Annotated in this window: 109 protein-coding genes, 1 tRNA gene, 1 other RNA gene and 1 riboswitch (1 of these 112 only partly in view); of the genes, 71 read left to right on the forward strand and 40 right to left on the reverse strand. The window is 62.4% G+C overall.

All coding sequences use genetic code 11. The annotated features are described in order from the left end of the window. Positions 1–407: 407 nt before the first annotated feature. The 17 genes from ATY78_RS12850 to ATY78_RS12930 all read left to right on the forward strand — a co-directional run bounded on the left by ATY78_RS12850 (position 408) and on the right by ATY78_RS12930 (position 20,089). Positions 408–746 (forward strand): hypothetical protein, encoded by a 339-nt coding sequence (locus ATY78_RS12850; RefSeq protein ID WP_088682731.1) that lies wholly within the window; start codon positions 408–410, stop codon positions 744–746. Positions 747–885: 139 nt separating this feature from the next. Continuing rightward, positions 886–1,092, forward strand: coding sequence for a hypothetical protein (locus tag ATY78_RS12855; RefSeq protein WP_004679163.1), 207 nt, complete (start codon positions 886–888; stop codon positions 1,090–1,092). Positions 1,093–1,265: 173 nt separating this feature from the next. Next, entirely contained in the window at positions 1,266–2,072 is an 807-nt protein-coding gene (locus ATY78_RS12860) for a pseudouridine synthase (RefSeq protein WP_088682732.1), read from the forward strand. Positions 2,073–2,086: 14 nt separating this feature from the next. Further along, the gene (locus ATY78_RS12865) at positions 2,087–2,770 is read left to right on the forward strand and encodes a phosphoribosyltransferase (protein WP_088682733.1); all 684 of its coding nucleotides are present in this window, start codon (positions 2,087–2,089) and stop codon (positions 2,768–2,770) included. 93 nt (positions 2,771–2,863) lie between these two features. Then, positions 2,864–4,606 (forward strand): SLC13 family permease, encoded by a 1,743-nt coding sequence (locus ATY78_RS12870; RefSeq protein WP_088682734.1) that lies wholly within the window; start codon positions 2,864–2,866, stop codon positions 4,604–4,606. Between the two features lie 84 nt (positions 4,607–4,690). Next, complete coding sequence (locus tag ATY78_RS12875; RefSeq protein ID WP_088682735.1) at positions 4,691–5,635, forward strand: phosphoribosylaminoimidazolesuccinocarboxamide synthase; 945 nt, start codon at positions 4,691–4,693, stop codon at positions 5,633–5,635. A gap of 109 nt (positions 5,636–5,744) precedes the next feature. Continuing rightward, positions 5,745–6,344 (forward strand): TetR family transcriptional regulator, encoded by a 600-nt coding sequence (locus ATY78_RS12880; RefSeq protein ID WP_088682736.1) that lies wholly within the window; start codon positions 5,745–5,747, stop codon positions 6,342–6,344. A 157-nt stretch (positions 6,345–6,501) separates the two neighbouring features. Further along, positions 6,502–7,713, forward strand: coding sequence for an efflux RND transporter periplasmic adaptor subunit (locus ATY78_RS12885; protein ID WP_088682737.1), 1,212 nt, complete (start codon positions 6,502–6,504; stop codon positions 7,711–7,713). 48 nt (positions 7,714–7,761) lie between these two features. Then, a complete protein-coding gene (locus ATY78_RS12890) occupies positions 7,762–10,872 on the forward strand; it encodes an efflux RND transporter permease subunit (RefSeq protein ID WP_088682738.1) in 3,111 nt (1,036 codons plus the stop codon). 150 nt (positions 10,873–11,022) lie between these two features. Beyond that, on the forward strand, positions 11,023–12,459 hold the full coding sequence (locus ATY78_RS12895; RefSeq protein ID WP_088682739.1) for an efflux transporter outer membrane subunit: 1,437 nt from the start codon (positions 11,023–11,025) through the stop codon (positions 12,457–12,459). Positions 12,460–12,625: 166 nt separating this feature from the next. Then, positions 12,626–13,669, forward strand: coding sequence for a LacI family DNA-binding transcriptional regulator (locus tag ATY78_RS12900; protein WP_088682740.1), 1,044 nt, complete (start codon positions 12,626–12,628; stop codon positions 13,667–13,669). Then, entirely contained in the window at positions 13,670–14,692 is a 1,023-nt protein-coding gene (locus ATY78_RS12905) for an ABC transporter substrate-binding protein (protein WP_088682741.1), read from the forward strand. A gap of 66 nt (positions 14,693–14,758) precedes the next feature. Further along, positions 14,759–15,586, forward strand: coding sequence for an ABC transporter permease (locus ATY78_RS12910; protein WP_088682742.1), 828 nt, complete (start codon positions 14,759–14,761; stop codon positions 15,584–15,586). Further along, complete coding sequence (locus ATY78_RS12915; protein WP_088682743.1) at positions 15,583–16,362, forward strand: ABC transporter permease; 780 nt, start codon at positions 15,583–15,585, stop codon at positions 16,360–16,362. Before ATY78_RS12910 ends, ATY78_RS12915 begins: the two co-directional genes overlap by 4 nt. Then, the gene (locus ATY78_RS12920) at positions 16,355–17,380 is read left to right on the forward strand and encodes an ABC transporter ATP-binding protein (protein WP_088682744.1); all 1,026 of its coding nucleotides are present in this window, start codon (positions 16,355–16,357) and stop codon (positions 17,378–17,380) included. The genes ATY78_RS12915 and ATY78_RS12920 overlap by 8 nt, the downstream gene beginning before the upstream one ends. A 4-nt stretch (positions 17,381–17,384) precedes the next feature. Further along, on the forward strand, positions 17,385–18,305 hold the full coding sequence (locus tag ATY78_RS12925) for a nucleoside hydrolase (protein ID WP_088682745.1): 921 nt from the start codon (positions 17,385–17,387) through the stop codon (positions 18,303–18,305). Beyond that, the gene (locus ATY78_RS12930; RefSeq protein WP_088682746.1) at positions 18,302–20,089 is read left to right on the forward strand and encodes an adenine deaminase; all 1,788 of its coding nucleotides are present in this window, start codon (positions 18,302–18,304) and stop codon (positions 20,087–20,089) included. Before ATY78_RS12925 ends, ATY78_RS12930 begins: the two co-directional genes overlap by 4 nt. Positions 20,090–20,260: 171 nt before the next feature. Here the strand turns inward: ATY78_RS12930 and ATY78_RS12940 are convergent, their stop codons facing one another. From ATY78_RS12940 to ATY78_RS12965, 6 genes are all read right to left on the reverse strand, one after another. Then, positions 20,261–21,430: a M20 aminoacylase family protein gene (locus tag ATY78_RS12940; protein ID WP_088682747.1), complete on the reverse strand. Its 1,170-nt coding sequence runs from the start codon at positions 21,428–21,430 to the stop codon at positions 20,261–20,263. An 87-nt stretch (positions 21,431–21,517) separates the two neighbouring features. Next, entirely contained in the window at positions 21,518–23,023 is a 1,506-nt protein-coding gene (locus ATY78_RS12945; protein WP_088682748.1) for a tripartite tricarboxylate transporter permease, read from the reverse strand. Positions 23,024–23,032: 9 nt separating this feature from the next. Further along, on the reverse strand, positions 23,033–23,494 hold the full coding sequence (locus ATY78_RS12950) for a tripartite tricarboxylate transporter TctB family protein (RefSeq protein ID WP_088682749.1): 462 nt from the start codon (positions 23,492–23,494) through the stop codon (positions 23,033–23,035). A 219-nt stretch (positions 23,495–23,713) separates the two neighbouring features. Further along, positions 23,714–24,697, reverse strand: coding sequence for a tripartite tricarboxylate transporter substrate-binding protein (locus tag ATY78_RS12955; protein WP_088682750.1), 984 nt, complete (start codon positions 24,695–24,697; stop codon positions 23,714–23,716). 230 nt (positions 24,698–24,927) lie between these two features. Then, entirely contained in the window at positions 24,928–26,262 is a 1,335-nt protein-coding gene (locus ATY78_RS12960) for a sigma-54 dependent transcriptional regulator (protein ID WP_088682751.1), read from the reverse strand. Further along, a complete protein-coding gene (locus tag ATY78_RS12965) occupies positions 26,259–28,133 on the reverse strand; it encodes a sensor histidine kinase (RefSeq protein ID WP_280950441.1) in 1,875 nt (624 codons plus the stop codon). The genes ATY78_RS12960 and ATY78_RS12965 overlap by 4 nt, the downstream gene beginning before the upstream one ends. A gap of 111 nt (positions 28,134–28,244) precedes the next feature. On the opposite strand from ATY78_RS12965, the gene ATY78_RS12970 reads away from it, so the two are divergent. After that, the gene (locus ATY78_RS12970) at positions 28,245–28,907 is read left to right on the forward strand and encodes a sulfite oxidase-like oxidoreductase (RefSeq protein ID WP_088682752.1); all 663 of its coding nucleotides are present in this window, start codon (positions 28,245–28,247) and stop codon (positions 28,905–28,907) included. On the opposite strand, the gene ATY78_RS12975 is transcribed toward ATY78_RS12970, so the two are convergent. The 3 genes from ATY78_RS12975 to ATY78_RS12985 all read right to left on the reverse strand — a co-directional run bounded on the left by ATY78_RS12975 (position 28,892) and on the right by ATY78_RS12985 (position 30,570). Then, positions 28,892–29,515 carry a hypothetical protein gene (locus ATY78_RS12975; protein ID WP_088682753.1) on the reverse strand — a complete coding sequence of 208 codons (624 nt, stop codon included), beginning with the start codon at positions 29,513–29,515 and terminating at the stop codon, positions 28,892–28,894. The genes ATY78_RS12970 and ATY78_RS12975 overlap by 16 nt on opposite strands. Further along, complete coding sequence (locus tag ATY78_RS12980) at positions 29,512–30,246, reverse strand: CbtA family protein (protein WP_088682754.1); 735 nt, start codon at positions 30,244–30,246, stop codon at positions 29,512–29,514. The genes ATY78_RS12975 and ATY78_RS12980 overlap by 4 nt, the downstream gene beginning before the upstream one ends. 114 nt (positions 30,247–30,360) lie before the next feature. Next, the gene (locus ATY78_RS12985; protein ID WP_088682755.1) at positions 30,361–30,570 is read right to left on the reverse strand and encodes a CbtB domain-containing protein; all 210 of its coding nucleotides are present in this window, start codon (positions 30,568–30,570) and stop codon (positions 30,361–30,363) included. 25 nt (positions 30,571–30,595) lie between these two features. Continuing rightward, positions 30,596–30,746: riboswitch (cobalamin riboswitch) on the reverse strand. A 55-nt stretch (positions 30,747–30,801) separates the two neighbouring features. On the opposite strand from ATY78_RS12985, the gene ATY78_RS12990 reads away from it, so the two are divergent. From ATY78_RS12990 to ATY78_RS13005, 4 genes are all read left to right on the forward strand, one after another. Continuing rightward, positions 30,802–31,350 carry a histidine phosphatase family protein gene (locus ATY78_RS12990; RefSeq protein WP_088682833.1) on the forward strand — a complete coding sequence of 183 codons (549 nt, stop codon included), beginning with the start codon at positions 30,802–30,804 and terminating at the stop codon, positions 31,348–31,350. Between the two features lie 468 nt (positions 31,351–31,818). Then, the gene (locus ATY78_RS12995; RefSeq protein WP_088682756.1) at positions 31,819–33,390 is read left to right on the forward strand and encodes a bifunctional diguanylate cyclase/phosphodiesterase; all 1,572 of its coding nucleotides are present in this window, start codon (positions 31,819–31,821) and stop codon (positions 33,388–33,390) included. A gap of 118 nt (positions 33,391–33,508) precedes the next feature. Then, positions 33,509–34,687 (forward strand): acetate/propionate family kinase, encoded by a 1,179-nt coding sequence (locus ATY78_RS13000; protein ID WP_088682757.1) that lies wholly within the window; start codon positions 33,509–33,511, stop codon positions 34,685–34,687. Between the two features lie 70 nt (positions 34,688–34,757). Next, positions 34,758–37,142, forward strand: a complete 2,385-nt coding sequence (locus ATY78_RS13005; RefSeq protein ID WP_088682758.1) for a phosphoketolase family protein — start codon at positions 34,758–34,760, stop codon at positions 37,140–37,142. Between the two features lie 29 nt (positions 37,143–37,171). Here ATY78_RS13005 and ATY78_RS13010 read toward each other — a convergent pair whose 3' ends face one another. Continuing rightward, positions 37,172–38,062, reverse strand: coding sequence for a helix-turn-helix domain-containing protein (locus ATY78_RS13010; protein WP_088682759.1), 891 nt, complete (start codon positions 38,060–38,062; stop codon positions 37,172–37,174). A 119-nt stretch (positions 38,063–38,181) separates the two neighbouring features. Here ATY78_RS13010 and pobA point away from each other — a divergent pair, with 119 nt between their 5' ends. The 8 genes from pobA (at position 38,182) to ATY78_RS28860 (ending at position 45,725) form a co-directional block, all read left to right on the forward strand. Next, positions 38,182–39,354 (forward strand): 4-hydroxybenzoate 3-monooxygenase, encoded by a 1,173-nt coding sequence (gene pobA, locus ATY78_RS13015; RefSeq protein ID WP_088682760.1) that lies wholly within the window; start codon positions 38,182–38,184, stop codon positions 39,352–39,354. A gap of 148 nt (positions 39,355–39,502) precedes the next feature. Then, a complete protein-coding gene (locus ATY78_RS13020; RefSeq protein ID WP_088682761.1) occupies positions 39,503–40,675 on the forward strand; it encodes an ABC transporter substrate-binding protein in 1,173 nt (390 codons plus the stop codon). A 66-nt stretch (positions 40,676–40,741) separates the two neighbouring features. Next, on the forward strand, positions 40,742–41,605 hold the full coding sequence (locus ATY78_RS13025; RefSeq protein WP_088682762.1) for a branched-chain amino acid ABC transporter permease: 864 nt from the start codon (positions 40,742–40,744) through the stop codon (positions 41,603–41,605). A gap of 1 nt (position 41,606) precedes the next feature. Continuing rightward, positions 41,607–42,608, forward strand: a complete 1,002-nt coding sequence (locus tag ATY78_RS13030) for a branched-chain amino acid ABC transporter permease (RefSeq protein ID WP_088682763.1) — start codon at positions 41,607–41,609, stop codon at positions 42,606–42,608. Then, entirely contained in the window at positions 42,605–43,369 is a 765-nt protein-coding gene (locus tag ATY78_RS13035; protein WP_088682764.1) for an ABC transporter ATP-binding protein, read from the forward strand. The genes ATY78_RS13030 and ATY78_RS13035 overlap by 4 nt, the downstream gene beginning before the upstream one ends. Further along, a complete protein-coding gene (locus tag ATY78_RS13040; protein WP_088682765.1) occupies positions 43,350–44,066 on the forward strand; it encodes an ABC transporter ATP-binding protein in 717 nt (238 codons plus the stop codon). Before ATY78_RS13035 ends, ATY78_RS13040 begins: the two co-directional genes overlap by 20 nt. A 335-nt stretch (positions 44,067–44,401) precedes the next feature. Continuing rightward, positions 44,402–45,235: a VCBS domain-containing protein gene (locus ATY78_RS13045; protein ID WP_088682766.1), complete on the forward strand. Its 834-nt coding sequence runs from the start codon at positions 44,402–44,404 to the stop codon at positions 45,233–45,235. 373 nt (positions 45,236–45,608) lie between these two features. Continuing rightward, on the forward strand, positions 45,609–45,725 hold the full coding sequence (locus ATY78_RS28860; protein ID WP_245313576.1) for a helix-turn-helix transcriptional regulator: 117 nt from the start codon (positions 45,609–45,611) through the stop codon (positions 45,723–45,725). Positions 45,726–45,920: 195 nt separating this feature from the next. Here the strand turns inward: ATY78_RS28860 and ATY78_RS13060 are convergent. After that, positions 45,921–45,997, reverse strand: a tRNA-Met gene (locus tag ATY78_RS13060). Between the two features lie 137 nt (positions 45,998–46,134). Further along, positions 46,135–47,334, reverse strand: a complete 1,200-nt coding sequence (gene mnmA, locus ATY78_RS13065; protein ID WP_088682767.1) for a tRNA 2-thiouridine(34) synthase MnmA — start codon at positions 47,332–47,334, stop codon at positions 46,135–46,137. 264 nt (positions 47,335–47,598) lie between these two features. Here mnmA and ATY78_RS13070 point away from each other — a divergent pair, with 264 nt between their 5' ends. Both ATY78_RS13070 and ATY78_RS13075 read left to right on the forward strand, forming a co-directional pair. Next, complete coding sequence (locus tag ATY78_RS13070) at positions 47,599–48,555, forward strand: DMT family transporter (RefSeq protein WP_088682768.1); 957 nt, start codon at positions 47,599–47,601, stop codon at positions 48,553–48,555. A gap of 166 nt (positions 48,556–48,721) precedes the next feature. Further along, entirely contained in the window at positions 48,722–48,988 is a 267-nt protein-coding gene (locus ATY78_RS13075; RefSeq protein WP_088682769.1) for a hypothetical protein, read from the forward strand. 181 nt (positions 48,989–49,169) lie between these two features. Here ATY78_RS13075 and serA read toward each other — a convergent pair whose 3' ends face one another. From serA to ybgC, 14 genes are all read right to left on the reverse strand, one after another. After that, the gene (serA, locus tag ATY78_RS13080) at positions 49,170–50,765 is read right to left on the reverse strand and encodes a phosphoglycerate dehydrogenase (protein WP_088682770.1); all 1,596 of its coding nucleotides are present in this window, start codon (positions 50,763–50,765) and stop codon (positions 49,170–49,172) included. 84 nt (positions 50,766–50,849) lie between these two features. After that, entirely contained in the window at positions 50,850–52,028 is a 1,179-nt protein-coding gene (locus ATY78_RS13085; protein ID WP_088682771.1) for a phosphoserine transaminase, read from the reverse strand. 186 nt (positions 52,029–52,214) lie between these two features. Further along, complete coding sequence (locus tag ATY78_RS13095) at positions 52,215–53,051, reverse strand: outer membrane protein (RefSeq protein ID WP_088682773.1); 837 nt, start codon at positions 53,049–53,051, stop codon at positions 52,215–52,217. Between the two features lie 367 nt (positions 53,052–53,418). After that, a complete protein-coding gene (gene glmM / locus ATY78_RS13100; protein WP_088682774.1) occupies positions 53,419–54,771 on the reverse strand; it encodes a phosphoglucosamine mutase in 1,353 nt (450 codons plus the stop codon). 243 nt (positions 54,772–55,014) lie between these two features. Next, a complete protein-coding gene (ftsH, locus tag ATY78_RS13105) occupies positions 55,015–56,946 on the reverse strand; it encodes an ATP-dependent zinc metalloprotease FtsH (protein WP_088682775.1) in 1,932 nt (643 codons plus the stop codon). Positions 56,947–57,043: 97 nt separating this feature from the next. Then, complete coding sequence (gene tilS, locus ATY78_RS13110; protein ID WP_088682776.1) at positions 57,044–58,522, reverse strand: tRNA lysidine(34) synthetase TilS; 1,479 nt, start codon at positions 58,520–58,522, stop codon at positions 57,044–57,046. Positions 58,523–58,533: 11 nt separating this feature from the next. Next, positions 58,534–59,523: a tol-pal system protein YbgF gene (gene ybgF, locus ATY78_RS13115; RefSeq protein WP_088682777.1), complete on the reverse strand. Its 990-nt coding sequence runs from the start codon at positions 59,521–59,523 to the stop codon at positions 58,534–58,536. A gap of 159 nt (positions 59,524–59,682) precedes the next feature. Further along, entirely contained in the window at positions 59,683–60,219 is a 537-nt protein-coding gene (gene pal, locus ATY78_RS13120) for a peptidoglycan-associated lipoprotein Pal (protein ID WP_088682778.1), read from the reverse strand. 151 nt (positions 60,220–60,370) lie between these two features. Then, positions 60,371–61,678 (reverse strand): Tol-Pal system beta propeller repeat protein TolB, encoded by a 1,308-nt coding sequence (tolB, locus tag ATY78_RS13125; RefSeq protein ID WP_088682834.1) that lies wholly within the window; start codon positions 61,676–61,678, stop codon positions 60,371–60,373. Positions 61,679–61,700: 22 nt separating this feature from the next. Then, positions 61,701–62,114, reverse strand: a complete 414-nt coding sequence (locus ATY78_RS13130) for a hypothetical protein (protein ID WP_088682779.1) — start codon at positions 62,112–62,114, stop codon at positions 61,701–61,703. Continuing rightward, positions 62,115–63,260 (reverse strand): hypothetical protein, encoded by a 1,146-nt coding sequence (locus tag ATY78_RS13135; protein ID WP_088682780.1) that lies wholly within the window; start codon positions 63,258–63,260, stop codon positions 62,115–62,117. It abuts the gene before it with no gap. Between the two features lie 8 nt (positions 63,261–63,268). Continuing rightward, positions 63,269–63,724: a protein TolR gene (gene tolR / locus ATY78_RS13140; protein ID WP_003566333.1), complete on the reverse strand. Its 456-nt coding sequence runs from the start codon at positions 63,722–63,724 to the stop codon at positions 63,269–63,271. Between the two features lie 18 nt (positions 63,725–63,742). Then, positions 63,743–64,462 (reverse strand): protein TolQ, encoded by a 720-nt coding sequence (tolQ, locus tag ATY78_RS13145; protein WP_004671617.1) that lies wholly within the window; start codon positions 64,460–64,462, stop codon positions 63,743–63,745. Positions 64,463–64,836: 374 nt separating this feature from the next. Further along, positions 64,837–65,292, reverse strand: a complete 456-nt coding sequence (gene ybgC / locus ATY78_RS13150) for a tol-pal system-associated acyl-CoA thioesterase (RefSeq protein ID WP_004671619.1) — start codon at positions 65,290–65,292, stop codon at positions 64,837–64,839. 163 nt (positions 65,293–65,455) lie between these two features. Between ybgC and ATY78_RS13155 the strand changes: the two genes are divergently transcribed. The 7 genes from ATY78_RS13155 (at position 65,456) to ATY78_RS13190 (ending at position 71,880) form a co-directional block, all read left to right on the forward strand. Then, positions 65,456–66,676, forward strand: coding sequence for an NAD-dependent epimerase/dehydratase family protein (locus tag ATY78_RS13155; RefSeq protein ID WP_088682781.1), 1,221 nt, complete (start codon positions 65,456–65,458; stop codon positions 66,674–66,676). A 201-nt stretch (positions 66,677–66,877) separates the two neighbouring features. Continuing rightward, entirely contained in the window at positions 66,878–67,702 is an 825-nt protein-coding gene (locus ATY78_RS13165; RefSeq protein ID WP_088682783.1) for a glycosyltransferase, read from the forward strand. After that, a complete protein-coding gene (locus ATY78_RS13170) occupies positions 67,699–68,613 on the forward strand; it encodes an NAD(P)-dependent oxidoreductase (protein ID WP_088682784.1) in 915 nt (304 codons plus the stop codon). The genes ATY78_RS13165 and ATY78_RS13170 overlap by 4 nt, the downstream gene beginning before the upstream one ends. A 58-nt stretch (positions 68,614–68,671) precedes the next feature. Next, complete coding sequence (locus tag ATY78_RS13175) at positions 68,672–69,355, forward strand: hypothetical protein (RefSeq protein ID WP_088682785.1); 684 nt, start codon at positions 68,672–68,674, stop codon at positions 69,353–69,355. A gap of 112 nt (positions 69,356–69,467) precedes the next feature. Beyond that, the gene (locus ATY78_RS13180) at positions 69,468–70,055 is read left to right on the forward strand and encodes a 5-formyltetrahydrofolate cyclo-ligase (RefSeq protein WP_088682786.1); all 588 of its coding nucleotides are present in this window, start codon (positions 69,468–69,470) and stop codon (positions 70,053–70,055) included. 3 nt (positions 70,056–70,058) lie between these two features. After that, positions 70,059–70,883, forward strand: a complete 825-nt coding sequence (locus ATY78_RS13185) for a TIGR00282 family metallophosphoesterase (protein WP_088682787.1) — start codon at positions 70,059–70,061, stop codon at positions 70,881–70,883. A 151-nt stretch (positions 70,884–71,034) separates the two neighbouring features. After that, complete coding sequence (locus tag ATY78_RS13190) at positions 71,035–71,880, forward strand: MBL fold metallo-hydrolase (RefSeq protein ID WP_088682788.1); 846 nt, start codon at positions 71,035–71,037, stop codon at positions 71,878–71,880. A 13-nt stretch (positions 71,881–71,893) separates the two neighbouring features. On the opposite strand, the gene ATY78_RS13195 is transcribed toward ATY78_RS13190, so the two are convergent. After that, a complete protein-coding gene (locus ATY78_RS13195; RefSeq protein WP_088682789.1) occupies positions 71,894–72,397 on the reverse strand; it encodes a pyridoxamine 5'-phosphate oxidase family protein in 504 nt (167 codons plus the stop codon). Between the two features lie 141 nt (positions 72,398–72,538). On the opposite strand from ATY78_RS13195, the gene ATY78_RS13200 reads away from it, so the two are divergent. Further along, the gene (locus ATY78_RS13200; RefSeq protein ID WP_064811277.1) at positions 72,539–73,285 is read left to right on the forward strand and encodes a YebC/PmpR family DNA-binding transcriptional regulator; all 747 of its coding nucleotides are present in this window, start codon (positions 72,539–72,541) and stop codon (positions 73,283–73,285) included. 75 nt (positions 73,286–73,360) lie between these two features. On the opposite strand, the gene ATY78_RS13205 is transcribed toward ATY78_RS13200, so the two are convergent. Both ATY78_RS13205 and ATY78_RS13210 read right to left on the reverse strand, forming a co-directional pair. Next, on the reverse strand, positions 73,361–74,362 hold the full coding sequence (locus ATY78_RS13205) for an LLM class flavin-dependent oxidoreductase (RefSeq protein ID WP_088682790.1): 1,002 nt from the start codon (positions 74,360–74,362) through the stop codon (positions 73,361–73,363). A gap of 125 nt (positions 74,363–74,487) precedes the next feature. Continuing rightward, a complete protein-coding gene (locus tag ATY78_RS13210) occupies positions 74,488–76,803 on the reverse strand; it encodes a methyl-accepting chemotaxis protein (protein WP_088682791.1) in 2,316 nt (771 codons plus the stop codon). Between the two features lie 241 nt (positions 76,804–77,044). Here ATY78_RS13210 and ruvC point away from each other — a divergent pair, with 241 nt between their 5' ends. The 12 genes from ruvC to ATY78_RS13270 all read left to right on the forward strand — a co-directional run bounded on the left by ruvC (position 77,045) and on the right by ATY78_RS13270 (position 83,465). Further along, positions 77,045–77,554, forward strand: a complete 510-nt coding sequence (ruvC, locus tag ATY78_RS13215; RefSeq protein ID WP_088682792.1) for a crossover junction endodeoxyribonuclease RuvC — start codon at positions 77,045–77,047, stop codon at positions 77,552–77,554. 54 nt (positions 77,555–77,608) lie between these two features. Further along, a complete protein-coding gene (locus ATY78_RS13220; RefSeq protein ID WP_088682793.1) occupies positions 77,609–77,872 on the forward strand; it encodes an AbrB/MazE/SpoVT family DNA-binding domain-containing protein in 264 nt (87 codons plus the stop codon). Next, complete coding sequence (locus tag ATY78_RS13225) at positions 77,853–78,269, forward strand: type II toxin-antitoxin system VapC family toxin (RefSeq protein WP_088682794.1); 417 nt, start codon at positions 77,853–77,855, stop codon at positions 78,267–78,269. The genes ATY78_RS13220 and ATY78_RS13225 overlap by 20 nt, the downstream gene beginning before the upstream one ends. Positions 78,270–78,282: 13 nt before the next feature. Further along, entirely contained in the window at positions 78,283–78,897 is a 615-nt protein-coding gene (gene ruvA / locus ATY78_RS13230; protein ID WP_088682795.1) for a Holliday junction branch migration protein RuvA, read from the forward strand. 54 nt (positions 78,898–78,951) lie between these two features. Further along, a complete protein-coding gene (locus tag ATY78_RS13235; RefSeq protein ID WP_088682796.1) occupies positions 78,952–79,212 on the forward strand; it encodes a type II toxin-antitoxin system PrlF family antitoxin in 261 nt (86 codons plus the stop codon). Continuing rightward, a complete protein-coding gene (locus tag ATY78_RS13240; protein ID WP_088682797.1) occupies positions 79,209–79,607 on the forward strand; it encodes a type II toxin-antitoxin system VapC family toxin in 399 nt (132 codons plus the stop codon). Before ATY78_RS13235 ends, ATY78_RS13240 begins: the two co-directional genes overlap by 4 nt. Then, the gene (ruvB, locus tag ATY78_RS13245; protein WP_088682798.1) at positions 79,604–80,644 is read left to right on the forward strand and encodes a Holliday junction branch migration DNA helicase RuvB; all 1,041 of its coding nucleotides are present in this window, start codon (positions 79,604–79,606) and stop codon (positions 80,642–80,644) included. Before ATY78_RS13240 ends, ruvB begins: the two co-directional genes overlap by 4 nt. Further along, on the forward strand, positions 80,645–81,547 hold the full coding sequence (locus ATY78_RS13250; RefSeq protein ID WP_088682799.1) for a metallophosphoesterase: 903 nt from the start codon (positions 80,645–80,647) through the stop codon (positions 81,545–81,547). It begins immediately after the preceding gene. A gap of 6 nt (positions 81,548–81,553) precedes the next feature. Then, a complete protein-coding gene (locus ATY78_RS13255; protein ID WP_088682800.1) occupies positions 81,554–82,066 on the forward strand; it encodes an NUDIX hydrolase in 513 nt (170 codons plus the stop codon). An 89-nt stretch (positions 82,067–82,155) separates the two neighbouring features. Then, positions 82,156–82,392: a transcriptional regulator gene (locus ATY78_RS13260; protein ID WP_088682801.1), complete on the forward strand. Its 237-nt coding sequence runs from the start codon at positions 82,156–82,158 to the stop codon at positions 82,390–82,392. 1 nt (position 82,393) lies between these two features. Continuing rightward, a complete protein-coding gene (locus ATY78_RS13265; protein WP_088682802.1) occupies positions 82,394–82,681 on the forward strand; it encodes a type II toxin-antitoxin system RelE/ParE family toxin in 288 nt (95 codons plus the stop codon). A gap of 220 nt (positions 82,682–82,901) precedes the next feature. Then, positions 82,902–83,465: a DinB family protein gene (locus ATY78_RS13270; RefSeq protein ID WP_088682803.1), complete on the forward strand. Its 564-nt coding sequence runs from the start codon at positions 82,902–82,904 to the stop codon at positions 83,463–83,465. 96 nt (positions 83,466–83,561) lie between these two features. On the opposite strand, the gene ATY78_RS13275 is transcribed toward ATY78_RS13270, so the two are convergent. From ATY78_RS13275 to ATY78_RS13295, 5 genes are all read right to left on the reverse strand, one after another. After that, the gene (locus ATY78_RS13275) at positions 83,562–84,944 is read right to left on the reverse strand and encodes an AcvB/VirJ family lysyl-phosphatidylglycerol hydrolase (protein ID WP_088682804.1); all 1,383 of its coding nucleotides are present in this window, start codon (positions 84,942–84,944) and stop codon (positions 83,562–83,564) included. Then, entirely contained in the window at positions 84,941–87,544 is a 2,604-nt protein-coding gene (gene mprF / locus ATY78_RS13280; RefSeq protein ID WP_088682805.1) for a bifunctional lysylphosphatidylglycerol flippase/synthetase MprF, read from the reverse strand. The genes ATY78_RS13275 and mprF overlap by 4 nt, the downstream gene beginning before the upstream one ends. A gap of 305 nt (positions 87,545–87,849) precedes the next feature. Beyond that, positions 87,850–89,961 carry a mechanosensitive ion channel family protein gene (locus ATY78_RS13285; RefSeq protein ID WP_088682806.1) on the reverse strand — a complete coding sequence of 704 codons (2,112 nt, stop codon included), beginning with the start codon at positions 89,959–89,961 and terminating at the stop codon, positions 87,850–87,852. Positions 89,962–90,272: 311 nt separating this feature from the next. After that, a complete protein-coding gene (gene gnd, locus ATY78_RS13290; RefSeq protein ID WP_088682807.1) occupies positions 90,273–91,304 on the reverse strand; it encodes a phosphogluconate dehydrogenase (NAD(+)-dependent, decarboxylating) in 1,032 nt (343 codons plus the stop codon). 103 nt (positions 91,305–91,407) lie between these two features. Further along, positions 91,408–91,890, reverse strand: a complete 483-nt coding sequence (locus tag ATY78_RS13295; protein ID WP_088682808.1) for an SRPBCC domain-containing protein — start codon at positions 91,888–91,890, stop codon at positions 91,408–91,410. Positions 91,891–91,945: 55 nt separating this feature from the next. On the opposite strand from ATY78_RS13295, the gene ATY78_RS13300 reads away from it, so the two are divergent. From ATY78_RS13300 to ATY78_RS13310, 3 genes are all read left to right on the forward strand, one after another. After that, a complete protein-coding gene (locus ATY78_RS13300; protein ID WP_088682809.1) occupies positions 91,946–92,278 on the forward strand; it encodes a metalloregulator ArsR/SmtB family transcription factor in 333 nt (110 codons plus the stop codon). Positions 92,279–92,354: 76 nt separating this feature from the next. Beyond that, complete coding sequence (locus ATY78_RS13305; RefSeq protein ID WP_088682810.1) at positions 92,355–92,891, forward strand: helix-turn-helix transcriptional regulator; 537 nt, start codon at positions 92,355–92,357, stop codon at positions 92,889–92,891. 97 nt (positions 92,892–92,988) lie between these two features. Next, positions 92,989–93,978, forward strand: a complete 990-nt coding sequence (locus ATY78_RS13310) for an NAD(P)-dependent oxidoreductase (protein WP_088682811.1) — start codon at positions 92,989–92,991, stop codon at positions 93,976–93,978. Between the two features lie 90 nt (positions 93,979–94,068). Here ATY78_RS13310 and ssrS read toward each other — a convergent pair. The 3 genes from ssrS to ATY78_RS13325 form a co-directional block, all read right to left on the reverse strand. Then, positions 94,069–94,227, reverse strand: a non-coding RNA gene (gene ssrS, locus ATY78_RS13315) — 6S RNA. A gap of 70 nt (positions 94,228–94,297) precedes the next feature. Further along, complete coding sequence (locus tag ATY78_RS13320) at positions 94,298–94,675, reverse strand: cell division protein ZapA (RefSeq protein ID WP_088682812.1); 378 nt, start codon at positions 94,673–94,675, stop codon at positions 94,298–94,300. A gap of 15 nt (positions 94,676–94,690) precedes the next feature. Continuing rightward, complete coding sequence (locus ATY78_RS13325; protein WP_088682813.1) at positions 94,691–94,966, reverse strand: DUF4164 domain-containing protein; 276 nt, start codon at positions 94,964–94,966, stop codon at positions 94,691–94,693. A gap of 332 nt (positions 94,967–95,298) precedes the next feature. Here ATY78_RS13325 and tkt point away from each other — a divergent pair, with 332 nt between their 5' ends. The 8 genes from tkt to ATY78_RS13360 all read left to right on the forward strand — a co-directional run bounded on the left by tkt (position 95,299) and on the right by ATY78_RS13360 (position 105,107). Further along, positions 95,299–97,272: a transketolase gene (tkt, locus tag ATY78_RS13330; RefSeq protein ID WP_088682814.1), complete on the forward strand. Its 1,974-nt coding sequence runs from the start codon at positions 95,299–95,301 to the stop codon at positions 97,270–97,272. An 84-nt stretch (positions 97,273–97,356) separates the two neighbouring features. Next, on the forward strand, positions 97,357–98,367 hold the full coding sequence (gene gap, locus ATY78_RS13335; protein WP_088682835.1) for a type I glyceraldehyde-3-phosphate dehydrogenase: 1,011 nt from the start codon (positions 97,357–97,359) through the stop codon (positions 98,365–98,367). Positions 98,368–98,496: 129 nt separating this feature from the next. Then, positions 98,497–98,811: a hypothetical protein gene (locus ATY78_RS13340; protein ID WP_088682815.1), complete on the forward strand. Its 315-nt coding sequence runs from the start codon at positions 98,497–98,499 to the stop codon at positions 98,809–98,811. Between the two features lie 102 nt (positions 98,812–98,913). Next, the gene (locus ATY78_RS28550; protein WP_190237453.1) at positions 98,914–99,090 is read left to right on the forward strand and encodes a hypothetical protein; all 177 of its coding nucleotides are present in this window, start codon (positions 98,914–98,916) and stop codon (positions 99,088–99,090) included. Between the two features lie 329 nt (positions 99,091–99,419). Continuing rightward, on the forward strand, positions 99,420–101,294 hold the full coding sequence (locus ATY78_RS13345) for a potassium/proton antiporter (RefSeq protein ID WP_088682816.1): 1,875 nt from the start codon (positions 99,420–99,422) through the stop codon (positions 101,292–101,294). 70 nt (positions 101,295–101,364) lie between these two features. Then, positions 101,365–102,567 carry a phosphoglycerate kinase gene (locus ATY78_RS13350; protein ID WP_190237454.1) on the forward strand — a complete coding sequence of 401 codons (1,203 nt, stop codon included), beginning with the start codon at positions 101,365–101,367 and terminating at the stop codon, positions 102,565–102,567. Positions 102,568–102,792: 225 nt separating this feature from the next. Beyond that, complete coding sequence (locus ATY78_RS13355) at positions 102,793–103,818, forward strand: class I fructose-bisphosphate aldolase (protein ID WP_088682818.1); 1,026 nt, start codon at positions 102,793–102,795, stop codon at positions 103,816–103,818. Positions 103,819–104,183: 365 nt separating this feature from the next. After that, positions 104,184–105,107 carry a PhzF family phenazine biosynthesis protein gene (locus tag ATY78_RS13360; protein ID WP_088682819.1) on the forward strand — a complete coding sequence of 308 codons (924 nt, stop codon included), beginning with the start codon at positions 104,184–104,186 and terminating at the stop codon, positions 105,105–105,107. Between the two features lie 28 nt (positions 105,108–105,135). Here ATY78_RS13360 and ATY78_RS28555 read toward each other — a convergent pair whose 3' ends face one another. Next, complete coding sequence (locus ATY78_RS28555; RefSeq protein ID WP_088682820.1) at positions 105,136–105,300, reverse strand: hypothetical protein; 165 nt, start codon at positions 105,298–105,300, stop codon at positions 105,136–105,138. 173 nt (positions 105,301–105,473) lie between these two features. Between ATY78_RS28555 and ATY78_RS13370 the strand changes: the two genes are divergently transcribed. From ATY78_RS13370 to ATY78_RS13380, 3 genes are all read left to right on the forward strand, one after another. Next, a complete protein-coding gene (locus ATY78_RS13370; protein ID WP_088682821.1) occupies positions 105,474–106,772 on the forward strand; it encodes an MFS transporter in 1,299 nt (432 codons plus the stop codon). 76 nt (positions 106,773–106,848) lie between these two features. After that, positions 106,849–107,040 (forward strand): DUF1192 domain-containing protein, encoded by a 192-nt coding sequence (locus ATY78_RS13375; RefSeq protein WP_088682822.1) that lies wholly within the window; start codon positions 106,849–106,851, stop codon positions 107,038–107,040. Positions 107,041–107,542: 502 nt separating this feature from the next. Then, positions 107,543–108,058, forward strand: coding sequence for a DUF1465 family protein (locus tag ATY78_RS13380; protein WP_088682823.1), 516 nt, complete (start codon positions 107,543–107,545; stop codon positions 108,056–108,058). Positions 108,059–108,208: 150 nt separating this feature from the next. Here the strand turns inward: ATY78_RS13380 and rpmE are convergent, their stop codons facing one another. Continuing rightward, positions 108,209–108,430: a 50S ribosomal protein L31 gene (rpmE, locus tag ATY78_RS13385; RefSeq protein WP_009990270.1), complete on the reverse strand. Its 222-nt coding sequence runs from the start codon at positions 108,428–108,430 to the stop codon at positions 108,209–108,211. A 193-nt stretch (positions 108,431–108,623) separates the two neighbouring features. Between rpmE and ATY78_RS13390 the strand changes: the two genes are divergently transcribed. The 5 genes from ATY78_RS13390 (at position 108,624) to ATY78_RS13410 (ending at position 113,746) form a co-directional block, all read left to right on the forward strand. Further along, positions 108,624–110,426, forward strand: a complete 1,803-nt coding sequence (locus ATY78_RS13390; RefSeq protein WP_088682824.1) for an ABC transporter transmembrane domain-containing protein — start codon at positions 108,624–108,626, stop codon at positions 110,424–110,426. A gap of 141 nt (positions 110,427–110,567) precedes the next feature. Next, complete coding sequence (locus ATY78_RS13395; RefSeq protein WP_088682825.1) at positions 110,568–111,560, forward strand: tripartite tricarboxylate transporter substrate binding protein; 993 nt, start codon at positions 110,568–110,570, stop codon at positions 111,558–111,560. A gap of 162 nt (positions 111,561–111,722) precedes the next feature. Further along, positions 111,723–111,911, forward strand: a complete 189-nt coding sequence (locus tag ATY78_RS13400) for a YegP family protein (RefSeq protein ID WP_088682826.1) — start codon at positions 111,723–111,725, stop codon at positions 111,909–111,911. Between the two features lie 241 nt (positions 111,912–112,152). Beyond that, positions 112,153–112,491: a YciI family protein gene (locus ATY78_RS13405; protein WP_088682827.1), complete on the forward strand. Its 339-nt coding sequence runs from the start codon at positions 112,153–112,155 to the stop codon at positions 112,489–112,491. A 7-nt stretch (positions 112,492–112,498) separates the two neighbouring features. Continuing rightward, positions 112,499–113,746 carry a DUF6596 domain-containing protein gene (locus ATY78_RS13410; protein ID WP_088682828.1) on the forward strand — a complete coding sequence of 416 codons (1,248 nt, stop codon included), beginning with the start codon at positions 112,499–112,501 and terminating at the stop codon, positions 113,744–113,746. Here the strand turns inward: ATY78_RS13410 and ATY78_RS13415 are convergent, their stop codons facing one another. Then, positions 113,747–114,231 carry the end of a peptidoglycan -binding protein gene (locus ATY78_RS13415; RefSeq protein ID WP_088682829.1) on the reverse strand. 547 nt of this gene lie beyond the right edge of the window, so 485 of the gene's 1,032 nt are visible here — the last part of the coding sequence; its start codon lies beyond the right edge, outside the window; it ends in the stop codon at positions 113,747–113,749.

Below are 114,231 nucleotides of genomic sequence, written 5' to 3' on the forward strand. Positions count from 1 at the left end.
ACTAGAACGAGTAACTTCGTCGCCAGCAGCGCCGCCGCCCTCGTCAGTGAGTGGGCTTATAGAACTAACCCTCCCAAACAGTCAACACTCATTCCAAAAGTTTTTTGACATTTTTGTAACAGGTTGATTCGGAAGGCATTTTTGCCGCTCAACTTTATCCACAGGCGGCCTTTTCGGATCAGATTCCCGAAAATTCTTTTATCAACCGGTCAAAAAACCATCGAAAGCCTGCTCTCCACCGCCGAAATATGACTAGAAAACAGCGCCTTGAGCGAATTTATGGTTAATGGAGGATTAAAGCGCCTCCGACCGGCGCGTTTTAAATTTCCGTCACAAATCAACGACCGACATTCGGAACCTATCGCGGTCTGGAGTGTTGTCTCTCCCATTGAAGGAAGGAGACCGACATGGCTGCCAATACCGATGATATCAGAGCATCTGTGAGCAAGGACATTGCCGCACTCCAGCAGGAAGTATCCCGCCTGCAGAAGATGATTTCGGCTCAGGGCGCCGAAGCCTATTACGAAGTGCGCGGCCGCGCCGGCAAAGCCTATGAGGATGCCCTGCCCCGCGCAAAGAACGCCGTCGCCCAGATCCGGGCGGAAGGGGCGGCTGCCGCCGGTGCCGCCCGCGAGCACGTGGCCGTGACCACCACTGCACTGGCGCTTGCAGGCGCCATCGGCTTTCTTGCCGGATATCTGCTGTCCGGCAATTCGCAGCCACAGCCGCGCCATTGGTGGCACTAAACGTCAAGTCCGTCTAAAATCAGCTTTTTTACGCACCCGCCGATCCATTTTTCGGCTGGGTGCGTAAAGGCTTATGTCTCAGAAAAACCAATTTTTAATGCAAGTGGTGGGAACATAAAAAACTAAAGGGAGGACGACAATGGAAAACAAGAGGGCCAATTGCATCATTGAAGTCAGCGTCGACGGCGCCAACGGCCGTTACGCGGTCGGTATCATGAATATGCGCCAGGCACTCGAACTGCCGGAAATGCCGAGCCTGTCCTACACACATCCCGACCCTGTCAAAGCCGCCGCCGGTATCGTCGTGAGCCGCAAGGAACTGGCCGGCTTCATGGCCTGCCGTTAAGGCAGCGCGGCCTCCTATCATGTCTGACGGCGCTTTTCTCCAAGCGCTGATGATTTCTGACGACGCCTGTTTTCCTGATCTTTGATTGCCTTGCCGGCATCCCTGGCGTGCCTTACTGGCGTCGTTGCGCCGTTCATGCCAAGAAAAGGCATCGAGGCAGACAAGGACGACAGATGAGGGAGCGGCGCCCACCGCATAAAAGGCGCGAGCGGGCAAAACCCGCCGCCGAGGCCGCAGCCAAGCGGGTCACGCTTTCCCGCGCTCTTTCCAAGCTCGGTTATTGCTCCCGCACGCAGGCCGAACGGCTGATTGCCGAAAGCCGCGTCGCCGTCGACGGCCGTATCGTCAGCGATGCCTCCGCATGGCTCGATCTCGCCACGGCAAGGATCAGCGTCGACGGCCTCCCCGTTGCCGCCGAGGCGAAGATCTATCTGATGCTCAACAAGCCGCGCGGGCTTGTCACCACCCGTCACGATCCCGAAGGCCGGCCGACGGTCTATGATTGTCTCAAGGGTTTCGACATTCCGCATCTCTCTCCCGTCGGCCGGCTCGACAAGGCGAGCGAAGGCCTGCTGCTCTTTACAAACGACACGGAATTCGCCCAGGTCCTGCTCGATCCGGTCACCCATGTCACCAAGACCTATCATGTCCAGGTCGACCGCATCATGGACGACGAAACGCTGGCCGCCATGACCTCGGGCATCCGCCATGACGGCGAGCAGCTGACGGCAACAGCGGCGCGGCGGCTGCGCCAGGGCGACAGGAATTCCTGGATCGAAGTCGAGCTCGACGAAGGCCGCAACCGCCAGATCCGCCGCATGCTGGAGGCGCTCGGAGCCGAATGTTTGCGCCTCGTGCGTGTCGCGATCGGCGGGCTCGAACTCGGCGAACTGCCGAAAGGCGCCGTGCGTGCGCTGACCGATGCGGAATTGCAGGCGCTGCGCCGCAAAGCCGGCATGGAAAGGACGAGGCGCAATTGAGCGATGTGACTGACATGGCGCCGCACGATTTCTGGCAGGAAATTCATCCGCCCGGCACCTTTGCCGAAGAGAAGGAGTTCACCTCCTTCTATGTCGCCGTGCTGGAAGACGGCCGCCAGCTTCGCCTGCCGATCCGGGTGCTCGCCGATGGCGATCGCGCCCTTGCCTCGCTGATCGTCAACCAGGCGAGCTTCGCCGTGCTCGATGCGCTTGCCGAAAGCCTCGCCGACAGGATCAGGCCCCTAGAGATCGATATCGTCGCCGGCCTGCCGACGCTCGGCCTGACGCTCGCCGCCGTCGTCGCACAAAAGCTCGGCCACCAGAGATACGTTCCGCTCGGTACCTCGCGCAAATTCTGGTATCGCGACGAACTCTCGGTTGCCCTGTCCTCGATCACCACGCCGACACAGCAGAAGCGCCTCTATATCGATCCGCGCATGCTGCCGCTGCTTCAGGGACGGCGCGTCGCCCTGATCGACGACGTCATCTCCAGCGGCGCTTCGATCGTCGCGGGTCTGAACCTGCTGACGGCCTGCGGCATCGAACCCGCCGCCATCGGCGCGGCAATGCTGCAGTCGGAGCGCTGGCGCGAAAGCCTCGCCGCCGCCGGTCCGCAATGGGCAGCACGCATCGTCAGCGTCTTCGCAACGCCCATCCTGGAGCGCAATGCCGCGGGCCGGTGGCAGGCGGCACCGTAACGAAATATCGGGATTGCATCTCGCCGGCCGGCACCGCTTTATAGCGAACCGGACGACCAGAGTCCGACCGATAGACGCACTACGGATCCGCCCATGTCGTTCGAACAAGCATCCCTGCTGATCCTTCTGCTGGCGATGCTCATTCTCTTTTCGCTCGGTCGCATCCGCATCGAGGTCGTCTCGATCGCCGGCCTGCTTTCCGGTCATGCGCTTGGCCTTTATCCGGCCGACCAGATCTTCACGGGCTTTGGCAGCCCCGTCGTCATCACCGTCGTCGAAATCCTGCTGATCGTCCAGGTGCTGGCGCGCGCCAAGCTCTTCGACAGCCTTGCCGCCCGTTTCTCAGCCGCAAGGCCCTCGAACTTCAAGGTGATCGCTGGCACATCGGCGCTTGCCGGCTTCATTTCCATCTTCATGAACAATATCGGCGCCTTCGCGATCACCCTGCCGGTGACGCTCCGGCTCGGCACGGCGCTCACCATCCCCCGTCGCCAGATCGTCATGCCCCTCTCCTTTGCAGCGCTGCTCGGCGGCCTCGTTTCGCTGATCGGCACGCCGGCCAATCTGCTCGTCAGCGACGGGCTCGCCAAGGCAACGGGAACAGGCTTTCGTTTCTTCGATTTCGCCTATGTCGGCCTGCCGGTGGCAATCGCCGGCATTCTTCTCATTACTTTTCGCGTGCAGCGTCTGTTTCCCGAACCTGACGAAGCGCCGGCGACGGTCTCCCCGGCGGTTCGCCGCATCGTCGTCGAGCGCCGTGTTCCCGACGTCTCACCGCTGATCGGCGTGAAGCTTTCCGATTGTTCGGCGCGTTTCGGCATCAAGCCGCACGCGCTGATCCGGGCGGACAATTTCGTCTTCGGCCCGCTCGACCAATCGGTGATCGAAGCCGGCGATGTCCTGCTTGCCGAAGGCGGCGATACGATTTTTGCCGGCCTTGCCGCCGCGCAGGCGCTGGTGGCCGATATCAATCCGCATGGCCTTCAGCCGGATTTCGCCCGCGTCGAAAGCGTCGTCATGCCGGAAAGCACACTGGTCGGCTCGCGCATCCGCTCGCTCGAAGTCTTCCACAGCCGCGGCGTCGCGGTCACCGCTCTTTCCATGCGCGCGCCGCGCATCGAGGGACGCTTCCTCGACCTGCAATTGTCGATCGGCGATATAATGACGCTCGAGGGACCGCGTATGGCGATCGCCGAAGCGCTCGAGGAAAGCGAGTGCCTGCCGCTCGCCCCGACAACTCCGGCCGAACCGATCCTCCTCTCATGGCGGCCTTTTGCGCTCTTTGCCTGCGGCGTCGCCGCCTCCGCAGCCGGCCTGCGTCCCGACATCGCCTTTGCCTGTGTCGTGCTCGTGCTCGCCTTGCTCAATCATCTGAACATCCGGCAGGCGATGGCCGACCTCAACTGGCCGATCATCATCATGCTCGCGGCGATGATCCCGCTCGGCCAGGCAATGGCCACCACCGGAGCCGCCGAAACCATAGCCGGCTGGCTCAGCATCGTCGTGCCCATCGCCCATCCGCTTGCCGGCATCGCCCTCATCCTCTTTCTCGCCATGGCATTGACGCCCTTCGTCAACAACGCGACCGTCGCGATCGTCCTGACCCCGATCGCATTGGAATTCGCAAAGACCGGCCGGCACGGCCCGGATGCCTATCTGATCGCGGTCGCCGCCGGCGCATCGCTCGATTTTCTCACGCCCTTCGGCCATCACAACAATACCTTGGCGATGGGGATCGGCGGCTACCGCTTCGGCGATTTCCTGCGCGCCGGCTGGCCGCTCACCCTCGCAAGTTACGGTCTTGCGCTCTTTCTCCTGGCCCTGTTCTGGCTGTGATGCGATAGTTGGCTCGACTTGACTTCCCCGGCAATGAAACTAGAGCAGGAAAACTTCCCTCAATCATAAGGACCGTCGAGCGCCGTGCGAATCCTCTCCGAAGCCCATTTCCCGGAACTGCCGAACTACTACCGCGGCAAGGTGCGCGAGAATTACGACCTGCCGGACGGACGCCGCATCATCATCAGCACCGACCGGCTGAGCGCTTTCGACCGCATCCTGACCTGCATTCCCTATAAGGGCCACGTGCTGACGCAGACGGCGCGCTACTGGTTCGAAGCGACGAGGGATATCTGCCCGAACCACGTGCTCGACTATCCCGATCCGAATGTCGTCATCGGCAAGCGGCTCGATATCCTGCCGGTCGAGATCGTCGTGCGCGGTTATCTCGCCGGCACCACCGGCACCTCGATCCTGACTCTCTATAAGAAGGGTGAGCGGGAAATGTACGGCATGCGCCTGCCAGACGGCATGCGTGACAATCAGATCCTGCCGGAACCTGTGATCACGCCGACCAGCAAGGAATTCGACGGCGGCCATGACGAGCCGCTGACGCCCGCCGAAATCGTCACGCGCGGCCTTCTGACAAGTCAGCAGTGGGAAACCTTGTCGGCATACGCGCTCGCCCTCTTCGCCCGCGGCCAGGAGATGGCGGCCAAACGCGGCCTGATCCTCGTCGATACCAAATATGAATTCGGCACCGATGGCGACGGCAACATCATCCTCGCCGACGAGATCCACACGCCGGACAGCAGCCGCTACTGGCTTGCCGAAAGCTATCCGGCAAGCTTTGCCGCCGGAAAGCGGCCGGAAAGTTTCGACAAGGATTTCGTCCGCGCCTGGGTGGCGGAGCGCTGCGACCCCTACAAGGACGAAATTCCCGAAATTCCCGTCGAACTGATCGAGCAGACCTCTGCCGTCTACATCAGGGCCTACGAAGCGATCACCGGCGAACGCTTTGTTCCCGACGACAGCGGCGAGACGCCGCTTGCCCGTGTCCGCAACAACCTCGCCCCTTATTTCCCTTGAAAAGACGACACGCGAAAGCCGCCGGGCCCGGCATCGGCTTGGCAGTTTTCGCTCAATAGCGCTAGCATTGGAAAAAAGGGAATACCGGGCGCGGCCCGGCGGGGGATAGATGGTAAGAAGGCCGAGACGCAAGGCCGAGGAAACGCGACAGGACATCCTGTCCATGGCGGAGATGCTGTTTCGCGAGCGCGGCTTCGTCGCCGTGTCGATCGCCGATATATCAGGCGCGCTGCATATGTCGCCCGCCAATGTCTTCAAGCATTTCCATTCCAAGATCGCGCTGGCCGACGCCATCGCCGGGCGCCATCTCGACAACGCCACCGAGCGTTTCGTCACCGACCCCAACTTGCCGCCGAAGGAGCAACTGCTCCGCTTCGTCCTGCGCCTGCTGGAAGGCCATCTACAGGACATCCAGAAGAGCCCTTACATCTTCGAAATGGTGCTTTCCACGATCGAGGCCAAACTCGAGGCCGGCAATCGCTACCGCGCCCGTATAGAGGAAAAGCTCGGCGAGATCATTCGCGAAGGCATCGCGGAGGGCAGCTACCATTGCAGTGATCCCGGCAACGCGGCACACACCGTCGCAGACCTCCTGACCTGCGTGCTGCACCCTGTTCTCATCGTTCGCGACGATAAGGAGACGCTGGTGCGCCGCGCTGAGAATATCGTGTGCTTCGTCGATGCCGCACTGCAAAATAGCGCTTGCTAAGTGACGGTTGCTGACTTACGTCACTTCGTAAAGCTTTTCTTAGACTCGGACAATGGCATTTGAAGCCAAGCCAATCCTGACGCTTATATAAGCCTGCGCCCGGCCCGGCCGAGCCCGTGGATCGAACGGCGATTGCCACCGCATGAGGAAATTCAGAATGATCCGGCGTGCCCTCCTCATCTCCTCGGCCCTCGTGGCCGGCGCATTGCTTGGCGCCTGCAGCGACAACGCCGGCAAGCCCGCCGGCAATGCCGGCGCGAGCGCGGCGCAGCAGGCGGCCCCCGTCGGCGTGGTCGCCCTGACGAAGGCAAGTTTCCCGATCACGACGATCCTTCCCGGCCGCGCCGAAGCCTTCCAGACGGCCGATATCCGGCCGCAGGTCAGCGGCATCATCCGCGAGATCGCCTTTAAGGAAGGCGGCGAGATCAAGAAGGGCGATCTTCTCTATCAGATCGAGGATGCGCCCTATATCGCCGCCGTCGAGCAGGCCAAGGCGGCCATCTCCAAGGCCGAGGCAAGCGTTCCGAGTGCTGAAAGCAATCTCGAACGCTACCAGCGTCTCGTCGGCAGCGGCGCGACACAGATCGAATACGAGACGGCCAGGACGACGCTTCTCCAGGCGAAGGCCGAGGTCGAGTCGGCAAAAGCAGCCCTTTCCGCCGCACAGATCGACCTCGATCATACCAAGATCGTCGCGCCCTTCGACGGCGTCATCGACCAGACCGCCTACAATATCGGCAACGTCGTCTCGGCCAACCAGACCACGGCGCTGACGACGATCCGCCAGCTCGATCCGATCTACATCTCGCTCACGGAATCGAGCACCAACCTCCTGAGGCTGCGCGATGCGATGGCCGCCGGCGATATCAAGGGTGCGGAGAACGTCGCCTTTCACCTGATCCTCGAAGACGGCAAGGAATATAATCAGCAGGGCAAGCTCGACATGTCGAAGCAGGTGGTCAGCGAGACCACGGGCACCTTCATCATCCGCGTGCTCTTTCCCAATCCCGACCGTATCGTCCTGCCCGGCATGTATGTCCGCGCCACGGTGGAGCTCGGCGCCGAAACCGGTTACGCGCTGCCGCAGCTGGCAACGAGCCGTGACGCCAACGGCCGGCTGACGGCGCAGTTCGTTTCCGCCGACGGCAAGGTCGAAACCCGCGCCTTCGAGAACAGCTCGCCCTCCAACAATTCCTGGCTGGTGACCGAAGGCATCAAGGACGGCGATCAGCTGATCGTCAGCGGCCTGCAGTCGATCACCGCAGGCATGCCGGTGAAGCCGGTTCCGATGAAGATCAACGACAATGGCGTGGTCGTGGCTGCCGAGCAGCCCGCGGCCGGTGACGCTGAGAAGCCCGCAGCGAAGTAATCGCTCCGAGCCCGCATCGTCACCGTCTCAGCCGCACAGGAACAACCGATGGCCAAGTTTTTCATCCGACGTCCGATTTTCGCCTGGGTCATTGCGATCACCATCATGCTCGCCGGCCTTCTGGCGATCTTCACCCTGTCGATCTCGCAATATCCCGACATCGCCCCGACGACGGTCCGCATCAACGCCACCTATCGCGGCGCCAGCGCCGAAACCGTCGAGAAATCGGTGACGACGATCATCGAGGACGGCATGACCGGCCTCGACGACCTCACCTACATGACCTCGACCTCGTCGACCGGCTCGGCCAGCATTCAGCTCACCTTCGGAACCAGCATCGATCCCGATATCGCCCAGGTGCAGGTGCAAAACAAGCTGCAGCTCGTTCAATCGCAGCTTCCAGGCGACGTCATCGATGCCGGCATCAGCGTGACGCGCTCGACCTCGAGCATTCTTCTCGTCGGCTCGCTCGTTTCAACCGACGGCAAGCGCAATTCGGTCGATCTCGGCAACATCATGTCGACCTCCATCGAGGATCAGATCCAGCGCCTGGAAGGCGTCGGCAGCATCAACGTCTTCGGTTCCGGATACGCCATGCGCGTCTGGCTCGATCCCTTCAAGCTCCTGAAATACCAGTTGACGCCAAGCGACGTCACGGCAGCGATCCAGGCGCAGAACACCCAGGTTTCCGTCGGCTCGCTCGGCGCCCAGCCGACGATTTCAGGTCAGCAGCTCAACGTCACCATCACCGCGCAGAGCCAGCTGACCACCGTCTCTGATTTCGAACACATCATTCTCAAGGTCGAAAAGGACGGCGCGACGGTACGCCTGAGCGACGTCTCGCGCATCGAGATCGGCCAGGAAAGCTACGGCGGCGGCTCGCGCTACAACGGCCAGCCCTCGACCGGTTTCGCCGTCAACCTCGCAATCGGCGCCAACGCCATCGATACCGCCGCCCGCGTGCGCTCCGCGCTCGACGTCATCGGCCGCACCCTGCCGGAAGGCGTGAAGATCACCTACCCCTACGACACGACGCCCTTCGTGGAACTGTCGATCGAAAAGGTCGTGCATACCCTGATCGAGGCGATCGTGCTCGTCTTCGTGGTGCTGCTCGTCTTCCTGCAGAACCTTCGCGCTACGCTGATCCCGACCATCGCCGTTCCCGTCGTCCTGCTCGGCACCTTCGGGGTGCTGGCGGCCACCGGCTATTCGATCAATACGCTGACGATGTTCGCCATGGTGCTGGCGATCGGCCTTCTCGTCGACGATGCGATCGTCGTCGTCGAAAACGTCGAACGCATCATGTCGGAAGAGAAGCTTTCGCCGCTCGAAGCGACGGAAAAGTCGATGGGCGAGATCACCGGCGCCATCGTCGGCATCGCGCTCGTGCTGACCGCCGTCTTCATTCCGATGGCCTTCTTCGGCGGCTCCACAGGCATCATCTATCGCCAGTTTTCGATCACCATCGTCTCGGCCATGCTGCTGTCGGCGCTCGTCGCCATCGTGCTGACACCGGCGCTCTGCGCCACGATGCTGAAGCCGGTCGGCGAACACAGGAAGCACCGTGTCGGCGACTGGTTCAACCGCAATTTCACCCGCTCGACCAACGGCTATGTCAGGAGCATCGGCTATCTCCTGAAACGGCCGATCCGCGTCATGCTGGTCTTCCTTCTCGTCGGCGCCGGCTGCGCCTATCTCTTTACCCGCCTTCCGAGCTCCTTCCTGCCGCAGGAAGACCAGGGCGTGCTGCTGACCATCGTCACCACGCCGCCGGGCTCGACCACGCAGCAAACCCAGGCGGTCGTCGAGAAGGTCGAAAATTACTATCGTGAGAATGAGAAGGATGCCGTCGAGTCCGTCTTCGGCGCGCTGGGCTTCGGCTTCAACGGCTCCGGACAGAACAGCGCCATCGTCTTCACCAAACTCAAGGACTTCTCGCTGCGCACCGATCCGAACCTGAGCGCGCAGTCGGTCGTCAACCGTGCGTTGCGCAGCTTCTTTGCGATGCGCGAGGCGCAGGTCTTCGCGCTTCTGCCGCCGGCGATCCAGGGTCTCGGCGTATCGAGCGGCTTCTCCATGTATCTCGTCGATACCGGCGGCCACGGCAACGACGCCCTGACGGCCGCCTCCAAGCGGCTGATCCAGATGGGCAACTCGTCAGGCAAGGTCGTGGCGCTGCGCAGCAGCAGCAAGGAAGTCGAGCCGCAGATGCGCATCGTGCTCGATCAGGAAAAGATCGGCGCCATGGGGGTTGATATCGCTTCGGTCAATTCGATGCTGTCGATCATCTTCACCGGCCGCGACGTCAACGACTTCACGCTGAACGGTGAGATCAAGCCGGTCTATGTCCAGGGCGACGCGCCCTTCCGCATGCAGCCGGACGATCTCAATCACTGGTATGCGCGCAACAATGCCGGCGAGATGGTGCCCTTCTCCGCCTTTACCAAAACCGAATGGGTGAAGGGCGCGCCCTCGCTTGCCCGTTTCAACGCCGTCAGCGCCATTCCGCTCGATGGGGCTTCGGCTCCCGGGGTTTCCTCCGGCGATGCGATGAACGAAATGGAAGCGCTGACCGAGCAGCTCGGCGGCGGCTATACTGTAGCCTGGCAGGGCATCTCCTATCAGGAGCGCCTCTCCGGCTCGCAGGCGCCGATGCTCTATGCGATCTCCGTTCTCGTCGTCTTCCTCTGCCTGGCCGCACTTTACGAAAGCTGGTCGATCCCCTTCTCGGTGATCATGGCGGTGCCTGTCGGCATTCTCGGTGCGCTGGCGGCGGCAACGCTCTTCGGCCAGGCGAACGACGTCTATTTCAAGGTCGGCCTGCTCACCACGATCGGACTGGCGGCCAAGAACGCGATCCTGATCGTCGAGTTCGCCAAGGACCGCATGGAAACTGGCATGGGACTCTACGAGGCGACGCTGGAAGCGGCGCGATTGCGCCTGCGGCCGATCATCATGACCTCGCTCGCCTTCATTCTCGGCGTCGTGCCGCTGGCGATCGCGACAGGCGCGGGCTCGGCTGCACAGAACGCCATCGGCATCGGCGTTCTCGGCGGCATGCTGGCCGCGACGATGCTGGGAATTTTCTTCGTGCCGTCCTTTTTCGTCGTCATTCGACGCATCTTTGCCACACGCGCCAAAAATGCGGCAGGACTGTGATATAAATGCACTGTGATAATGCTGTTCCGATTGCTACATTGCGCCCGACTGCTTCGGTGTGTGTGTTTGTGGTAGAACGAGGCGCGGCTGCGATAGTGAAGCATGAAGCTTTGGACAAGAATTGACTTGCTCGAGTACAGGATGAAATGAATGGTATCTCTTCGTTTTGCCACGCCGGCATTATTGTTATTACTGTCGGGCTGTGTTGTTGGCCCGGATCATGCTCCTCCTGAAATGCCGCTGCCCGCCAAATTCGGAGAAGGTGGAACGAAGAGTGTTGGCGACGTTGCTACCGCAGCCTGGTGGACCGCCTTCAACGACCCCAAGCTGAATGGCTATGTCCATGCCGGCCTCGATCAGAACCTGTCGGTTCAGCAGGCGATCGAACGCATCAATGCGGCCTCTGCAAACGTCACCACCGCCGGCGCAGGCGGCCTGCCGAGCCTGAACGTCGGCGCTTCGCACACGGTCAGCGGCCAGAAGGGCGAGCTGCGCACGCAGGTCGACACGCGCAACACCAGTGCCGGCGACGTCCAGCTGAGCTGGCTGCTCGATCTCTTCGGCCTCTACAAGCGCAGCACCGAGAGCGCGCTCGCTTCGCTCGATTCCGCATATGCATCGGCTGATGTCGCCAAGCTGACCCTCGTGCAGGACCTCGTCTCGAGCTATATCGACGTTCGCTATTATCAGCAGCGCCTGGCGCTTTCGAGGGCCAACCTGAAGTCTCGTCAGGAAACCTACGAACTGACCAAGTTCCAGCTGGAAGCCGGTGCGGCCTCGCGTCTCGACGTCGTTCAGGCCGAAGGCCTCGTACAGTCGACGCTCGCCGAAATTCCCGGCCTCGAAACCAACATCCGCATATCAGCCCATCACATCGCCACGCTGCTCGGCCTGCCGGCCTCGGCCCTTGTCGATGAACTGCTGAAGGGGCGCGGCCAGCCGGTATTCCGCGGCGGCATCAACTCCGGCATCCCGGCGGACCTGATCCGCAACCGTCCGGACATTCGCGTCGCGGAGCGTGATCTCGCCGCCGCAACGGCCAATATCGGTGTTGCCGAGGCGCAGCTTTATCCGAGCATCTCGCTCAGCGGCTCGATCTCGCCGTCCTTCATCAACCAGCGCGGCATCCATGGCGACCTGACCCCCTGGTCCTTCGGTCCGACCCTCAACCTGCCGATCTTCGACGGCGGCCGCCTGCGCGCCAACGTCAAGGCGACGCAGTCCGACGCCGCAACCGCCTACCTCAACTGGAAGTCGACGGTGCTGACCGCGGTCGAGCAGGTCGAGAACGCACTCGCGGCTGTCCGCCGCGACGCCCAGACGGTCGCCGCCCTCCAGGCCCAGGTGAAGACCACGCAGGAAACGCTCGAACTGTCGACCGCATCCTACAAGGACGGCGCCTCCTCGCTGCTCGACGTTCTCGACGCGCAGCGCCAGGTTTCGCTTGCCCAGGCAAGCCTTGCCCAGGCCGTCCAGCAGATGGCTAAGGATTACGTCTCGCTGAACATCGCAGTCGGCGGCGGTTATGCGCCCGGCGGCAAGACCACCGCGCCGGTGAAGCCTGCGCCGGCGAAGGCCAAGAGCTGATCGGCATTTTGCCTTTCTGGAAATACCAAACCCCGCGATCGCCTCGCGGGGTTTTTTCATGCCCGGCGAATTCGGCAAATAATCCCGCATGAGCAGGATTTGGATTCGACAAGCCAAAAGAGCTGCTATAGGACTGATTAAACGATTAATCAGAATGTTCTAGATCATGGCTTCATCGCGCCCGGGACCGAACCTCAGCAGGATAGCGACCTCGCTCGGCGTCTCCATCGCGACCGTCTCCAATGCACTCTCCGGCAAAGGCAGAGTCTCCGGCCAATTGGTCGAAAGAATCCGCGAACATGCCGCTGAGCTCGGTTATGTCCCGAGCCAGGCCGGCCGCGCGCTCCGGACCGGCCGCAGCGGCGTTCTCGGCCTGGTGCTGCCCGATATCGCCAATCCTCTGTTCCCGAAGATCGCACAGGCGATCGAATTTGCCGCCTCCGCAGCAGGTTACGGAGTGCTGATCGCCGATTCCCGCGGCGACGCCGCTGCCCAGGCCGAGGCGATCAATCGCCTGGTCGAGCGCGGCGTCGACGGCATGGTCGTCATTCCCCGCCGCGCCACCCGCATTTCGTCCGCCGCCTGCCCGGTCGCCGTCATCGACACCCCCTCGACGCGTGGCAATACCGTTTCCGCCGATCACTGGCAGGGCGGCCGCGAAATCGCCCTCCATCTCGCCGATCTCGGCCATCAGCGCATTCTCATCATCGGCAACAATCAGGAGTCCAGCGTCCAGAACGACCGCGCCGACGGCATCCGCGCCGGCATGCGCCCGGGCATGCATTCCGAGACGCTATGGATCGAGAAGGTGGAGCTGGATGGCGGCAGGGGCTGCCCGCTCGGCCTCGCCGAAAAAGCCCGGCAGGGTTTCACTGCTTTCGCGGCCCTCTCCGATCTGCAGGCCCTGCGCGCGCTGACGGAGTTGCAGCAGGCCGGCATCAACGTTCCCGCCGATGTCAGCGTCACCGGCTTCGACGATCTCATCTGGTCGCCTGTTGTCACGCCGTCGCTGACGACGGTCAGGATGGACATGGATAGGATTGCCGGGATTGCCGTGTCGGCGCTGGCCGATACCATCATAAAAAGCCGTTCCCGCGAGGGCGTGCTCGTTACCGCGGAGATCGAACGCGTTGCAATGCAGCTGGTCGTCCGCCAATCATCCGGGCCTGCGAGCCCGGCACTAAAAACCTCAGAGATGGAGAACATGTAGATGAAAAAAGCTCTCTTTGCGTCGGTGGCGCTTGCCGCACTCTCTCCGCTCGGCGCCTCCGCGGCCGAACGCACACTGACCATTTCCGTCTATGCCTTCGCACAGGACGATTTCAAAACGCTGGTCTACGACCCCTTCGAAGCCCAGTGCGGCTGCAAGCTGGTGGTTGAGACCGGCAACAGCGTCGAGCGGCTGGCTAAGATGGAGGCGAACAAAGCCAATCCCGTGGTCGATCTCGCCGCCGTTTCGATGGCGGATGCGCTCGCCGCATCGCGCGCCGGCCTGATCGAGAAGGTCGATACCGCCAAGCTTGCCAACTTCGCCAAGCTCTATGACGTCGCCAAGGATCCGAACGGCGACGGCATGAGCGTCGGCTATACCTTCTATGCCACGTCGATCGCCTATCGTTCCGACAAGATGAAGATCGAGTCCTGGGCCGACCTCCTGAAGCCGGAATATGTCGGTCATGTCGCCTTCCCCAACGTCACCACCAACCAGGGCCCGCCGGCGCTCTATATGCTGGGCCTGGCGCTCGGCAAGGATACGCCTGATCTGCAAGGCCCGATCGCAGCGCTGGGCGAAAAGAAGGACGACATCGTCACCTTCTATGAAAAGTCCTCGCAGCTCGTGCAGCTGATGCAGCAGGAGGAGATCTGGGCAGCCCCCATCGGCCGGTTCTCCTGGGCAGGCTTCACCAAGCTCGACCTTCCCGTCGCCTGGGCAACGCCGAAGGAGGGGCAGACCGGCGGCATGAACGTGCTGGTGCTGACCAAAGGTTCGCAGAACCAGGATCTCGCCATGCAGTTCATGGATTTCTGGCTCTCGACCGAGACCCAAGCCAAGCTCGCCGAAAAGCTGATCGACAGCCCTGCCAACAGTGAGGTCAAGCTTTCCGAAGCCGCCGCCGGCAACCTCACCTATGGCGAGGAAACGGCCAAGAGCCTCAAGCTGATCCCTTCCGCCATCGCCCTCGACAACCGCGCCGGCTGGCTGAAGACCTGGAACGAGAAAGTCGGCCAGTAAAGCCCTCGTGAATCGGTCCCGGCGTCTCCCGCCGGGGCCGCCCCTCCTCTCCTGGAAAGGCGCCTCATGTTCCAGAACCGCGCGGAAGCCCTGGCGCTTGCCTTGCCGGCAGCCGTCTTTGCGACGGTGGTCTTCCTGCTGCCCGTCGCAATCCTGCTGTCGGAGGGTTTTCGCGCCGGCGGCGCCTGGACGCTATCGGCCTATACCGGCTTCTTTTCCGAGACCCTGAACCGCACCGTTTTCCTGCGCTCCTTCCGGCTCGGCCTCGAAGTCACCGCCGTCTCGGCCGTCATCGGCTACGCCGCAGCCTTTGCCATCGTCAATCTGCCGCCAGAGGGCAAAGGCCGCATGATCGGCCTCATCACCTTGCCGCTGATGATCTCGCCGGTGGCGCGTACTTATGCCTGGATCGTAATTCTCGGCCGCACGGGCATCGTCAACCAGGCGATAACAGGCCTCGGTTTCAGCGCCGAGCCGCTGCGCCTGCTCTTCACCGAGACCGCCGTCTTCATCGGCCTGTTGCAGCTCTTTCTGCCGCTGATGATCCTGTCGTTGATCAGTGCACTCGAAAACATGCCGAGGGATGCGATCCCCGCCGCCCGCGTGCTCGGCGCCAACTGGTTCCAGGTCTTTTGGAAGGTCGTCCTGCCGCTAACCAGAGAAGGCCTCGTCATCGGCGGCACGCTCGTCTTCACCGGCTCGCTCACCGCCTACATCACGCCGGCCATCCTCGGCGGTTCCAAGGTGCTGATGCTCGAAACGCTGATGTACCAGCAGGTTTCCGTCGCCAATGATTTCGTCTCGGCAAGCGTCATCGCCTTCATCCTGATCGTCATGAGCTTTGCCGCCAACATCCTGCTGAAACGCCTTGCGACGGCGAGGAGCCGCAGATGAGCATCCGCCTACTTTCACCGTTCGTCCTCTTCCTGCTGCTGGTCTTCCTGATCGGTCCGTTCCTGATCATCATCGCCGCCTCGCTCTCGGCGGGCGACACGCTGGCCTTCCCGCCACAGGGCCTGTCGCTGCGCTGGGTGATGAAGGTCTTCACCATCGAAAGCTTCCGCGACAGCTTCGCCATGTCGATGTTCCTCGCCGTCTTCGGAACGCTGGCAGCCCTCATTCTCGGCATCCCCGCCGCCTATGCCCTGTCGCGTTACCGGTTGCCCGCGGCCGAGACCGTCCGCACCATCGTCTCGCTGCCGATCATCGTGCCCGGCATCATCGTCGGCCTGGCATTGCTGCGTTATCTCGTCGTGCCTTTCGGCTTCAACATCACGCTCGCCCTCTTCTTCGCCCATGCGGCCCTCGTGCTGCCCTATGCCGTGCGCGTCGTCTCGGCGAGCCTCGACAATCTGCGCTCGGATATCGAGGAAGCCGCCGTCCTGCTCGGCTCCTCCAGGCTCGGGGCCTTCTTCCGCGTGGTGATGCCGAATATCCGCGGCGGCATCCTGGCCGCCTTCATCCTCGGCTTCGTCACCAGCTTCAACCAGGTGCCGGTCTCGCTCTTCCTTTCCGGCCCGGGTGTACGGACGCTGCCGATCGACATGCTGGGCTACATGGAAACCACCTACGACCCATCCATCGCGGCGCTCTCCGCCCTTCTCGCTTTCCTGTCGATCGGCATCGTCTTCCTCGCCGAACGCTTCCTGGGATTTTCGCGTTATGTCTGATGCCTACCTCCAACTCGACAAGCTGACGCTTGCCTATGGCGATACGGTCGCCGTAAGAGAGCTCGATCTCGCGATCGGCAAGGGCGAGCTCGTCGCCCTCCTCGGGCCCTCCGGTTGCGGCAAGACGACGACGATGCGCGCCATCGCCGGCTTGCTGACGCCGGCATCCGGCCGCATCGGCCTCGATGGCGCCGATATCACCCGCGTCTCCGCCAACAAACGCGCCGTCGGCCTCGTCTTCCAATCCTACGCGCTCTTCCCGCATCTGACGGTCTACGAGAACGTCGCCTTCGGCCTGCGCCTCAAGGGCATCTCGGGCACCGATCTCGATGCCCGGGTCGGCGCCGGCCTGAAATCCGTCGGCCTCACCACCTTCGCCGCCCGCAAGCCCGCCGAACTCTCCGGCGGCCAGCAGCAGCGTGTAGCACTCGCCCGCTCAATGGTGATGGAGCCGAAGGTGCTGCTGCTCGACGAGCCGCTCTCCAACCTCGACGCCCGGCTTCGCCTGGAAATGCGCGCGGAATTGCAGCGCGTGCAGAAGGAGACCGGCGTCACCATGATCTTCGTCACCCACGATCAGGTGGAAGCCCTAGCGCTTGCCGACCGCATCGTCGTGATGCTGAACGGCGGCATCGAGCAGATCGGCACGCCGGAGGAGATCTACAACCATCCCGCCTCCGCCTTCGTCGCCGATTTCGTCGGCTTCGACAATGTCTTCGCGCTGAAGGAAGGAAAGCTTGCGACGCCGAATGGTCCCGTCGCTCTTTCTGTTCCGGCGCCGCAAGCCGCGGCCGGCCTGGCCTGGCGTCCGCGCGCGGTGACTCTGGGCTCCGGCCCTTTCCAGGGCACCGTGCGCGGCACGTCGTTTGCCGGCAACAGCCGCGAATATCTCCTCGATACGCCGCTCGGGGCCATCAAGGCCGAGATCGACGCAAGCCTGCCGACGCACGCGATCGGCAGCGCGCTCGCCTTCGACCTGCCGGTTGCCGGTGCAGCCAATCTCAAACGCTTCGGGTGACATCATGGGTGTGTGGATCGATACCGACATGGGCTTCGACGACATCGCCGCCATTCTGTTGGTGACGCAGTCGGAATATGCAATCGACGGCGTCTCACTGGTTTTCGGCAATGCGCCGCTGCCGCAGGTGCGGGCGAATGCCGCCGGGGCGGCCGCCGCCTTCGGCTGGACCTTTCCCATCCATACCGGCCGTGCTGCGCCCGTTCTCGGCAAGTTCGAAACCGCCCAGGCGATCCTCGGTGAAACCGGCATCCCGACATCAGGCAAGAACCTGCCTGATGCCCCTGCCCTTGCCGAGAGCGATGCCTTCCCCGCGCTCTGCCGCTGGCTCGAGGGCAACGGGCCACACCGCATCCTGGCGCTCGGTCCGCTCACCAATATCGCCGCAATAGCGCTCGCCCGCCCCGATCTTGCCGCCCGCATCACCGACCTCGTCTGGATGGGCGGCGGCGTCACCACGGGCAACCATACGGCCTCGGCCGAATTCAACGCGCTCGCCGATCCCGAGGCACTGGCAATTATCATCGCCCATGGCCTGCCGCTGCGCATGGTCGATCTCGACCTCTGCCGCAAGGTAGTGGCAAAGCCCGAAGATGCCGAGCCGGTGCGCAATGCCGGCGGCGGCAATGCCGAACTGATCGCCGATATGTTCGCCGGTTATATAAATATCGGCACCAGCCGCGGCCGCCCCGGCATGGCGATCTACGATCCCTCCGCCGCCGTCGCCTTCATCGCGCCCGATATCGTGAGCTTCCGCCCCGCGCGCATCGACGTCGAACTGCACGGCGCCTTCACCCGTGGCCGCACCGTCGTCGAGACCCGCGCCACGCATGCGACCTTCAACGCGCAATTTGCCGCCGACATCGACGCCGACAGGGCGCGCGCCATCATTCTCACCGCTTTGGTCAACGAGGCCCGCAAATGAACGCCACACCTCGTCAGGAACCTTTCGATCTCAACGATCCCGCCTTGCGCGCCCGCGCCGTTGCCGCCGCCCGCGGCGACGCCCCATTCGATATGCTGATTACCGGCGGCCGCCTGCTCGATGCCGTGACGGGCCTGATCCGAGAGGCTGATATCGGCCTCATCGGCGCGCTGATCGCAAGCGTCCATGCCCCCGCAAGCCGCACGGACGCGCTAGAAATCATCGACGCAACTGGCACCATCCTCACGCCGGGCCTGATCGACACCCACATGCATGTCGAAAGCTCGATGGTGACGCCTGCAGAATATGCGAGCGCGGTGCTTCCGCGCGGCATCACCACGATCGTCTGGGACCCGCATGAATTCGGCAACGTCCATGGCCTCGATGGCGTGCGCTGGGCGATCGAGGCGGCGCGATCCCTGCCGCTGCGCATGATCCTACTCGCTCCCTCCTGCGTGCCGTCGGCACCGGGCCTGGAGCTTGCCGGCGCCGATTTCGACGCTTCCATTATCGCCGAGATGCTGCGCTCGCCTGCCGTCGGCGGCGTTGCCGAGGTCATGAACATGCGCGGCGTCATCGATGGCGATCCACGCATGAGCGCCATCGTCAATTCAGGCCTTGCCTCCGGCAAGCTCGTCTGCGGCCATGCCCGCGGCCTCGAAGACGCCGACCTCAACGCCTTCATGGCAGCCGGCGTCACTTCCGACCACGAACTCACCTCGGGCGCCGACCTCGCCGCCAAGCTTTCCGCCGGCCTGACGATCGAGCTGCGCGGCTCCCACGATCACCTCTTGAAAGAATTCGTCGAGGTGCTGAACGGTCTCGGCCACCTGCCCCCGACAGTGACGCTCTGTACCGACGACGTCTTTCCCGACGAACTCTACCAAAGCGGCGGCCTCGACGACGTCATCAGACGCCTGGCGCGCTACGGCATGAAGCCGGAATGGGCGCTGCGTGCAGCGACCTTCAATGCGGCACAACGGCTGAAGCGCTCCGATCTCGGCCTCATCGCCGCCGGCCGCCGCGCCGATCTCGTGCTCTTCGAAGATCTCACGGAATTCCGCGCGCGCCTCGTCATATCAGGCGGCCGCATCGTCGCCCGCAATGGCGGCATGGAGGCAGCCGTTCAACCGCTCGATACCGCGCCGCTCACCAATTCCGTGAAGCTGCCGCCGCTCACCGAGAACGATTTCCGCATCCCTGCGAAAGGCGCGCGCGTCCGCGTCGCCACCATCGACCGCCCACGCTTCACGCAATGGGGCGAGGCCGAAACGGAAGTCCGGGACGGCTTCGTCGCGCCGCCGGCGGGAAGCGCCATGATCGCCGTCGTCCATCGCCATGGAAAGGCCGAGGGTATCCCGCGCATCGGCTTTCTCACCGGCTGGGGCGAATGGCGCGGCGCCTTCTGCACCACTGTCTCGCATGACAGCCACAACCTCACCGTCTTCGGCGGCAACGCCCGCGACATGGCGCTCGCCGCCAACACCGTCGTCACAGCCGGGGGCGGCATGGCCGTCGCCAGGGACGGCCGGATCGAGGCGATCTTGCCCCTGCCGCTCTCCGGCCTCGTCACCGACGCCTCGCTGCAGGACACGGCCCTCGCCTTCGCCAATATCCGCAAAGCCATGGACAAGATCGCCGACTGGAAACCGCCCTACCGCGTCTTCAAGGCCTGCTTCGGCGCAACGCTCGCCTGCAACGCCGGCCCGCATCAGACGGACCGGGGGATCGCGGATGTGGTGACGGGCAAGGTGCTGGAAAGTCCGGTGCTCGAGGTTTTGTAAGTCGGGACGCACGGACTGCAAACGAGAGCGAGTGCCGTGCGGCCCCCTCATCCGGCTGCTGCCGCCTTCTCCCCGTTGGGGCGAAGGGACTCGCGGCGACGTCTCGATTCCCCCTTCGCCCCAGCGGGGAGAAGGTGCCCGTAGGGCGGATGAGGGGGCCGCAAACGCGACCTATACCTTCAACTCCCGCTCCACCAACGCCACCCAATAAGCCGCCCCATATCCAAGCGCCCCATCGTTGAAATCATAAGCCGTGTTGTGATGCAGCGCCCCGTCCACCGCCGGCCCATTGCCGAGCCAGACATAACAACCCGGTGCGTTCTCAGCGAAGAAAGCAAAATCATCCCCCGCCGTCGAAGGCGGAAAGCTCGTCCGCACCTTCTCGCCAAAAACAGTGCCCGCCGCGGCGAGCGCCCGGGCGGTCGCATCCGCATCATTGAGGACAGGCGGAATGCGCCGCTCGAAACGATATTCGGCTGATATGCCGTACATCGCGGCCGTTCCGCTGGCCAATCGGCCGATCTCGGTTTCCAGCTGGTCGCGCACCTCAGGCGAATAGGCCCGCGCCGTCCCGCCGATCTCGACGCTATCCGGAATGACGTTCAGCGCCTTCGTATCGCCTGCCTGCAGGAAACAGGCGCTGACGACGGCCGGCTGCAGCGGGTCGACCACCCGCCCGACGATCGTCTGCAGCGACGACAGGAAAGTGCCGGCCGCCGTGATCGGATCGCGGCCGAGATGCGGCTTGGCGCCGTGCGTGCCCACGCCGCGAAAAGTGATGCGCCAGCTGTCGGAGGAGGCGAGCTGCGGCCCTTCGACCACGGCAATCTCGTCGACATCCAGCCCCGGCATATTGTGCAGGCCATAGACGGCATCGCAGGGGAAAAGCCGGAAGAGCCCCTCTTCCACCATGCGCTTTGCCCCGCCGCGGCCCTCTTCGGCCGGCTGGAAGATGAAATGCACCGTGCCGGAAAAATTCCGCGTCGCCGCAAGATGCCGCACAGCGCCAAGCAGCATTGCCGTATGGCCGTCATGGCCGCAGGCATGCATCTTCCCCGGCACGGTCGATTTATAGGGCCGCTCGGCCATTTCAGGCATGGCGAGCGCATCCATATCGGCCCTCAGCCCGATCCGGCGCGTGCCGTTGCCGACCTGCAGCGTGCCGACGACGCCGGTGCCGGCAAGCCCGCGATGCACCGTGATCCCGGCCTCTTCGAGAAGCCTCGCGACGATGCCGGCGGTGCGCTCCTCCTCGAAGCCGAGTTCCGGATGGGCGTGCAGATCGCGGCGCAAGGCGGTGAGGAACGGCAGATCGTCCTTGATCCCAGCGGGAATGCTCATGGGAATATCCCTTCATGCGAAACGGGCGCCGAACGGCGCCCGCCTCAGATCATTCCTTGTTCATCAAACAAGCTGCGACTTCAACCCTCAAGCCTCTTCGACGAACACCTCCTCGCGCTTCTTCCTGACGCTCGGCAGGAAGACGACGATGAGCACGGCCAGCGCGATCGCCAGAAGCGTGGCGCTGATCGGCCGGGTGATGAAGGTGGTGGCGTCGCCGCGCGACAGGATCATCGCGCGCCGCAGGTTCTCCTCCAGCAGCGGGCCGAGCACGAAGCCGAGCAGCAGCGGCGCCGGCTCGCAGCGGAGCTTTGCCAGCACGTAGCCGATGAGCCCGAAGAAGGCGACGGCATAGAGGTCGTAGACGTTGGAATTGACGCTGTAGACCCCGATCGAGCAGAAGGCCATGATGATGGGGAAGAGCACGTAGTAAGGCACGGTCAGCAGCTTCACCCAGAGCCCGATCAGCGGCAGGTTGAGGATGACGAGCATCAGATTGCCGATCCACATCGAGGCGATGATGCCCCAGAACAGCGCCGGCTGCTCGGTGGCGACGTTCGGTCCCGGCACGATGCCCTGGATGATCATCGCGCCGATCATCAGCGCCATGACGGGATTGGCCGGAATGCCGAGCGTCAGGAGCGGAATGAACGAGGTCTGCGCGCCGGCATTGTTGGCCGATTCCGGTCCTGCGACGCCCGCGACCGCGCCCTTGCCGAATTCCTCCGGCGTCTTCGAGATGCGCTTTTCCACCGTATAGGAGGCGAAGGAAGCAAGGATTGCCCCGCCGCCGGGCAGGATGCCGAGCGCCGAGCCGATCGCCGTGCCGCGAATGACGGGAGCGATCATCTCCTTGAATTCCTGGCGCGAAGGCAGGAGGCCGGACACCTTGGCCATCAGCACCGTGCGCGTGGACTCACCCTCGAGATTACGCAGGATTTCCGCCACACCGAAGACACCGACGGCGAGTGCCACGAAATTCAGCCCGTCCGCATATTCACGGATGCCGAGCGTGAAACGCGGCGTGCCGGTGTAGATATCCGTGCCGACGAGGCCGAGCAGCAGCCCGAGCGCCACCATCGCCAGCGCCTTGACGACCGAGCCATGCGCCAGCGCGATCGAGGAAACGAGGCCGACGATCATCAGCGAGAAATACTCGGCCGCACCGAATTGCAGCGCGATGTCGGTGAGCGGCGGCGCGAAGATCGCGACGAGGAAGGTCGAGACCGTGCCGGCGAAGAATGAGCCGAGAGCCGCGATCGCAAGTGCTGCCCCCGCCCTGCCCTTGCGGGCCATCTGGTACCCGTCGATCGCGGTGACGGCAGACGAGGATTCGCCCGGCATGTTGATGAGGATCGCCGTCGTCGAGCCGCCATACTGCGCGCCGTAGTAGATGCCGGCGAGCATGATGAGCGAGGAGACCGGCTCGAGCTGGAAGGTGATCGGCAGGAGCATGGCGATCGTCGCCGTGGCGCCGATGCCCGGCAGCACGCCGATCAGCGTGCCGAGCAGGACGCCGATCAGGCAGAAGAGAAGATTGTCGAGTGTCGCCGCTGTGGCGAAGCCGAGCGCGAGATTGCTGAAAAGATCCACCGTCGCCTCCTAGAACCGGACCCAGGGACCGAAACGCTCGAACGGCAGCCCCAGCCCATAGCTGAAGACAGCGACCGAAAAGATCGTCAGCAGCAGCGAGAGGATGACCGCGGACACCACATTCATCTTGCGTGACGCAAAACAGGCGATGAAGGCGGTGAAGAACAGTGCCGGTGCAAATCCGAGCCCCCGTACCGTCAGCCCGAAGAAGACGGGAGCCGGCAGGATGAAGAGCATGCCGCGCCAGGCAAAGGGATCGACCGGCTCACCCTCCACGCGCAGCGCCTGAATGAAGATGATCGCGCCGAGAAGTATCAGCGCGCAGGCAAGGATGAACGGGAAATAGCCCGGGCCCATGCGAAAGGCGGTGCCAAGCTCGAGCCCGAGCGACTGGAAGGCGAAAAAGGCGCCGGTCGCGACAAAAAGCCCGCCACAAATCGCATTGGTGGTATCGAAACTGATGGATTTCATGGTGTCTCCTGGAGTTGGAGATGGTTGATGTCGTACCGTGGCGCCCCCTCATCCGCCCTGCCGGGCACCTTCTCCCCGAGGGGAGAAGAAGACTCGCGGCACGCTCTTCCCGTCTTTCGACAGCGACGACATTGCGGCGGATGCAGCCTACACATGGGACGTCCCCTCTCCCCAGCGGGGAGAGGGTAGGGTGAGGGGGCTCCTGGCACCCCCTCACGACTAGTCGGCATATTCCCCGGCAGCCTCGATCACCGGCTTCCAGCGAGCGATCTCGCTTTCGAGCTTGGCCTTCAAAGCGGCGGGCGTCGCGTCGGCGTCGGAAGACGGCGCGGTGCCGAGCTCGGCGAAGCGGGCGCCGACATTCGGGTCCTTCAGCGCCACCTGCAGCGACTTCGACAGGCGTTCGTTGATCTCGGCCGGCGTGCCCTTCGGCGTGTAGATGCCGTGCCAGATGCCGACCTCGAAGCCCGGCAGGCCGGCTTCGACAGCCGTCGGGACATCCTTCAGCACGTCGAGGCGCTTCGGCGAGGTCACGGCATAGGCCTTGATCGTGCCGCCGGTGATCTGCTTCGTCGTGTTGGTGGTCTGGTCGCACATGATATCGACCTGGCCGCCGAGCAGATCGGTCATCGCAGGGCCGGTTCCCTTGTAGGGAACGGTCGTGAGCGGCGTCTGGATGGCGCTCATGAACATCATGCCGCAGAGATGCGAAGCCGCGCCGATGCCGGCATTGGCGACCGTCACCTTGTCCTTGTTGGCCTTGACGTAGTCGATCAGACCCTTGAGATCGGTCGGCTCGAAATCCTTGCGCGCGACGATCGTCATCGGCACCTCGGTGACGAGGCCGACATAATCGAAGGCGCCGAGCGTGTCATAGGCGAGCTTGCGGTAGAGCGTGGCGCTGGTCGCCATGCCGATATGGTGCAGCAGGATGGTGTAGCCATCGGGATCGGCACTCGCCACGCGGCCGGCGCCGAGCGTACCGCCGGCACCGCCGACATTTTCGACGACGATCTGCTGGCCGAGATCCTTCGACATGGATTCGGCGACGAGGCGCGCAACCGTATCGGTCGGGCCGCCGGCGGCGAAGGGCACGACCATGGTGATGGTGCGTTCGGGATAGGTCTGCGCCGAAGCGACGCCGGCGAGAAGAGAGACCGCGGCAGCCGCGGTCAGGCCGAGCATGGCCTTCAGGATTTTCATCGTTTCCTCCCTGATGAAATAAGCGAGCCCGCCGACACATCCTCCGCGCCGGTTCGGATTGCCTATTTGCCGCCGGGAAAAATCGGCCGGCAATCATCGCCACCGCTTTTGGAAGAGGATTCTGCGACAGTGCGATGCAGCATGGGTCGATTTGGAAACAAACGGCGGATGCGATGGGTGGAATTCCACCCATCGCATCCGGAGAGAAAGCGCAGTCAGCCGGAAAGGCTCTAGCTTTCGGTGATCATCATCCGCTTATCCAGGCCGTATTTCTGCATCTTTTCGTAGAGGGTCTTCCGGGAAATGCCGAGCGACTCGTAGACCGGCTTGAGGCTGCCGCCATGCGCGACCAGCGCGCTGGCGATGACCCCGCGCTCAAATTCGGCGACCCGCTCCGCAAGCCCGGTCGCCTCTTCGGCCTGCCGTCCGCCATTGTCGAGGCCGAGGACCAGACGGTCGGCGGCGTTCCTGAGTTCCCGCACATTGCCGGGCCAGTCGCGCTGGGCAATGTCGGAGATCACCTCCGGCAGCACGGCAATCTCGTCACGGCCGTAGCGGGCGGCCGCTTCCCGCACCAGCTGCAGGAAGAGCAGCGGAACATCCGCCCGCCGCTGCGACAGCGACGGCACGTGCAGCGTCGCGACGTTCAGCCGGTAGAAAAGATCGGCGCGGAAGCGGCCAACGGCAACCTCCGCCTCCAGATCGACCTTGCTCGTCGCGATGAAGCGCACGTCGAGCGGCACGACCTCGTTCGATCCGAGCCTGGAGATCACCCGCTCCTGCAGCACCCGCAGGAACTTCGCCTGAAGGTCGAAGGGCATGGAGCCGATCTCGTCGAGCAGGATGGTGCCGCCGCGCCCATGCTCGAACTTTCCGTAGCGCGGTCTGACCGCACCGGGGAAGGCGCCGGGCTCGTGGCCGAAGAGCTCGCTCTCGATCAGGTTCGCCGGCAGCGCGGCGCAGTTGATCGCAATGAACGGCCGGCTCGCCCGGGCGCTGATATCGTGAAGCGCGCGCGCCACCACCTCCTTGCCTGCCCCGGTCTCGCCGACGATGAGCGTATCGGCATCGCTGGCGCCGATCGCGCGGATGCGGTAGCGCAGATCCACCATCACCTGGGTGCGCCCCGGCAACCGCGCCTCGATATCGTCGCGTTTGCCGGCGACCGCTTTCAGCAGCCGGTTTTCGAGCACGAGGCCGCGCCGCTCCATCGCCCGGCGGATGACCCCGGCGAGCATTTCAGGCGTGAACGGCTTCTCGATGAAATCATAGGCGCCTTCACGCATCGCCTTCACCGCAAGCTGCACGTCGCCATGGCCGGTGACGAGGATGACCGGCACCTCCTGATCGATTTCGCGGATCTTCTGCATCAAGGTCATGCCGTCCATGCCGGGCATGCGGATATCGCTGACGACGACGCCGGGAAAGCTGTAGCCGATCAGCTCCAGCACGTGATCGCCGTTCGAAAAAGTCTCGACGCTGAAGCCGGAGAGCTCCAGCGCCTGCGCCGTCGAGCGGCGCAATTCTTCCTCGTCGTCGACGAGCAGGATTTTCGCATCGTTCATTCCGCTGCCTCCGGCATCAGCCCCGCCGCCGATTGCAGCTCGATACGGAACACCGCGCCCCCTTCGGGATGATTGGCAGCCGTCAGGCTGCCGCCGAAATCCTTGACGATGTTGTAGGAGATCGAAAGCCCCAAGCCGAGCCCCTTGCCGACACCCTTGGTCGTGAAGAAGGGATCGAAGATGCGCTCGGCGATTGCCGCCGGCACACCGGGTCCGTGATCGCGCACCGTCAGCACCACCTTGCCGGCCTCCTCGAAAGCCGAAACCTCGATACGCCTGTCATCCAGGCCTTCCACCGCATCGGCCGCGTTGGAGATCACATTCACCAGCACCTGCTGGAGACGCACCGAGCCGGCGCGCACGACCGGCGGCCGCATTCCGAGATTGAGCCGGAGCTCGGCGTCGGCCGCCTTCAGCCGCCAGGCGATGATCTCCAGCGTATCGCGCATCGCCTCGTCGAGGGGAACCGGCCCGAGCTTCTCGTTCGGTTTGCGGGCGAAGTTGCGCAGGTGCCGGCTGATCGAGGCCATGCGGTCGATCAGCCCGCCGATCCGCCTTATATTGTCGCGCGCCTCCTCCGTCCGCCCGCGATCGATCAGAACGGAAGCGCTGTCCGTATAGGTCTTGGCAGCGGCGAGCGGCTGGTTGAATTCATGCGAAAGCGCTGCCGACATCTGCCCGAGGCCGGCGAGTTTGCCCGCCTGGATGAGGTCGGCCTGGGTCTGGCGAAGCTGCTGCTCGGTCAACCGCCGCTCGGCGATCTCTTCTTCGATGCGGCTGTTGACGCGGGCAAGATCGGCCGTGCGCTCCTCCACCCGCCGCTCGAGTTCACCCCGCGCTTCGGCCTGCATCTGCATGCGCTCGGCAAGCCGCGCCCGCCGCTGGCGAATGACCGCCACGGCAAGCCCGGCAATGCAAAGGATGAGAAAGACGGCGACAAGCGCCGTGCGCGCCTGAGCGCGGATGGAACTCGTCTCCATCAGCACATTCACCGTCCAGTCCTCGGCCGGCATGTAGTGCGACAGCATCAGATATTCGCTTGCGCCCCGGTCGCCCGCAAGCGTCATCAGATCATGCGGCTCGAAGCGATGGCGCGTCACCGGCAGCGCCGTCAGCTTCGCATTGGCATAGCGCCGCGACGCTTCCGTGCGGGCGATACGGTCGGCCGTCAGCGGCAGGATCGCGCCGTAGAGCCATTCCGGACTGCCGGACATGAAGATGATGCCTTCCGGATCGGAAACGAAGATCTTGTATTCCCCGCCGCTCCAGGAGGATTCGATCATGTCGATATCGACCTTGAAGACGATGACGCCGCGAATATCCGCGCCGACCCTGATCGGGGCCGAAAAATAATAGCCGCGCTTCAGGGACGTGGTGCCGAGAGCGTAGAACCGGGCCTGCCGGCCTTCGATCGCTTCCTGGAAATAGGGGCGGTAGTTGAAATTCTGGCCGACGAAACTTCCCGGTCCATCATAATTGCTCGCCGCGATCGTTTCCCCATCCGGCTTCACCACATAGATGTCGGAGGATTTCAAGAGCCCGTTGATCTCCTTGAGATAGAGATTGGCGGCATCGCGCAGCACCATGTCGTCAGGCGCACTGACCAGTTCCTTGATATCGTCGTGATCGGCGATCAGCGCCGGCAGCGCCTCGTAGCGGTTGAGGTGGCCGCTGAGCGCCGAGACGGCAAGGCGCAGCGCCGTTCCCGCCTGGGCCGAAGCCTCCTGCATATAGGCACGCGTCGCAATCGCGCTTCCATAGGTGAAGAAGGCGAAAATGATGAGCGGCACCACCAGCAGCGCCGCTATCGCACGATATCTCGAAGACAGATCCGGCTCCTCCCTTTCTGCCTTCACTCCCCAGCAAGGCATGCCCGACGGGCTCAGTTTAATGAGGCAAGCGAGGTTTTCCAAGAGCGCGCCGAAACTTGACACTCCGCAGGGGTGAATGTCCTATTGCGGCACCGCAAGGAGACCCCTTCCATGAGCGACGACCAGACGCCCGCCGACAGCAAGCTCACCAGCTCCAAGCGCCGCTGGGCGGCAGAGGGCAAGTTCCTGACCGGCCGCATCAGCCGCCCCGAGACCGAGCGCCTGCCGCCCGGCCAGCACCTCGTCAAGAACTGGCCGGTGCTCGATCTCGGCCAGCAGCCCGTCATCTCAACCGAGAGCTGGCGGCTTGAGGTACGCGGCCTTGTCGAAATGACTCTTACCCTCACCTGGGCCGATTTCCAGGGGATCGAGCAGAGCAGCAAGATCAGCGATATCCACTGCGTCACCACCTGGTCGCGCTACGATAACAAATGGAAGGGCGTTTCGACGCGCGATCTGCTCGATCGTGCCATGCCGAGGCCGGAAGCAGCTTACGTCATGCTGACGAGCTACGACGGCTATACCACCAACCTGCCGCTTGCCGATTTCGCCGCCGAGGACGCGATCCTCGCGACCTCATGGGAAGGTCTGCCGCTGACACCAGATCACGGCGGCCCGATGCGCCTCGTCGTGCCGCATCTCTATTTCTGGAAGAGCGCCAAGTGGCTGCGCCGCATCGAACTGATCGCTGCCGATGAGGCCGGTTTCTGGGAAAAGAACGGCTACCACATGCTTGGTGATCCGTGGCGCGAGCAGCGTTATTCCGACGATTGAGCCTTCCGCCGCAGGAAACGGCGAAGCGCCAGGACGGCAAACCCCAACAAGGCGGCAAGCCCCGTCAGCGACGCCATGCTGGCGAAATGAAGCGGTATCTTGCTCCAGCGCGGCTTGATGATATCGGCCGTGTTAAAGGCCTCGCCGCTGAACTGGCAGGTGACGAGCGCAAGCCCACGCCGCACCATATCAGCGTCAACGGCGGAGATGATTTCTCCTGCTGCAGGCGCCTCCCGCGGCATCTCCCGCATCGCCATCAGCACGGCTTTCGTTGCCGCGAGATAGGCATGGGCGCATTCGTTGAACGGACTTTCCTCATCCGTCACGCTGCCCGGCACCCTGCCCCACAGGCAATAGGAATATTGGATCTCGGCATAGTTCAGCACGCGGCGGAACGGCTCGTTGGTATCGACTGCACGGGATGCGAGGTCGATGATCCCACGGCGATAGTCCGAAATCACTGCCATCTCGCCGTGGGAAATTTCCGGGATATCGATACCGCCATGGCTGCCGCCTGCGCTGCGAGAATGCGCGCAGGCGTCGCCGGCGATGATGAGAAGCAGGCTTGCCCCAAGGAGAACACCAAGCCTGTCGTCGCGCCGGATCACCGGAAAGCTGGCCGTAGACCGCTCTTGGCGCCGAGACGCCTTTCGGCTAGCGCTCCGAAAACAATACCGAGCGCTGCCCAAAGGATCGCGTGCATTCCGAGCGTGGTCGTACGGAACCGCCAGAGCACCATCGCCGAGAAATTCTCCGGCACCTCATTGATCGGCGGCAAGAGATAGAGAACCGCGCCGATGAAGACGAGATAGGCGGAGCCGGCGATGATCGCGCCGTTCCAGAGACCGAAGCGTCCGGCAAGGCGGCGCGAAAGCGCCACCGCCGCAATCAGCGAGGCGAGCGAAACGACGATCATCAGGAAGAACAGCTCGGTCCTGACACCGATCGTATCGGGATTGCCGACCGCCGGCGGATTGGCCGGATATTTGACGGCAGGAACCAGAACGACCGCCACGAAGGCGGCAATGGCGATGACGGCCGAGGTGCCACGCGGCGAAAGGCTGCTGAGGCGGCCGTGCACGAAAGCGAAGGCAAGCGAAAAAAGCCCGCCGACAGCAATGCTGTAGGCCATGACGCCGGTGAAAAGGCCGAGACCGGCCTGCGTGGCCCGGCTGACGATCTCAGGTTCGGCGGCTTCGCCAGCCGCCTGGGCACTCGCCTCCTCGAAGGCGATCGCCGCATCGACCAGCGGCTCGCCGAAGGTATGGGCAAAGGCAAAAACCAGGATGCCGGCAATCACGCCCGCGAGCATGCCGCGAAGCAGAAGATTTCCAACCATGTCAGTATCCCCCTAAGCATGTCGCGCAAAACTGTGCAGCGGTTTTGCGAGAACGACATGCGTAAAACAAAGACCTAAAGCGCGAGAAGCGAATCTGAAAGATCGCGATGCGCTTTAGTGGCAGGGAAAGCCGAGGAGATGGCGGGCGTCATGCACGAATTCGTGCACGTACATGCCGTTGAACAGCGCCATCGCGCCTTCCTCGGTGCCGACGAAATAGAGAACGATCAGCATCAGCAGGCCGCCGAAGATCGCCCAGGGCAGGATTTCCCCTACCGGGATCGGCGCCGGTGCCGCGACAGGTGCAAAAGTAGTGTCAGACATGTATTCCTCCGGAATGACGCGTTCAGTCGAAAGAGTGTTGTGCGGCAGGGTCTGACTTCCAGCGCGAAGAAGTTTCGACACGCTGGTCACAGTGGCGCGACCGCGCCGGATTTCCACCGGCTTCCAAACCCGCAACGCCACGGTTATATCTGCACGCCGGAGAGACTGTCAACGAAACTTCACGAGCCGGCAAAGCGCCGTCCCCACCACATTGCGGAGATCGGAACGATGGTGAATACGCGCCTCACCTGGATCTGCCACGGCGCGACGGCGGCAAGCCGCAAGGCCCTGTTTCCGCTCGACGAACCGCTGGAAGACAAAGCGGTCGAGGAAGCCGGCAGGATCGCCCGCCTGCCCCACGCCGACCGTATCGTCACCAGCCCGGCTTTGCGCGCCCGCCAGACCGCTGCAGCACTCGGTCTCGAAGCCGAAATGGAACAGCGGCTTGCCGACTGCGACAATGGCCGCTGGGCCGGCAGATCGATAGCGGCGATCGGGACCGAAGAGCCGGAGAATCTCGTGGTCTGGATGAGCGATCCGGAAGCCGCCCCACACGGAGGCGAGAGCTTTCTCGGCCTGCGCAGGCGCGTCGCCGGCTGGATGGACGAGCAATCCCTGCTCGGAGGCCATGTGATCGCCGTCACCCACCCGGCCGTCATCCGGGCGGCGACCGCGCATGTGCTTCAGGCGCCGCTCCCGTCCTTCTGGCTCATCGACGTCGAGCCGCTGGCGGTCGTTCGTATGACCAGCAATGGACAGCGCTGGTCACTGCGCTTCTAGAGAATTAGATACCCCTCATACTGTCCAGCCTTACGCAAGCAAATAGCGTCATCTCTATTGAACCGGGTTTGACCGGGACTACTTCCTTGTCCCAAGGAGATGGAAGACATGACATATGATTGGAGTGGGGAGCGTACGCGGCGCCTGCGTTTGATGCGGGTTGCGACGTTCACCGTAATTCTGGTCGGTCTGGTCGTCAGCGTCCCGCTGCTGATCGTCACCGCCTGAAAAAGCGAGACAGGGCGAGCGATGCGGCAGCACGCTCGCCCTCGTTCTTCCCGCTCCCTCCCCTCGCCGTTCAACCCGACTCCCCTGTCTTCCCAGCCGCGCCGACGAACGGCCGCAGCGTAATCGCTGTCCCTGTAGCGCCGAAACAGGCTGCTTCTCCAACAATTCGCCTTCTGGTTTCAACGAACATTTCAGATTTTCGTGATACCTCGGCGCAGGGTGGAGATGGAGAAGGCAATAATGCCGGCGTTTTTCCAAAGCAGGGCCGGAAGGCAATGCGTGTCAGTCGTAGTGTTCGGAGTAACCCTCTGGATCCTCAGCACGCTGCTGCACTTCGACGACGGCCTCGTCTCCTTCATGACCGGTTTCGGCAAGTACGGAGCGAACAAGCTCATTCTTGCCCTCGGCATCGCCGGCGCCATGAGCTTCATCTATTCCGTGCTGCGCATCGCCGACCTGCGCAAGGAAATGGAGCTGCGCGCCACCGCACAGGCGAAGGCGGATTGGACAGCCACCCACGACCATCTGACCAGACTGCCGAACCGCTACGCCTTCGAGCGCAAGATCCTCTCGCGGCCGATCCTGGACGAGGAAGCCGAGATCGAGGAGTGGGCTCGCAACGTCACCATCTTCTCCGTCGATCTCGACGGTTTCAAGAAAGTCAACGATCTCGTCGGCCACAAGGGCGGCGACGTCCTGCTGATCGAGGTCGCCAAGCGTATCTGCGCAATCGGCAATGCCGATTGCGTCTATCGTTTCGGCGGCGACGAATTCATCATCGTCGCCTTCGGCCTGACGGCGCAGCGCGAGGAGCGTTTCGCCAAGCTTTTGATCCAGGCCGTCACCCGGCCGATTCACATAGACGGCTTTGCCGTCGAAGTGGGCGCCAGCGTCGGCTACGACCGCTGGGCCGAGGGAGCCGAACCGCTTGAGAATGCCGCGCACCGCGCCGACCTTGCCATGTACGAAGCAAAATCGCGCGGCCCCAACCACCATCTCGTCTTCGAAGCCTCGATGCAGGACAAGGTGGCGGAACGCGCCGCGCTGGAAACGAGGCTGCGCGCCGCGATCTCCAAGAAGGCGATCAAACCCTTCTATCAGCCGCTGATCGACCTCAAGACCGGCCAGCTCTGCGGCTTCGAGGCGCTGGCCCGGTGGATCGGCGAGGATGGCGTCAACATTCCGCCGCCCGTCTTCATCGGCATCGCCGAGGAAACCGGCATGATCACCGCTCTGTTCGAGGATCTTCTCGCCCAGGCCTGCGGCGACGCGCTCGCCTGGCCCGAGCAGGTGATGCTGTCCTTCAACGTCTCGCCGGTGCAGATGGAAGACAAGCTGCTGACCTCGCGCATCCTCAAGGTTCTCTCCGCAAGCCGGCTGCCGCCGCAGCGCCTTGAAATAGAGATCACCGAAAACGCGTTGATCCAGGACCCTGCCGTCGCCGCCGTCGTCCTCGACGAACTGCACGCGGCCGGCATTCAGATCGCGCTCGACGATTTCGGCACGGGCTATTCGAGCCTCGCCCAGCTCGCCCGCTACCGCTTCGACAAGATCAAGATCGACAAGAGCTTCACCGCCACCTGCCGGGACGACGAACGGCAGGAAAAGATCGTCCGCGCCATGCTCGGCCTCGGCAGGAGCCTGAACATCAAGACGACAGCGGAAGGTGTCGAGGACCACGGCCAGCTGGCCTTCCTGCTGCAGCTCGGCTGCGATATCGGCCAGGGCTATCTCTTCGGCAAGGCGATGCCCGCCGCCGAGGCGAGCATCTTCATCGACGATCGCAAGGCCAATCTGGCCTCCACGGCCTGACTCACCGACTGCGAGCTATGTAGCGAAAAATGCCCGATCGGCGGACAAATGCCTTTCCGTCCGAAGCCCCGGCGCTAAGTTCGGCCATCGTGACGCCTCGTGCGGAGTCTCTGAAGACATGCCATCGACCGACCTCCTCCTGACCTTCAACGCCGGCTCATCGACCGTGAAGATCGGCCTCTTCGCGATCGACGGAGCCAGAGCGCGGCGTATCGGCAAGGGGGTGATCGATTTCCGCGCCGAGCCGCTTTCGCTCAATCTGACGGAAGGACCGCAGAGGTTCGAGGTGCCGTTGAAATCGGAGGTGACGGAAGACCTGCATGACGTCATCGACGAGACCTTCGCTCTCCTCGCCGATCATTTCGACATTGCCGCCGTGCGCGCCGCCGGGCACCGCGTCGTCCATGGCGGCGACCGCTTCACGGGGCCGGTCGCGCTCGACGCCGCCGCCATCGATGCCGTCGATGCGCTGACCCCGCTTGCGCCCCTGCACCAGCCGCAGGCGCTGCGCTTCATCCGTGCGCTCAGGCATTTGAAGCCGCACCTTCTCCAGACGGCGTCCTTCGACACGGCCTTCCATGCCACACAGGATGATCTCGTCCGCCGCTTCGCCATCCCCCGGGCGCTGCACGAGGAGGGTATCAAGCGTTACGGCTTCCATGGCCTCTCCTATAAATTCATCGCCGGCGAACTCCGCCGCAGGTCGCCGCAAGCGGCAAAGGTGGTCATTGCCCATCTCGGCAGCGGCGCCAGCCTCTGCGCTTTGGACCATGGTCTCAGCCGCGATTGCAGCATGGGCTTCTCAACGCTCGACGGCATCCCGATGGCGACGCGTCCGGGCTGGCTCGATCCCGGCGTCGTCCTGCATCTGGCTGGCGAGAAGAAGCAATCCCTGAGTGAGATCGAAGACCTGCTCTATCACCGTTCCGGCCTGCTCGGCGTTTCCGGCATCAGCGCCGATAGCCGCGACCTGTTGAAGGACGACCGGCCGGAGGCACGGCAGGCAATCGACCTCTTCACATTGCGCATTGCCGGCGAAATCGGCCGCATGGCGGTCACACTCGGCGGCCTCGACGCCGTCGTCTTCACCGCCGGCATCGGCGAGCATCAGCCTGAGATCCGCGCCGGCGTGGTGAACCGGCTGTCATGGCTCGGCGTCACCATCGACGAAAAGACCAATGCTGCCAATGACTTCGCCATCAGCGCCGGGGATAGCCGCATCGCCGTCCATGTCATCGCCACCGATGAGGAGCAGGTCATCGCCGACGAGGCGATCTCCATTCTGGGCAGTGACTGATTCAGATCAACGACAGGCGGGCAGCCCCGCTCGTATTTGACGTGAACAGGTTTTCGAACGGGAGAAACCGATGGAAAAGCATGTCTCGACCGCCGCTCTGACCGACGCCGAACTCACCCTGATCGACCGTTACTGGCGGGCCGCCAACTATCTCTCGGTCGGCCAGATCTACCTGCTGGCCAATCCCCTGCTGCGCGAGCCGCTGGAGGCGGAACACATCAAGCCCCGCCTGCTCGGCCATTGGGGCACGACGCCTGGCCTCAACTTCATCTATGCGCATCTCAATCGCCTCATCCGCGCCCGCGATCTCGATATGATCTATATGTGCGGCCCCGGCCACGGCGGACCGGGCATGGTCGCCAACACCTATCTCGAAGGCACCTACAGCGAGATCTACCCCGATATTTCCGAGGATGCCGAAGGCATGCGCAAGCTCTTCCGGCAATTCTCCTTCCCCGGCGGCATCCCGAGCCATGCAGCACCCGAAACGCCGGGATCGATCCATGAAGGCGGCGAACTCGGCTACGCCCTCGTCCATGCCTATGGCGCCGCCTTCGACAATCCTGACCTCATCGTCGCCTGCGTCGTCGGCGACGGTGAGGCCGAGACCGGGCCGCTGGCCGCCAGCTGGCATTCAAACAAGTTCCTGAACCCCGCCCGCGACGGCGCCGTCCTGCCGATCCTGCACCTGAACGGCTACAAGATCGCCAACCCCACGATCCTCGGCCGCGCGAATGATGACGACCTCAGGCATCTCTTCGAAGGCTACGGCTACGAACCGTTCTTCGTCGAAGGCCATGAGCCGCGCGACATGCATCAGAAGATGGCAGCGACCCTCGACCGGATCTTCGACCGCATCGGCGAGATCCGCAGGCAGGCCCGTAACGGTGAGGCCGGGGACGGTTGCCCGCGCTGGCCGATGATCGTGCTGCGCAGCCCAAAGGGCTGGACCGGCCCGAAGGAGGTCGACGGCAAGAAGGTGGAAGGCTTCTGGCGCGCCCATCAGGTGCCGGTCTCCAACTGCCGCGAGAATGAGGCTCATCGCAAGATCCTCGAAGACTGGATGCGCGGCTATGATCCGGAAGATCTGTTCGGCGCCGACGGCCGGCTGAACCCGGAGCTGCGCGCACTCGCCCCTGCCGACAAACGCCGCATGGGCGCCAATCCGCATGCCAATGGCGGCTTGCTGCGCAAGGAATTGGTTGTTCCCGATATCCGCGACTATGCGGTCGATATCGGCAAGCGGGGCGGCGCCATGGTGCAGTCGACGGAGATCCTCGGCCAATACCTGCGCGACACGATGAAGCTCAACACGGAGGCTGCCAACTTCCGCATCTTCGGCCCCGACGAAACGGAATCGAACCGTCTCGGCAGCGTCTTCGAAGTCACCGAGCGCGTCTGGATGGAGGATATCGAACCCTACGACGTCAAACTCTCCCGGGACGGACGCGTCATGGAGGTGCTCTCCGAGCATCTCTGCCAGGGCTGGCTGGAAGGCTACCTGCTGACCGGCCGGCACGGCCTTTTCTCCTGTTACGAGGCCTTCATCCACATCATCGATTCCATGTTCAACCAGCACGCCAAATGGCTGAAGGTGACGCGCGAGCTCGAATGGCGAAAGCCGATCTCATCACTGAACTATCTGCTGACCTCGCATGTCTGGCGCCAGGATCATAACGGCTTCAGCCACCAGGACCCGGGCTTCGTCGATCTCGTCGCCAACAAGAAGGCCGATATCGTCCGCATCTACCTGCCGCCGGACGCCAACACCCTGCTCTGGGTCGGCGACCACTGCCTTCGCACCTATGACCGCGTCAACGTCATCGTCGCCGGCAAGCAGCCGGAGCCGCAATGGCTGTCGATGGACGAGGCGGTGAAACATTGTGAGGCCGGCATCGGCATCTGGCACTGGGCAAGCAACGAGGACGACACGATCGCTCCTGATCTCGTCATGGCCTGTGCCGGCGATGTCCCGACGATGGAGACGCTCGCCGCCGTCGACCTCTTGCGCAAGGCCGTTCCGGAACTGAAGATCCGCACCGTCAACGTCGTCGATCTTCTGGCACTGCAATCCAGCGACCAGCATCCCCACGGCCTTTCCGACGAGGCCTTCGACGCGATCTTCACGTCGGACAAGCCTGTCATTTTCGCCTATCACGGCTATCCCTATCTCATTCACCGCCTGACCTATAAGCGCACCAACCACGAGAACATCCACGTCCGCGGCTTCATCGAGGAAGGCACGACGACCACACCTTTCGACATGACCGTCCTCAACCAGCTCGACCGCTTCCACCTCGCCATCGAAGCCATCGAGCGCGTACCGGGCCTGAAGGAGAAGGCAAAAGACGCGCTCGCCGCCTTCCAAGGCAAGCTCGCTGAGCATCACGACTATGTCAGGGAGCACGGCGAGGACATGCCGGAGGTGCGGAACTGGGTGTGGCCGGCAGCGTGAGGCGAAAATTTGCGCCGACGCACCCGAATCTATGCGCCCTCGAGCCGAACCTTCTCTCTCACGCGCCAGACGCGCGGCGTTTCTCCCGCATATTTCAGGAAGAAGCGCGAGAAATAGGCGGGATCGGCAAAGCCGAGCCGAAACCCGATCTCCTGAACGCTGCCAAGCGTGAAGACCAGCTGTCGCTTCGCTTCCTCGATGAGTTTGCCGGCGATCAATTCATGCGGCGTGCTGCCGGTCATCGACCGGACGATACGCGTGAGATGCGTCGGCGAAACGCCAAGTTCTCTGGCGTAGAAGGAAGCGGGCCGGTGCGATCGGAAATGCTGCTGGATGAGTTCGTTCAGCATCTCCATCCGCCTCTCGTTCTCGTTTGACGGAAGCTCCTGCGCATTCCCCTCATGGGAAATGCGCGCCGTCAGCCGCAACGCCAGCCCAACATAGGCGGCCAGCACCTCGTTGCGGCCGCTGCGGCGGTTTTCGAATTCGTCGCCGAGCCGTCTCAACGTCTGCATGACATAGGCCGCCTCGGCATTGTCGGGATCGAGCAGCGTCAGATGCGGCGTCGCCAGCCATTCTCCGAGATGGCTTCGCTCGCCGGGCGGGTGGCTGAGATGAGATCTCAGCATGGTGATCACGAGGCCGTCGATATCACGTGAGAAGCGAAAACCGTGATGGAGGCCAGGAGGAACCGTGATGATAGCCGGCGGACGAATGGCATGGCTCTTCTCGCCGAAAATCGCATCGCCCGAACCGGCCCCGATGTACAATATCTGAAAGAAGCTCTCGTGGCGGTGGAGCCGGATTTCCCATTGATGCAGGCTGCTGCGGGAGCGAATTGTTTCGCAATGCAACCAAAACTCCGGCGCTTGTCCCGTGTTTTCGCCGTAGAGCTCATAAGTAGGCACATGTCTGCTCATGGGAGCTCCTCCCGCACCAATGTTCGATTAGTGCAATTTTTAGGCTGGAATGTCCATTGTTGCGGTGATGGCGGCGCGGCAAAATCTGACAAAACGCAAAAATGTGAGGGAGGAAGCATTTGCGAACCCAGGTCGCCATTATCGGTTCCGGTCCATCCGGCCTGCTTCTCGGCCAGCTTCTGACCGAAGCCGGAATCGATAACGTCATCCTCGACCGCGTGAGCAAGACCTATATTCTCGGCCGGGTGCGCGCCGGCGTTCTTGAGGAAGGCACCGTCGGGCTGCTGGACGAGGCCAAATCCGGAGCGAGGTTGCATGCCGAAGGCCTGCCGCATGACGGCTTTTCCCTCGCCTTTGACGGGCGCGACCATCGCATCGACCTCTCCGAATTGACCGGCGGCCGGCACGTCACCGTCTACGGGCAGACCGAAGTGACGCGCGACCTGATGGAGCGGCGCGAAATGAGCGGCGCCCTATCGATCTACGATGCCGCCGATGTCGCGCCGCATGATTTCGACGGTCGCTCCCCCTTCGTGACCTATACAAAGGACGGCGCCGCCAAGCGCATCGATTGCGATTTCATCGCCGGCTGCGACGGCTTTCATGGAGTGAGCCGCAAATCCGTTCCCGAACGGGCGATCCGAAGTTTCGAGAAGGTCTATCCCTTCGGCTGGCTGGGCCTGCTTACCGACGTGGCGCCCGTCAGCCATGAACTGATCTACGCCAACCATCCAAGGGGCTTCGCGCTCTGTTCGATGCGCTCGGCGACGCGCAGCCGCTACTACATCCAATGCCCGCTCGACGAAAGGGCCGAGGACTGGAGCGACGAGCGCTTCTGGGACGAACTGAGACGGCGCCTGCCGGCGCATCATGCCGAGGCGCTGACGACTGCGCCCTCCTTCGAAAAATCGATCGCTCCCTTACGCTCCTTCGTCGCTGAGCCCATGCGTTTCGGCCGGCTCTTCCTTGTCGGCGATGCCGCCCATATCGTACCGCCGACCGGCGCCAAGGGGCTGAACCTTGCAGCGAGCGACGTCCATTACCTCTTCTGCGGGCTCATCGGGCATTATCGCGAAGGCTCCGATAGCGGCATTGACGGCTATTCGCAAAAGGCGCTCGCCCGCGTGTGGAAAGCCGTCCGATTTTCCTGGTGGATGACGTCGATGATGCATCGTTTCCCCGATACGGGCGATTTCGACCAGAAGATCCAGGAGGCCGAACTCGATTATCTCACACATTCCCGCGCGGCCTCGACGGCGCTCGCGGAAAACTATGTGGGATTGCCTTTCTGATGCGCGGTTGGCGTCAAATCATAATCGCACGGTGATGCATTACGGCATTTATTTCATTTTACATCACCACTTCGGATGACAAGCTGGCGCTGAAACCTCGGTAGCTAGGAAGTACGGCGCGGGAGTGCGCCAAAAGGGAGAGAGAAACATGAAGAAACTGCTTCTGGCCGCCGTTGCGGCAATCGCCATGGGCGCGAGCGCCTATGCCGACACCATCAAAGTCGGCGTCATCGGGCCGTTCTCCGGTCCGTTCGCGCTCCAGGGCAAGAACTTCAAGGCCGGCATCGACGCCTATATGGCCGTCAACGGCAACAAGGTCGGCAGCGATACGGTCGAGATCGTCTATCGCGACGTGCCGCAGGCCGATCCTGCCCAATCCAAGGCGCTGGCCCAGGAACTGATCGTCAAGGAGAAGGTCCAGTATCTCGCCGGCTTCTACTTCACGCCGGATGCCATGGCGGTGACGCCGATCCTGAAGCAGGGCAACGTGCCGATGGTTATCATGAATGCCGCGACTTCGGCGATCGTCACCAAGAGCCCGCTCGTCGTGCGCACCTCGTTTACCACCTGGCAGACCTCGACGCCGATCGCCAAGGTCGCCTTCGACGCCGGCGTCAAGAAGGTGATTTCGGTCGTCAGCGATTATGGCCCGGGCATCGATGCCGAGAACGCCTTCAAGACCGGCTTCGAAAAGGCCGGCGGTCAGGTGGTCGAGGCGATCCGCATGCCGCTTGCGACCAACGACTTCAGCCCGATCATGCAGCGCATCAAGGATTCCGGCGCGCAGGGCGTCTTCGCTTTCCTGCCGTCCGGCCCGACGACGCTCGGTTTCGTCAAGGCCTATAACGAAAACGGCCTGAAGGCGGCCGGTATCAAGTTCTTTGCGCCCGGTGATCTGACGCAGGAATCCGACCTGCCGGCGCTTGGCGATGCTGCGCTCGGCATCCAGACGACCTTCCACTATGCGGTGTCGCACGATTCCCCCGAGAACAAGGCTTTTGTCGAAGCCGCCGCCAAGGCGATCGGCAACAAGGCCGAACTCTCCTTCCCCTCCGTCAGCGCCTATGACGGCATGTATGTCATCTACAAGATGATTGAGGCGACGGGCGGCAAGCAGGATGCCGCAAAGGCTGTCGATGCGGTCAAGGGCCTGGCCTGGACGAGCCCGCGCGGCCCGGTTTCGATCGACCCGGAAAGCCGCCACATCACGCAGAACATCTATCTCCGCGAAGTCGCCAAAACCGATGACGGAACCTACATCAACAAAGAGGTCCAGACCTTCGAAAAGCAGGGCGATCCGGGCCTGGCAGCAGCCAAGTAAATATCCGAAGTCCGGTGACGCGGCGGGCTCCGCATCGAGCCCGCCGCGCCGAAGCAAGGTATTTCCATGCAGACAGTCTTCAGCATCGCCGTCGACGCCTTTGCCTATGGCATGGTGCTCTTCGTGATCTCGATCGGCCTTTCCGTGACCATGGGGCTGATGCGTGTCGTCAACCTGGCGCATGGCGCCTTCGCCATGATCGGAGGCTACATCGCTTCCTATGCCGCCCGTGACCTCGGGCTCGGTTACGCGGTCGCAGTCGTCGCGGCCGTCATCGCCACGATCATCATCGCAATTCCGCTCGAGCGTTTTCTCTACCGCCGGATCTATGGCGCGCCCGAACTGACCCAGGTGCTGATGACCATCGGCATCACCTTCTGCGTCATCGGCATCGCAAATTACGCAATGGGGCCGACGCTGAAAACCATACCGCTTGCCGGCGCCCTGCAGGGATCGGCCGATCTCGGCTTCCGCACCATTCCCGTTCACCGGCTTTTTGTTATCTTCTGCGGTCTCACCGTTGCGTTCGCCCTCTGGTTCGCGATCGAGCGAACCAGCTTCGGGGTGAAGCTGCGCGCCTCCGTCGACGATGCGGCGATGGCGGCGGCCCTCGGTGTGCGCACCGAGATCATCTACGCGGTGAGTTTCGCCATTGCCGTCGGGCTTGCCGCCTTCGGCGGCGTGGTCGGCGCCGAACTCCTGCCGGTCGAACCTTATTACGCGCTGCGCTACATGGTCACGTTCCTGGTCGTCGTCTCCGTCGGCGGCGCGGGCTCCATTCCCGGTGCACTGATCGCCTGCCTGCTGCTCGGCGCGATCGATACGACAGGACGCTATCTGATGCCGGAATTCGGCGAGTTCTTCTTCTATCTCGCCGTGATCGCCATCATCTGCGTCTTCCCACGCGGCCTTGCCGGAAGGGTGAAATGAAATGACGCTGGTGATAGATAACGAAAACGCACGCCTCCGGTCTCGGCGCGGCGTCAGCGGCGATTTCGCCGGCGTGGCGGTCATCACAGCCATCGCCGCGATTGGCTATTTCGCCTTTCCCGACAATCTGGCGCTTCTGACACGGATGATCACGATCGCCCTGCTCGTGCTGTCGCTCGATCTCGTCACCGGTTATTGCGGCGTTGCAACGCTCGGCCATGCCGCCCTTTTCGGCTCCGGCGCCTATGCCGCCGGCATCCTGTCGGCGCATTACGGCATCAACGACCCGCTGCTGATGATGCTCGCCGGCATTGCAGGCGGCGCGGTTGCCGGGCTGCTCTGCGGCGCGATCATCCTGCGCGCGCATGGGCTGCCGCAGCTCGTGCTGTCGATTGCGCTCATCCACCTCTTCCACGAATTCGCCAACAAGGCCTCGTCCTGGACAGGCGGCAGCGACGGACTTTCCGGCATCGCGCCGGATCCGGTCTTCGGCCTTTTCGAATTCGATCTCTACGGCCATACCGCCTTCTTCTTCGCAATGGCGCTGCTGCTTGTCGTCTTCGTGCTGCTGCGGTTGCTGGTCCGCTCACCCTTCGGCATGCTCTGCCGCGGCATCCGGCAGGACCCGCTGCGCATTCGCGCCATGGGCGGCTCACCCAAGGCCACGCTGATCAGGATGTACGTGATCTCTGGCGCCGTTGCCGGCGTCGGCGGCGCCCTGAATGCGATCTCGACCCAGGTCGTCGGCCTCGACAGCCTGTCCTTCACGCAATCGGCCGAAGCGCTTGTCATGCTCGTGCTCGGTGGCACCGGTTCCCTCTTCGGCGCGCTTTCCGGCACCGTCGTCTTCATGCTCTTCGAGGATTACGTCTCGGCAGCCAATCCCTTCCATTGGCTGACCATGGTCGGCGCGCTGCTGATCGCCGTCGTGCTCTTTGCACCGAAAGGCCTCTACGGAACGGCCGCCGCCTTCCTCAGCCGCCGGAAGGAGGCGCGCGCATGAGCCCCGTCTTCGAAGTCGCCAATCTCAGGAAAGCCTTCGGCGGCTTGGCCGTCACCAGTGATGTCTCGCTCGCCATGTCGCCAGGCGACCGCATTGCACTGATCGGCCCGAACGGCGCCGGCAAGACCACCTTCGTCAATCTCGTCACCGGCAATCTCTCACCAGACTCCGGCGAGGTTCGCCTCGGCGGCGAGGCGGTGACGAAGGTCGATGCGATCGGCAGGGTCAAGCGCGGCCTCGTCCGCTCCTTTCAGGTAACCCGGCTTTTCCAGGACATGACGCCCGCCGAACATGTCGGGCTCGCCGTGCTCCAGCGCGACGGAAAGACCCGCAGGATGTTCGGGAATTTCCTCGCCATGCCCGGCGTCATGACGGAGGTCGACGATCTCCTCGGAAAACTCGGGCTTGCCTCGCTGATGCATCGCAAGGTCAGCGAAATCGCCTATGGCCAGCAGCGGCTTCTCGAAATCGCGGTGGCACTGGCGCTGAGGCCGAAGGTGCTGCTGCTGGACGAGCCGGCGGCGGGCGTGCCACAGAGCGATACCGGCCGCATCGAGCAGGCGCTTGCCGATCTGCCCGCCGATCTCGCCGTCCTGATGATCGAACACGACATGGACCTCGTCTTCCGTTTCGCCAAACGCGTCATCGTGCTGGCGGCAGGCGCGATCATCTTCGATGGCCTGCCTGAAGACGTCACCAAGGATGCGCGTGTGCGCGAGGCCTATCTCGGGAGCTATGCCAATGCCAGCCATATCGCTTGAGGTCGAAAATCTCTCGGCAGGATATGGGCCGACACGCGTGCTGGAAGGCGTTTCCTTCTCCGTGCCGGCAGGCGCGCGGCTCGCCGTGCTCGGCCGCAACGGCATGGGCAAGACCACGCTGCTGGCAACGCTTGCCGGACAGACCAGGCGATATGACGGCCATATTCGCCTCGGCGGGTCGGATGTCACCGCGGCGCCAAGTGCTGCACGGGCGCATAAGGGCCTCGGATATGTTCCGCAGACACGCTGCATCTTTCCGACGCTGACGGTCGAGGAAAACCTGTTCGTCGGATTGAAGGCGCGGCCGAAAACGGCACTTGAGGAAGCCTATGCCATGTTCCCGCGCCTGAAAGAGCGCCGCCGCAATCTCGGCAGCCAACTCTCCGGCGGCGAGCAGCAGATGCTCTCCACCGCCCGCACCATTCTCGGCCGCCCGTCGGTTCTGCTCCTCGACGAACCGCTGGAGGGCCTTGCACCCGTCATTTGCGAGGAGCTGATGGCCGCCTTCGCCGAACTCGCCAAATCAGGCGACATGACCATCCTCCTCGTCGAACAGCGCATCCAAAGCGCCCTCGACTTCGCCGATCAGGTCATCATTCTCGAACGCGGCAAGCTGGCCTGGGCGGGAACGCCGGCGGACCTATCCAGGGATCACGAAGCGGTAGAAAGCTTGCTCGGAGTGGGCGGCCTGCATTGAAGCAATCAATGCAGTATATCGTCATGATCACGTCATCATTATTCTGGCATTGTTACGCCGCCCGAAAGATTTCTTCCGGCAGAAATTGATAGAACGCCTGCAGAAAAAGAAATACCCCGCGCGCCGAAACAGCATCAGCGTAAGACAGGGCATAAATCTTTCTTGCCAAGGGAATAGACGCCGACATCGATGCCTCTATTGGAATATTTGAGCTGCAGACAAATTGCGCCTGTTGGATTTGACAGGCTGAATTGATCTGACACTCCGTCAAATTTCGTTGCCAAGCACCCGATAGAGTTGCATATTCGAACAGATATTTCAGACGGGAGGTAGAAATGGCAAACCACAAGCCGGTCGCAGGTGACGTATACCAGCCTATTTTCGACGTCGACAACCCGATCGACGGCAACATCCTGGACAGCACCAGTTCCACAGATGCCGACGGAGATCTTGTGCGTCTCAACTTCGTGAACGGACAGCGAATTCCGCAACCGGCCAATCCGGATGGACCGGCCACGACGACGACGATCGAGGGAAAATACGGCACGCTGACCGTCTATTCCAACGGCAACTACACCTATGAACTCGATCACTCCAATCCGGTGGTATCAGCGCTCGGCCCGGGAGATCAACTCGTCGACCAGTTCAATTTCAAGATCTCGGACGGCAAAGGCGCCACCGACTTCGGCTTGCTCAATATCGCGGTCGACCTGCCGGAACGCGGCGACGTCTTCGTCAATTTCGAGGATGTCGGCAAATACGACTTCCCCACCGGCTACAAAGGCTTCGATTGGGGCGCCTGGCACGATGGTGACGACGCAACGGTACACAAGGAAGCCGACGGCAACCATTATCTGTCAGGCGGCGTGTTCTGGACGCCCATCCAGGCCGCCGATGGCGGCACCTTCCAGATCGAACAATTCAGCGTGGCAAACGGCACATCGGACTATGACAACGTCCTGACGATCGAAGGCCGCCTAAATGGCGATACCGTATTCTTGGTCACGGTCAACGTCACCGCCGACAATATCCATGACCCGCAAGTGATCGATCTCAGCGCCTACGGCTCGATCGATTATCTCATACTCGACACCGAACCCGTCATCACAGAAACGAGCGGTCCTGACTATTACGGCGCGCAATACGACAATTTTCATTTCATTGTTTGAGGGATTGGGCGAGCGGCGCGGGGGATCTCCCCGCGCTGGAAGGCGGGATTGGCGATTGGCGGATTCTGTTCACGGAAGACGGACAAGTGATCTCCATTATTAAGGTCGCCCCGCGAGGTAGTGCTTATGAATAAGCGAAATAGCTTCATGAACGCTCAGTTCATCACCACCGCATCCGGAGAACGGATGGCAGTTCGCCGAGAACGATTATCGCCGGCTTCTCGACAACTTGGAAGACGCTCTCGATGGGATCGCCGTAGCTTCCTTCCGGGAGAAACTTGCGTCCGGCCAGGAAGAGCTTGTCCCGGGCGAATTCGCAAACCGGCTGATCGACGGAGAAAACCCGAGCAAGGTGTGGCGCGAATATCGTGGGATGACATCCCGCGACTTGGCCGCAAAGGCTGATATCAGCCCCGGCTTTCTTTCGCAGATTGAGAACGGCGCACGCGATGACAGCTTCGAAACGATCAGAAGATTGCCGCTGCCCTGAATGTGGCCTTAGAGCATGTCGCGCAAAAGTGTGCAGCGGTTTTGCGGCAAAGACATGCGCAAACCAAAGACTTAAAGCGTGGCAAGCGAATCTGAAAGATCGCGACACGCTTTAGACGACCTCGCATAGCGACAACGCCTGCATCGGGCAACCGAGAGCCAAGCTACTACTATCCATCTGTTTTATAAGAAAGAATGGTAGCGGAGGAGGGATTTGAACCCCCGACACAAGGATTATGATTCCTCTGCTCTGACCTACTGAGCTACTCCGCCACTGGTCAAACGATACCTGCTCGCGAAGCGCTGCGGGCTCGTGGGATGAGCGGCTTATAAGGTGCGGCTCGGCTTTGTGTCAAGCGCATGATGGAGAAAAACGGTGGGCCTTTGTCGCCCGCCCGCTCCTACCGGTTTCAGGCGGCGACGGGGCCGGCCAGCAGGGCCTTGAGTGAAGCCTCGGCCGAAGGTTCGCGCTCGGAGCGCTCGATGAAACCGCCGCCGAAGACGCGGGCGTCGTCACCGGGCGCGGAATAAAGCGCACAGGCCTGGCCGGGCGCAATGCCCGCCTCGCCGACCGTCAGGTCGACATGGATGCCGGTCGTATCGACGTGCAGCACGGCGGGCGCCGGCGCCCGCGTCGAGCGGACCTTGGCGTAGCAGGCGAAGCCTTCGCCGGACGCGGCTTCCGCAAGCGTCTCGTCGCCCAGCCAGTTGACGTCGCGCAGATAGACGCGGTGCGTTTCCAGCGCCTCCTTCGGCCCGACGATGACGCGGCGCGAGCGGGCATCGAGATAGACGACATAGAGCGGCTCGCCGGTGGCGATGCCGATGCCGCGGCGCTGGCCGATCGTGAAGTGCAGGATACCTTCGTGGGTTCCGAGCACGCGGCCGTCGAGATGGACGATCTCGCCGGCGAGCGCCGCATTCGGCTTCAGCTTGGTGATGATGTCGGAATATTTGCCCTGCGGCACGAAGCAGATGTCCTGGCTGTCGGCCTTCTTGGCGACGACGAGGCCCATCTCTTCGGCGAGCCTGCGGGTCTCGGCCTTCGGCAGGCCGCCCAGGGGAAAGCGGAGATAGTCGATCTGTTCCTGCGTCGTGGCGAAGAGGAAATAGCTCTGGTCGCGGTCGGCGTCAGCAGGCCGGAAAAGCGCCCGGCGGCCGGGCTTCTCAGCCGAAGGGTTCGGCCGCGAGCGGATATAATGGCCGGTCGCCAGCGCATCAGCGCCGAGTTCCTTGGCTGTCGCCAGGAGATCGGCAAACTTGACGGTCTGGTTGCAGGAAACGCAGGGGATCGGCGTTTCGCCCGCCACATAGCTTTCGGCGAAGGGATTAATCACCGTTTCGCGGAAGCGCTTTTCGTAATCGAGCACGTAATGCGGAATGCCGAGCGTCTCGCAGACGCGGCGCGCATCGTCGATATCCTGGCCCGCGCAGCAGGAACCGGCGCGGTGAACGGCCGCTCCGTGGTCGTAAAGCTGCAGCGTGATGCCGAGCACATCGTAACCCTGCTGTTTGAGAAGGCCGGCAACGACGGATGAATCGACGCCGCCCGACATGGCGACGACGACACGGGTCTCTTCCGGCTTCTTGTCAAAATCCAGTGTGTTCAACGATAGTGCCAATTCTGCGCTGTTTCGATCCGCCGTTCTGACTTCGGAATGTGGCGGATTTCCTGCATTTCCGGCGGGATCGGCCGCCAGCTTTCATGGGCGACGGATATAGAAATTATTGCGCCCGCGCGCAAGTGCCGGCGTTTCGGTTGGAGTTGCCGGCGTCATACGCCGCTCATGCATTGCAGCTATTCGCAATCGGTCTTTGCCAGCCCGCATTTCGTCGCGTAGATGAACTGACCCACCTTTAGAAGATTCGAATACATGACAACCGCCTCAACCACGCTTCGCGGCGTCCTTGTCGCATTTGTCGGCTATGCCGTCTTTGCCTTCAGCGATGCATCCATCAAAGCCCTACACGGCGCCGTTCCCTCCTTCCAGATCGCCTTCACCGGCGCGGTGCTCAGCCTGTCGGCCCTTCCCTTCATCAAGGGGCCAGGCGATTCATGGCTCGACATATTCGCAACGACGAACCGGCCGCTCTGGATGGCGCGATTTGCCGCCGGCGCCACCGGCTCGATCGCTTCCATCATCGCCTTCACCAAGCTGCCGATGGCCGAGGCCTTCTGCCTGCTGTTCCTGCTGCCGTCGGTCGTCACCATCCTTTCGGTGATCTTCCTGAAGGAGGATGTGCGCTGGCAGCGCTGGGCTGCCGTCATCGTCGGCTTCCTCGGTGTGCTGGTCGTTCTCCGGCCGGGCTTCCGCGAACTGTCCGCCGGCCATCTGGCGGCAACCATCGGCGCTGTCTCCGCCGCCGTCGCCATCGTCATCCTGCGCGCGCTCGGCCCGGCAGAGAAGCGCCTGTCGCTCTATGGCGCGTCCCTGCTCGGCACGCTTATCGTCAGCGGCGTTCTCATGCTCTCCGAGATCGTCGTGCCGAGCCCGCAGCAATGGGTCTTTCTTGCAGGCTACGGATTGCTCGGCGCTGCGGGAAACGTGATGCTGATGACGGCCGCGCGGCTCGCCCCGGCAACGCTCGTAGCGACACCGCAATACAGCCAGATGATCTGGGCCATCGGCTTCGGCTACCTCTTCTTCAACGATCGTGTCGACCTGCCGATGGCGGTCGGCATCGTGCTCATCATCTGCTCCGGCCTGCTGACGCTGATCCGCGAGCGCAAGCGCCACGTACCCTTGCCCGCAGCCGTGGCCTCCGGCGACGCGCAATCGCCGCTCGCCACGACGCCGGCCGAAGGCGATGCGCAGGCACCCGCGCGATAGGCTTATTGCCCCTGACGTCGATTTTGCGCCGGTGTTCGTTATCAGGCCTCCTGCGCCCTGGGATTAATCCGATCTTACTAAAATAATTGATGCGCCATGGAACGATTCCTTCGATCATGCGTTGCAGGGACATAAATGCCGCAATCGAATTGCTGAGGAGGGTTTCATGGGCAGGTTCGGCACGACGACGGAGTACAGCAGAATCAAACATTGGATCGAAGAGCGCGGCGGCCATCCCGTGCGCATCAAGAACGCGAGCGACAGCGAAACGGTCCGCGTCGATTTCTCTCCGGAAACGCAGGAGGATATTTCCTGGGACGAATTCTTCCAGGGCCTCGACGGCAGCAGGCTCGCCTTCCTTCACCGCACGAAGGCTGAGGACGAAAGAGCTCGCTTCGGCAAGCTCGTCCGCCGGAAACGCTTGCCTCACTGAAATTCATTCCGTTCCTGACGCAGAAAACCCGGCGCATTTCCCGCGCCGGGTTTTCAGTATTTCCTTGGGAGGGAAACTTGGAGCATGTCGCGCAAAAGTGTGCAGCGTTTTTGCGATAACGACATGCGTAAAAACAAAGACCTAAAGCGCGAGGAGCGAATCTGAAAGATCGCGACGCGCTTTAGTCGATGTTGAAGGTCAGCAGCTTTGCCTGGCGGATCGCCTGGTGCGCCGTCAGCTGTGCCAGCACAGTGTCATCCACCTCGCCGTCGACATAGAGCAGCGCGATGGCGTCCCCGCCCTGCTTGTCGCGGCCGAGCTGGAAGTTGGCGATGTTGACGGCGGCAGTACCGAGCGTCGTGCCGATGAAGCCGATCATGCCGGGAACGTCGGTATTGGTGATGTAGATCATGTGCGAGCCGACATCGGCATCGAGGTTGATGCCCTTGATCTGGATGAAGCGTGGCTTGCCGTCCGAGAACACCGTGCCGGCAACCGAGCGCGTCATGCTTTCCGTCGTCACCGTCAGCTTGATATAGCCGTCGAAGACGCCCGTCTTGTCGCGCTTGACCTCGGAGAGCACGATGCCCTTTTCCTTGATCATGATCGGCGCCGAAACCATGTTGACGTCGGCGACCTGCGGGCGGATGAGGCCGGCGAGCACCGCGCTCGTCAGCGCCCGCGTGTTCATGCCGGCGGTGATGCCGTCATAGAGGATTTCGATTTCCTTGATCGGCTCTTCCGTGACCTGGCCGACGAAGGCGCCGAGAACGTCGGCAAGACGGATGAAGGGCTTCAGGATCGGCGCTTCCTCAGCCGTGATCGACGGCATGTTGATGGCGTTGGAAACGGCACCCTTGACGAGGTAGTCCGACATCTGTTCGGCCACCTGCAGAGCGACGTTTTCCTGTGCTTCGGTCGTCGAAGCGCCGAGATGCGGCGTGCAGACGACGTTCGGCAGGCCGAAGAGCGGGCTTTCCTTGGCGGGCTCGACTTCGAAGACGTCGAAAGCGGCGCCGGCGACATGACCGGACTTGATGGCTTCGGCAAGGGCCGCTTCATCGACGAGACCGCCGCGGGCGCAGTTGATGATGCGCACGCCGGGCTTGGTCTTCGCCAACGCTTCCTTGTTGAGGATGCCGCGCGTCTTGTCGGTCATCGGCACATGCAAAGTGATGAAATCGGCGCGGGCGAAAAGCTCGTCCAGCTCGACCTTGGTGACGCCCATCTCCTCGGCGCGCTCCTTGGAGAGGAAGGGATCGTAGGCGACGACATGCATCTTGAGGCCGATGGCGCGGGCGCAGACGATCGAGCCGATATTGCCGGCGCCGATGACGCCGAGCGTCTTGCCGGTGATTTCGACGCCCATAAATTTCGACTTCTCCCACTTGCCGGCCTGCGTCGAGGTATCGGCGGCCGGAAGCTGGCGGGCGACGGCGAACATCAGCGCGATCGCATGTTCGGCCGTGGTGATCGAATTGCCGAAGGGCGTGTTCATGACGATGATGCCTCGGCGTGAAGCGGCCGGGATATCGACATTGTCGACGCCGATGCCGGCGCGGCCGACGACCTTGAGGTTCTTCGCCCCTTCGATGATCTTTTCCGTCACCTTGGTGGCGGAGCGGATGGCGAGGCCATCATACTTGCCGATGACTTCGAGCAGACGGTCCTTGTCCTTGCCGAGCTGCGGTTCGAAATCGACTTCGACGCCGCGGTCGCGGAAGATCTGGACGGCGGTTTCCGACAATTCGTCGGATACGAGAACGCGAGGTGCCATTGTGGCCTCCTTCAAAAGTGTTCAGCGATGAATAAAGATGGGATGCTGGGGCTCCGCCCTCAGGCGGAGCCGGATGCGATCACGTCAGGCAGCGGCCTGAGCGAGCTGCGCCTTCTGCGTTTCGAAGGCCCAGGAAAGCCAGGGCATCAGCTTCTGCATGTCGGACGCCTCGATCGTGGCGCCGGCCCAGATGCGCAGGCCCGACGGCGCGTCGCGGTAGTGGCCGACGTCGTAAGCAACGCCTTCCTTTTCCAGGAGGCCGACCAGGCCCTTGGCGAAATTCGCCTGACCGTCTTCGTCGAGCGCCGCGATATCCTTGTCCACGATCTTCAGGCAGACGGAGGTATTGGAGGCCGTTTCCGCCTTGACGGCGAGATTGGCGATCCAGTCGTTTGCCGCGACGAAATCGTGGATGACCTTGGCATTGGCATCGGCGCGCGCGATCAGCGCCTTGAGGCCGCCGAGCTGCTTGGCCCAGACAAGCGCATCGATATAATCCTCGACGCAGAGCATCGACGGCGTGTTGATCGTTTCGCCCTGGAAGATGCCTTCCGTCAGCTTGCCGCCCGAGGTCATGCGGAAGATCTTCGGCAACGGCCAGGCCGGCGTATAGGTGGTGAGACGCTCGACGGCGCGCGGCGAAAGGATGATGACGCCATGCGCGCCCTCGCCGCCCAGAACCTTCTGCCAGGAGAAGGTGACGACATCGAGCTTGGCGAAATCGAGTTCCTGCGCGAAAGCGGCCGAGGTGGCGTCGCAGATCGTCAGGCCCTTGCGGTCGGCTGGGATGAAATCGCCGTTCGGCACGCGCACGCCCGAGGTGGTCCCGTTCCAGGTGAAGACGACGTCGCGGTCGAAATCGACGGCGGAAAGATCGGGAAGCTCGCCGTAACCGGCTTCGAGCTTGCGCACATCCTTGAGCTTCAGCTGCTTGACGACATCAGTCACCCAGCCTGCGCCGAAGCTTTCCCAGGCGAGCATGTCGACGCCGCGTTCGCCGAGCAGCGACCAAAGCGCCATTTCGACGGCGCCGGTGTCGGACGCCGGAACGATGCCGATGCGGTAATCCGCCGGCACTTCGAGAATTTCACGGGTAAGGTCGATGGCCTGCTTGAGCTTGGCCTTGCCGACCTTCGCGCGGTGCGAACGGCCGAGAGCCGCGTCGGAAAGGGCTTCGAGCGACCAACCGGGGCGCTTCGAGCAAGGGCCAGAAGAAAAATGAGTATTGTGCGGACGGATGTCCGGCTTTGCGGTCTTCGCCATGATGCTATCCTCTCAGATAGAAAGCCCTTCGTTGGGGAAGGGTGTCCCGCCGCCGTGTGTATGGATCGGAGGCTTCACAGTCAAGATCGAAATGTCGCAAGAGGACGATATTTTGACGCAGAGAGGTCGTCAAAATGAAAAAAGCCGTCCGGAGGTCGGACGGCTTTCTGATGCAAGAGATTGGATTTACTTGTAGACCGGCTGCTGCAGCGGGATTTCCGGCGGCGGTTCGTAGCTCGCCTGGGCGCATCCGCCGAAGAGGTAGCGGCCACCGACGCGGACTTCATGGGCGCTGAGGCCCTTGTCGCGGCCCGGACCGCCATTTTCGGCATAGCCGAACATGTTGCCGCCATCGATATGCAGGTATCGGTAGCCGACATCGGCCTTGAAGTTGCAGGTGACGTCAACCGAGGCGCCGGCCATGAGGGCGTAGGTGAAGCGCCAGTTGCCCTTGCCGCCATGGGTGACCTCGTCGTCGCAGAAGCTGCCGTCATCGGCGCAGGCGACGTTGCGCAGGTTCTTCCATTTCACGTAGGAACCGCCGATACCGGCGCCGACATAAGGCGTCACGTAGCCGTAAGTGCCAAGATCGACATAGGCGTTGGCAAGCAGTGTGTAAGCGGTCAGCGAAGAGCGGTCGCTCGAGGTGCAATCCACCAGTGGGAAGCCGCACTGCCCGACCGTCGAGCCGCGGAAATCAGCCTGCGTGAGATAGTCGAAGGTCAGATCGGTGCGCAGATAGCTGTTGATCTGATAACCGACACCGCCGCCGATGGTCCATGCGTCGTCGAGGTCGGCATCGTCGAAATCGACTTCCGTGGCGTTGCTGCCCTGGAAATAGCGCGCGCCGCGCAGATCGGTGAAGGCATAACCGACATCGCCGCGCAGATACCAGCCGGTCGCTTCGGTAACCGCCACCTCGGGCGGCTGTTCAGGGATGGGTTCGGCAGGGGCGAGATCCGCGGAATAGGCGTTTGTCGCTATCAACAATGCGGCGAGGATGCCGGACAAGCTTCTCTTCATGGATTTCACTCCAAAATCCGGTTGCGTCGGCAGGCTCAGTCGCTGCCAATCTGATACGCTGTGCATGGATAATGAATTGAAAACGTTAAAAGCTGCTTAACCACGATTATTTACTGTATTTGGCAGATATTCCTGAAGGAAAAACTAGAGCATGTCGCGCAAAAGTGTGCGGCGGTATTGCGATAACGACATGCTTAAAAACAAAGACTTAAAGCGCAAGGAGCGAATCTGAAAGATCGCGACGCGCTTTAGGATCGCGTCGATAAGAATTCGGTCAGCAGCGGCCATATGCTCCGGCTGAACCAATCCGCATAACGAAAAAGCCGGTGCTTGTGCACCGGCTTTCGATAATCTGCTCTCACTGGGATCAGGCGGCGGTGCGAACGTTCGAGATCGTGCCGATCAGCTCGTTGACGATGCGCTCGATCTGGGCGCGGTCGTCGCCCTCGGCCATCACGCGGATCAGCGGTTCGGTGCCTGAGGGGCGGATGACGAGGCGGCCGTTCCTGGCGAGCTCGGCTTCGGCATCGGCGATCGCCTTCTGCACCTGGATATCCTCCAGAGGCTTGCCGCCGCTGATGCGGACATTGCGCAGGAGCTGCGGCACCGGCTCGAATCGGCGGCAGACCTCGCTGACGGTGCGCCCCGTGCGCTTGACCGCGGCAAGGATCTGCAGCGCGGCAACCAGGCCGTCGCCTGTCGTGCCGTAATCCGAGAGCACGATATGGCCGGACTGCTCGCCGCCGACATTGTAGTTGTGCTGGCGCATATGCTCGACGACATAGCGGTCGCCGACCTTGGTGCGGGCAAGCGCCATGCCGCGATCGTCGAGGAAGCGCTCGAGGCCGAGGTTGGACATCACGGTGGCAACGATGCCGTTGCCGCGCAGCTGCTGGCTCTCGGCCCAGCTCTCGGCGATGACGGCCATCAGCTGGTCGCCGTCGACGATCGAACCGTTCTCGTCGATGATGATGACGCGGTCCGCATCACCGTCGAGCGCGATACCGATATCGGCGCGGACCTCGTCGACCTTCTTCTGCAGCGCGACGGGGCTGGTGGAGCCGCAATTGAGATTGATGTTGGTGCCGTTCGGCTCGTTGCCGATGGTGACGACGTCGGCGCCAAGCTCCCAGAGCACGGCGGGCGCCACCTTGTAGGCAGCACCGTTAGCGCAGTCGATCGCAATCCTCAGGCCCTGCAGCGTCACGTCGCGCGGCAGCGTGCGCTTGGCATGTTCGATATAGCGGTCGTGAACGCCGTCGACGCGCTTGGCGCGGCCGATGTCGTCGGATTTGGCAAGCTGCGCGTTGAGGTCTTTTTCGAGCAGATCTTCGATCTCCGCCTCGATATCGTCGGACAGCTTGTAACCATCGGGGCCGAAGAGCTTGATGCCGTTATCCTCGTAAGGATTGTGCGAAGCGGAGATCATCACGCCGATATCGCAGCGCAGCGAGCGCGTCAGCATGGCGACGGCAGGCGTCGGGATCGGGCCGAGAATGAAGGCATCGAGGCCCGCGGCCGTGAAGCCCGCAACCATGGCGTTCTCGAGCATATAACCGGAAAGGCGCGTATCCTTGCCGATGACGACGCGATGGCGATGGTTGCCGCGGCGGAAGATCGTGCCGGCGGCGATACCGACCCGCATCGCGAGATCCGGCGTCATCGGGAAGACATTGGACTGGCCACGAATGCCGTCGGTCCCGAAATAGCGTCTTTTCATCTGCACTCCTAAGCTTTCCGCGCGCCATTCAAGGCTGCGCATCGTTCCAAGCGATCTGGTCCCACCGGTCTGTCGTCAGTCCGGGAACCTTTGAATCACACTTGCTTCCATTCATCGGGATGCCACAAAACATGAGCATCAGCACGTAAATTACCGAGAAAAATGATTATATCCCGTTACCAATGAAAAAGGCCGGCTTTCCCTCGCGGGAAAGCCGGCCTTTTTCGGAGTGATGCTGGCCGCTCAATGCGGCTGCGGTTCGAGGCCGCCCTCGGGCTCGTCGCCCTTGGTGGCGGGCCGCGCGCCGGCCTTCGGAACGGCCGAGCCACGGCTCGGCGGAGAATCGTCGCCGAGATCGCGCGACGGCTTCTCGCCGCGGATCAGCGCCTTGATCTCATCGCCGGTCAGCGTTTCGTATTCGAGCAGGCCTTCGGCAAGAGCGACGAATTCGTCGTGCTTTTCCGTGAGGATCGTGCGCGCCTGGGTATAGGCTTCATCGATCAGGCGGCGCACTTCATTGTCGATCTTCTGCGCGGTCGCCTCCGAAACGTTCTTCGACTGCGAAACCGAATGGCCGAGGAAGACTTCCTGCTGGTTTTCGCCGTAGGCGACCTGACCGAGCTGATCGGAAAAGCCCCATTGCGTGACCATGGCGCGGGCAAGCTTGGTAGCCTGCTCGATGTCGGAGGAGGCGCCCGAAGTGATGTTCTCCTTGCCGAACGTCAGCTCTTCGGCAACGCGGCCGCCCATCATGATGCAGAGGCGCGAAACCATCCACTTGTAGCTCATGGAGTAGCGGTCGCCCTCAGGCAACTGCATGACCATGCCGAGCGCACGGCCGCGCGGAATGATCGTCGCCTTGTGCAGCGGATCGGCGACGGCGACATTGAGCGCGGTGATGGCGTGGCCGGCTTCATGGTAAGCGGTGAGCTTCTTCTCCGCTTCGGTCATCGCCGAAGAGCGGCGCTCGGCGCCCATCATGATCTTGTCCTTGGCGTCCTCGAATTCCTGCATGGTGACGACACGCTTGTTGCGGCGTGCGGCCATGAGGGCAGCTTCGTTGACGAGGTTCATCAGGTCGGCGCCGGAGAAACCGGGCGTACCGCGGGCGAGAACCTTGAGATCGACATTCGGCGCCAGCGGAACGTTGCGGGCATGCACCTTGAGGATGCGCTCGCGGCCGACGATATCCGGGTTCGGCACCACGACCTGGCGGTCGAAACGGCCGGGACGCAGCAGCGCCGGGTCGAGAACGTCGGGACGGTTGGTGGCGGCGATCAGGATCACGCCCTCATTCGCCTCGAAGCCGTCCATTTCCACCAGCAACTGGTTCAGCGTCTGCTCGCGTTCGTCGTTGCCGCCGCCGAGACCGGCGCCGCGATGGCGGCCGACGGCGTCGATTTCGTCGATGAAGATGATGCAGGGCGCATTCTTCTTCGCCTGTTCGAACATGTCACGCACGCGGCTTGCGCCGACACCGACGAACATTTCGACGAAGTCGGAACCGGAAATGGTGAAGAACGGCACGTTGGCTTCGCCGGCGACCGAGCGGGCGAGCAGCGTTTTACCGGTGCCCGGAGGACCGACGAGCAGCACGCCGCGCGGGATCTTGCCGCCGAGACGCTGGAATTTCTGCGGATCACGCAGGAATTCGACGATTTCTTCGAGATCCTGCTTGGCCTCATCGACGCCTGCGACGTCTTCAAAGGTCACGCGGCCATGCGCTTCGGTCAGGAGCTTGGCTTTTGACTTGCCGAAGCCCATCGCGCCGCGCGAACCACCCTGCATCTGCCGCATGAAGAACAGCCAGACGCCGAGAATCAGAAGCATCGGCAGCAGCGTGCCGAGATAGCTCAAAAAACCCGAAGAACCGTCCGTTTCCGGACGGGCTGAAACCAGGACATTCTTCTGCTGCAGGCGATCGAGCAGACTGTCATCGATGACAGGCGAATAGGTCTGGAAGGTACTGCCGTTTTCAACATAGTTTCCGGACACACGGTTGCCCGTGACCACGACTTCCTTCACCCGGCCCGCATCGACCTCACGCAGAAACTGCGAATAAGGGATTTCGCGGGAGCCCGTCTGCGCCGGCGCCGTCTGAAACATACTGAAAAGGGCGATCAGCAGAAGCGCTATGATTGCCCACAAGGCGAAATTACGTAAGTTAGGGTTCATCGAACTCCCCAGCACTGGAACAGCCGCCTCATGGCGACCGTCTTATTTGGTTCTAACATAGGGTTGCGCCGTGCGATTGCCAAGGCGACACCCCAGGTCAGATGGTTTTTCCGTCAATACTTCTTAAAGGCAGCCCCGCATAGGGCGCCGTTGCGAAAACCGCCGAAAGCCTGTCGGCAAAGATGAAATCAAATCGTGTCAAAAAGCGGTCGAAGGGTGCGAAATACGGCATCAGATCGATCGAGCGGGAGGATTCCGGAGCCAAATAGGCTCCTTCTGAGGATAAGGCGGGTGCCGAGGCGATTGCGCGGTTCCATGCCGACTTGGGAAGGTGCTGCATACTCTCCCTCATTCCCTTCCTCGGGCTTTGCCCGAGGGATGTCACAGGAATCCAGCCACCGCGCGTCTGGGCGGTGAACGACTCAACGAAGCGCAAAGTGTCTTTTGCGCCCAAGGACTTGGGCGCGCTGCATTCCTGTGACAAGCACAGGAATGAGGGAGCGCGTGGAGTAGCGGCCTCGGCCTCTATCGACGTGGTCAACCCATTCCACACATAAAACCTCCCATCCCAAACCCCAGCCTTTCCCGGCCTCAACACCAGAGGCAATATCCCCCTGCTCTCCCGCGCCAGATAAAGCCCGTCACGCCGCAGATCGAACACCACCCTGCCGGCGGTCATCCGTCCCGGCTTACCGCCGGCGGCAAATGCCAGAATCCGTTCCATCTGTCCCCTGCCCGGCACAAATGGCTGGCCGCCGAACACAGCCGTCAGACGGCCGAGCGCATAATCGAGCACTGCACGATCCTCACGCAAACCACCAGGCGCTACCTGCCCAAGCAGGCCGCCATGAAGCATGAAGTGACGATCCAGCCATTTGGCGGCTCGGGACGACAGGGCCAGCCGCTCCTCCCAGGCCGCGCGAATATCCGTCTCCGCTGCCGCATCGGCAGGTGGCTGCCGGCGAACCCGAACGCGCTCGTACTTCTCATCCTCGTTGCTTGGGTCGTCGATCCAACCCACACCCCGCTCCCGCAGGAAAGCGCGGATATCCGCTCGGGTGGAAAAAAGAAGCGGTCGTAAAATCCAGAATCGCCGGTCGAAGAGCACGGCGTCGGCGATACCGGATGAAACCTGCTCCGTTCGCATCCCGCGCATCTCAAGTGTTTCACGCTGGTCGTCGAAAGTATGGCCGGTGACGATGAGATCGGCGCCGAGCGCTTCCGCCGCCTCGGCCAGAAGTCCGTAGCGGGCTTCGCGGGCAGCTGCCATGATTCCGGTCTTCGGCTTTTCGCCCTGCCAGATCCTGACGGTATGGGGAATGCCGAGCGACGCGCAAAGGGCTGCGATCTCTCGCGCCTCCTCTGCGGAGCCGGCGCGCAACGCATGGTCTACGGTCGCGGCGCATAGGGAAATTTCGGGATGGGGTGCGGCCTTCACGGCTTCATCGAGAAGGAGAAGCAGGCCGGTGGAATCGCTGCCGCCCGATACCGCGACGAGAATGCGCGCGGGGCGTCGAAGCGAGAAGAGAAACTGGCGGATCGCCAGCCGAGGCAATGACGTGCCCTCCGCAGACATGGCGGAAAGCGTTAGCAGGAGAGGCGCTTCTGTTCGCTCGCGACCTTGCTTATGACGGCGCGTGAGGCCTTCGGATAACGCTTCGAGACTTCGCGCAGCGTCGCGCACGCCGTCTCGGTATTGTCGAGGGCGGCAAGCGACATGCCGAGCTTCAGGAGCATTTCGGGAGCCTTTTCCGATGTCCCGTATTTCTGATGCGCATTGAGGAAAGTCTTGGCCGCCTCATTGTACTTGCCCTGCGAATAGAGCGCCTCGCCGAGCCAGAAATTGGCATCCGCCGCCCGCGCGCTGCTGGGGTAGCGGGTAATGTACTGCTCGAACTCCTGTTCGGCCGTGCCGTAATCGCCTGACAATACGTGGCCGTAGGCCGCCTTGTAGTGATCGGCCTCGCTGCCGAGCGAGGCGGTCTGCTGCGGCGTTCCACTGCTGGCATCGGGAAGCGGCGCGGAGCCGATGGTGGCGTTTTCATCCATGGTTTCGCCAACCTGGTTGCCGTTCTGATCGAACTCGATCGAACCCAGCTGCTTCGGCGGCTGCCCGAGCCCGGTATTGGCGGGCACATCGGTAGAGGGAGCCGTTTCGGCTCCCTGCGGTGCTTGGATCACCTTGGCGACATCGTCCCCGCCGGAAGCTGCCGGAGCGGTTTCGGTCTCGCTCTTCTTGACGGGTGTCTTGGCGGCACCGCCGCCGGAACCGGTCTTTTCGAGCTGCTGGAAGCGGAATTCATTGTCTTCCTGCTGTTTGCGGATCGTCTCCTGCATCTGCAGAAGCTGGAAGCTCATCTCCTCGATCCGGCCGTTCAACTGCCGCAACTGCTCTTCGAGCTGCTGCACGCGGACCTCCGCGTCGCCGCTCTGCACCTTGACAACAGGCGGCGCCGACTGGCTTTCCGCGGGTCGGCCGCCGAGATGCAGCCCAAAGAACGAGGCCGAATAGGCCACCCGTTCGCTCCCGGTCACAGCCGCGAGGCACAGCATGCCTGCCACGACAAGTTTCTTCATATGTATCGTCCTGTCCCAGTGATTCTTCGTGCCTTAAGGCACGAACAGGAGATTTTTCCAATTGCTGTCAAAAAGCAACGGAGTCTGGCCAAAGTGTGGTCAAAAAGAAAAGGCGGCCCGCAAGGGACCGCCTCGTCAAGATCCGGCTTTTGCCGGGATTTACATGCCGGCGCCGCCGAGAACGGTGACTGCGCGGCGGTTCTGCGACCAGCAGGAGATATCGTCGCAGACGGCGACCGGGCGTTCCTTGCCGTAGGAGATCGTCTTCATGCGCTGTGCCGGAACGCCGCGCGAAGCGAGGTAATCCTTGGCAGCGGCGGCACGACGAGCGCCGAGAGCCAAGTTATATTCGCGCGTGCCGCGCTCGTCGGCATGGCCTTCGACGGTGATCTGGTAGTTCGGGTAGCGGCCGAGCCACTGCGCCTGACGATCGAGCGTCTGCGAGGCATCGGCGCGGATCGACGAGGAGTCGGTGTCGAAGAAGATGCGGTCGCCGACATTGACCGTGAAGTCCTGGGCCGAGCCCGGCGTCGCAGCACCTGCACCGAGGCCCATATCGCCGGCGCTGTTCGGCATGCCGCCGTTCTTCTTGTTGGCGCAACCCGCAAGCGCGAGACCGGCGACGAGCGCGATCATGACGGGGTTGCGGGCGAAATTCTGCATGCGGCTCATTGCCGGGGTGTGAATTCGGCTCATGGCCGGGTCTCCTTGCGATTTCAGGGTTTCCGGACAGTAACCGCACTCGGTTAACCGCCCCTCAAAGTTTATGGTTAACAATTTACTGATTTGTCCCGTAGTCGCCCGGTTTTCATGATTCTGAGGCGACATGAAGGCATTGCCGCGCCTGCTACTCCAGAAGCGGCGACCAGGCCGGGTCGGAACCGTAGGTCGGCGTCTTGACGAGCTGCTCGTTGTAACCGGTCAGATCGATCGAATAGAGCTGCGGACCGCCTGCTCCTGCCGCCTGGCGGAAGAACATCAGCACGCGGCCGTTCGGCGCCCAGGTCGGACCTTCATTGTGGAAGCCGGTCGTCAGGATGCGCTCGCCCGAACCGTCCGGCTTCATCACGCCGATCGAGAACTTGCCGCCGGCCTGCTTGGTGAAGGCGATGAGATCGCCGCGCGGCGACCAGACCGGCGTCGAATAGGAGCCGTCCCCGAAGGAAATGCGGGTCTGGCCCGAACCGTCGGCGTTCATCACGTAGATCTGCGGCTTGCCGCCCCGGTCGCTTTCGAAGCTGACGCGGGCACCATCCGGCGAATAGGAGGGTGACGTGTCGATCGCAGCCGTCGAGGTCAGGCGCGTCGTCGTGCGCGAGCGCAGGTCCATCGTGTAGATGTTGGAATTGCCTTCCTGCTGCAGGCTCATGATCACCTTCTGGCCATCCGGCGAAAAGCGCGGCGAGAAGGTCATGCCCGGGAAGTTGCCGACGACCTCGCGCTGCCCGGTTTCGAGCTGCAGCAGATAGACGCGCGGCTGCTGGTTGGCGAAGGACATGTAGGTGACTTCCTGCCGGCTCGGCGAGAAGCGCGGCGTCAGCACGAGATCGCTGCCGTCGGTCAGCATGCGCACGTTGAAGCCGTCCTGATCCATGATCGCCAGCTGCCGCTTGCGCTGCTGCTTGGTGCCGGATTCGGAGACGAAGACGACGCGGGTATCGAAATAACCCTCTTCGCCGGTGATCTGCTTATAGATCGCGTCGGCGATGATGTGGGCGACACGCCGCCAGTTCTCCGGCTGGGTAAAGAACTGCTGACCGGTCATCTGCTGCCCGGCAAAAGTATCCCACAGGCGGAATTCGGCGCGAAGGCGGCCATCCGCTTCCTTGGTAACTCGGCCGGTGACCAGCGCCTGCGCATTGATGACCTTCCAGTCCTCGAAGCGCGGCGCGGCATCCGGATTGGAGATCTTTTCGATAAAGGCGGTCTTGTTGATCGGAGCAAACAGGCCGGAACGCTGCAGATCGGCGGCAATGACCTGCGAGACCTGCGCGCCTATGTCGCCCTGGAAGTCCGTCACCGCAATCGGCATCGGCTGGACATTGCCTTTTCGAAGGTCGAGGGTGACCAACGCGTTCGCCGGCGTCGTAAAGGCTGCGACCCCAATCAGGCCTGCAATGACCATCAGAGCGCGGATGAGGGAACACTTGACCATATCAAACAAGCCTTTCAGCATCTTATTGGGCAAAGCCGCTGGTGTCGAAGTTCAAAACGACTTCCTTCCAGACATCGTATTTTTCTTTCGGGAGCATGGTGAATGGCGCGGAACGCCGAACGGCGCGGAGGGCCGCAGCCGACAGTCTTTTCCGAGCGGCTTCGGTGCCGCCCGAAGCTGTTACCTTAGGTGAACCAACGATCGCGCCAGTCTTATCGAGCCACAGGTGGATAGTGATCACGACTCCGCCGTCGCTCGCCCGCACGGGAGGAACATTGAAGGAGGAAGCGATTGCGCGCTGCAAATCCACGGCCGACTTATCAGAGATCACCGCGTCGACCGGCTGCGCCAACACTTCAGGCGCACAAGCCAGAATCGTTCCGAGCATGATGACGGCTGCAATAGACTTGTTGCCATGGGACAGGTCCATCAGCATTCAGATCCCCATATCGCTGGGATGAAAGTTAAGGACAACCTCGTTCCACACGTCATACTTGTCCATCGGAAGCGTCGTACGGAACGAGGGAGCAGATTTCATCACGGCACGGTAAGCGCCACTTTCCAGCGCGCGGCGCGTTGCATCGGTGCTGCTTCCGCCGGAAGACTCGATGTCAGGCTGGCCGATAATGTTTCCATCTTTATCGAGCTTGAAATGCACCGTGATGACCATGCCGGAAAGGCCTTCCATTCCCGGAGTGATAAGCCAGTTACCCTGGATCAAACCCTGTAGCGCATCTTGTTCGCTTTGGCTGAGCTTGGAACCGCCATTGCTCTTCTTCGCCCCCAGCGATGCCTCCTGCGTCGAACGCTTGGCACCGCCGGCGGAAGGATCGGTCTTATTCAGCAAGGCCGAAATCTCATCCGCGTTGAAATCGCTTTTCATCGAGGAGGCCGCTTTCGCCACTTCCTGCTTCTTGTCGGCCTTCTTCTTGTCCGTCGGCGCTTCCGCAGCCTTCGGCTCGTCCTGAGTCTTCTCCGGCGGCTTTTCGGCCGGCTTCTGCGGCTCCGGCGGCTTCACCTGCGGTTTTGCGACCGGGGTCGGCACATTGTCCGGCAGCGCCTCAGCTTCCGGCTTCGGCGGTTCTTCAGGCTTGGCCTGCTCTTCCGGCGGCTTTTCCTCCGGCTTCGGCGGCGTCACTTCGACAGGCTTCGGCGGCGGAATGGAAGCGACTTCCTTCGGCTGCTCGACCTCGGTCTCTTCCTTGTTGACTTCCTTGACGTCGTTCGGCTTGGGATCGATCGTCGGCAGCGGTTTCTCGCTCGAATTCGCCGCCGCAGCTTCGCTGTTGCTGGGCTTGGCGTTCGGGACCGGCGGCGTCTTCAGATCGGCATTGTTGTCGCCGGCATTCTCCGCCGGCTGCGCGATCGGCGGCCGGGTCGTCGGCACAGGGGCTGACGTCTCCTTCTTCGGAGCCTTCTTGTCGCCTTGCTGCATCTGGGTAATGGATTCAACCGGCACGAGATCGACCGGCATCGCCTCGAAATCCTCCACCTTGAAGGATTCCGGCGCGCTCAAAGACACCATCGCCCAGGTGAGTACCAGGCAATGCAGAACAGCAGATGTGACGACGCTGGTCTTCATTTTGAGCGCTATTGGTCCTTCTTCTGCTGCGTCACCAGGCCGATATTCTTGAAACCGGCCCCCTGGATGCGAGCCATGACGTCGGCGATGACGCCGTAGGGCGCCGTTGCATCGCCGCGCACGAAGATACGTTCGTTATAACCGGTGGTCGCGATCGCCTCGAGCTTGGCGGCGATCTCGGCTGCCGGGATCGGCGTTTCCTGCAGGAACACTTCGCCGTCGTTCTTGACCGAAATCGTGATCGGCTGCGTCTCGGAATTCAGCGCCTTGGCCTGCGTTTCCGGCAGGTCGATCGGCACGCCGACCGTCATCATCGGTGCAGCCACCATGAAGATGATCAAAAGCACGAGCATGACGTCGACGAGCGGCGTCACGTTGATTTCGGAGATCACGGCCTTGTTCCGACCGCCGCGACGGCGGCGTCCGCCGCCCCCGCCGCCATTGCCTCCAACAGCCATACCCATGTCAGAATACTCCGTTGGTTACTGAGCGGCAGCGCGCGGCTGCAGCTTCTCGTCGATCTGGCGCGAAAGTATGGCGGAGAATTCATCCGCGAAACCTTCCATGCGCGCCGAGAGCTTGCCGGCGTCAGCGGAGAACTTGTTGTAGGCGATAACCGCCGGGATAGCGGCGACGAGGCCGATCGCCGTGGCGAGAAGCGCCTCGGCGATACCGGGCGCCACGACCGCAAGGTTGGTGGACTTCGAACCGGCGATCGCCTGGAACGAGGTCATGATGCCGACGACCGTGCCGAAGAGGCCGATGAACGGGCCGGCCGAACCGATGGTCGCGAGCGATCCCAGGCGGGCGCCGAGATATTCGGTTTCACGGGCGAGCGTCACGTCCATGGCGCGGTCGATACGCATCTGCAGGCCGATCGGCGAGCGGGCGCCGCGTTCGAAGGATTTCTTCCATTCACGCATGGCCGCGACGAAAATCGACGCCAGGCCGGTATTGTTGCGTTCCGACAGCGAGCGGTAGAGCTCTTCCAGCGACTGGCCCGACCAGAAGACCTGCTCGAACTTGTCGAACTGGCGCCGTGCGCGGCCATAGGCCAGGTATTTGTCGATGACGATCGCCCACGTCCAGACCGAGGCCGCGATGAGCCCGAGCATGACGAGCTTGACGACGATGCCGGCCTGCATGAATAGCGACCAGAGGCTGACGTCCGTCGTGGCTGCTGCCAATCCTACTTGTTCCATTGATCCAAAATCCCCGAATCCAAACGCCCGGCGCAGGACCGGGCGGCACAAAGTGATCTCGCAAGAAGTGTCTGGCGGCCGCTGCCCAAAGCCCTGGTCAAGCTTCCAAGCTCATCTTCCGCCTTCTTGCCGTCAAATTTGGTCAAAGGAAGGCGTGTACCGCGCAAACTCCGACTTTCCGAGTAAGACACTATTATGGTTAATAGATCGTTAGTGCCGGACTGTGACAGCAAGCTTATATTTGGGAGATTTTGTTCCATGGATTACTTGACCGGAGCTAAAATCCGGCTGCCCGAGCGCTCATCCTGCGGCGCGGGAATTCCTTCACACAAAACTCAAGTTTTGACAAGCGCCGATTTTCAGGCGATTCGAACCTAAAGCGGTGTACTGCCCTCAAGGAATTTCGCCGCCAGCGTTTCCGGCAGCCGCCTCGGCCGCCCCTTGGCGTTGATGACGGCGATGATCACCTTGGCCGCGATCAGCAGCGTCTCGCCCGAACGAATCTGCTGGTTGAGCACCATCTTGGCGCCGCCGGCCTTTTCCGTGTGCGTCAGGATCGTCAGCACGTCGTCCATGCGCGCCGGGCTCTTGAAGTCGATCTCCATGCGATGGACGACGAAGACGAGGCCTTCCTCGTCGGCGCTGACCAGCTCACGCTGCTCGACGCCGAGACAGCGCAGATAATCGGTTCGGCCGCGCTCCAGGAAATGCAGGTAGCGGGCGTGATAGACCAGGCCCGAAAAATCCGTGTCTTCATAATAGACCCGCTGGACGAGGCGATGCCCCGCCTCCGTCAGCTCTCCCGAAATGGAAAAAGGGCGTTCCGTCATAATTTGCTCCAAACTCAGGTGCCCTCTTTGGCGCAACGCTTCGCGGCAGGCAAGCATTGAATGCCCGGCAGCCAGGCATTGAATGCGCCGCCGGCAGGCATTGAATGATTGTCATAATTCCTAACTATTCCCGACAATGAGCGACCGATCAGGAGACGATACGATGAAGATTGCGGTTATGGGCGGAGACGGTTTCGTTGGTTGGCCAACCTCGCTGCATCTCTCCGACGCCGGTCACGACATCCATATCCTCGACAATCTCTCGCGCCGCTGGATCGACACCGAACTCGGCGTCCAGTCGCTGACGCCGATGGATTCGATCCAGGAGCGCACCCGTATCTGGCATGCCGAGACGGGCCGCCGCATCCACTTCAACCTGATCGATCTTGCCAGGGATTATGAGCTGCTGAAGACGTGGCTTGCCGAAAACCGGCCCGATGCCATCATCCATTTCGCCGAACAGCGCGCCGCGCCCTATTCGATGAAGAGCGACCGCCACAAGAACTACACGGTCAACAACAATGTCAGCGCCACGCATAACCTCCTGAACGCGCTGACGGAGCTCAATCTCGACGCCCACCTCATCCATCTCGGCACAATGGGCGTCTACGGCTATTCGACGGTCGGCGCCGCAATCCCCGAAGGTTATCTGCCCGTCGGCATCGAAACCGCGGGCGGCGAGAGGGTCAGCCAGGAGATCCTCTATCCCTCCAATCCAGGCTCGATCTACCACATGACCAAGTGCCTGGATCAGCTTCTCTTCCAGTTTTACGCCAAGAACGACGGACTGAGGATCACCGACCTGCACCAGGGAATCGTCTGGGGCACCCACACCGAGCAGACGCGCCGCCACGCGCAGCTCATCAACCGTTTCGATTACGACGGCGATTACGGCACGGTGCTGAACCGCTTCCTGATCCAGGCCGCGATCGGCTATCCCCTGACGGTGCACGGCACCGGCGGCCAGACCCGCGCCTTCATCCACATCCAGGATTCGGTGCGCTGCATCGAGCTGGCGCTGAAGAACCCGCCCGCCCGCGGCGCCCGCGTCGAGATCTTCAATCAGATGACGGAGACCCATCGCGTGCGCGACCTCGCCGAGATGATCGCCAGGATGAGCGGCGCCAAAATCGCCTGGCTGCCCAACCCGCGCAAGGAAGCCGCCGAAAACGAGCTGATCGTCCGCAACGAAAAATTCCGCGATCTCGGCCTCGAACCGATCACGCTGGAAGCGGGCCTGCTCGGCGAAATCGTCGACGTGGCGAAAAAATTCGCCTATCGCGTCGACCGCTCGCGCGTTCCGGCCGTCTCCGCCTGGACCAAGGACATCGCCGCGACGCTCGACCACGATCCGGAAGGCAAGCGGCTGAAGTCGGTGTCGTGAGCGAGGAATGGGGCGCATTGAAAGGCTCAATCAGAACTCCCTCATTCCTGTGCTCGTCACAGGAATCCAGCCACGGCGCGTCTGCGCCGTGAATAGCTCCTACCGACTGTCAAAAGAATCTCTCGCGCCCACGGACGTGGGCGCACTGGATTCCTGTGACAAGCACAGGAATGAGGGAGCATTTGGGGGCGGTCGGCGCCGATGACCTCTACCCCAAACCTTGCCTACGTCACCCTCGTCACCAACGCCGACTACGCCATGGGCGCCACCGCCCTCGCCCGTTCCCTGCGCCGCACCTGCACCACCGCCGATATCGTCATCCTCCGCACCGGCGGCGTCGATGCAGCCGCCCTCGCCCCCTTGGAAACCCTCGGCTGCCGCCTCATCGAAGTCGAGCACCTGCCCCTGTCGGATGCCTTCAACGAGCGCCACGCCCGCGGCAATCTCCATTCCGCCGCCCCCTTTACCAAGGGCCGCAAGCCGGATTTCCATTCGCCGCTCGACAATTTCTGCAAGCTCAGGCTCTGGCAGCTCGTCGAATACGAGCGCTGCGTCTTCATCGACGCCGATGCCCTGGTGCTGAAGAACGTCGACAGGCTCTTCCTCTATCCGGAATTCTCCGCCGCTCCCAACGTCTACGAAAGCCTCGCCGACTTCCACCGCATGAATTCCGGCGTCTTCGTCGCCACGCCGTCGCATGACACATTCCGGCACATGCTCGAAAAGCTCGACCGGCCTGATGCCTTCTGGCGGCGCACGGACCAGACGTTTCTGGAGACTTTCTTCCCAGATTGGCACGGACTGCCGGTTTATTTCAACATGCTGCAATATGTATGGTTCACCATGCCCGATCTTTGGGACTGGAAGAGCATTTCGATCCTGCATTACCAGTATGAAAAACCGTGGGAAAGAGATCATCCCAAAGCGGCGCAGCTACAACCTTTGATCGATTTATGGCATCGTTTCCATGATGATGGCGACGTACCGGAGATTGCGGCGCTGGCCAATCCGGAAGGGACGGCATGAAAGTATTGGTATCCGGCGGAACGGGCCTCGTCGGCCGTTATGTCGTCGAGGAACTGCTGGCCGCCGGCTATCAGGTGATCGTCGGCGGACGCCGCGCGCCGATGCCTCGCCTCTTCTCCCGCCCGGTCGAGTTCGCAGCGCTCTCCCTCGATCCGGACAAGGATCAGATCGATATCTTCGACGATGCCTATTTCTTCGTCCATGCCGCCTTCAGCCATGTCCCCGGCAAATATCGCGACGGCGAGGGTAACGATCCGAAGACCTTTCAGAAGCTGAACCTCGACGGCACCGTCCGGCTTTTCGAAGCCGCCAAACGCGCCGGCACGCGCCGTTGCGTCTTCCTGTCCAGCCGCGCAACCTACGGCGACCATCCGCCGGGAACCGAACTTGCCGAAACGATGATGACCGAGCCCCAAACGCTCTATGGCAGGGTGAAACTCGACGCCGAACGGGCGCTCGCCGACCTCGCAGCACCCGGTTTTGCCGGCGTGAGCCTGAGAGCAACCGGCGTCTATGGCGATTTCTTTCCGAACAAATGGGAGGGCCTGATCGCCGATTACCTCGCCGGCCGGCCGGTTGCCGCCCGCGCGGGAACGGAGGTTCACGGCCGCGACCTCGGGCGCGCGGTGCGGCTGATGCTGGAGACGGAAAGCACCCGCATCTCCGGTGAGATCTTCAATGTATCCGACATATCGGTCGACACGAACGATATCCTTTCGCCCATCCGCCGCGAGACCGGCTGTCGATACGCGCTGCCGGCTCCCGCCGACGGAACGGCGCTCAATCCCATGAGCACGGCAAAAATCCGCGCGCTCGGCTGGTCGCCCGGCGGAGCGCCGCTGTTCGAGGAGACGATGCGGCGGCTGGCCGCTCAGCTGCCGGCCTCCCCGCACAGGTCCACGCAAGTCTGACGTTGCAGGATGCGCCCGAATCGTCATCGGGGCCCGATTTATCATCGGGGGATTGTCCATGCAGGTTGCAACCACCTCCGCTTCCGTCATTTTGCGCGGCACGTCTTCGGCAGCGGAAACATCCGCCACCGGAAGCGAAGCCGATCAGGGCGTGCTGAAGCTGCAGCGCACGACCCAGGCGCTGCAGCAGCTGCGGCAGGCCCTGGCGAACTCGGGAGACGAAGCCAAGGCGCAGGCGCAACGCAAGCTCGAAGAGGCCAAGCAGGAGTTGGAGATGCTGAAGAGCTCCAACATGCCTCCCGAAGTGGTCGCGCGTCTGGCGTCCGAACTGGCCCGCAAAGTCGGCACCGCCGCCTCTGAATTTGCTTCATCCGTCGCGACCGGCGCCACGGCGACTGCCGTTCCGGCGGATGCAGCCACGGATTCTGCAGCCGCGGCCACGAGCGGCGCCGATGCTGCGTTGACGGACACGACGGTGGAAACCGCCGCGCCGGAACCGACCGACGCCGCTGAAGCGCGCAAGGCCTATGAGAGCACCGCCGAGGATAGCCCGAAATTTTCAGGCATCTCGGCCGATGATCGCGAGGCGATGGAAGAGTTCAAGGAAGTCGTTCGCGAACTCAAGCAGCTCCTCGAAAAGGCGATGCGCGAGCTGCGCCAGCAGGCTGACACCAATACCGTTCCCGATATGGCAGCTCTCTCCATCAGCACCGCAACGATACCGACAAGCATCATCGTCTGACCAACCTCGTGCGGCAGGACGGGAGAGGAACCGGCGCGTGCTTGTCGCACCCGGCATTGCATCGGGCACCGAGCCGTTTATGCTCGGCCGACTTCCCATAACGGCAGATCCAATGACCGCTAGAGAATTGAAAGCGCAATTGCGCAACGAACGGCTGGCCGCACGCGACGCCATCCCCGCCGAGGAACGCGCCTCCAAAAGTCTCGCCATGGCCGACCACGCCGGCGAAGCGGTCGGTTTCGCGCCGAGCACGGTTGTTTCCGGCTTTCTGCCGATCCGCTCGGAGGCCGATCTCAGGCCGCTGATGGCGCGCTTTGCGGCGCGCGGCGCGCGGCTCTGCGTGCCGGCGATCCTCGACAAGCAGACCATCGTCTTTCGCGAACTGGCGGAAGACGGGCCGCTTGTCGCCACCGGTTTCGGCACGGTCGGCCCGACCGGGGACGCCGCCGTTCTCGATCCCGAAATCATGCTGGTGCCGCTTTCGGCCTTCGATATCAGAGGCCATCGCATCGGCTATGGAGCGGGCTACTACGACCGCGCCATCAGCCGTCTCAGAGAGAAAGGACTGCATCCGAAGCTGATCGGCATTGCATTCGACTGCCAGGAAGTGGCACATGTGCCGGATGAGCCGCATGACATAAGCCTGGATGCCATCCTGACAGAAAGCGGCCTTCGCTTTTTTGCCTCTTGGATTGGATAGGGAATGCGGCTGCTTTTTCTGGGTGACATGGTCGGCAAGACGGGACGCACGGCGGTCTGGGACCGTCTCCCCGGCCTGATCTCCGACCTCAAGCTCGATTTCGTCGTCGTCAACGGCGAGAACGCCGCCGGCGGCTTCGGCATCACCGAAGACATCTTTCTGGAAACGATCAATGCCGGCGCCGACGTGGTGACGACGGGCAATCATGTCTGGGACCAGAAGGAAGCCGTCGCCTTTGCCGGGCGGCACGATCAATTCCTGCGGCCGGCCAATTATCCGCAAGGCACGCCCGGGCGCGGTTCCGGCCTTTTCTATGCCAGGAACGGCGCGCGCGTGCTCGTCGCCAACGTCATGGGCCGGGTGTTCATGCATCCGGAACTCGACGATCCCTTCAAATCGGCGGAAGCGATCCTCGATGCCTGCCCGCTGAAGGAGCAGGCCGATGCGATCATTTTCGATTTCCACGCGGAAGCGACCAGCGAAAAGCAGTGCTTCGGCCATTTCGTCGACGGCCGCGCCAGTTTCGTCGTCGGCACCCACACGCATGTGCCGACAGCCGACGCGCAGATCCTGAACGGCGGCACCGCCTATATGTCGGATGCCGGCATGTGCGGCGATTACGACTCTTCGCTTGGCATGGATAAGGAGGAGCCGCTCAACCGCTTCATCTCCAAGATGCCGAAGGGCCGCATGGAAGCGGCGAGCGGTCCCGCGACGATCTGCGGCGTGGGCGTAGAGATTTCCGATGCCACCGGGCTGGCCGAAAAGATCGCGCCGCTCCGGCTCGGGCCGCGCCTGGCCGAAACGGTGCCGGAGTTCTGGCGGTAAAACACCCGCTCCACACGCAAATGTGAGCGTCCGCGGTCTGGACCACTGCGACCTCATGCCGCATCCTCCGGCCGCCAATTCAAATGATCGAGCGTCCTTAGCGCGCCCTTCGGGCGCGCGGCGCTGTCAGTGAAAGCGCCGGAGGGATGGCATGAAGCCGCGATATCTTATCCTCGCTATCGCATGCCTTGCGGCCTCCGCAGCGTCAGCTCCTGCCGGGGCGCAGGAACAGCGCAAACCCGCCAGCCAGTGCCAGGCGATCGCCGAAAACATCCCCAAGGCGACCTTCGCAAGCTTTTCCGCCGCCCCGCCGATAATATCGGCCGTCTCCGAGGGCGAGGACGTCAAATTCAACTATCTCGGCCACTCCACCTTCGAGATCGACACGCCGGCAGGGATCATCATCGCGACAGATTACAATGGCTGGTACAGGCCGATGACGACGCCCGATGTCGTGACCATGAACAAGGCCCACACGACCCACTTCACCCTGACGCCCGATCCCGGCATCAAGCATGTGCTGCATGGGTGGAGCGATGTCCCCGGCGAGAAGGCCAACGTCAATCTCGTCGTCGGCGATGCCTATATCCGCAACGTCACGACGGATATCCGCTTCAGCTACGGCCTCGGCGGTTCGCAGGAGGACGGCAATTCCATCTTCATCTTCGAGGTTGCCGGCCTCTGCATCGGCCATCTCGGCCATCTCCATTACGAGCTGACGGATGCGCATTACACCGAGATCGGCCGCCTCGATGTCGTCATGGTGCCGATCGACGGCGGCCTCACCATGGGGGCCGACAGCATGAGCCGCGTCATCAAGCGGCTGCGTTCGTCGCTGATCCTGCCGATGCATCGCCGCGGCCCGCCGGTCAACGCCTTCGTTTCCATGTTCGGCAAGGATTTCGATATCGCCTACGCCCCCGATGACAGCATCACCGTTTCCATGCGCACCTTGCCGAAAAAGCCGCTGATCTATGTGATGAAAGGCGTACAGTAAAAGACACCTGCAATCAGGCGAATTGCAGGTGCCGTTTGACGCCGACGTCGGGCATCTTGTCGTCGTCGAGATTGGCCTTGGCGATTTCCCAGCCGAATTTGAGCGTGCTGGCGGTGGAGACCCAGATCTCGGCATCGTCGACATGCAGAGAAAGCATGGTGAGTTTGGGATCTTTCTTGCCGCCGTCATACCAGGCGGCCACCATCGAACTCCAATATTCCTCGATCTTGGCAGGGTCGGGACGCACGTCGATCATGCCGGCAAGGCAAGCATGATAGTCGTGATCCCTACCGATGACGCAGAAATGCGCGCGGCTGCCTGGTTTGACGGCGCGGACGATATCGGCATCGGTCTTGGTGTAGAACCAGATCGTGTTGGTCGTGGGATCGGCATGCGGGGCCATCGGCTGCATGTGCATATCAAGCCCGGAAATGCCGAGCATGCCGGCATGGACATCGTTGACCTGATCCCAAAGCTGACGGGCCGGCTGTTCCCGCGCCTCGCTGAGACTTGCCATGACCGTTCCTTTCCATTGAATGAAGTTAGGTTGAAACGTCATCCCCTGGTCTTTGTTCCGAACCGCTTTTCCCTTGAACGGCTGCCGTTTCGCTCTTATAAGGCGGCCCATTCCGAACAATGAGACGTGAACAGGGGTGCCATGGCTGGCCATTCACAGTTTAAAAACATCATGCATCGCAAGGGCCGCCAGGATGCCGTGCGGTCGAAAATGTTCTCCAAGCTTGCGCGCGAAATCACCGTTGCCGCCAAGGCCGGCCTGCCCGACCCGACGATGAATGCCCGTCTTCGCCTGGCGATCCAGAACGCCAAGGCCCAGTCCATGCCGAAGGACAATATCGACCGCGCCATCAAGAAGGCAGCCGGCGCCGACGGCGAAAACTACGACGAAGTCCGCTATGAGGGCTACGGCCCCGGCGGCACGGCGATCATCGTCGAAGCCCTGACCGACAACCGCAACCGCACCGCCTCCAACGTCCGCTCGATCTTCACCAAGGCCGGCGGCGCTCTTGGCGAAACCGGTTCCGTTTCCTTCTCCTTCGACCATGTCGGCGAAATCACCTACAAGCTTTCGGCCGGCGACGCCGACAAGGTGATGGAAGCCGCGATCGAAGCCGGCGCCGATGACGTCGAGACCGACGAAGAAGGCCACTACATCACCTGCGCCTTCGAAGCCCTCGGCGAAGTGTCGAAAGCCCTGGAAACAAGCCTCGGCGAAGCCGAAACCGTCAAGGCCGTCTGGCGCGCCCAGAACAACGTGCCCGTCGACGAGGAAAAGGCTCAGTCGCTGATGAAGCTCATCGACTCGCTCGAAGACGACGACGACGTGCAGAACGTCTATTCCAACTTCGAGGTTTCGGAAGAGGTTCTGGCGAAGCTCTCCGCCTGACTTTCTCGAATGATCCTATTAGAAAACCCGGCCAAGACGCCGGGTTTTCTGTTTTCCGGGATGCTGTCTGCAATGCTACGCGGCGGCCCGCATGAAGTTCCCAAGCCCTGCGAACAGTTCCACCGACCTCAGCCGCGCCTCGATGTCGTGGATCGGCATGGAGATGATCACCTCATCGGCCTGCGTTTCGTTGAGAAACTCCGTCAGTTTCGCCTCCACCGTCTTCGGCGAACCCACCACGGCGTAGCGCAGCGTGTGCTCGACGTTCATCTTCTCCATCGGCGACCAGAAATTTTCCATATCGGCGACAGGGCGCGGGAACGGCCCGCGGACATTGCGGCGCAGGTTGACGAACTGCTGCTGGGCGGACGTGAAATGGTATTGCGCCTCCTCGTCCGTTTCCGCCACCGCCCCCATGACGCCGACCATCACATAGGGCTTGTCGAGTGCGGCCGAGGGCTGGAAACGGTCGCGGTAGATCGCGATGGCATCGAGCAGCATGTCGGGCGCGAAATGCGAGGCGAAGGCGTAGGGAAGCCCAAGCATGGCGGCAAGCTGGGCGCTGTAGAGGCTGGAGCCGAGCAGCCAGATCGGGATGTGCGAGCCATTGCCTGGGACCGCGAGGATCGCCTGGTTCTCGACCGGCGTGCCGAGCAGCTGCTGCAATTCCACCACGTCGTTCGGGAAGCTGTTCGCGCCGGCCTCGAGATTGCGCCGCAGCGCCTGCGCCGTGCGCATGTCCGTTCCCGGCGCACGCCCGAGGCCGAGATCGACGCGGCCGGGAAAGAGCGCCTCCAGCGTGCCGAACTGCTCGGCGATGACGAGCGGCGAATGATTGGGCAGCATGATGCCGCCGGAGCCGATGCGGATGCGCTTCGTCGCCGCCCCGACATGGCCGATGACGACTGATGTGGCGGCACTGGCGATTCCCGGCATGCCGTGATGTTCGGCGAGCCAGAAGCGCTTATAACCGAATTCCTCGGCCTTCTCGGCCATCCGCGCCGAGCTCTCGAGGGATTGGCGCACGGTGCTGCCTTCGGCAACGGGGGAAAGGTCGAGTATGGAGAAGGGAACCATGGGGAACCTGCCGGGCAGTTGACGGATGCGACCTATGTAGGTTCCCGCTTGCGCCATTCCAAACCATGCGCGCAAACAAAAGGGCCGCGCGAAGGCGGCCCTTGTGAGGTATCTGAAGCGGTGGCTTACCGGTGACGGCGCAGCACATGCACCTCGGCGCTCGGCGCGTGATGGCCCTGCGGCAGCGTGAAATTGCCGAGCTGACGGTCCATTTCCAGGGCTTCGGTCGCCAGCCGATGGATCGCCTCCGTCGTCTCCTCGACCATCGAGGCGTTCTGCTGCGTCATCGCATCGAGTTCGGCAACGGCACTGTTGATCTCGCGCAACGTATTGGCTTCCTCGCGGGTCGCACCCATGATCTCGTTGATCTGCCCGTTGATCGCCTCGACATGGCCGCCGATGCCCGTCAGCGCAAGGCCTGCCCGTTCGACCAGCGCCACGCCGCTTTCGACCTCATGCGTCGATTTCTGCAGCAGGCTGGAGATTTCCTTGGCAGCACTCGACGAACGCTGGGCGAGTTCGCGGACTTCCATGGCGACGACGGCAAAGCCCTTGCCCGATTCCCCGGCGCGTGCCGCCTCGACGCCGGCGTTGAGCGCCAGGAGATTGGTCTGGAAAGCAATGTCGTCGATGACCGATATGATCGTGTTGATCTGACGCGAGGAGGTCTGGATCGCCTCCATCGCCGCGATCGTCTCGCGCATGATCTGGCCGGAGCCGGTCGTCTCCTTCTTGGCGTCGCTCGCGATGCGCTCCGCCTGCTCGGCCCGCTCGATCTGCCGGCGCACGGACTGGGTGATGGCGCCGATCGCATTCGCCGTCTCGGTGATCGAGCTGGCCTGGCGCTCGGTGCGCCCGGCAAGCTCGTCGGCGCCGGTGCGCATCTCCTCGGAACCGGCGCGTACCGCCATCGAGTTGCCGCCGATCGCCGTCATGGTTTCGCTCAACGTCGCGAGCGCCTCATTGAAGTTGACGCGCAGGCTTTCGAGTTCGTTCGGGAAGCGGGTATCGATCTGATAGGCGAGATCGCCGCTCGCCAGATGGTGCAGGCCCTCGTCGATCGCCTCGACCACCTGCTGCAGCGTCTTCGCCTCGGCCTCGCGCTCGGCGAGGTTCTGCTGGCGGTCGTGCTCGGCCTGCAAGCGCGTCTCTTCGCTGACAGCTTCGAGCTCGCGGCCTTCGATCAGCGATTGGCGGAAACGGGCGAGCGCGTTGGCCATCGTGCCGATCTCGTCCTTGCGGTTCAGGCTGCCGATCTCGCTGTCGAGCTTGCCGTCGGCGACGTCGCGGGTGACACCGGCAAGCCGCGCCAGCGGCGAAAACAGGAAATTGGTGACGAGCCCGGTTGCGACCGCCATGACGACGAGCACACCGACACCGATCATCGTCAGCAAGGTGGCGATCTCGATCGAGCCGGCGTTCAGTTCGCTGAGCAGCACGCTCTCGACCACGAGGAAGCGGTCGCCGCGATAGTCGATGCCGCGGACATAGGCGCGGGCCGCGCCATCCGCCCTGTCGAAATCGGCCACCGTCATGGCCGAACTGGCAAGCGCGTCCTTGATGAAGGTGAAGGGTGTCGCATCGAGCGGCGCAAGCCTGCCGTTCGCATCGAGGCCGACCGCCGAGCCATCGCCGGAGACGATCGCCGCCCGCGCCGTGCTGCCCTGAATGATGCCCTTGGCAAGGATGCTGGTGACGATGTCCTCGCGCACCTTGAAGAGGATGATGCCCTTGGCCGCTCCGAGCTTGACGATCGGCACGGCATAGAAGATCGCCGACTTGCCGCTGGCGGCATCGACACGCAGGCCGGAAAAACCCGTCGGCGCCGCGTCATCGGTCGCCTTGGCGGTATTCTCGATCGCCTTGGCGAAAGCGATGCCGGCCCCCGTTGCCTTCCAGGCGTCCGACTTCAGGTTCTCGGCGAAATCGTCCTCCTTCTTGTAGGAATAGAGGACGGTGCCGTCGAGATCGGCGATCAGCAGATCGCTGAAGGCGGTGTCTTCGAGGTCGCGGGCGACTTCGCCCTGCGTCTGCTCATGGTTCGAATAATAGAAACCGCTCGGCCCTTCCGGCTTCATCAGCTTCTCGCGCTGGTCGGCCGGGTTCGGATTGCCCGTGATGAAAACCTTCTTCAACTCGGCGCGGGCATCGCCCGAAGTCTTCTGGATTGTCTTCCAGCCGCTCTTCAGGCTGGTGATCGACATCTGCAGCGCCTCGATGCGCGCGATGGAATTGGCCTGGTTCTCGAGCTGCGCCAGTTGGTCCTGCAACATGTCGCCACGGAAGATCAGCACGCTTTCCTTGGCCTTCAGCGCCTGCTCGTCGGAAATGCGGCTGCTGGCGAAATAGGCGAGCACGTCGATGACCGCGATCGACAGCACGGTCATCAGGATGAATGTGGCAATGACCTTGAAGGACAGGGACTGAAATCTCTGAGCCATATACGACGAACCCTCTGAACGGCGCCTGCCAGCGTGGACGCACGAGATGCGCCCGCTGGCTGATCTATAGACAGAACATCGGGAGCTTATTCTTTGCAGAACAAACCCCTCTCACATTCGATGAACTAGAATTCGGGCATCTCTTTTAATTCGCGGTAAATGACGCGCCCTAAAACCACGGGTGTTTTTGTTTTGTTCACATATCGATGGCACTTATTTCGCAATCGCTATAGGTTGAGCCATGCAAAATACGATTCGCATCATCGGTATCGATCCCGGTCTTCGCCGCACCGGCTGGGGAATTATCGATACATTAGGCAATTCTCTGAAATTCGTGGCATCGGGCACGGTGACGTCAGATGGCGACATGGACCTCGCCTCCCGCCTCTGCCAGCTGCATGACGGTCTCGCCGGCATCGTCCACGCTTACAAACCCGATGAAGCCGCCGTCGAACAGACCTTCGTCAACAAGGACGCGGTGGCGACCCTGAAGCTCGGCCAGGCCCGCGGCATCGCCATGCTGGTGCCGGCGCGCGCCGGGTTGCCGGTCTCCGAATATGCTCCCAACGCGGTGAAGAAGGCGGTCATCGGCGTCGGTCACGGCGAGAAGCACCAGATCCACATGATGTTGAAGATCCTGATGCCGAAGGTCGAATTCAAGGGCGACGACGCCGCCGATGCCTTGGCGATCGCCATCTGCCATGCTCACAATCGCGGCGGGCACCGGATGCGTCAGGCGCTGGCCGGATAATATGTTCTTGACTTGTTCTCGCTCGATGATAAGTAATACCTCAGAGGTATTACCATGCGCGTGACGGAAAAAGGGCAAGTGACCATTCCCAAGGACATCAGGGACCGCTTGAAGATCGGCCCGGGATCCGAGGTCGATTTCATTGCGGATGAAAAGGGCGCCCGGCTCGTCGTTCTGTCCAGCCGCACGGAGCCATCGCAGGATGATTTTGAATCCTGGCTCGGCAGCATGAGCGGCACCTTCGACACCGGCGGCATGACGACGGATGAATTCATGGAATGGTTGAGGGGGCCGCGTGATGACCTCGGTCCTCGTTGATACGAACATTTTCATCGACATTTTCGGCCCGGAGAATCCTTTCAGGGAATGGTCCGCGCGAGCGCTGAGCTCATTGCGGCCGGATTCGCAATTCATCATGACACCGGTCGTCTGGGCGGAACTGGCAAGCATGACCCCGCGCGAGGAAACCCTTGCATTTCTCCTGTCGCGGTTAAATCTCATGCGCGAAGCCTTGCCGTTTTCCGCCGCTTATCGCGCAGGCATCGCACATGCGCAGTACAGAAAGAATGGCGGCCTGCGTGAGCGGACCCTGCCCGATTTCTTCATCGGCGCGCATGCTCTCGTTCGATCGCACCGCCTTTTGACGCGCGATGGCGGACGCTACCGCTCGTATTTCCCTGAGTTGGACATCATTTCTCCCGAAACGCATCCTTGAGAGACCGCGCCCCATGATCGGCAAGCTGAAAGGCACCATAGACGAAATCGGCGAAGACTATGTGCTCGTCGATGTGCACGGCGTCTGCTACGTCGCCCATTGCTCGGCCCGCACCCTGTCCAAGCTCGGCTCGGCGGGCGAAGCCTGCGTGCTGTTCATCGAGACCTATGTGCGCGAGGACCAGCTGAAGCTCTTCGGCTTCATGAGCGCATTGGAGCGGGAATGGTTCAACCTGCTCCAGAGCGTCCAGGGCGTCGGCGCCAAGGTGGCGCTTGCCGTGCTCTCGACGCTGACGCCGGGCGAGCTTGCCAATGCGATCGCCCTCCAGGACCGCGCCGCCGTCTCCCGCGCGCCGGGCGTCGGCCCGAAAGTGGCGATGCGCCTCGTGACCGAACTCAAGAATCGCGCACCGGCCTATGCCGGCGAGGCGATCAATATCGCTCTCAAGCAGGAACTCGGCGAAGGCGTCGCCGCCGCACCGGTCGCCGATGCGGTGTCCGCTCTGACCAACCTCGGCTACAGCAGAGATCAAGCGGCAAATGCCGTTGCCGCGGCGATGAAAACGGCCGGCGACGGCGCCGACAGCGCCAAGCTGATCCGATTGGGATTGAAGGAATTGGCGCGGTGATTTCCTTGAATATATCATAATTCCTTACTAAACTCGGATGGTAAGGAGATGGGCATGAATATCTACTACGGCACGATGACATCGAAAGGCCAGACAACAATTCCGGCGGAAGTACGTGAATTGCTGAATCTGAAGTCCGGCGACAGGATCCGTTACATCAACCGCGATGGTGAAATCATTATGAAAGCCAAGAACAAACGCGCCATCGACCTCGCAGGCAAATTTCACGATCCAAACAGGCCGGCGATCACTTTGAAGGAAATGGATGAGGCGATCGGAGAAGCTATCGCCGATCATGTGATGAGTGCAGGATGATTGGTCTCGACACCAATATCCTGCTGCGCTTCCTTCTGAAGGATGACGCAGCCAAGACGGAAAAAGTCACAGCGCTCTTTGGGAGCCTCTCCGATACGACACCCGGCTACATCAGTTGCATCACGCTGATGGAATGCGCGTGGTTTTTGAGACAGCGGATCAAGTTGAAGAGAGAACAGATCATGGAGGCGATTTCGGATTTGTTGGACTCTGCCGATCTGATCCTTGAAGATGAAAGGGTCATCGAGGAGACACTCGGAATCATGGCGCGGACAAATGCGGAATTTGCGGATGTCTTCATTGCTCTTCGCAATCGCGACGCCGGCTGTATGGCAACCAAGACATTCGACGCCCAAGCGGCAAAAACCATACCTGGCATGGAGCTTCTTTCATGAGCGAACCCGCCCGCCTGATATCGCCGGAAAAGCGGGGCGAAGACCTTGATGTGACGCTGCGGCCGCAATCGCTGGACGAATTCACCGGCCAGGCGGAAGCACGCGCCAATCTCAAGATCTTCATCGAGGCGGCGAAGAACCGCGGCGAAGCGCTGGATCATGTGCTCTTCGTCGGCCCGCCCGGCCTCGGCAAGACGACGCTGGCGCAGATCATGGCGAAGGAACTCGGCGTCAACTTCCGCTCGACCTCAGGCCCCGTCATTGCCAAGGCTGGCGATCTCGCCGCGCTCCTCACCAATCTCGAAGAGCGCGACGTGCTCTTCATCGACGAAATCCACCGCCTCAACCCGGCCGTCGAGGAAATCCTCTATCCCGCCATGGAGGATTTCCAGCTCGATCTCATCATCGGCGAAGGCCCTGCCGCCCGCTCGGTGAAGATCGACCTGTCGAAATTCACGCTGGTGGCGGCGACCACCCGTCTCGGCCTGCTGACGACGCCGCTGCGCGACCGCTTCGGCATCCCGGTGCGCCTGAGCTTCTATACCGTCGAGGAACTGGAACTGATCGTGCGCCGCGGCGCACGGCTGATGAACCTGCCGATCACCGAAGAGGGAGCGCGCGAAATCGCCAGGCGCGCCCGCGGCACGCCGCGCATCGCCGGCCGGCTGCTGCGGCGTGTACGGGATTTTGCCGAAGTGGCAAGGGCCGAGGCCGTCACCCGCGAGATCGCCGACGAGGCTCTGACCCGCCTGCTCGTCGACAATGTCGGCCTCGACCAGCTCGACAAACGCTACCTCAACATGATCGCCGCCAATTTCGGCGGCGGCCCGGTCGGCATCGAAACCATCGCCGCCGGCCTTTCCGAGCCGCGCGACGCGATCGAGGACATCATCGAGCCCTATATGATCCAGCAGGGTTTCATTCAGCGCACGCCACGCGGCCGTGTTCTGACCGCAATCGCGTGGAAGCATCTGGGAATGCAGCCGCCCAAGGATCTGGAGGCGGCGCAGTTCCGGCTGTTCCAGGAGGACGACTGAGTGATCACCCGCCGCGGATTTTTCAAGGTTCTCGGCGGCAGCGTCGCAGGCGTCATGTCGCTGGGCGGCTACGCCTTCGCCTATGAACCGCTGGCGCGGCTCAGCATCACCCGCTACCGGCTGACGCCGCCGGGATGGACGCCTGGCCTGAAGCTCCGCATCGTCGCACTCGCCGATCTCCACGCCTGCGAACCCTGGATGTCGGCAAGCCGCATCGCCGCGATCTGCCATAGGGCCAACGAACTCGAAGGCGACGTGACCGTCCTGCTCGGCGATTATGCCGCCGGCATGAACATGGTGACGCAATACGTGCATTCCAGCCAGTGGTCCAAAGCGCTCGCCACCCTGCAGGCCCCGCTCGGCGTCCATGCGATCATGGGCAACCATGATTGGTGGGAGGACCGGACCGCCCAGACGAACGGCGGGATGGAAACCTTCGGGCACCGGGCGCTTGCCGCCGTGGGCATCCCTGTTTACGGCAACCGCGCCGTCCGGCTCGAAAAGGACGGTCGCGGCTTCTGGCTTGCAGGGCTCGAAGATCAGCTGGCGCTGCTCCCCGGCCGGAAGTGGGGCCGCAAGCGCATGACCGGCCTCGACGATCTCGATGGAACGATGGCCCAGGTCACAGACGATGCGCCCGTCATCCTGCTTGCCCATGAGCCCGATATCTTTCCGCGCGTGCCCCAGCGCGTCTCGCTGACGCTGTCGGGCCACACCCACGGCGGACAGATCCGCTTCCTCGGCCGTTCGCCGGTGGTCCCCTCGCGTTACGGCAATCGCTACGCCTATGGCCATATCGTCGAAGACGGGCGTAATATCATCATCTCCGGCGGCCTCGGCTGCTCCATCGCACCGATCCGTTTCGGCGTGCCGCCGGAAATCGTCGTGATCGATCTCGGATAGAATGACATGAGCAAGCGCACTCTCATTCGCCTGACTGCGGGCGCTGAGCGTTTCAATTATCGTATCGCCGGCCTCGGCTTCCGCGATGGGCATGTGCTCGTCCACCGCGCCGTGCATGAGCCCTTATGGACCTTCCCGGGCGGCAGGGCGGAAATCGGCGAAACCTCGGAGGAGACGCTGAAACGGGAGATGATGGAAGAACTGGGTGTCAACGTCACCGTCTCCCGCCTGCTCTGGGTGGTCGAGAATTTTTTCCACTTCGAGCAGCGCGACTGGCACGAACTCGGTTTCTATTATCTGATGGAGATCCCGGCGGAATTCCCCTTTCGGTCGCACGAGATCATCCATCGCGTCGAAGACGGCAACAACCATCTCGAATTCAAATGGGTGTCTGCGACGCGCACAGCCCTGACCGCGCTCGACATACCGCCCTATTTCATCGCTGATGAAATCGAGAACCTGCCGGCAGCGCCCCGCCATCTCGTCTGGCGCGACGGCAATCTCGATGACGAGGACTGACGCGAGATCGGGATCCGATCTCGCTGCATCTTAGCTTACGACGGCGGAAATGTTTGGCAGGTGGTTACAGGATATGGCAGAATAGAACCATGAAAAACACAGTTGAGATTGCAGAAGACCTTAGCCGCCGGATCGACATGCTGGCCGAACGTTCAACGTTGACACGCGGGCAAATCATCGAGGATGCTCTGGCCCATGGCCGTTCTCTGGCGTGGCAGGAAAAGTGGATTGCAGGCGTTCAGGCCGGGATCGAGGACGCCGACAGAGGCGAGTTTGCTACCGACGAGGAAATCGCCACCGTATTGAATAAATACAGTCAGGCGTAACGTGCGCATCGTCTGGACGAGGCGCTATCTCCAAGAACTGTCCGCCATCGGCGATTACATCGGGGAACGCAATCCGCGCGCGGCTACCCGCGTGATGAATGACATCCACACAAAGACCGGCAAACTCCTGTCAGCAAATCCGTTCATTGGCCGCCATGGTGAGATCAAAGGCACCCGTGAACTCGTCATTCCGCAAACGCCCTACATCGTGGCTTATCGTGTTCGGGAAGAACATGTCGAAATCCTCTTTGTTCAACATGGCGCGCGGGAATGGCCGGATGAGGTTTGATTTCAGGAACCATCTTGCCGATGAAGCGAGGCGATCGGCGCGTCCGACGATTTTTAAGTCTTGCAGATTCGCCAGGTAAATCTGCGGGAGGGTTGGCTGCAACGGGCCGCCTGCTCGACCGACCAGTCGATCATGCGACTCCGCTTGAGCCAACAGAACGCTTCAATCTAACCCGGAAAAGCTCTACCTTTCCAGCAGCGACTGAAGAGGAGATGCGCCGATGCCGACCTTCGATCCCGTCAGGTCATTTCGCAAACTCGCCTATAACAATGCCCTCGCCAACCGCCGCCTGCTTCAGGCCTGCGCGGCATTGAAGCCCGGTGAATTCGAAGCGCCGCGCACGAGCTTCTTCCCTTCGATCAAGGAAACCCTGAACCACATCGTCACGGTCGACTGGTTCTATGTCGACGGGATGGAGGGCGGCACGCTCGGTTTCCAGGCCTTCGAAATCGACGAGCCCTTCGATGACGTCGCATCGCTGGCGCAAGCGCAGGCAGAGGTCGACCGGCGCCTGATGGCGCTGTGCGAAGCCCTGACGCCGGAGAAGCTGGTATCGACCGTCCGTCTCCATCGCGGCGACCGCATCCAGGAGGAGCGAATGGAAGACGTGCTCTCACACCTCTTCCAGCACCAGACCCATCACCGCGGCCAGGTACATGCGATGCTCGCGGGCACCAGCGTCGCTCCGCCGCAGCTCGACGAATTCATCGTCGCCGACGACGCCAGATTTCGCGGCAGCGAAGTCGCGGAACTCGGCTGGAGCGAAGAGACGATCATGCGTTAGAGCGGTTCAGCTTTTCACGGAAGCGCATAACCGTTCTAAGTTTTTGTTTTTACGCAATTCCCGGCAAAAGCGCTTCGCGCTTTGCCTGGAATTGCTCTAATGTTCTAGCCGCTTTTTCAGCCCATCGATGATCGTCTTGGTGAGAATGTCGTAATTCTCGTCGAAGTGATGATCGCCCGGCAGTTCGACGACTTCGGCGCCGCTTTCACGCACCGCCGGACAGGCGACATCGTCATCATCATCCTTGCCGTAAATACACTGCACGAGCTTCGGGTCGACGTTCTTCAGATCGGCGACGGGATCGCCTCCCGCCCCGTCCGTCTTCTGGCCCAGCCAGCCGAGAACGGAGATGACGTAATCGACCTCGTGCGAGAGCGACAGCAGCGACAGCTGGACCACTGCGGACTTCTCGGCCGGTTTGAGGAGCTGGTAGGTCGCGGGCACGACGTCGGCGCCGAAGGAGTAGCCGACGAGCAGCACATGCTTCACCTTCCACTGCTTGCGGTAGAAGTCGATGATCTTCGAAAGATCGCTCGCCGTCTCCTCCGGCTTGCGCTCCGACCAGAAATAATGGAGCGAATCGACACCGACGACGGGAATGCCTTCCTTCTGCAGCGTGCCGCCGACCTCCTTGTCGATGTCGCGCCAGCCGCCGTCACCGGAATAGATCACGGCCATCGTATCGAAGGCGGGCGTTGCCTCGAGCACCGCCAGCGGCAGGCCGAGCGGATTGCCGAAGGCGCCGGAAGCAGTGACGAGGTCGTCGAGCGTATCGCCGAATACCGTCTGCGCATCGTCCGTGGAATCGCGGATCTCGATCCCGGAATGGGCTTTCTGCAGCGCCTCGGCATGCGTCCGGCCGTCCTTGTCGGCTTTGGGCGTGAAGACCGATATGATCGGGTCCGGCAGGGCGCCGTCGCTGAGGCCATAGACCGTGCGTTGGCCGACCACCTTCTTGGAAGCCGGCGTGCAAAGCTCCTTGGCGAGCGGAATGCCGGCCAAGGGATCGACGGCAAGCGTCTGGCCGATCGTCGCATCCGGCGTCTGCGCCGCGATCGCCAGCGCCAGGGCTCCGCCCTCGCCGATGCCGGCGACGATCGGCAGATGATAGGCATTGTTGCCGGTCGCGCGCTGCACCTGCTGGCTCAGCGATTCGATGTCCGAGACCATGTAGACGCAGCCGTCGTTGAGACTGACGTCGTACCGGCTGAGCGCCTGGATATAAGAGGGAAAATCGACGCCGATGACGACGGCGCCTTCGGAGACCAGCCTGTCGGCCTCGCCCTTCTCAAAATCGCCCCAGCCGGCGGCATCCGAGATCAGCATCACCGTGCCCTTCACCTCCCCTTCCGGCAGGAAGATGTGCGGCGACGGGATGAGCCCGGTTTCGAAGCTCTGCGTGGTTTCCTCGGCGGCATAGGCCGGTGCGGCCGCGAGCATGCAGGCGCATGCCGTGGCAAGAAGGATTGTTCTGATCATTTTCTCACTACCCCTTTCAATCCGCCCCCGATCAGAAATGTCGCGTCCATCAACGCGATCATCGGATTGCCCCCTCCGGAGACCGCAAGATAGCGCGGTTGCCAGTGCGGATGAAACTTGGATTTGAATGCCCGAAGGCCCTTGAAGTTATAAAAGCGCTCGCCGTGTTCGAAGACGGTGCTGCCGATGCGGTCCCAGACGGGCGCCGCCTCGCGTTTCGACATGCCGGAGAGAGGCGCCATGCCGAGATTGAAATGAGTAAAACTCTGGCTGCGCAGATATTCCATGATCTGCACGAAGAGAAAGTCCATCGACCCCTTGGGCGCGTCCGGCGAGAAGCGCATCAGATCGATCGTGCCTTCCTCCCTGGATTCGGTGACGAGGATATTGGCGAAGGCGACGATCTTGCCGTCCTTCTTCAGGATGCCGACCGGTTGCGAAGAAACGTAGTCGGGATCGAAGGAGCCGAGCGAGAAACCTTTCTCCTTGGCATTGTGATGTTCGAGCCAAGCCGTGGAAACGGCGGCAAGATCGTCGATGATCCCGTGCACGTTCTCAGGCTCGACGACCGCGAATTCCAGCCCGTCCCGCTGGGCGCGGCTTGCCGTCTGGCGAAGGTTCGCCCATTTACCGCCCTTCATTTCGAAGGTCCTGAGATCGGCCACCGCCAGTTCGCCGAGCTTGAAGGCGCGAAGGCCGGCATCGGCGCAATGGGAAAGCAGGGCCGGGGAAATTTGGTAGAAGACGGCGCGGCAGCCGGCAGCACGCGCCGCTTCGACGAAACGCCAGACGAGCTCCTGCACGGCGCGATGATCGCCGACCGGGTCGAACAGCGCGATCCATGAACGGCCCTGCCGGCCGTACATGATGAAGGCATCCCCCTTTTCGGAAAACATGATGCTCTTGTCGCCCATGCGCACCAGATTGGCATCGGCATTGCCCTGCTTCCCGACGATGTCGACGGCGCGCGCCAACGCCTCTTCCGTCGCCGGTTCCGGCCGGAAAGCCGCCGGCCGGAGCAGGCTGAAAATGGCGATCGCCGAGGAGATGATGGTGATACCGAGCAAGGCGCGGAGGCCTCGAGGCGCTTCGGCGGTGAATTCGAACTGCCACCAGAGCTGGTTGCTGTATTCGACGTCGCGATAGACGAAGAGCAGGATGACGACGGCGCCGACGACGATGACGGCAATCGCCATCAGCCATGACGCCGTCATCGCCTGGTTGAGCAGCGACGCGTGGCGGGTGAAGAGCCGCCGGCTGACGAAAAGCCCGAAGACGAGGAAGGCGAGAAACGCGGCTTCGACGAGCGCGATCGCCTTCAGGAGCGACAAGGTCAGCGCGGCGACGGCCGAGAACACGGCGACCCACCATGCGCCGTCCAGCCGCTGGCCGAGGCCGCGTGCGGCTACGACGAGCGCAAGCCCCAGCAGGCTGGAGAGAAAATGCGCCCCTTCGACCATCGGCAGCGGCAGATAGTTGGAGAGGAATTCGAGGTTCTGGTCCGGCGTCGGCGTAACGCTCGAAAACACCAGCATGACGCCGAGCAGCAGCGCGAGCGCCGACAGCAGCTGCGGCATCAGCCGTCCGCCGATGCGCCGCACGCTGGAGGCGGCCGGATGATCGACGAAACGGCGCAGTTCCGTCGCCGAGACCGCGAGGACGGCGATCAGCAGCGGCAGCACATGGTAGATCAGCCGGTAGAGCACCAGCGATCCGAGCACGGCGTCGATGTTCACCGCGCTGCCGAGCGAAGCGATGATCACCGTCTCGAACACGCCAAGTCCGGCCGGAACGTGGCTGAGCACGCCGAGACCGACGGCGATCGCATAGACGGCGAGGAAGACCGGCCAGCCGATCGCCGTCTGCGGCAGCAGCACGTAGAGTACGGAGGCCGAGGCGGCGATATCGAAGGCGGTGACGAGGAACTGGCGCGACCAGGTGCGCGAATCCGGCAGGCGCACCGCGACCACGCCGAGATCGAGCACACGGCCGTCACGGCCGATGATCATCACCGCTCCGAGAATGGCGATGATCGAGCCGGCGATCAACCGGAGGAGGAAGGCGCTGACACCGATGAGCGGCCCGATCTGGTCGGCGATGATGATGAGGGCGATTGCCGCCACACCGGCAAGCCCGAGACCGAAGGAGAGCGTGACGAAGGCGATGATCCGGCCGATATCCTCAGGCGAGAGCCCGAGGCGCGTATAGGCGCGATAGCGGATCGCGCCGCCCGAAAGCGCGCCGAAGCCGGCGGTATTGCCGACCGCATAAGCGCTGAACGCCGTCAGCGCCACATGCGGAAAAGGCAGCTTCTTGCCGATATAATCGATGGCGTTGAGATCGTAGAAAACAAGCGAAAGGAAACTGAGCGCCGTGAAGAACAGCGCAAGCAGGATCGCGCTCGGCCTGGTCGCCGCCAGCGCATCGACGACGTCGTCATAACGCACCTCGTTGGTGAGCTGCATGATCGCGTAACCGACGAGGCAGAAGAGCACCAGTGTCGCGGCTGCCGTCAGCGGCGTCCTGTAACGCCGGAAAAGCCCGCGAAAAGAAAACCCGTCCGTCTCGTCCATCTCTTCCAAATTGCCGTGCCCCGACATCTCTTACCTGCCTGCAATTGCCAGCTGACGGTGGATCATTCCGAAAGACGTAACATGACAGGCATATAAGCTCTATGAAGCCATGCCCGACGCTGCCCCAGCCCCGCCGCCTGCGCCTCCATCATCCTCAATTGGGGCGAATTTGCGCAGACCGGCCGAACGGCGCATTGCATTTTCGTAAGCTTGCAAAGAGCTTTAACGAGGATTTGAGAGGCGAGAGAAGGTTTCCGCCCGTTTAATGGCCGGACCTTCGCCATATCCGCCTTTGGCGACCTGCCGATCGAAGCTGCCGCGACGATATGACCTCATGCGGCGGGCTCGCCGCCGGCCCGCGCATGCGCGGCATAACGCGCCACGGCGGCATCGAGATCCGCGTCTCGATCGCCCGCCACCTGTACGGTCGGCACGGCGAATTCGATGCCGTTTTCCTTGAAGGCATTGCGAATCATCGCCAGCGCATTGCGGCGGATGACGAATTGCTCGCCGGGCTTCGTCATCATCGACAGCCGGATCTCGATCGCGAATTCACCGAATTGCTCGACGCCCTTCATTTTCAGCGTCTCGATGATATGCGGGCCGAATTCCGGGTTTTCGAGCAGCGTCTGACCGATCTGCTTGATCACTTTCTTCGCCTTGACGAGATCGGTGTCGTATTTGACGTTGAGGCTGATCTTGTCGATCGTCCAGTCGCGGTTGAGGTTTTTCACCGCGCCGAGTTCGCCGAAGGGCACCGTCGTCAGCGGCCCGCGGTGATGCCTGAGCTTCACCGAGCGCAGGCTGAAGGCCTCGACGACGCCCTTATGGCTGCCGCTTTCGATATATTCGCCGACGCGGAAGGCATCGTCCCAGAGATAGAACATGCCGCTGATGACATCCTTGACGATCGTCTGCGCCCCGAAGCCGACCGCGACGCCGACGACGCCGGCGCCCGCGATCAGCGGCCCGATTTCGATGCCGAGACCCGACAGCACCATCAGTACGGCGATGACCGCGATGACGACCGCGAGAATGTTGCGGAAGATCGGCAGCAGCGTCTGTATCCGCGCGCGTTTGGCCTTCTCCTCGTCCGTCGCGGTGCCATCCAGCGGTGAATCGAGCAGCTTGCCGTCGATATAGGCTTTGACCACATGCCAGAGCAGATCGGCCGCCAGCAGGATGACGACGCCGCCGATGACGCCGCGCGCGATCTTGTCGGCCATCCTATCGCCGGCGGCCATCGTGTCGGCGCCGACGCCGAGCATCCGCCCGAGCCAGATGGCGGCAAAGCCGATGATCAGCGCCCGCACGCCGCGGTCGAGCAACACGGTCGCAATGCGGCGCGTGGCAAGGAAGCTCGCTTCGGTCTGCCGGAGCGATTTCACCGCAAGCGTCGAAACCGCGAGCACGCGCGGCAGCAGCAGCGCATAAATGCCGAGCCAGAGCAGCCAGTTGAAGCCTGCGACCCAGATGCTCCACAGCAGCAGGAAATAGACGGTGAACGCCCACGAGATCCCGTGACCGCGCTCATCATCCTTGTGAGGCCGCGACCAGACCGCCTCGATTGCGATCAGCAGCAGCCCGATGCCGAGGAAATAGCCGATCAGGAGCCGGCCGCTCGGGGTATAGCCGAGCGGCTCCGTCGACTGGATCACCGCCCAGCCGAAAATGAAATAGATGACGAAGACCGCGCAGCGGCGATACCAGAAGAGCGCCACGGCGCGCCCGGGCATGGCCGGAGCGGTGACGCCCTGCCGTTCTTCCTCGGCCCGCGCCAGACCGATGAGATCGACCAGCACGCCGCCGAGGCAAATCGTGAAACGCTGGACGATCAGCGCAACGACGATGACGATCGCGATGCTCTGGCTGATCGGCGGCCAACTGAAGCTGAGAAGCGCAAACACCGTTGCCGCCGCGAAGATCAGCGCCGGGATGACGCGCGGCGCCAGATGCATGCCCGCCATCTGGGACAACCGACGGCGACGGCGGCGAAAGGCATAGCGGGCAATGCTTTCGACGATGCCGCCGAAGAGGAGGATCGCCAGGAACTGTGCCGCCATGCGCGGCCAGCCGGTGGCCGCGATTTCGCCGAAGAACAAAGAGGATGCATTGCCGATCTGCGAGGGCAACGTCATCGCCGCATCGGAAACCATCGAGACGTGCCGGCGGGCATGCTGCAGCAGACCGGACAGGACCGACATCTGATTTTCAGACGCGGCATTGGCCGCGGGTGTGGCTGCCATCTGCGTCGACATCCACTGCTTGACCTCGGGCGTCTGCATGAGCTGCATCATCTGACGCACCTCAGCCGGCGGGGCGGCCGCGGCCGGCGCTTGCGCCGGCGTTTGGCAGAAGCCGGGCGAAGCCGCAGAAAAAAGCGCAATGAATGCCAGTATGCCCGATATGGCGGCCGTCAAGCCTCCTGCCCTGCCACGCTTCATGACCGCCCTCCAATGAAGTGCCGGCGTGCACAAAGCCAGGCCGACATCTTGCAATGGATACCCGCGACTGTTGCCGCCAGCAAGCGGTAGGAAAACCATACCGATGGCTAGAGCATGTCGCGCAAAAGTGTGCGGCGGTTTGCGTTAACGACATGCGTAGAAACAAAGACCTAAAGCGCGAGGAGCGGATCTGAAAGATCGCGACGCGCTTTAGGAAAGAACGCCGTCGCCACCTACCCGAGCCGGGCCGTCAAGCCCGCCATTGCGGCGTGGCGACCGCATTCTGCTCCACGAAAGGAGACGCCCAGCCTTCAGGATTTGGGAGCCGGCTTTTCCACGTGACCGCCGAAGCCCGCACGCATCGCCGACAGCACCTTGTTGGCGAATTCGTCGTTATCGCGCGAGGAGAAGCGGCCGTAGAGCGCAGCACTCAGCACCGGCGTCGGCACGCTTTCGTCGATCGCCGCCATGATCGTCCAGCGGCCTTCGCCGCTGTCGGAGACGCGACCGGCATATTTCGACAGCGCCGGGTCGGCATGCAGCGCATCCGACGTGAGATCGAGCAGCCAGGAGGTGATGACGCTGCCGCGGCGCCAGACTTCTGCGACATCCTGCAGATTGAAGTCGTATTGGAAATGTTCGGGATGAGCGAGCGGCGCGGTTTCTGCATCGGCCGCATGCGAGACAGCCCCTATATTGGCGTGTTTCAGGATGTTGAGGCCTTCGGCATAGGCGGCCATCAGGCCGTATTCGATGCCGTTATGCACCATCTTGACGAAATGGCCGGCGCCGTGCGGGCCGCAATGCAGGTATCCCTGCTCGGCGGTGCTCGCCGCAGCCGCTTCGGCGCTGCGGTTCGGCGAAGCTTCCGTCGTGCCGGCGCCGGGCGCCAGTGTCGCGAAGATCGGCGAAAGATGCTGGACGGTGCCCTTCTCGCCGCCGATCATCAGGCAATAGCCGCGCTCGAGGCCGAAGACGCCGCCGCTGGTGCCGACGTCGACATAATGAATGCCCTTGGTGATGAGTTCGGCGCCGCGGCGGATGTCGTCATGGTAATAGGAATTGCCGCCGTCGATGACGATATCGCCGTTCTGCAGCAGCGGCACCAGGCTCGCCAGCACCTTGTCGACGATCGCAGCCGGCAGCATCAGCCAGATCGCTCTGGGGTGGCTAAGCTTGGAGACGAACTCCTCGAGCGAGGCGCTGCCCGTCGCCCCAAGACCTGCAAGCTCGGCAACGCTTTCCGGCCTGGCGTCATAAACGACGCATTCGTGACCGCCCCGCATCAGCCGCTGGACCATGTAATTGCCCATGCGGCCCAAACCAACCATACCAAGCTGCATAATGAATCTCCTGGAAACCGAGATGAAGTATCGACTCCGGAAATTAGCATCCGCAGTGTGACAGGCAAGCGAAGTCTGGCGGTCCCGCCAGACCGGCCGCTCGTCAGGCATCCGGCGCGCTGGCCGGCTCGCCCTTCATTTCGCTGAGGAACATGCCCTCGCGCAGATTGATGCCGTATTCGACGAAGGCCTTCATGCTGCAAAGCATCTGCGTCCAGCCTTCGCAGTTGAGATAGGTGCCGCGCCGGCCGGCCTCATCCTCGCGCCAGCCGTTTTCGGCAATCGTCACCAGCGTGCCGCCGTCCTCCAGCGGCTTGAAGTTCATCTCGACAAGCGTCTTGTATGTCGTCTTGTCCTCAGCCGTGCCGCCGTCCCAGCGGAGCACGATGCGGCTTTCAGGCACCAGCTCGACCACTTCGACCGGCGCATCCTTCCACCATGTCACCGTCGTGCCCTGAACGAGCGGCGCGCTCGCCCCGCCGATCGTGGTGAAATAGCTGCTGAGCTTCTTCGGATTGACGACTGCATCGAACACCTCTGCGACGGGGCGGCCGATACGGCCGGAAACGCGGATTCCGAGAGACATGATACTTCTCCTCTTCTCCATTGTGCCTGACCTCATTATGTTATAAAAATATAACATGTCAAGCGAATCGAAAGACGACCCCGTTTTCAAGGCACTGGCGCATCATCGCCGCCGCGAAATCCTCGACCTCCTCAAGGACGCCCCCCGCACGACGGGCGCGCTCTGCGAGATGTTTCCCGGGATGGACCGCTGCACGGTGATGCAGCATCTGAAAGTGCTGGAGGAAGCCGAGCTGGTCGTCGCCAGGAAAGAAGGCCGCGAACGCTGGAACCACCTGAACAGCCTGCCGATCAAGCAAATCTATGATCGCTGGATCAGCGCCTATGCCGGCCACGCGCTATCGATCCTCGACCGGCTGAGAAACGATCTCGAAGGCCAGCCGGAATAAAGATCCGGCTGCCGGACCGACTTGCCTGCCGGCTCGCCGAAACCTTATCTGGCAGAAAACATGGGATGCAGCGCAGATGACGATATCAGGGGCAGACATTCGCCGCATGCGGCAGCTGCGCAGCATGAAGCAGCAGCATCTCGCCGAGCTCCTCGGCGTCAACCAGGCGACCGTTTCGCGCTGGGAGCGCGATCAGTTCCCCTTCTCGCCGGAGCAGGCCATCAGGCTGGAGCGGATTTTTGCCTCATCGCGACATGCCGCGGCCGATGTGGCGCTCAAGCGGCTGGTCGAGGATTCCATCCGGCCGGTGCACCTGATCTGCGACGTCACCCACCGGCTGCTGTCCGCCTCCCGCCCGCGCCAGGCGGAATGGCGCGCACCGCTTGCCGCCTTTCTCGGCCGCTCGCTTTTCTCCTACGCATCCGCTGAAATCGCCGCCGCCGAGCAGTCCCTGGAGGAGCGTGGCTGGCATGAGGGCAGACTCCTGTCGCTGACGTTCGAAACCGGCGCCAACGACAATGCATCGATGCCGATCGCAGCCGGCCGGGTGACATGGGAGCGGATCACCCTTTCCGACGGCAGCGCCGGCCGCCTCGTCACGACAATCGGCTGAGCCTGCAGCTTTCCTGCATTCCCATGCATAATTTATGCGTTGTCCCCAGACACCGGCCTTTATAGCGTCCACCGCCGAAGGGTCAGGAGAGGATGCGATGACGATACTGGTGACGGGAAGCGCGGGGCATCTCGGCGAGGCGCTGATGCGCACCTTGAGAGCGCAGAGCCGGTGGGCGCGCGGCATCGACATCAAGCCCTCGGCCTTTACCGACAGGATCGGATCGATCGGCGACCGCGACTTCGTCAGGCAGGCCATGTCAGGCATCAGCCACGTCATCCATGCCGCGACGCTGCACAAGCCGCATGTGGCGACGCACGGCAATCGCGATTTCCTCGACACCAATGTCGGCGGCACGCTGAACCTGCTCGAAGAGGCCGCCGCCGGCGTTTCAAGCTTCGTCTTCACCAGCACCACCAGCGCCTTTGGCGCCGCATTGACGCCGGCAGAAGGCGCACCTGCAGCATGGATCACCGAAGACGTGCCCCCTGTAGCAAGAAACATCTACGGCGTGACGAAACTCGCCGCCGAAGGCGTCTGCGAACTCTTCGCCCGCAAATCCCGTCTGCCCGTCGTCATCCTCAGGACGTCGCGTTTCTTTCCCGAAAGCGATGACGATCCCGGCATCCGCAATAGATATTCGGCGGAAAATGCGCAGGGCAACGAGCTGCTTCATCGCCGCGTCGATATCAGCGATGTGGTCGGCGCCCATTTGCTCGCGCTCGAAAGGGCGCCGGCCATCGGCTTCGGCCGCTACATCGTCTCGGCCACGACGCCCTTTTCGTCAGGCGATCTCGCAGCACTCCGGCAACACGCGCCCGCTGTCGTCGAACGGCTCTTTCCGGATGCCGGCGCCCTCTATGCCGAACGCGGCTGGAAGATGTTCCCCACGCTCGATCGCGTCTATGTCAACGAACGCGCAAGGCGCGAACTTGGCTGGCAGCCGCGATATGATTTCCGCTTCCTGCTCGATTGCCTGCGTGAGAACCGTGAATGGAGAAGTCCGCTGGCACTCGACGTCGGTTCCAAGGGTTATCACGAGGAAGTCTTCACCGAAGGACCTTATCCGGTCGACCAGCATCAATAGATCTGTGAGGGATGGGAGAAACCAAATCCAAGACACGCGAGATTGCTTCCGCCCGTCCATCGGCGTCTTCGTTGGCTATATGAGGGAAAGGTGCGATCCACGACAGCCGATGGATGTTTACGATCCTGGGTGCCTACAAACGTAGGTGGGCGCCGTGTGTCCAGGCCCACGGGCCTGGCCAGGGACAGCTCCCTTTGGATCGAGTATGGCCCCAGGGATTGTGGTTCCTGTCGAGAGGCGCAGACCGCACGGCGATATATAAGGACGTTTGCGCTGACGCGCCAGTGGCGACGGCGGGCCACCTCTATTTATATTGAGATCAGTTGAGCTCGGGGGCGGAGCGGCCGTTCAGCTTGTCGGTGATCCCGCGGATGCGGCTCGAAACCTCACTGAGCGCCGCCGCGAGGTTTTCCTCGGTGCGGGCGGTCGCGGCAAGCACGGTATCGCGGTTGCTGCGCAACGACTCCAGCTCGGATTCCAGCCCGGCGATGCGGCGCGTCAGCTCGGAGATCTCGTCCATGATCATGATGCCGGCCATGACGGTGATCCTGAGATCGCCGATTTCGCCGAACTGGCTCTTGAGATGGCCGACATAGCGATCGAAGCGAGTGGCGAGATCGGTCAGGTGATCCTCCTGCCCTTCCTCGCAGGCCATGCGATAGGCCTTGCCGTCGATCGTTACCGTTACTTGCGCCATGCCACAATCTTTCTATCAGCGATCCAGAACCGCGCGGATCGTCTCCATGGCCGTCACCAGCCGCCGCGACACTTCGCGATTGACCTCTTCCAGCCGGTTGGCGCGGAATTCGGCCTGGTCGAGCTCCTGCGCCAGCCGGGAGCGGTCGGCATGCACACGGCGAACCTCGCCTTCGATCTCGCCCTGCTCCCGCTCCCGCTCGACGCGCATGTCGACGGCGTTCTCAAGGCTCGAAATCGCCTGCCTCAGCTCATTGAGCGCTGCTTCCATGGTTTTGCCTGTGGGCGTCATGCCTTCCGCTTCCCGTGCAGGACCCGCGAATCGACACCGAAAGCCGATCCTGTGATTTCAAAAGGATATGCAGCTCGCCAACGGCCCGTCAATAAATCCTGTCACCTGCCGGCCGGCCTATCTTGTGGATGAGCGCTTTCCCGCTGTCCACCGCGCAAGATTTGTCATTTGTACAATCGCGCGATCAAATGTCAAAAAATGCCGCAGCGCACCCGGATTCGGCCTGCCATTTATTGACTTGCCCGTCTTAACTGGTATGTCTCAGCCGCTTTCATCGATGGCCTTGGAGGCTCGAGGCCATCCCCCGACACCCCGGAGCTTGCGGAAAAGCCATGACCTCTCCCGAACAACACGACCGGATGGCGAATGCGATCCGTTTTCTCGCCATGGACGCCGTTGAAAAGGCGAATTCCGGCCACCCGGGCATGCCGATGGGCATGGCTGACGTGGCAACGGTCCTGTTCACCAAATATCTGAAGTTCGATCCGAAGAAGCCGCACTGGCCGAACCGCGACCGCTTCGTGCTCTCCGCCGGCCACGGCTCGATGCTGCTCTATTCGCTGCTCTATTTGACCGGCTATCCCGACATGACCGTCGAGGATCTGAAGCAGTTCCGCCAGATCGGCTCCAAGACCGCCGGCCATCCGGAATACGGTCATGCCACAGGCATCGAAACCACCACCGGCCCGCTCGGCCAGGGTATCGCCAATGCCGTCGGCATGGCGATCGCCGAGCGCAAGCTGCGCGAGGAGTTCGGGTCTGACCTGCAGGACCACTACACCTACGTCATCAACGGCGACGGCTGCCTGATGGAAGGCATCAGCCATGAGGCGATCGCGCTTGCCGGCCACCTGAAGCTGAACAAGCTGATCCTCTTCTGGGACAACAACTCGATCACCATCGACGGCGCCGTCTCGCTGTCGGATTCGACCGACCAGATCGCCCGCTTCAAGGCCGTTCACTGGAACACGATCGAGATCGACGGTCACGATCAGGCCGCCATCGCCGCCGCGATCGAAGAGGCCCACAAGTCCGACCGCCCGACCTTTATCGCCTGCAAGACGGTCATCGGCTTCGGCGCCCCCAACAAGCAGGGCACCCACAAGGTTCACGGCAATCCGCTCGGCGCCGACGAAATCGCCGCCACCCGCAAGGCGCTGAACTGGGAATACGAACCCTTCGTCATCCCGTCTGACGTTCTCGACAGCTGGCGTGCGGCCGGCACCCGCTCGGTCGACCTCGTCAAGGCCTGGGAAGACGGCCTCGCCAAGGCTCCTGCCAAAGCCGAGTTCACCCGCCGCATGGCAGGCGAACTGCCTGATGGTTTCGACGCCGCGATCAGCGCATATAAGAAGAAACTCGCCGAGACCAGGCCGACGCTTGCGACCCGCAAGGCATCCGAAGACGCGCTGGAGATCATCAACGGCTTCCTGCCGGAAACGCTCGGCGGCTCCGCTGACCTGACGCCCTCGAACAACACCAAGACCAGCCAGATGCACTCGATTACGCCGACGGATTTCGCCGGCCGTTATGTGCACTGGGGCATCCGCGAGCACGGCATGGCTTCGGCCATGAACGGCATTGCGCTGCATGGCGGCCTCATTCCCTATAGCGGCGGCTTCCTGATCTTCTCGGATTATTGCCGCCCGCCGATCCGCCTCGCCGCGCTGATGGGCATCCGCGTCATCCACGTCCTGACGCACGACTCGATCGGCGTCGGCGAAGACGGCCCGACGCACCAGCCGGTCGAACAGCTTGCCGGCCTGCGCGCTATTCCCAACCTGCTGGTCTTCCGTCCGGCCGACGCCACGGAAACGGCGGAATGCTGGCAGATCGCCATCAAGACGCACAACCGTCCGTCGGGCCTTGCCCTGACGCGCCAGAACCTCAGCCCGGCCCGCACCGAATACAGCGAAAAGAACCTCTGCGAACAGGGTGCTTATACGCTCGCCGGCAATGCCGACGCCAAGGTGACGATCTTCGCCTCCGGCTCCGAAGTCGAAATCGCCGTTGCCGCCCGCGCAGCGCTCGAAGCCAAGGGTGTGACGGTCCGCGTCGTATCGGTTCCCTGCACGGAACTGTTCTTCGAACAGCCGGAAGCCTATCGCAAGCAGGTGCTCGGCAACTCCCCGGTCAAGATCGCCGTCGAAGCCGCCGTCCGCGAAGGCTGGGATGCCTTCATCGGGCCGGAAGGCACGTTCATCGGCATGAAGGGCTTCGGCGCTTCCGGTCCGGTGAAGGACGTTTACAAGCATTTCGGCATCACCGCCGACGCTGTCGTTGCGGCCGCGGAAGCAAAGCTTTAATGAGAGCGCCTTGAGGCGCTCTCCATCTCCTCAATTCCAGGCCGCCCGGCCTATCGGGCGCTATTCTATCGGGAGTGAATGAACATGACAGTCAAGGTTGCCATCAATGGTTTCGGCCGCATCGGCCGTAACGTCCTCCGCGCTATCGTCGAATCCGGCCGCACCGACATCGAAGTCGTCGCCATCAACGACCTCGGCCCGGTCGAGACCAACGCCCATCTGCTGCGTTACGACTCGATCCACGGCAAGTTCCCGGCCGAAGTGAAGGTCGAAGGCGACACGATCATCGTCGGCGGCGGCAAGCCGATCAAGGTCACGGCGATCAAGGATCCGGCAACGCTTCCGCACCGCGAGCTCGGCGTCGACATCGCCATGGAATGCACCGGCATCTTCACCGCCCGCGACAAGGCCGCCGCCCACCTGACGGCCGGCGCCAAGCGCGTCATCGTCTCGGCTCCCGCCGACGGCGCCGACCTGACGGTCGTTTTCGGCGTCAACCATGACCAGCTCACCAAGGAGCACACGGTCATCTCCAACGCCTCCTGCACCACCAACTGCCTGGTGCCGGTCGTGAAGGTTCTCGACGACGCCGTCGGCATCGACCACGGCTTCATGACGACGATCCACTCCTACACCGGCGACCAGCCGACGCTCGACACGATGCACAAGGACCTGTATCGCGCCCGCGCTGCCTCTCTCTCCATGATCCCGACCTCGACGGGCGCCGCCAAGGCCGTTGGCCTCGTGCTGCCGCACCTCAAGGGCAAGCTCGACGGCACCTCGATCCGCGTTCCCACCCCGAACGTCTCGGTCGTCGACTTCAAGTTCGTCGCCAAGAAGGCGACCACGGTCGGCGAAATCAACGAGGCCATCAAGGCTGCCGCCAACGGCAAGCTGAAGGGCATTCTCGGCTACACCGACGAGCCGCTCGTCTCCCGCGACTTCAACCATGACAGCCATTCGTCGATCTTCGCAACCGATCAGACGAAGGTCATGGAAGGCAACTTCGTGCGCATCCTCACCTGGTACGACAACGAGTGGGGCTTCTCCAGCCGCATGTCCGACACGGCCGTGGCCTTCGCCAAGCTCATCTGAGCGGCAGATCACTGAAAATCATGGACGGCCCGGGAAACCGGGCCGTTTTGTTATAGGCGTCTGAAGCCGGTCGTGGCATTGTTGACAACCCGGAGCCGCCGTCGCACCCGGGGAGATAAAGAGGGATGGATGGATTACTTCACCGTTGAAATCGCCGGCCGCGCCGTCGCCAGCTTCCGTTCGAAAAACCATGAGGAAGCCACGCATTTCTTCGAAGCGGAAGATTTTCGCGACGACCTGACCATCCTGGAGTCCGAGGGCAAACCGCTCTGGGACCGCAAGGCGACGCTCAGCCTGCGCAAGGCAACCGCCGAGGAAGCCAGCGAAGTCGAGCACGCCTATGAATTCGACGACGATCCGGAAAGGACCATCGACGACGAGTTCGTCGTCTTCCTGGTCCCGGTCGAAGACCTGACCGACGGGAGCGAAGACACCGAAGACTGACAGTCGATCTGCATCGATCTTCCGGTACGCCGGCCAAGCGTGATAGACTGAGAAATGCATAGCGCTGCAAAATGGCTGAGATGATCCAAGTGGAGGCGATCGATGGCAGAGGCGCAAAAACGCTTGTCCCAGACCACCCTGAAGCGGCGGCAGCGGTTTCACCCCAAGCGGGACGTCAAACCTGCCGTGTTGGCGAAGGCCAATCGTCTGGTCGTCTCGGTCGCCGCGTTCATCGGTCTCTCATTTCTCGCCGTCATCATACTTCAGGCGGTCTTCTGACGGGCCGCATGGAGGAATGTGCCTGTCCTGCCGCGCTTGGCGGATACCGCCAGGAAAAATCGAAGCTTCCCGCATTTCGCCCTGCTCTTGCCTGATTCTCTTATACATTCTTTGTAGAGAGTTTCTCCCGTAGCATTTCCATGTCGGTGGCCGTCCGGCAGCCGTTCAGCAGCATGATGCAGCACGAGACGAGGTTAAGCCGCAAGGCCTACCCTTCTCTGCCGTTTTGCCGTTTACTGGTGGATCGACGCGCGCGGCGGAGGGGTTGAGACGGACGGATCGGTCGGGGGTGACCGCATCCGCGAAGCAGTCGATGGAAAGGGGTGGGCATGGAAGCGTTCTATATCGTGGTGCTGGTCGCGACGGCGCTCGTGCTTCTTGCCGCTTTTTCCAGCCTGCTAGCCTTCCGTTTCGGCGCTCCGCTGCTGCTGCTTTTCCTGATGATCGGCCTTGCCGCCGGCGTCGACGGCCTCGGCATCGAATTCAGCAACAATTACCTCGCCTATATTCTCGGCTCGATCGCGCTTGCCGTCATCCTGTTCGATTCCGGCTTCGGCACGCCGATGCAGGCCTTCCGGCTCGCGGCCGTGCCCTCTCTCACCCTCGCCTCGGTCGGCGTGCTGATCACCGCCTCGCTCTTTGCCGTCGCCGCCATGTGGCTGCTGAACTTCACCTGGCTGGAAGGCCTGCTGCTCGGCTCGATCGTCGCATCTACGGATGCCGCCGCCGTCTTCTTCCTGCTGCGCATCGGCGGCATCAACATCCGTGACAAGGTGCGCTCGACGCTGGAAGTCGAATCCGGCACCAACGACCCGATGGCGATCTTCCTTACCATCGCCCTTGTCGAAGTGCTGGCGAGCGGCGAGCGCTATTCCGGCATCAATATCGGCATGCTCGCCATGTTCATCCAGCAGATGGGACTCGGCGTCATCCTCGGCCTGCTCGGCGGCATGATGATCGTGCTGATCGTCAGCAAGCTCGATACCGATCGCGGCCTGACCCCGATCTTCGTGCTGGCGCTCGCTCTGCTCGTCTTCTCCTTCGCCGGCACGGTCGGCGGCAGCGGCTTCCTCGCGGTCTACGTCGCCGGCATCTACGCCGGAAATCGCAAGATGCAGGCGATCGGCACCATCAAGCGCTTCCAGGACGGCATGACGTGGCTGGCGCAGATCATCATGTTCCTGGTGCTCGGCCTGCTCGCCACGCCCTCGCAGTTCCCCGTCATCATCGTGCCGGCCATCCTGCTCGCCCTCTTCCTGATCTTCGTCGCCCGGCCGCTGGCCGTCTGGCTGTCGCTGCTTCCTTTCGACTACACGCAGCAGGAAATCGGCTTCGTCGCCTGGGTCGGCCTGCGCGGCGCCGTCTCCATTCTGCTGGCGATCATGCCGATTCTCGGCAAGCTGGAAAACGGCCAGATCTATTTCAACACCGCCTTCATCATCGTGCTGGTCTCCCTGCTCGTCCAGGGCTGGACGATCAAACCGGTCGCCAAGAAGCTCGGCCTGATCATCCCGCCGCGCATCGGCGCCGTCGACAAGGTCGAGGTCGACCTGCCGGGTGCGGCCAACCACGAACTGCTCTCCTACCGCGTCATCAAGGACAGCCCGGTGCTGCGCGGCGAGCGCATTCCGCGCTGGGCGACACCCTCGCTCGTCATCCGCGACGGCAAGTCGATGCGCTACCAATATGCCGGGCGGCTGCGCGAAAACGATCTCGTCTATCTCTTCATCGTGCCGAGCTATTCCCGCCTGCTCGACCGCCTCTTTGCAAGCCGCGCGCCGGTTGATGAGGACGATGCCGAATTCTTCGGGGCCTTCGCGCTCTCGCCCGCCCGCCCCGCCGCCGATCTCGATGCCGCCTATGGGCCCGGCCTGCTCAACGAATCCGAAAAGGGGCTGACGATTGCCGAACTGATGCGGCAGCGCCTCGGCGGCAAGGCCGATTATGCCGACCGCGTCCGCCTTGGCTCGATCATCCTGATCGTCCGCGATCTCGACGAGCACGACCACATCACTTCCGTCGGCATGTCGCTGGAAGCGGTCGAACCGGCGATCACGCTGCCGATCTTCATCAATCTCAAGGACATCATCCAGCGCATCCGCGACCGGCTGAACGGACGCCGAAACCGGGAAGCCGCAGCCGCCGAAATCGCGCCGAAAGCATCGGCCGGACGCGACGAAGCCAAGCGCGAAAACGGCCGTTGAACGCCTTGCGTCTCGAATGATCCTTGCTATGGTCTGCGCGACTTCCGCCAACCAAGACTGGATCTTCCCCATGCCTTCTTTCAAGACCCTCGACGATCTTTCCGATATCAGCGGCAAGCGCGTTCTCGTCCGCGTCGACCTCAACGTCCCGGTCAAGGACGGGAAGGTCACCGATACGACCCGCATCGAGCGTGTGGCGCCGACGATCCTCGAACTGTCGAACAAGGGCGCAAAGGTGATCCTGCTTGCCCATTTCGGCCGGCCGAAGGATGGCCCGTCGCCGGATCTGTCACTGTCGCTGATCGCTCCTTCCGTCGAGGAAGTGCTCGATCATGCCGTGCTGACGGCATCCGACTGCATCGGCGAGGCCGCCGCCTCCGCCGTCGCCGCGATGAATGACGGCGATATCCTGCTCCTGGAAAACACCCGCTTCCACAAAGGCGAGGAAAAGAACGATCCCGATTTCATCAAGGCGCTCGCCGCCAACGGCGATATCTACGTCAACGACGCCTTCTCCGCCGCCCACCGCGCCCACGCTTCCACCGAGGGGCTTGCCCATCACATGCCGGCCCATGCCGGCCGCACCATGCAGGCCGAGCTGGAAGCGCTGGAAAAGGGTCTCGGCGCTCCCGCTCGCCCCGTCGTCGCCATCGTCGGCGGCGCCAAGGTCTCGACCAAGATCGATCTCTTGATGAACCTCGTGAAGAAGGTCGATGCGCTCGTCATCGGCGGCGGCATGGCCAACACCTTCATCGCCGCCCGCGGCACCAATGTCGGCAAGTCCCTTTGCGAGCATGATCTTGCCGATACCGCCAAGCAGATCATGATCGAGGCCGCGACATCAGGCTGCGCCATCATCCTGCCGGAAGACGGCGTCGTCGCGCGCGAATTCAAGGCAGGCGCGGCCAACGAAACGGTCGACATCAACGCCATTCCGGCCGATGCCATGGTGCTCGACGTCGGCCCGAAATCCGTCCAGGCCATCAATGCCTGGATCGAGCGCGCTTCGACCCTCGTCTGGAACGGTCCGCTCGGCGCCTTCGAGATCGAGCCCTTCGATGCCGCAACCGTCGCTGCCGCAAAATACGCCGCCGAGCGCACGGCCGCCGGCAAGCTCACTTCCGTTGCCGGCGGCGGCGATACCGTCTCGGCGCTCAACCATGCCGGCGTTGCCGACGAGTTCAGCTATGTCTCCACCGCCGGCGGCGCTTTCCTGGAATGGATGGAAGGCAAGGAGCTTCCCGGCGTCGCGGTCCTCAACGCCAGCAAATAACTGCCAAGCCTGATTTGACAGGTTTTACATGTGGATAGACCGCGGCGGCCAGCAGCCTTCCGCGGTCTTTTGCTCAAGGCGCGGAAAAATTCCCATTTTTTCAAACGATTGAATTGATTTCAATCGTTTCAGTGACTTAGGCTTCCATTTTCCTCTCTATAAACTTCTGTTATCGCCGTCCTATATTCTTAAACCGCCGATGTTTCATGCAGTGGAGAGAACGAGATGAGCGAACGACTGGAAGATATTGCAGTGCAGATGGTTGCAGGCGGCCGGGGACTGCTTGCTGCCGATGAATCGACCTCCACCATCAAGAAGCGTTTCGACACGATCAATCTCGAATCGACCGAAACCAGCCGCCGCGATTACCGCGAGATGCTCTTCCGCTCCGACGAGGCGATGAAGAAATATATCTCCGGCGTCATCCTCTTCGAAGAGACGCTGTTCCAGAAGGCTGCCGATGGCACGCCCTTCGTCGACATCATCCGCGCCGCCGGTTCCATTCCCGGCATCAAGGTCGATACCGGCGCCAAGCCGATGGCTAATTTCCCCGGCGAAACCATCACCGAAGGCCTCGATGGCCTCGGCGAGCGCCTTGCCCGCTATTATGAAGCCGGCGCCCGCTTCGCCAAGTGGCGCGGCGTCATCGCCATCTCCTCGTCGCTGCCGACCCGCGGTTCGGTCCGCGCCAACGCTCAGGCGCTTGCCCGCTATGCGGCTCTTTGCCAGCAAGCCAAGATCGTTCCGATCGTCGAGCCGGAATGCCTGATGGATGGCAAGCCGGGCGACCATGATATCGACCGTTGCGCCGAAGTCACCGAATCCACGCTGCGCATCGTATTCGAGGAACTGGCCGATGCCCGCGTCAGCCTCGAAGGCATGATCCTGAAGCCGAACATGGTCATCGACGGCAAGAACGCCCGCAAGGCTTCGGTCGCCGAAGTCGCCGAACGCACCGTGCTGGTGCTGAAGCGCACGGTTCCGTCCGCCGTTCCCGGCATCGCCTTCCTCTCCGGCGGCCAGTCGACCGAAGAGGCGAGCGCACACCTTTCGGCCATCAACGCCACGGCCGACCTGCCCTGGTTCGTCACCTTCTCCTACGGCCGCGCCCTGCAGGACAGCGCGCTCAAGGCCTGGAACGGCAAGCCGGAAAACGTCGCCGCCGGCCAGCGCGAATTCACCCACCGCGCCGAGATGAACAGCCTCGCCGCCAAGGGCAGCTGGAAGAAGGACCTGGAAAAGGCAGCCTGAGTTTTTGCATCTGGGATTCGGGCGGGGCGGCAACCACAACGTTGCTGCTCCTGCCCAATCCCCTCGCCTCCCTCATTCCTGTGCTTGTCACAGGAATCCAGTGCGCCCAAGTCTTTGGGCGCGGAAGACTCTTTCCCTTGAGATATTGATTCATTCACGGCGCAGACGCGCCGTGGCTGGATTCCTGTGACGAGCACAGGAATGAGGGAGTTCGGAGAGGCCTCGCACTCCCCATCCGACGAATCTGCGTAAAAAATCAGCGCAACGCGATAGACAGCCCTCGGCATTGTCTCGGCGACAAGAAACCGCTTCGCCCCGCGAAAAATCGTGATTATTCATAACGGCCCGCTGCAAGAGGAGCCGCTATGGATACCATTTCCTACGTCACCGTCGATGTCTTCACCTCCACGCGCTTCGAGGGCAATCCGCTTGCCGTCATCTCCGATGCGCGCGGCCTCACCGATGCGGCGATGCAGAAGATCGCCACGGAGTTCAACTATTCCGAAGTCACCTTCGTCCTGCCGCCGGAAGATCCAAAGAACTCCGCCCGCGTACGCATCTTCACTCCGACGATGGAGGTCCCCTTCGCCGGCCATCCGAATGTCGGCACCGCCTATGTGCTCGGTCAACAGCCGGAGATTTTCAGCAGGCCGGTCGGCGATACGCTACGCTTCGAGGAAAAGGCCGGTATCGTCGAAGTCAGCCTGAAACGCGACGGCGGAAAGGTCGCTGCCACAGCCATCCGCGCGCCGCAGCCGCTGACGATCGGCGATATCATCGCCGAGGAAACCGTCGCCCGCTGCGTCTCACTCGATCCCGGCCTCGTCCTCACGGCCACGCATGCCCCGGTCTTTGCCTCCGTCGGCCTGAACTTCGCCGTCGCCGAATTGAACGGGCTCGAGGCGCTCTCCGCCGCCCGTCCGAACCTTGCCGGCTTCCAGGCCGCCGCCGGCCGGCAGACGACGAGCGGCCACGACTTCTCGCTCTTCGTCTATGCCAGGACAGCCGAAGATCCGTGGAAGATCCGCGCCCGCATGTTCGCGCCGCTCGACAATGTGCCGGAGGATCCGGCGACCGGCAGCGCTTCGGCGGCCCTTGGCGCCTATCTCGTCTCGCTGGCGCCCGAGGCCGATATGAACGTCCGCATCACTGTCGAGCAGGGCGTCGAAATGGGCCGACGCAGCATCATCGCCCTCGATGTCGTAAAGTCCGGCGGCATCGTTACCGATGTCGTGATCTCGGGAAGCTGCGTTTTCGTCATGCGTGGAGAAATCACGCTACGGGACTGACGATCGCAGATCAGGTCCTCAATCCGATTTACATCAGGAAATCGCGCGACAGCAACGCCACTGCCCAGATGCCGAAGGCAAAGAGCGCGATCTTCCAGAAGTCCATCCGCCGCCTGAAGCCGGGAAGGCCGAGCGGCTTGATCACCTGTATCGCCATGGCAAGGATGAGCAGCAAGGCTATCAGCTTTGTCATGCTTTATTTTTTCCGTTTTTCGGAATGCCACAGGACAGACATTTTTCCGCGCGAACAAGAGGATCACTACACGCCGTAAAGACATTCCGGGGCACAATCAATCATCTTGAGGCTGGGCTGAAGCAGGTCTTGCCTTATGTCCATGTCAATCGCTTGAGACTTGAGTCGGGGAAATGAAGAGAAACCTGCTGTCCGTCGCCGCGCTGCTCTTTGGCACGCTCTTCCTTTTCATGGGCAACGGCCTGCAGGGCATCCTGCTTCCGGTGCGCGGCAATATCGAGGGCTACGCCACGACGACCCTTGGCCTGCTTGGCACCTCATGGGCGGGGGGCTTCGTCATCGGCTGCCTGGTGGCGCCGAAACTGGTGCGCCGTGTCGGCCATGTCAGAGCCTTCTCGGGCTTCATCTCGATCATCGCCATCATCGCGCTGGTCAGCGGTATCATCATCGATCCGTTCTGGTGGGTGGTCCTGCGCGCCGTGACCGGCTTCTCCACCGCCGGCACCTCGATGATCATCGAAAGCTGGCTGAACGAGCGCGCCAGCAACGAGAGCCGCGGCGCGATCTTCTCGCTCTATATCGGCATCACGCTGCTCGGTGTCGTCGGCGGCCAGATGATGATCCCGCTCGAGGATGTGCGCACACCGGTGCTCTTCATGATCTGCGGCATCTTCTATTGCATCGCCATGCTGCCGACGACGCTGTCGACCGCCGCTTCGCCGCAGCCGCTGAAGGCGGTCCGCCTCGATCTGCCGGCGCTTTACCGCAACTCGCCGGTCTCCTGCCTCGGCATCCTGCTCGTCGGCATCGCCAACGGGGCCTACGGCACGCTCGGCGCCGTCTTCGGCGCGGGCGCCGGCCTTTCCGATACCAGCATCGCCGTCATGATGAGCGCCACGATCTTCGCCGGCGCGCTGATGCAGCTGCCGGCCGGCCGGCTTTCCGACCGGATCGACCGGCGCTACGTGCTGGCCGCGATGTCGGCGATCGCAGCCGTTGCCGGCTTGCTGATCTTCCTGATCCATCCGACGTCTGCCGCCCTGCTGATCGGGCTCGTCGTTCTCTATGGCGCGGTGGCGAACACGCTCTACCCGATCGCCGTCGCCCATGCGAACGACTTCGCGGCGGCCGAGGATTTCGTCAAGGTCTCCGGCGGCCTGCTGCTGCTCTACGGCATCGGCACGGTGATCGGCCCGACGATCGGCGGCCCGGTCATGTCGGCGATCACCCCGCATGCGCTCTTCCTCGTCACCGCCATCGCCCACCTGCTGATCACAGTCTATGCCATCATCAGAAGCCGCATCCGCGCCGCCGTGCCGGCAAGCGACCGCGACGCCTACACGACGATCCCGACCGGCACCTCGCCGATGCTGACGCCGCAAAGCATGTCGCTGGCCGATCGCGGCGCCGGAAAATCTCCTGAAACCGGAAAGTCTCCCGAAAGCGGCGATCCTGCTATAAAGTTCGGCTGAGCAATTCCAGCAAAGCGCGCAGCGGTTTTGCGTTCAAAATTGCGAAGGACGACATTCCGGCAACGGAGGAGGAACCATGAGCTTCATCGATGACGACCGGCCGCAGAAAAAGGCCGCCCACGAGATCGGCGCCGATCTCTCCATGCTTTCGGTGGATGAGCTGAAAGCACGGGTGGAATTGCTGAAAGCGGAGATCGCCCGGCTCGAAGCCGAGGCCACCCGCAAGGCCTCGGGGCGGCAGGCGGCGGAAAGCTTCTTCCGCTCTTAAAGCGCGTCCCGTTAAACCCAATTCAAGCGACGCGCTTCAGCTCCTCGTTTCCATGCATGCCGTTGTCCCGGAATCGCTGCACGCTTCCGGGCGACATGCATGAGCTGCATGTCGTGCTGAAACCCAGAGAAAACAAGGCGCTGGATAGTAAAATGAGCCGCCCTCAAGTCTTGATCCGGCACAATGTTAATAAATTATTAAGCTTTCTAAGATATTACTGTACTCGTCCAGATTTTCTCTGGGTTCTCAGACAGTTTTCCAAGCGGTGAATTGGTCTGATTTTTCTCCCTGTTTTACCTTGAGAGCCGCTTTTGCGGCTCTTCTTTTTGCTATTTCAGCGGCTTTCCACGAAACTGTGGAGATTAACCCTTTCTTAAGAAACGACTTGCGCAATTCCGCTAATGATACCATTCTTAGAGGCATAGAGACCGGCCCGGAAACTTTTCCCATGGCGCCGGCGTTACCTGAACATAAGTAGCTGCGTGCAACAGGGACTATTGCGATGTCGGAAGTTGGAGTGAACACGATCAGTTTTGCAGGCCGCGCCGCTGCATCTTCGCAGTTCAAGGCACTCTATGCGGAAGGCATGTCGCTGGTTGAAGAGACCGCCGCCTATCTCGACGGCCAGGGCCGCGCAGCTTCCAAGGTTCTGCCGCGCATGGCCTCCGTTCTCTACGCCGCGGAATCGATGCGCCTTACCACCCGCCTCATGCAGATGGCCTCCTGGCTGCTGCTGCAGCGCGCCGTCAACAACGGCGAAATGTCCCGCGATCAGGTGCTGGCCGAGAAGAACAAGGTCCGCCTCGACGGCTTCAACGTCGATCGCGCCGCACCCGGCTGGGGCGACCTTCCGGAATCCTTCCGCGACCTCGTCGAGCGCTCGCTGCGTCTGCAGAACCGCATCGCCCTGCTCGACCGCGAAATCTACCGTCCGTCCGAAGCCGTGATCGTTCACGACAATCAGAACAGCGTCCAGGCCCAGCTCTCCCTGCTGCAGACGGCCTTCGGCAACAACTGATCAGATCTTCCGGAATTCAATATCAGACCGGCTGCGCCCCGCGCGGCCGGTTTTTTGTTTGTCATTCGACAACCACGTCCCGAGCAGTGTGCAAACGCAAAAAAGCCCGGCAGAACCGGGCCCTTTTCAATTGCTGTCCAGCAGAAGCGATTAGAGGCCGAGGCCGCCGAAACGCTTGTTGAACTTGGAAACGCGGCCGCCGCGGTCCATGAGCTGCTGGTTGCCGCCGGTCCAGGCCGGATGCGACTTGGAATCGATTTCGAGGTTCATGACAGCGCCTTCCGAACCCCAGGTCGAGCGGGTTTCGTATTCGGTGCCATCGGTCATGACTACCTTGATCGTGTGATAGTCGGGATGGATGCCTGCCTTCATAACAATCTTCCTGCGATACCGGAGTTCAATTTGCCGCATGCAGTTGCGGCCAACGAACCGTTTGAATAAATGAAGCCGCAGTCGTGATGGCTACGGCTTCCCATTAGGATGCGGTGCCTATACATGAAGGACGCCTAGATAACAAGAGCCAACAGGCCGCATTGCGCGGGTCCTGCGGGCGAACGGAGACGATTTGGCAGAACAGGCACGGGCTGAGGAAAATAAGAGGCGGTCGCTGCGTCCGCTCGGCAGGCTGACGCCATATGTCATGCGTTATCGCGGCCTCGTGGCCGGCGCGCTGATTTCGCTGACGCTTGCCGCCGTCACCTCGCTGGCGCTGCCGCTTGCCGTGCGCCGCATGATCGATCACGGCTTCACGCACTCCGACGGCCGCTTCATCAACAGCTACTTCGCCATGCTGATGGTCATGGCGATCGTGCTCGCGGTCGCGAGCGCGCTGCGCTATTATTTCGTCATCACCATCGGCGAACGGATCGTCGCCGATCTCCGCCGCGATGTTTTCACCCACGTGACGCGGCTGTCGCCCTCCTTCTTCGACGTCAACCAGTCCGGCGAGATCGTCTCGCGGCTGACCGCCGATACGACGCAGATCAAGTCCGCCGTCGGCGCCACCGCCTCGGTGGCGCTCAGGAACCTCATTCTCTGTCTCGGCGCCATGGGCATGATGATCGTCACCTCGCCGAAGCTTTCGAGCCTCGTCATCGGGGCGATCCCGCTGATCGTCTTCCCGCTCGTCGCCTTCGGCCGGTCGGTGCGCAAACGCTCCCGCGCCGCCCAGGATACACTCGCCGAAGCATCCGCCTTCGCCAACGAGACGGTCGCCGCCACCCGCACCGTGCAGGCTTTCAACGGCGAGGACGCGGCAGCGGCACGCTACGGCACCGCCGTCGAATCCGCCTATGCGGCCGCCCGCGCCGCCATCCGCTCCCGCGCGCTGCTGACCGGGATTGCCATCACGCTGATCTTCGGCAGCGTCGTCGCCGTGCTCTGGGTCGGCGCCCATAGCGTCCTTGCCGGCACGCTTTCGGCCGGCACGCTCGGCCAGTTTCTGCTCTATGCCGTCATCTCCGCCGGCTCGCTCGGCGCGCTGTCGGAGGTCTGGGGCGAACTCTCCCAGGCCGCAGGTGCCGCCGACCGGCTGACCGAGCTTCTCGACGAAGTCTCCCCGATCGCGGCCCCCGCCCATCCGGAAGCTCTTCCTTCGCCTGGCCGTGGCCACGTCGAGTTTACCGACGTGCATTTCGCCTATCCCTCCCGCCCCGGCAAATCGGCGCTGCACGGCTTGAACTTCGCAATTGCGCCCGGCGAAACGGTCGCCATCGTCGGCCCGTCCGGCGCCGGCAAGAGCACCGTCTTCTCGCTGCTCCTGCGCTTCTACGATCCCCAGCAGGGCAGCGTGAAGATCGACGGCATCGACGCGCGGCTGACGACGCCCGACGAACTGCGCCGGCGCATCGCCATCGTACCGCAGGACGTCACCATCTTCGCCGCCTCGATCCACGACAACATCGCCTTCGGCCGCCCCGGCGCCTCGCGCGACGAGGTTCGCGCCGCAGCCCTTGCCGCCCAGGCCGACGAATTCGTCGCCCGGCTGGACAAGGGCTACGAGACCGAGGTCGGAGAACGCGGCGTGACGCTCTCCGGCGGTCAGCGCCAGCGTATCGCCATCGCCCGCGCCATCCTGAAGAATGCGCCGGTGCTGCTGCTCGACGAGGCGACCTCCGCACTGGATGCCGAAAGCGAGACCTTGGTGCAGAAGGCGCTCGACGGCCTGGTGGACGGCCGCACGACGCTCGTCATCGCCCATCGGCTGGCAACCGTGCTGAAGGCCGACCGCATCCTCGTCATGGACCAGGGCCGCATCGTCGAGGAAGGCACGCATCAGAGCCTGATCCGCCACGGCGGCATCTATGCGCGGCTGGCGCGGCTCCAATTCGATGCCGCCCATGAGGATGTGCTGGCCGCCGCGAAATAACCGGCATAGCCTCTCCAAACACACCGACTAAAGTTTGACGCCGCCGCACCCTCCCTGCGGTTGTCTTTCGCGCGCTCTGCCCTACCCTCTTCATGCCCCGGGTGGGGATATTGCTGCTGAAATCCTTGGGAGGAGATAGGAATGGCGCTTTCCGATATCACGCGACGCACGGGCCTTGCGCTCGCTCTCGGCCTGACTGCAACGCTCGGTCTCGGCACGGCTTGCGTTGCGGCGGATTTTCCCGATCGCGCGATCACCATGGTCGTGCCCTTCGCCGCCGGCGGCTCGACCGATGTCGTCGCCCGCATCGTCGCACAGAAGATGTCGGAAGATCTCGGCCAGCAGGTGATCGTCCAGAACGTCGCCGGCGCAGGCGGCAATCTCGGGGCCGGCAACGTCGCCCGCGCCGACGCTGACGGCTACACCGTCCTGATGGGCACGGTCGCGACTCACGCCCTCAATCCGTTGATCCTCAAATCGACGCCTTACGACCCGGAGAAGGATTTCGCGCCGGTCTCGCTGCTCGTCGTCGTGCCGAACGTGCTGGTCGTCAATCCGGAACTGCCGGCAAAGACCGTGCAGGAACTGGTCGCGCTCCTGAAAGCCGAGCCCGACAAATACAGCTATGCCTCGTCAGGCAACGGCACGCCGCTGCATCTCTCCGGCGAGCTCTTCAAGAGCATGGCCGGCGTCAGCATGCAGCATATCCCCTATAAGGGCGCCGGTCCGGCGTTGAACGATGTCATCGGCAACCAGGTGCCGATCATGTTCGACAACCTGCCCTCCTCCTCCAGCCACATCAAGGCGGGCACGCTGCGGGCGCTGGCGGTGACGACCGCCGAGCGCGCGCCCTCCTTCCCTGATGTGCCCACGATCGCCGAGTCGGGCATACCGGGCTACGAGACCTATACCTGGAACGCGCTGTTTGCCCCGGCCAACACACCGAGCGAGGTGGTGACGCGGCTCAACGCCTCGGCCAACAAGGCGCTCAAGGACCCGGCCGTTGCCGACCGCATGAAGGAATTCAGCGCCACCATCGTCGGCTCGACGCCGGAGGAACTCGCCGCCCATGTGAAAGCCGAGCTCGCCAAATGGGGACCGGTCGTCAAGGGCGCGAACATCCAGATGGAGTGACGCCGGGGTCCATGCCGCCGCTCGCCTCGCTTGCGTCCGATGGAAGCGGCGGCAATTGGACGCTGTGCAATTCATTTCTAATTAAGGTAGTGGAAAAGCTCACCATTTTGGTCTAGCCTCCGTCACGCTGATGGTTGGAACGCAGCGTTTTGGGAGACATCAATGTATAAATTCGAAGTCTACAAGGATAAATCAGGCGAATTCCGTTTCCGCTTCAAGGCATCGAACGGCGAAACCATGTTCAGTTCCGAAGGCTACAAGGCAAAGGCATCCGCCCTGAACGCCATCGAATCCATCAAGAAGAACTCGCCCGGCGCCGACATCGTCGACCAGACCAAGACCGAAGCCTGATCAAGGCGGCAGCAGCGGCTTGAACGCCGCTCTGGCCTTCAGCGCCTATGAGCAGCGCCGGTGCTTTCGAGCCTGGCCTGTTTGCTTGTGAATCGTGCGCAATTCCTATCTTTGCAAATTTTTTTGAAAGTCATGTCGAAATGACCGTTGGCCGCGCCTCATTGTCTCGGAACGGCTGAGCCGCTCCGCCGGGCGTCACGGCTGCCTGGATCAACGCTACCAACGAGATCAGGAGTTTCCCATGCAATATGCTCTCATCATTCGCGAAGCCGCCGAGGATTTTGCGCGACGCAGCGACCCCGTCTATCGCGACGGCTGGGTTGCCTATAGCAAAGCGCTGGCTCAAGCGGGGATCATGACCGGCGGCGCCGGGCTGACAGCCCCTGAAACCGGCACGATCGTGCGTCGCAAAGGCGAAAACCACGATGTTCAGGACGGCCCCTATCCGGAGGGCAAGGAACAGCTCGGCGGCTTCTATCTGATCGAGGTTCCCGACATGGATACGGCGCTCGAATGGGCGATACGCGTTCCGATCTCCGATAAGGGGTCGGTCGAGGTACGGCCGCGCCTGCAGATGTGAGGCTGCGATGCCGCCCGATGCCGGACGCGCTGCCGAACAGGTGGCGCGTCAATCCTACGGCAAGCTGATCGCCTTTCTCGCCGCCCGCTCGCGCGACGTGCCGGCAGCGGAAGACGCGTTGTCGGAAGCACTGGCTTCAGCCCTTCGCGTCTGGCCGGAACGCGGCGTCCCCGATAATCCGGAAGCCTGGCTGATGGTCGCCGCGCGCCGCAACCTCATGCAGGCGGCCCGCCACCGCACCGTCCAGGCCAATGCGCAGGCGACGATATCGCTCGCCTTCGAGGAGGCGGAGGAGCGCATGAACGGGGCCGGAAAATCCATCTTCCCCGATGAGCGGCTGAAGCTGCTTTTCGCCTGCACCCATCCCGCCATCGACAAGTCGGTGCATACGGCGCTGATGCTGCAAACCGTTCTCGGCATCGAGGCGAAAACCATCGCCAGGGCCTTCGTCGTGTCACCGGAAGCGATGAGCCAGCGGCTGGTGCGGGCCAAGGTGAAGATCCGCGAGGCCGGCATTCCCTTCGCCATTCCCCCTCGCCCCGCTTTATCAGGGCGGCTCGCCGCCGTTCTCTCAGCGATCTACGCCGCCTACGGCCTCGGCTGGGATGGCCTCGACGGTGAGGAGGAGCGCCATTCGCTCACCGGCGAAGCCATCTGGCTCGGCCGCACGCTTCTCGCGGTATTGCCCGACGAGCCGGAAGCGATCGGTCTTCTTTCCCTCATGCTTCATTGTGAAGCCCGCCGCGGCGCCCGGCGGGACGGCAACGGCCGATATGTGCCGCTGGACGAGCAGGATACGGCGGCCTGGAATGCGATCATGATTGCGGAAGCCGATGCGCTGCTGCGCAAGGCCGGAGGTTTCGACCGGTTCGGCCCCTTCCAGTGCCAGGCGGCGATCCAGTCCGTGCATGCGGCGCGGCGGCTTTCCGGAGCGACCGACTGGCAGGCGCTGACGACGCTCTACGCCGCGCTCGTGACGATGAAGCCAACGCTTGGCGCACGCGTCGGCCAGGCTGCGGTGATCGGCAGGGCGTTGAGTGCGGCAGCCGGCCTGGAGCGGCTCGACACGCTCGATCCGCGCGACATCGCGGGCTATCAGCCCTACTGGGCCGTTCGCGCCTTTCTTCTGGCGCGCGTCGGCGATATCGCGGCGGCCGATGCCTATATGACGGCCATCGGTCTCAGCGACAGCCCCGCTGTGCGCGACTTCCTCGCCGGCCGGCTGGAGCAGGTGCGCCAAGCCTCGCCAGGCTGATCATTTCTCGGTCAGCTTCAGCTCGATGCGGCGGTTGGTGGCGCGCGCATCCGGTGTGTCGCCCGGCGCGATCGGCTGGAATTCGCCGAAGCCGGCGGCAACGAGCCGGTCGGCCGGCACGCCCCGCCCGATCAGGAACTTGACGACGGAAATCGCGCGCTCAGAGGAGAGTTCCCAGTTGTCGCGATAGCGGCCGGTCCCGGCGAGCGGCACATTGTCGGTATGGCCGTCGACGCGCAGCACCCAGTTGATCTCCGGGGGAATTTCCTTGGCGAGATCGAGAAGGGCGGCGGCGAGCTTCGCCATCTCCGTCTGCCCTTCCGGATTGAGATCGGCGCCGCCCGAGGGAAACAGCACTTCCGACTGGAAGACGAACCGATCGCCGACGATGCGGATATTCTCGCGATCCGACAGGATTTCGCGCAGGCGGCCGAAGAAGTCGGACCGATAACGGTTCAGTTCCTGCACACGCGCGGCCAGCGCCA

Source organism: Rhizobium sp. R635, from assembly GCF_002211285.1.
Taxonomy (GTDB): Bacteria; Pseudomonadota; Alphaproteobacteria; order Rhizobiales; family Rhizobiaceae; genus Rhizobium.

Bases quoted from the DNA above. Each gene is read 5' to 3' on its own strand.
- ftsH (WP_088682775.1), bottom strand. From the start codon at position 56,946: ATGAACCCTAACTTACGTAATTTCGCCTTGTGGGCAATCATAGCGCTT.
- ATY78_RS13170 (WP_088682784.1), top strand. From the start codon at position 67,699: ATGAAAGTATTGGTATCCGGCGGAACGGGCCTCGTCGGCCGTTATGTC.
- ATY78_RS13085 (WP_088682771.1), bottom strand. From the start codon at position 52,028: ATGGCGAAGACCGCAAAGCCGGACATCCGTCCGCACAATACTCATTTT.
- ATY78_RS13070 (WP_088682768.1), top strand. From the start codon at position 47,599: ATGACAACCGCCTCAACCACGCTTCGCGGCGTCCTTGTCGCATTTGTC.
- ATY78_RS13410 (WP_088682828.1), top strand. From the start codon at position 112,499: ATGCCGCCCGATGCCGGACGCGCTGCCGAACAGGTGGCGCGTCAATCC.
- ATY78_RS13180 (WP_088682786.1), top strand. From the start codon at position 69,468: ATGACCGCTAGAGAATTGAAAGCGCAATTGCGCAACGAACGGCTGGCC.
- ATY78_RS13295 (WP_088682808.1), bottom strand. From the start codon at position 91,890: ATGTCTCTCGGAATCCGCGTTTCCGGCCGTATCGGCCGCCCCGTCGCA.
- ATY78_RS13220 (WP_088682793.1), top strand. From the start codon at position 77,609: ATGCGCGTGACGGAAAAAGGGCAAGTGACCATTCCCAAGGACATCAGG.
- ATY78_RS13395 (WP_088682825.1), top strand. From the start codon at position 110,568: ATGGCGCTTTCCGATATCACGCGACGCACGGGCCTTGCGCTCGCTCTC.
- ATY78_RS13235 (WP_088682796.1), top strand. From the start codon at position 78,952: ATGAATATCTACTACGGCACGATGACATCGAAAGGCCAGACAACAATT.
- ruvB (WP_088682798.1), top strand. From the start codon at position 79,604: ATGAGCGAACCCGCCCGCCTGATATCGCCGGAAAAGCGGGGCGAAGAC.
- ATY78_RS13305 (WP_088682810.1), top strand. From the start codon at position 92,355: ATGACGATATCAGGGGCAGACATTCGCCGCATGCGGCAGCTGCGCAGC.
- ATY78_RS28555 (WP_088682820.1), bottom strand. From the start codon at position 105,300: ATGACAAAGCTGATAGCCTTGCTGCTCATCCTTGCCATGGCGATACAG.
- ATY78_RS13130 (WP_088682779.1), bottom strand. From the start codon at position 62,114: ATGCTGATGGACCTGTCCCATGGCAACAAGTCTATTGCAGCCGTCATC.
- ATY78_RS13225 (WP_088682794.1), top strand. From the start codon at position 77,853: ATGACCTCGGTCCTCGTTGATACGAACATTTTCATCGACATTTTCGGC.
- ATY78_RS13195 (WP_088682789.1), bottom strand. From the start codon at position 72,397: ATGGCAAGTCTCAGCGAGGCGCGGGAACAGCCGGCCCGTCAGCTTTGG.
- ATY78_RS13355 (WP_088682818.1), top strand. From the start codon at position 102,793: ATGAGCGAACGACTGGAAGATATTGCAGTGCAGATGGTTGCAGGCGGC.
- ATY78_RS13360 (WP_088682819.1), top strand. From the start codon at position 104,184: ATGGATACCATTTCCTACGTCACCGTCGATGTCTTCACCTCCACGCGC.
- ATY78_RS12925 (WP_088682745.1), top strand. From the start codon at position 17,385: ATGGGTGTGTGGATCGATACCGACATGGGCTTCGACGACATCGCCGCC.
- gnd (WP_088682807.1), bottom strand. From the start codon at position 91,304: ATGCAGCTTGGTATGGTTGGTTTGGGCCGCATGGGCAATTACATGGTC.
- ATY78_RS12900 (WP_088682740.1), top strand. From the start codon at position 12,626: ATGGCTTCATCGCGCCCGGGACCGAACCTCAGCAGGATAGCGACCTCG.
- ATY78_RS12970 (WP_088682752.1), top strand. From the start codon at position 28,245: ATGAGCGACGACCAGACGCCCGCCGACAGCAAGCTCACCAGCTCCAAG.
- ATY78_RS12910 (WP_088682742.1), top strand. From the start codon at position 14,759: ATGTTCCAGAACCGCGCGGAAGCCCTGGCGCTTGCCTTGCCGGCAGCC.
- ATY78_RS13095 (WP_088682773.1), bottom strand. From the start codon at position 53,051: ATGAAGAGAAGCTTGTCCGGCATCCTCGCCGCATTGTTGATAGCGACA.
- ATY78_RS13300 (WP_088682809.1), top strand. From the start codon at position 91,946: ATGTCAAGCGAATCGAAAGACGACCCCGTTTTCAAGGCACTGGCGCAT.
- ATY78_RS13400 (WP_088682826.1), top strand. From the start codon at position 111,723: ATGTATAAATTCGAAGTCTACAAGGATAAATCAGGCGAATTCCGTTTC.
- ATY78_RS13035 (WP_088682764.1), top strand. From the start codon at position 42,605: ATGAGCCCCGTCTTCGAAGTCGCCAATCTCAGGAAAGCCTTCGGCGGC.
- ATY78_RS13270 (WP_088682803.1), top strand. From the start codon at position 82,902: ATGCCGACCTTCGATCCCGTCAGGTCATTTCGCAAACTCGCCTATAAC.
- ATY78_RS12950 (WP_088682749.1), bottom strand. From the start codon at position 23,494: ATGAAATCCATCAGTTTCGATACCACCAATGCGATTTGTGGCGGGCTT.
- ATY78_RS13310 (WP_088682811.1), top strand. From the start codon at position 92,989: ATGACGATACTGGTGACGGGAAGCGCGGGGCATCTCGGCGAGGCGCTG.
- tolB (WP_088682834.1), bottom strand. From the start codon at position 61,678: ATGGTCAAGTGTTCCCTCATCCGCGCTCTGATGGTCATTGCAGGCCTG.
- ATY78_RS12890 (WP_088682738.1), top strand. From the start codon at position 7,762: ATGGCCAAGTTTTTCATCCGACGTCCGATTTTCGCCTGGGTCATTGCG.
- ATY78_RS12915 (WP_088682743.1), top strand. From the start codon at position 15,583: ATGAGCATCCGCCTACTTTCACCGTTCGTCCTCTTCCTGCTGCTGGTC.
- ATY78_RS13190 (WP_088682788.1), top strand. From the start codon at position 71,035: ATGAAGCCGCGATATCTTATCCTCGCTATCGCATGCCTTGCGGCCTCC.
- ATY78_RS13005 (WP_088682758.1), top strand. From the start codon at position 34,758: ATGGAAAAGCATGTCTCGACCGCCGCTCTGACCGACGCCGAACTCACC.
- ATY78_RS12930 (WP_088682746.1), top strand. From the start codon at position 18,302: ATGAACGCCACACCTCGTCAGGAACCTTTCGATCTCAACGATCCCGCC.
- ATY78_RS12980 (WP_088682754.1), bottom strand. From the start codon at position 30,246: ATGGTTGGAAATCTTCTGCTTCGCGGCATGCTCGCGGGCGTGATTGCC.
- glmM (WP_088682774.1), bottom strand. From the start codon at position 54,771: ATGAAAAGACGCTATTTCGGGACCGACGGCATTCGTGGCCAGTCCAAT.
- ATY78_RS13010 (WP_088682759.1), bottom strand. From the start codon at position 38,062: ATGAGCAGACATGTGCCTACTTATGAGCTCTACGGCGAAAACACGGGA.
- ATY78_RS28860 (WP_245313576.1), top strand. From the start codon at position 45,609: ATGACATCCCGCGACTTGGCCGCAAAGGCTGATATCAGCCCCGGCTTT.
- ATY78_RS13200 (WP_064811277.1), top strand. From the start codon at position 72,539: ATGGCTGGCCATTCACAGTTTAAAAACATCATGCATCGCAAGGGCCGC.
- ATY78_RS13135 (WP_088682780.1), bottom strand. From the start codon at position 63,260: ATGAAGACCAGCGTCGTCACATCTGCTGTTCTGCATTGCCTGGTACTC.
- gap (WP_088682835.1), top strand. From the start codon at position 97,357: ATGACAGTCAAGGTTGCCATCAATGGTTTCGGCCGCATCGGCCGTAAC.
- ATY78_RS13405 (WP_088682827.1), top strand. From the start codon at position 112,153: ATGCAATATGCTCTCATCATTCGCGAAGCCGCCGAGGATTTTGCGCGA.
- tilS (WP_088682776.1), bottom strand. From the start codon at position 58,522: ATGTCTGCGGAGGGCACGTCATTGCCTCGGCTGGCGATCCGCCAGTTT.
- ATY78_RS12955 (WP_088682750.1), bottom strand. From the start codon at position 24,697: ATGAAAATCCTGAAGGCCATGCTCGGCCTGACCGCGGCTGCCGCGGTC.
- ruvC (WP_088682792.1), top strand. From the start codon at position 77,045: ATGCAAAATACGATTCGCATCATCGGTATCGATCCCGGTCTTCGCCGC.
- ATY78_RS13075 (WP_088682769.1), top strand. From the start codon at position 48,722: ATGGGCAGGTTCGGCACGACGACGGAGTACAGCAGAATCAAACATTGG.
- ATY78_RS13165 (WP_088682783.1), top strand. From the start codon at position 66,878: ATGACCTCTACCCCAAACCTTGCCTACGTCACCCTCGTCACCAACGCC.
- ATY78_RS13000 (WP_088682757.1), top strand. From the start codon at position 33,509: ATGCCATCGACCGACCTCCTCCTGACCTTCAACGCCGGCTCATCGACC.
- ATY78_RS12960 (WP_088682751.1), bottom strand. From the start codon at position 26,262: ATGAACGATGCGAAAATCCTGCTCGTCGACGACGAGGAAGAATTGCGC.
- ybgF (WP_088682777.1), bottom strand. From the start codon at position 59,523: ATGAAGAAACTTGTCGTGGCAGGCATGCTGTGCCTCGCGGCTGTGACC.
- ATY78_RS12985 (WP_088682755.1), bottom strand. From the start codon at position 30,570: ATGTCTGACACTACTTTTGCACCTGTCGCGGCACCGGCGCCGATCCCG.
- ATY78_RS12995 (WP_088682756.1), top strand. From the start codon at position 31,819: ATGCCGGCGTTTTTCCAAAGCAGGGCCGGAAGGCAATGCGTGTCAGTC.
- ATY78_RS13375 (WP_088682822.1), top strand. From the start codon at position 106,849: ATGAGCTTCATCGATGACGACCGGCCGCAGAAAAAGGCCGCCCACGAG.
- ATY78_RS12860 (WP_088682732.1), top strand. From the start codon at position 1,266: ATGAGGGAGCGGCGCCCACCGCATAAAAGGCGCGAGCGGGCAAAACCC.
- ATY78_RS13350 (WP_190237454.1), top strand. From the start codon at position 101,365: ATGCCTTCTTTCAAGACCCTCGACGATCTTTCCGATATCAGCGGCAAG.
- ATY78_RS13025 (WP_088682762.1), top strand. From the start codon at position 40,742: ATGCAGACAGTCTTCAGCATCGCCGTCGACGCCTTTGCCTATGGCATG.
- ATY78_RS12885 (WP_088682737.1), top strand. From the start codon at position 6,502: ATGATCCGGCGTGCCCTCCTCATCTCCTCGGCCCTCGTGGCCGGCGCA.
- ATY78_RS12905 (WP_088682741.1), top strand. From the start codon at position 13,670: ATGAAAAAAGCTCTCTTTGCGTCGGTGGCGCTTGCCGCACTCTCTCCG.
- ATY78_RS12895 (WP_088682739.1), top strand. From the start codon at position 11,023: ATGGTATCTCTTCGTTTTGCCACGCCGGCATTATTGTTATTACTGTCG.
- ATY78_RS13030 (WP_088682763.1), top strand. From the start codon at position 41,607: ATGACGCTGGTGATAGATAACGAAAACGCACGCCTCCGGTCTCGGCGC.
- ATY78_RS13380 (WP_088682823.1), top strand. From the start codon at position 107,543: ATGTCGGAAGTTGGAGTGAACACGATCAGTTTTGCAGGCCGCGCCGCT.
- ATY78_RS13275 (WP_088682804.1), bottom strand. From the start codon at position 84,944: ATGATCAGAACAATCCTTCTTGCCACGGCATGCGCCTGCATGCTCGCG.
- ATY78_RS13260 (WP_088682801.1), top strand. From the start codon at position 82,156: ATGAAAAACACAGTTGAGATTGCAGAAGACCTTAGCCGCCGGATCGAC.
- ATY78_RS13020 (WP_088682761.1), top strand. From the start codon at position 39,503: ATGAAGAAACTGCTTCTGGCCGCCGTTGCGGCAATCGCCATGGGCGCG.
- ATY78_RS13240 (WP_088682797.1), top strand. From the start codon at position 79,209: ATGATTGGTCTCGACACCAATATCCTGCTGCGCTTCCTTCTGAAGGAT.
- ATY78_RS13345 (WP_088682816.1), top strand. From the start codon at position 99,420: ATGGAAGCGTTCTATATCGTGGTGCTGGTCGCGACGGCGCTCGTGCTT.
- ATY78_RS13045 (WP_088682766.1), top strand. From the start codon at position 44,402: ATGGCAAACCACAAGCCGGTCGCAGGTGACGTATACCAGCCTATTTTC.
- ATY78_RS12865 (WP_088682733.1), top strand. From the start codon at position 2,087: ATGGCGCCGCACGATTTCTGGCAGGAAATTCATCCGCCCGGCACCTTT.
- ybgC (WP_004671619.1), bottom strand. From the start codon at position 65,292: ATGACGGAACGCCCTTTTTCCATTTCGGGAGAGCTGACGGAGGCGGGG.
- ATY78_RS13285 (WP_088682806.1), bottom strand. From the start codon at position 89,961: ATGAAGCGTGGCAGGGCAGGAGGCTTGACGGCCGCCATATCGGGCATA.
- serA (WP_088682770.1), bottom strand. From the start codon at position 50,765: ATGGCACCTCGCGTTCTCGTATCCGACGAATTGTCGGAAACCGCCGTC.
- ATY78_RS13255 (WP_088682800.1), top strand. From the start codon at position 81,554: ATGAGCAAGCGCACTCTCATTCGCCTGACTGCGGGCGCTGAGCGTTTC.
- ATY78_RS13040 (WP_088682765.1), top strand. From the start codon at position 43,350: ATGCCAGCCATATCGCTTGAGGTCGAAAATCTCTCGGCAGGATATGGG.
- tkt (WP_088682814.1), top strand. From the start codon at position 95,299: ATGACCTCTCCCGAACAACACGACCGGATGGCGAATGCGATCCGTTTT.
- ATY78_RS13340 (WP_088682815.1), top strand. From the start codon at position 98,497: ATGGATTACTTCACCGTTGAAATCGCCGGCCGCGCCGTCGCCAGCTTC.
- ATY78_RS12850 (WP_088682731.1), top strand. From the start codon at position 408: ATGGCTGCCAATACCGATGATATCAGAGCATCTGTGAGCAAGGACATT.
- ATY78_RS12880 (WP_088682736.1), top strand. From the start codon at position 5,745: ATGGTAAGAAGGCCGAGACGCAAGGCCGAGGAAACGCGACAGGACATC.
- tolR (WP_003566333.1), bottom strand. From the start codon at position 63,724: ATGGGTATGGCTGTTGGAGGCAATGGCGGCGGGGGCGGCGGACGCCGC.
- tolQ (WP_004671617.1), bottom strand. From the start codon at position 64,462: ATGGAACAAGTAGGATTGGCAGCAGCCACGACGGACGTCAGCCTCTGG.
- ATY78_RS13175 (WP_088682785.1), top strand. From the start codon at position 68,672: ATGCAGGTTGCAACCACCTCCGCTTCCGTCATTTTGCGCGGCACGTCT.
- mprF (WP_088682805.1), bottom strand. From the start codon at position 87,544: ATGTCGGGGCACGGCAATTTGGAAGAGATGGACGAGACGGACGGGTTT.
- ATY78_RS12940 (WP_088682747.1), bottom strand. From the start codon at position 21,430: ATGAGCATTCCCGCTGGGATCAAGGACGATCTGCCGTTCCTCACCGCC.
- ATY78_RS12965 (WP_280950441.1), bottom strand. From the start codon at position 28,133: ATGCCTTGCTGGGGAGTGAAGGCAGAAAGGGAGGAGCCGGATCTGTCT.
- ATY78_RS12870 (WP_088682734.1), top strand. From the start codon at position 2,864: ATGTCGTTCGAACAAGCATCCCTGCTGATCCTTCTGCTGGCGATGCTC.
- ATY78_RS12855 (WP_004679163.1), top strand. From the start codon at position 886: ATGGAAAACAAGAGGGCCAATTGCATCATTGAAGTCAGCGTCGACGGC.
- ATY78_RS13320 (WP_088682812.1), bottom strand. From the start codon at position 94,675: ATGGCGCAAGTAACGGTAACGATCGACGGCAAGGCCTATCGCATGGCC.
- ATY78_RS13325 (WP_088682813.1), bottom strand. From the start codon at position 94,966: ATGACGCCCACAGGCAAAACCATGGAAGCAGCGCTCAATGAGCTGAGG.
- ATY78_RS13185 (WP_088682787.1), top strand. From the start codon at position 70,059: ATGCGGCTGCTTTTTCTGGGTGACATGGTCGGCAAGACGGGACGCACG.
- pal (WP_088682778.1), bottom strand. From the start codon at position 60,219: ATGAGCCGAATTCACACCCCGGCAATGAGCCGCATGCAGAATTTCGCC.
- ruvA (WP_088682795.1), top strand. From the start codon at position 78,283: ATGATCGGCAAGCTGAAAGGCACCATAGACGAAATCGGCGAAGACTAT.
- ATY78_RS13155 (WP_088682781.1), top strand. From the start codon at position 65,456: ATGAAGATTGCGGTTATGGGCGGAGACGGTTTCGTTGGTTGGCCAACC.
- rpmE (WP_009990270.1), bottom strand. From the start codon at position 108,430: ATGAAGGCAGGCATCCATCCCGACTATCACACGATCAAGGTAGTCATG.
- ATY78_RS13370 (WP_088682821.1), top strand. From the start codon at position 105,474: ATGAAGAGAAACCTGCTGTCCGTCGCCGCGCTGCTCTTTGGCACGCTC.
- ATY78_RS12920 (WP_088682744.1), top strand. From the start codon at position 16,355: ATGTCTGATGCCTACCTCCAACTCGACAAGCTGACGCTTGCCTATGGC.
- ATY78_RS13210 (WP_088682791.1), bottom strand. From the start codon at position 76,803: ATGGCTCAGAGATTTCAGTCCCTGTCCTTCAAGGTCATTGCCACATTC.
- ATY78_RS13205 (WP_088682790.1), bottom strand. From the start codon at position 74,362: ATGGTTCCCTTCTCCATACTCGACCTTTCCCCCGTTGCCGAAGGCAGC.
- ATY78_RS28550 (WP_190237453.1), top strand. From the start codon at position 98,914: ATGGCAGAGGCGCAAAAACGCTTGTCCCAGACCACCCTGAAGCGGCGG.